The sequence below is a fragment of the Brachybacterium huguangmaarense genome (assembly GCF_025725725.1).
In the GTDB taxonomy this organism is placed as follows: Bacteria; Actinomycetota; Actinomycetes; order Actinomycetales; family Dermabacteraceae; genus Brachybacterium; species Brachybacterium huguangmaarense.
Genome location: NZ_CP107020.1, coordinates 2444397 through 2557748 on the forward strand (window position 1 = coordinate 2444397; position 113352 = coordinate 2557748).

At 71.4% G+C, this 113352-nt stretch carries 110 protein-coding genes, 3 tRNA genes, 1 other RNA gene and 3 pseudogenes (2 of these 117 running past the window's edge); 75 read left to right on the forward strand and 42 right to left on the reverse strand.

Annotation, left to right across the window (positions count from 1 at the left end):
* On the reverse strand, positions 1-332 hold the 5' portion of the coding sequence (locus BRM3_RS11155) for an NADPH-dependent FMN reductase (RefSeq protein ID WP_263593385.1). The gene continues 208 nt to the left of window position 1, outside the view; the window shows 332 of its 540 coding nt (coding positions 1-332); its start codon is at positions 330-332; the stop codon falls past the left edge of the window.
* A gap of 125 nt (positions 333-457) precedes the next feature.
* On the opposite strand from BRM3_RS11155, the gene BRM3_RS11160 reads away from it, so the two are divergent.
* From BRM3_RS11160 to BRM3_RS11190, 7 genes are all read left to right on the forward strand, one after another.
* The gene (locus tag BRM3_RS11160) at positions 458-826 is read left to right on the forward strand and encodes a histidine triad nucleotide-binding protein (RefSeq protein ID WP_263593386.1); all 369 of its coding nucleotides are present in this window, start codon (positions 458-460) and stop codon (positions 824-826) included.
* Positions 823-1935, forward strand: coding sequence for a PhoH family protein (locus BRM3_RS11165; RefSeq protein ID WP_263593387.1), 1113 nt, complete (start codon positions 823-825; stop codon positions 1933-1935). The genes BRM3_RS11160 and BRM3_RS11165 overlap by 4 nt, the downstream gene beginning before the upstream one ends.
* Positions 1932-2399: an rRNA maturation RNase YbeY gene (ybeY, locus tag BRM3_RS11170; RefSeq protein ID WP_263593388.1), complete on the forward strand. Its 468-nt coding sequence runs from the start codon at positions 1932-1934 to the stop codon at positions 2397-2399. The genes BRM3_RS11165 and ybeY overlap by 4 nt, the downstream gene beginning before the upstream one ends.
* 5 nt (positions 2400-2404) lie before the next feature.
* On the forward strand, positions 2405-3730 hold the full coding sequence (locus BRM3_RS11175; protein WP_263593389.1) for a hemolysin family protein: 1326 nt from the start codon (positions 2405-2407) through the stop codon (positions 3728-3730).
* The gene (era, locus tag BRM3_RS11180; RefSeq protein ID WP_263593390.1) at positions 3723-4676 is read left to right on the forward strand and encodes a GTPase Era; all 954 of its coding nucleotides are present in this window, start codon (positions 3723-3725) and stop codon (positions 4674-4676) included. The genes BRM3_RS11175 and era overlap by 8 nt, the downstream gene beginning before the upstream one ends.
* A 312-nt stretch (positions 4677-4988) precedes the next feature.
* Positions 4989-6698: a 2-isopropylmalate synthase gene (gene leuA / locus BRM3_RS11185; RefSeq protein ID WP_263595452.1), complete on the forward strand. Its 1710-nt coding sequence runs from the start codon at positions 4989-4991 to the stop codon at positions 6696-6698.
* 997 nt (positions 6699-7695) lie between these two features.
* Positions 7696-9489 carry an HNH endonuclease gene (locus tag BRM3_RS11190; protein ID WP_263593391.1) on the forward strand — a complete coding sequence of 598 codons (1794 nt, stop codon included), beginning with the start codon at positions 7696-7698 and terminating at the stop codon, positions 9487-9489.
* A 154-nt stretch (positions 9490-9643) separates the two neighbouring features.
* On the opposite strand, the gene BRM3_RS11195 is transcribed toward BRM3_RS11190, so the two are convergent.
* Positions 9644-10732: an EamA family transporter gene (locus BRM3_RS11195; RefSeq protein ID WP_263593392.1), complete on the reverse strand. Its 1089-nt coding sequence runs from the start codon at positions 10730-10732 to the stop codon at positions 9644-9646.
* Between the two features lie 114 nt (positions 10733-10846).
* Between BRM3_RS11195 and BRM3_RS11200 the strand changes: the two genes are divergently transcribed.
* Both BRM3_RS11200 and BRM3_RS11205 read left to right on the forward strand, forming a co-directional pair.
* Positions 10847-11779 carry a LysR family transcriptional regulator gene (locus tag BRM3_RS11200; protein WP_263593393.1) on the forward strand — a complete coding sequence of 311 codons (933 nt, stop codon included), beginning with the start codon at positions 10847-10849 and terminating at the stop codon, positions 11777-11779.
* A 55-nt stretch (positions 11780-11834) separates the two neighbouring features.
* Entirely contained in the window at positions 11835-12614 is a 780-nt protein-coding gene (locus tag BRM3_RS11205; protein WP_263593394.1) for a trans-aconitate 2-methyltransferase, read from the forward strand.
* Positions 12615-12664: 50 nt separating this feature from the next.
* Here the strand turns inward: BRM3_RS11205 and thpR are convergent, their stop codons facing one another.
* A complete protein-coding gene (gene thpR / locus BRM3_RS11210) occupies positions 12665-13291 on the reverse strand; it encodes an RNA 2',3'-cyclic phosphodiesterase (protein WP_263593395.1) in 627 nt (208 codons plus the stop codon).
* A 50-nt stretch (positions 13292-13341) separates the two neighbouring features.
* On the opposite strand from thpR, the gene recO reads away from it, so the two are divergent.
* Positions 13342-14073: a DNA repair protein RecO gene (gene recO / locus BRM3_RS11215; protein WP_263593396.1), complete on the forward strand. Its 732-nt coding sequence runs from the start codon at positions 13342-13344 to the stop codon at positions 14071-14073.
* 129 nt (positions 14074-14202) lie between these two features.
* Positions 14203-15006 carry an isoprenyl transferase gene (locus BRM3_RS11220; protein WP_263593397.1) on the forward strand — a complete coding sequence of 268 codons (804 nt, stop codon included), beginning with the start codon at positions 14203-14205 and terminating at the stop codon, positions 15004-15006.
* On the opposite strand, the gene BRM3_RS11225 is transcribed toward BRM3_RS11220, so the two are convergent.
* The 5 genes from BRM3_RS11225 to BRM3_RS11245 are packed head-to-tail and all read right to left on the reverse strand — an operon-like array spanning position 14972 to position 18747.
* A complete protein-coding gene (locus BRM3_RS11225) occupies positions 14972-15535 on the reverse strand; it encodes a DedA family protein (protein ID WP_263593398.1) in 564 nt (187 codons plus the stop codon). The genes BRM3_RS11220 and BRM3_RS11225 overlap by 35 nt on opposite strands.
* Positions 15536-15542: 7 nt before the next feature.
* Positions 15543-15950 (reverse strand): Fur family transcriptional regulator, encoded by a 408-nt coding sequence (locus BRM3_RS11230; RefSeq protein WP_263593399.1) that lies wholly within the window; start codon positions 15948-15950, stop codon positions 15543-15545.
* A 42-nt stretch (positions 15951-15992) separates the two neighbouring features.
* Complete coding sequence (locus BRM3_RS11235; RefSeq protein WP_396127041.1) at positions 15993-16964, reverse strand: metal ABC transporter permease; 972 nt, start codon at positions 16962-16964, stop codon at positions 15993-15995.
* A complete protein-coding gene (locus BRM3_RS11240; RefSeq protein WP_263593401.1) occupies positions 16964-17728 on the reverse strand; it encodes a metal ABC transporter ATP-binding protein in 765 nt (254 codons plus the stop codon). Before BRM3_RS11240 ends, BRM3_RS11235 begins: the two co-directional genes overlap by 1 nt.
* Positions 17719-18747: a metal ABC transporter solute-binding protein, Zn/Mn family gene (locus BRM3_RS11245; protein WP_263593402.1), complete on the reverse strand. Its 1029-nt coding sequence runs from the start codon at positions 18745-18747 to the stop codon at positions 17719-17721. Before BRM3_RS11245 ends, BRM3_RS11240 begins: the two co-directional genes overlap by 10 nt.
* Before the next feature lie 194 nt (positions 18748-18941).
* On the opposite strand from BRM3_RS11245, the gene BRM3_RS11250 reads away from it, so the two are divergent.
* Positions 18942-20333, forward strand: a complete 1392-nt coding sequence (locus BRM3_RS11250; protein ID WP_263593403.1) for a glycine--tRNA ligase — start codon at positions 18942-18944, stop codon at positions 20331-20333.
* A 4-nt stretch (positions 20334-20337) separates the two neighbouring features.
* On the opposite strand, the gene BRM3_RS11255 is transcribed toward BRM3_RS11250, so the two are convergent.
* Entirely contained in the window at positions 20338-21414 is a 1077-nt protein-coding gene (locus BRM3_RS11255; protein ID WP_263593404.1) for an LLM class flavin-dependent oxidoreductase, read from the reverse strand.
* A 73-nt stretch (positions 21415-21487) separates the two neighbouring features.
* Positions 21488-22606 (reverse strand): LLM class flavin-dependent oxidoreductase, encoded by a 1119-nt coding sequence (locus tag BRM3_RS11260; protein ID WP_263593405.1) that lies wholly within the window; start codon positions 22604-22606, stop codon positions 21488-21490.
* A 175-nt stretch (positions 22607-22781) separates the two neighbouring features.
* Here BRM3_RS11260 and dusB point away from each other — a divergent pair, with 175 nt between their 5' ends.
* The 8 genes from dusB to BRM3_RS11300 all read left to right on the forward strand — a co-directional run bounded on the left by dusB (position 22782) and on the right by BRM3_RS11300 (position 33094).
* The gene (dusB, locus tag BRM3_RS11265; protein WP_263593406.1) at positions 22782-23999 is read left to right on the forward strand and encodes a tRNA dihydrouridine synthase DusB; all 1218 of its coding nucleotides are present in this window, start codon (positions 22782-22784) and stop codon (positions 23997-23999) included.
* A gap of 3 nt (positions 24000-24002) precedes the next feature.
* A complete protein-coding gene (locus tag BRM3_RS11270; protein WP_263593407.1) occupies positions 24003-25328 on the forward strand; it encodes a deoxyguanosinetriphosphate triphosphohydrolase in 1326 nt (441 codons plus the stop codon).
* On the forward strand, positions 25328-27307 hold the full coding sequence (dnaG, locus tag BRM3_RS11275; RefSeq protein WP_263593408.1) for a DNA primase: 1980 nt from the start codon (positions 25328-25330) through the stop codon (positions 27305-27307). Before BRM3_RS11270 ends, dnaG begins: the two co-directional genes overlap by 1 nt.
* Positions 27308-27341: 34 nt before the next feature.
* Positions 27342-28778: a dihydrolipoyl dehydrogenase family protein gene (locus tag BRM3_RS11280; RefSeq protein WP_263593409.1), complete on the forward strand. Its 1437-nt coding sequence runs from the start codon at positions 27342-27344 to the stop codon at positions 28776-28778.
* A gap of 126 nt (positions 28779-28904) precedes the next feature.
* Positions 28905-30365, forward strand: coding sequence for an ABC transporter permease subunit (locus BRM3_RS11285; RefSeq protein WP_263593410.1), 1461 nt, complete (start codon positions 28905-28907; stop codon positions 30363-30365).
* Positions 30366-30376: 11 nt separating this feature from the next.
* On the forward strand, positions 30377-31366 hold the full coding sequence (locus tag BRM3_RS11290; RefSeq protein ID WP_263593411.1) for a branched-chain amino acid ABC transporter permease: 990 nt from the start codon (positions 30377-30379) through the stop codon (positions 31364-31366).
* Positions 31359-32345 carry an ABC transporter ATP-binding protein gene (locus BRM3_RS11295; protein WP_396126915.1) on the forward strand — a complete coding sequence of 329 codons (987 nt, stop codon included), beginning with the start codon at positions 31359-31361 and terminating at the stop codon, positions 32343-32345. The genes BRM3_RS11290 and BRM3_RS11295 overlap by 8 nt, the downstream gene beginning before the upstream one ends.
* A complete protein-coding gene (locus tag BRM3_RS11300) occupies positions 32342-33094 on the forward strand; it encodes an ABC transporter ATP-binding protein (RefSeq protein ID WP_263593412.1) in 753 nt (250 codons plus the stop codon). The genes BRM3_RS11295 and BRM3_RS11300 overlap by 4 nt, the downstream gene beginning before the upstream one ends.
* A gap of 108 nt (positions 33095-33202) precedes the next feature.
* Here BRM3_RS11300 and BRM3_RS11305 read toward each other — a convergent pair whose 3' ends face one another.
* Positions 33203-34462, reverse strand: coding sequence for an ABC transporter substrate-binding protein (locus BRM3_RS11305; protein ID WP_263593413.1), 1260 nt, complete (start codon positions 34460-34462; stop codon positions 33203-33205).
* A gap of 149 nt (positions 34463-34611) precedes the next feature.
* Positions 34612-34688: transfer RNA gene (locus BRM3_RS11310), tRNA-Ile, on the reverse strand.
* A 129-nt stretch (positions 34689-34817) separates the two neighbouring features.
* Between BRM3_RS11310 and BRM3_RS11315 the strand changes: the two genes are divergently transcribed.
* From BRM3_RS11315 to BRM3_RS11335, 5 genes are all read left to right on the forward strand, one after another.
* A complete protein-coding gene (locus BRM3_RS11315) occupies positions 34818-36032 on the forward strand; it encodes a NupC/NupG family nucleoside CNT transporter (protein WP_263593414.1) in 1215 nt (404 codons plus the stop codon).
* A 93-nt stretch (positions 36033-36125) separates the two neighbouring features.
* A tRNA-Asn gene (locus BRM3_RS11320) sits at positions 36126-36198 on the forward strand.
* Positions 36199-36311: 113 nt separating this feature from the next.
* Complete coding sequence (locus tag BRM3_RS11325) at positions 36312-36794, forward strand: OsmC family protein (protein ID WP_263593415.1); 483 nt, start codon at positions 36312-36314, stop codon at positions 36792-36794.
* The gene (locus BRM3_RS11330; RefSeq protein WP_263593416.1) at positions 36791-37276 is read left to right on the forward strand and encodes a peptide deformylase; all 486 of its coding nucleotides are present in this window, start codon (positions 36791-36793) and stop codon (positions 37274-37276) included. Before BRM3_RS11325 ends, BRM3_RS11330 begins: the two co-directional genes overlap by 4 nt.
* 115 nt (positions 37277-37391) lie before the next feature.
* The gene (locus tag BRM3_RS11335; RefSeq protein WP_263593417.1) at positions 37392-37889 is read left to right on the forward strand and encodes a DUF3145 domain-containing protein; all 498 of its coding nucleotides are present in this window, start codon (positions 37392-37394) and stop codon (positions 37887-37889) included.
* A gap of 7 nt (positions 37890-37896) precedes the next feature.
* Here the strand turns inward: BRM3_RS11335 and BRM3_RS11340 are convergent, their stop codons facing one another.
* The 7 genes from BRM3_RS11340 to aceE form a co-directional block, all read right to left on the reverse strand.
* The gene (locus BRM3_RS11340; protein WP_263593418.1) at positions 37897-39282 is read right to left on the reverse strand and encodes an MFS transporter; all 1386 of its coding nucleotides are present in this window, start codon (positions 39280-39282) and stop codon (positions 37897-37899) included.
* 3 nt (positions 39283-39285) lie between these two features.
* A complete protein-coding gene (locus BRM3_RS11345; RefSeq protein WP_263593419.1) occupies positions 39286-40524 on the reverse strand; it encodes a beta-ketoacyl-[acyl-carrier-protein] synthase family protein in 1239 nt (412 codons plus the stop codon).
* Between the two features lie 100 nt (positions 40525-40624).
* On the reverse strand, positions 40625-40873 hold the full coding sequence (locus BRM3_RS11350; RefSeq protein WP_263593420.1) for an acyl carrier protein: 249 nt from the start codon (positions 40871-40873) through the stop codon (positions 40625-40627).
* A 108-nt stretch (positions 40874-40981) separates the two neighbouring features.
* Positions 40982-41983 (reverse strand): beta-ketoacyl-ACP synthase III, encoded by a 1002-nt coding sequence (locus BRM3_RS11355; protein WP_263593421.1) that lies wholly within the window; start codon positions 41981-41983, stop codon positions 40982-40984.
* Positions 41984-41987: 4 nt separating this feature from the next.
* Complete coding sequence (locus BRM3_RS11360; RefSeq protein WP_263593422.1) at positions 41988-42908, reverse strand: ACP S-malonyltransferase; 921 nt, start codon at positions 42906-42908, stop codon at positions 41988-41990.
* A gap of 43 nt (positions 42909-42951) precedes the next feature.
* On the reverse strand, positions 42952-43275 hold the full coding sequence (locus BRM3_RS11365) for a GntR family transcriptional regulator (protein WP_263593423.1): 324 nt from the start codon (positions 43273-43275) through the stop codon (positions 42952-42954).
* A 95-nt stretch (positions 43276-43370) separates the two neighbouring features.
* Entirely contained in the window at positions 43371-46118 is a 2748-nt protein-coding gene (gene aceE / locus BRM3_RS11370) for a pyruvate dehydrogenase (acetyl-transferring), homodimeric type (RefSeq protein WP_263593424.1), read from the reverse strand.
* A 289-nt stretch (positions 46119-46407) separates the two neighbouring features.
* Here aceE and BRM3_RS11375 point away from each other — a divergent pair, with 289 nt between their 5' ends.
* The 5 genes from BRM3_RS11375 (at position 46408) to BRM3_RS11395 (ending at position 49375) form a co-directional block, all read left to right on the forward strand.
* On the forward strand, positions 46408-46827 hold the full coding sequence (locus BRM3_RS11375) for a DUF3052 domain-containing protein (protein ID WP_263593425.1): 420 nt from the start codon (positions 46408-46410) through the stop codon (positions 46825-46827).
* A 34-nt stretch (positions 46828-46861) separates the two neighbouring features.
* Positions 46862-47293, forward strand: coding sequence for a redoxin domain-containing protein (locus tag BRM3_RS11380; protein ID WP_263593426.1), 432 nt, complete (start codon positions 46862-46864; stop codon positions 47291-47293).
* A 46-nt stretch (positions 47294-47339) separates the two neighbouring features.
* Positions 47340-47413 (forward strand) — tRNA-Val (locus BRM3_RS11385).
* Positions 47414-47654: 241 nt separating this feature from the next.
* Positions 47655-48470, forward strand: a complete 816-nt coding sequence (locus tag BRM3_RS11390; RefSeq protein ID WP_263593427.1) for a MerR family transcriptional regulator — start codon at positions 47655-47657, stop codon at positions 48468-48470.
* Complete coding sequence (locus BRM3_RS11395) at positions 48467-49375, forward strand: hypothetical protein (RefSeq protein ID WP_263593428.1); 909 nt, start codon at positions 48467-48469, stop codon at positions 49373-49375. Before BRM3_RS11390 ends, BRM3_RS11395 begins: the two co-directional genes overlap by 4 nt.
* 630 nt (positions 49376-50005) lie before the next feature.
* Here the strand turns inward: BRM3_RS11395 and BRM3_RS11400 are convergent.
* From BRM3_RS11400 to BRM3_RS11415, 4 genes are all read right to left on the reverse strand, one after another.
* Entirely contained in the window at positions 50006-50443 is a 438-nt protein-coding gene (locus tag BRM3_RS11400) for a S66 peptidase family protein (protein ID WP_318152405.1), read from the reverse strand.
* 343 nt (positions 50444-50786) lie between these two features.
* Positions 50787-51176: a TfoX/Sxy family protein gene (locus tag BRM3_RS11405; protein ID WP_263593429.1), complete on the reverse strand. Its 390-nt coding sequence runs from the start codon at positions 51174-51176 to the stop codon at positions 50787-50789.
* 38 nt (positions 51177-51214) lie between these two features.
* Positions 51215-51652 (reverse strand): SRPBCC family protein, encoded by a 438-nt coding sequence (locus BRM3_RS11410; RefSeq protein ID WP_263593430.1) that lies wholly within the window; start codon positions 51650-51652, stop codon positions 51215-51217.
* A 38-nt stretch (positions 51653-51690) separates the two neighbouring features.
* A complete protein-coding gene (locus tag BRM3_RS11415) occupies positions 51691-51951 on the reverse strand; it encodes a hypothetical protein (protein WP_263593431.1) in 261 nt (86 codons plus the stop codon).
* A gap of 101 nt (positions 51952-52052) precedes the next feature.
* Here BRM3_RS11415 and BRM3_RS11420 point away from each other — a divergent pair.
* The 12 genes and pseudogenes from BRM3_RS11420 to BRM3_RS11475 all read left to right on the forward strand — a co-directional run.
* Positions 52053-53012 (forward strand): annotated as a pseudogene (locus tag BRM3_RS11420) (MFS transporter); the annotation flags it as partial.
* A gap of 412 nt (positions 53013-53424) precedes the next feature.
* Positions 53425-54297: an aldo/keto reductase gene (locus tag BRM3_RS11425; protein ID WP_263593432.1), complete on the forward strand. Its 873-nt coding sequence runs from the start codon at positions 53425-53427 to the stop codon at positions 54295-54297.
* Between the two features lie 78 nt (positions 54298-54375).
* Complete coding sequence (locus BRM3_RS11430) at positions 54376-55446, forward strand: aldo/keto reductase (protein WP_263593433.1); 1071 nt, start codon at positions 54376-54378, stop codon at positions 55444-55446.
* A 138-nt stretch (positions 55447-55584) separates the two neighbouring features.
* Positions 55585-56316 carry an SDR family oxidoreductase gene (locus BRM3_RS11435; RefSeq protein WP_263593434.1) on the forward strand — a complete coding sequence of 244 codons (732 nt, stop codon included), beginning with the start codon at positions 55585-55587 and terminating at the stop codon, positions 56314-56316.
* 236 nt (positions 56317-56552) lie between these two features.
* Entirely contained in the window at positions 56553-57092 is a 540-nt protein-coding gene (locus BRM3_RS15085) for an NUDIX domain-containing protein (RefSeq protein ID WP_318152460.1), read from the forward strand.
* Positions 57035-57778, forward strand: a complete 744-nt coding sequence (locus BRM3_RS11445; RefSeq protein ID WP_318152461.1) for a transglutaminase-like domain-containing protein — start codon at positions 57035-57037, stop codon at positions 57776-57778. Before BRM3_RS15085 ends, BRM3_RS11445 begins: the two co-directional genes overlap by 58 nt.
* Positions 57779-58024: 246 nt before the next feature.
* Positions 58025-58759 carry an amidohydrolase family protein gene (locus BRM3_RS11450; RefSeq protein ID WP_263593436.1) on the forward strand — a complete coding sequence of 245 codons (735 nt, stop codon included), beginning with the start codon at positions 58025-58027 and terminating at the stop codon, positions 58757-58759.
* Positions 58760-59601: 842 nt separating this feature from the next.
* A complete protein-coding gene (locus BRM3_RS11455; protein ID WP_263593437.1) occupies positions 59602-61461 on the forward strand; it encodes an HNH endonuclease in 1860 nt (619 codons plus the stop codon).
* A 272-nt stretch (positions 61462-61733) separates the two neighbouring features.
* Positions 61734-62645 (forward strand): helix-turn-helix domain-containing protein, encoded by a 912-nt coding sequence (locus BRM3_RS11460; RefSeq protein ID WP_263593438.1) that lies wholly within the window; start codon positions 61734-61736, stop codon positions 62643-62645.
* Positions 62642-63622, forward strand: a complete 981-nt coding sequence (locus BRM3_RS11465; protein WP_263593439.1) for an NAD-dependent epimerase/dehydratase family protein — start codon at positions 62642-62644, stop codon at positions 63620-63622. The genes BRM3_RS11460 and BRM3_RS11465 overlap by 4 nt, the downstream gene beginning before the upstream one ends.
* A 44-nt stretch (positions 63623-63666) precedes the next feature.
* Positions 63667-64704, forward strand: coding sequence for a zinc-dependent alcohol dehydrogenase family protein (locus tag BRM3_RS11470; protein ID WP_263593440.1), 1038 nt, complete (start codon positions 63667-63669; stop codon positions 64702-64704).
* 62 nt (positions 64705-64766) lie between these two features.
* Positions 64767-65228, forward strand: coding sequence for a hypothetical protein (locus BRM3_RS11475; protein ID WP_263595454.1), 462 nt, complete (start codon positions 64767-64769; stop codon positions 65226-65228).
* Here the strand turns inward: BRM3_RS11475 and BRM3_RS11480 are convergent.
* Positions 65168-65572: an NUDIX hydrolase gene (locus BRM3_RS11480; protein ID WP_263593441.1), complete on the reverse strand. Its 405-nt coding sequence runs from the start codon at positions 65570-65572 to the stop codon at positions 65168-65170. The two genes, BRM3_RS11475 and BRM3_RS11480, sit on opposite strands and share 61 nt — an antisense overlap.
* Before the next feature lie 203 nt (positions 65573-65775).
* On the opposite strand from BRM3_RS11480, the gene BRM3_RS11485 reads away from it, so the two are divergent.
* The 4 genes from BRM3_RS11485 (at position 65776) to BRM3_RS11500 (ending at position 69461) form a co-directional block, all read left to right on the forward strand.
* On the forward strand, positions 65776-66420 hold the full coding sequence (locus tag BRM3_RS11485) for a LuxR C-terminal-related transcriptional regulator (protein ID WP_263593442.1): 645 nt from the start codon (positions 65776-65778) through the stop codon (positions 66418-66420).
* Positions 66417-67601, forward strand: a complete 1185-nt coding sequence (locus BRM3_RS11490; protein WP_263593443.1) for a sensor histidine kinase — start codon at positions 66417-66419, stop codon at positions 67599-67601. The genes BRM3_RS11485 and BRM3_RS11490 overlap by 4 nt, the downstream gene beginning before the upstream one ends.
* Before the next feature lie 7 nt (positions 67602-67608).
* The gene (locus BRM3_RS11495) at positions 67609-68610 is read left to right on the forward strand and encodes a hypothetical protein (RefSeq protein ID WP_263593444.1); all 1002 of its coding nucleotides are present in this window, start codon (positions 67609-67611) and stop codon (positions 68608-68610) included.
* A gap of 344 nt (positions 68611-68954) precedes the next feature.
* Positions 68955-69461: a tetratricopeptide repeat protein gene (locus BRM3_RS11500; protein WP_263593445.1), complete on the forward strand. Its 507-nt coding sequence runs from the start codon at positions 68955-68957 to the stop codon at positions 69459-69461.
* A 5-nt stretch (positions 69462-69466) separates the two neighbouring features.
* Here BRM3_RS11500 and mmuM read toward each other — a convergent pair whose 3' ends face one another.
* On the reverse strand, positions 69467-70405 hold the full coding sequence (gene mmuM / locus BRM3_RS11505) for a homocysteine S-methyltransferase (protein WP_263593446.1): 939 nt from the start codon (positions 70403-70405) through the stop codon (positions 69467-69469).
* Positions 70406-70588: 183 nt separating this feature from the next.
* Between mmuM and BRM3_RS11510 the strand changes: the two are divergent.
* The 5 genes and pseudogenes from BRM3_RS11510 to BRM3_RS11530 all read left to right on the forward strand — a co-directional run.
* Positions 70589-71014, forward strand: a pseudogene (locus BRM3_RS11510) (amino acid permease); the annotation flags it as partial.
* A 400-nt stretch (positions 71015-71414) separates the two neighbouring features.
* Positions 71415-72764, forward strand: a complete 1350-nt coding sequence (locus tag BRM3_RS11515) for a glutamate decarboxylase (RefSeq protein ID WP_263593447.1) — start codon at positions 71415-71417, stop codon at positions 72762-72764.
* A gap of 250 nt (positions 72765-73014) precedes the next feature.
* On the forward strand, positions 73015-74439 hold the full coding sequence (locus tag BRM3_RS11520) for a ferredoxin reductase family protein (protein WP_263593448.1): 1425 nt from the start codon (positions 73015-73017) through the stop codon (positions 74437-74439).
* A gap of 18 nt (positions 74440-74457) precedes the next feature.
* Positions 74458-74964, forward strand: coding sequence for an FMN-binding protein (locus BRM3_RS11525; protein WP_263593449.1), 507 nt, complete (start codon positions 74458-74460; stop codon positions 74962-74964).
* A gap of 95 nt (positions 74965-75059) precedes the next feature.
* Entirely contained in the window at positions 75060-75779 is a 720-nt protein-coding gene (locus tag BRM3_RS11530; RefSeq protein ID WP_263593450.1) for an FAD:protein FMN transferase, read from the forward strand.
* Here BRM3_RS11530 and BRM3_RS11535 read toward each other — a convergent pair.
* Both BRM3_RS11535 and BRM3_RS11540 read right to left on the reverse strand, forming a co-directional pair.
* Entirely contained in the window at positions 75776-76732 is a 957-nt protein-coding gene (locus BRM3_RS11535; RefSeq protein WP_263593451.1) for a sensor histidine kinase, read from the reverse strand. The two genes, BRM3_RS11530 and BRM3_RS11535, sit on opposite strands and share 4 nt — an antisense overlap.
* Positions 76729-77406, reverse strand: a complete 678-nt coding sequence (locus BRM3_RS11540; RefSeq protein WP_263593452.1) for a response regulator transcription factor — start codon at positions 77404-77406, stop codon at positions 76729-76731. Before BRM3_RS11540 ends, BRM3_RS11535 begins: the two co-directional genes overlap by 4 nt.
* Positions 77407-77522: 116 nt before the next feature.
* On the opposite strand from BRM3_RS11540, the gene BRM3_RS11550 reads away from it, so the two are divergent.
* From BRM3_RS11550 to BRM3_RS11600, 11 genes and pseudogenes are all read left to right on the forward strand, one after another.
* Positions 77523-78323, forward strand: a complete 801-nt coding sequence (locus tag BRM3_RS11550; RefSeq protein WP_396127042.1) for an HAD-IC family P-type ATPase — start codon at positions 77523-77525, stop codon at positions 78321-78323.
* Positions 78324-78354: 31 nt separating this feature from the next.
* Positions 78355-79074, forward strand: a complete 720-nt coding sequence (locus tag BRM3_RS11555; RefSeq protein ID WP_263593455.1) for a VIT1/CCC1 transporter family protein — start codon at positions 78355-78357, stop codon at positions 79072-79074.
* A 102-nt stretch (positions 79075-79176) separates the two neighbouring features.
* Positions 79177-79479, forward strand: a pseudogene (locus tag BRM3_RS11560) (transposase); the annotation flags it as partial.
* A gap of 90 nt (positions 79480-79569) precedes the next feature.
* Positions 79570-80712: an ATP-binding protein gene (locus BRM3_RS11565; protein ID WP_263593456.1), complete on the forward strand. Its 1143-nt coding sequence runs from the start codon at positions 79570-79572 to the stop codon at positions 80710-80712.
* Between the two features lie 54 nt (positions 80713-80766).
* Positions 80767-81255 (forward strand): hypothetical protein, encoded by a 489-nt coding sequence (locus BRM3_RS11570; RefSeq protein ID WP_263593457.1) that lies wholly within the window; start codon positions 80767-80769, stop codon positions 81253-81255.
* 294 nt (positions 81256-81549) lie between these two features.
* Entirely contained in the window at positions 81550-82260 is a 711-nt protein-coding gene (locus BRM3_RS11575; protein ID WP_263593458.1) for an SOS response-associated peptidase, read from the forward strand.
* Between the two features lie 510 nt (positions 82261-82770).
* Entirely contained in the window at positions 82771-83547 is a 777-nt protein-coding gene (locus tag BRM3_RS11580) for an amino acid permease (protein ID WP_318152407.1), read from the forward strand.
* 59 nt (positions 83548-83606) lie between these two features.
* Positions 83607-84179: a DUF421 domain-containing protein gene (locus BRM3_RS11585; protein WP_263593459.1), complete on the forward strand. Its 573-nt coding sequence runs from the start codon at positions 83607-83609 to the stop codon at positions 84177-84179.
* A gap of 32 nt (positions 84180-84211) precedes the next feature.
* A complete protein-coding gene (locus tag BRM3_RS11590) occupies positions 84212-84982 on the forward strand; it encodes a DUF2785 domain-containing protein (RefSeq protein ID WP_263593460.1) in 771 nt (256 codons plus the stop codon).
* A 168-nt stretch (positions 84983-85150) separates the two neighbouring features.
* Positions 85151-85615: a hypothetical protein gene (locus BRM3_RS11595; protein ID WP_263593461.1), complete on the forward strand. Its 465-nt coding sequence runs from the start codon at positions 85151-85153 to the stop codon at positions 85613-85615.
* A gap of 6 nt (positions 85616-85621) precedes the next feature.
* Complete coding sequence (locus tag BRM3_RS11600) at positions 85622-85888, forward strand: hypothetical protein (protein ID WP_263593462.1); 267 nt, start codon at positions 85622-85624, stop codon at positions 85886-85888.
* Between the two features lie 16 nt (positions 85889-85904).
* Here BRM3_RS11600 and BRM3_RS11605 read toward each other — a convergent pair whose 3' ends face one another.
* From BRM3_RS11605 to BRM3_RS11625, 5 genes are all read right to left on the reverse strand, one after another.
* On the reverse strand, positions 85905-86342 hold the full coding sequence (locus BRM3_RS11605; RefSeq protein WP_263593463.1) for a pyridoxamine 5'-phosphate oxidase family protein: 438 nt from the start codon (positions 86340-86342) through the stop codon (positions 85905-85907).
* 55 nt (positions 86343-86397) lie between these two features.
* On the reverse strand, positions 86398-86613 hold the full coding sequence (locus BRM3_RS11610; protein WP_263593464.1) for a hypothetical protein: 216 nt from the start codon (positions 86611-86613) through the stop codon (positions 86398-86400).
* Between the two features lie 153 nt (positions 86614-86766).
* Positions 86767-86991, reverse strand: coding sequence for a hypothetical protein (locus BRM3_RS11615; RefSeq protein WP_263593465.1), 225 nt, complete (start codon positions 86989-86991; stop codon positions 86767-86769).
* Positions 86992-87017: 26 nt separating this feature from the next.
* On the reverse strand, positions 87018-88169 hold the full coding sequence (locus BRM3_RS11620) for an inorganic phosphate transporter (protein ID WP_263593466.1): 1152 nt from the start codon (positions 88167-88169) through the stop codon (positions 87018-87020).
* A 206-nt stretch (positions 88170-88375) separates the two neighbouring features.
* Positions 88376-89524 carry an MFS transporter gene (locus BRM3_RS11625; protein ID WP_263593467.1) on the reverse strand — a complete coding sequence of 383 codons (1149 nt, stop codon included), beginning with the start codon at positions 89522-89524 and terminating at the stop codon, positions 88376-88378.
* Positions 89525-89803: 279 nt separating this feature from the next.
* Between BRM3_RS11625 and BRM3_RS11630 the strand changes: the two genes are divergently transcribed.
* The 4 genes from BRM3_RS11630 to BRM3_RS11645 are packed head-to-tail and all read left to right on the forward strand — an operon-like array spanning position 89804 to position 92980.
* Positions 89804-91081: an aminotransferase class V-fold PLP-dependent enzyme gene (locus tag BRM3_RS11630; RefSeq protein ID WP_263593468.1), complete on the forward strand. Its 1278-nt coding sequence runs from the start codon at positions 89804-89806 to the stop codon at positions 91079-91081.
* Positions 91082-91095: 14 nt separating this feature from the next.
* Positions 91096-91572, forward strand: a complete 477-nt coding sequence (sufU, locus tag BRM3_RS11635; protein WP_263593469.1) for a Fe-S cluster assembly sulfur transfer protein SufU — start codon at positions 91096-91098, stop codon at positions 91570-91572.
* Positions 91573-91577: 5 nt separating this feature from the next.
* Positions 91578-92435: a Nif3-like dinuclear metal center hexameric protein gene (locus BRM3_RS11640; RefSeq protein ID WP_263593470.1), complete on the forward strand. Its 858-nt coding sequence runs from the start codon at positions 91578-91580 to the stop codon at positions 92433-92435.
* The gene (locus BRM3_RS11645) at positions 92432-92980 is read left to right on the forward strand and encodes an AAA family ATPase (RefSeq protein WP_263593471.1); all 549 of its coding nucleotides are present in this window, start codon (positions 92432-92434) and stop codon (positions 92978-92980) included. Before BRM3_RS11640 ends, BRM3_RS11645 begins: the two co-directional genes overlap by 4 nt.
* Before the next feature lie 29 nt (positions 92981-93009).
* On the opposite strand, the gene yaaA is transcribed toward BRM3_RS11645, so the two are convergent.
* Positions 93010-93807 (reverse strand): peroxide stress protein YaaA, encoded by a 798-nt coding sequence (gene yaaA, locus BRM3_RS11650; RefSeq protein ID WP_263593472.1) that lies wholly within the window; start codon positions 93805-93807, stop codon positions 93010-93012.
* A 105-nt stretch (positions 93808-93912) separates the two neighbouring features.
* Here yaaA and rnpB point away from each other — a divergent pair.
* Positions 93913-94273: RNase P RNA component class A (rnpB, locus tag BRM3_RS11655), an RNA gene on the forward strand.
* Between the two features lie 42 nt (positions 94274-94315).
* On the opposite strand, the gene ppgK is transcribed toward rnpB, so the two are convergent.
* Positions 94316-95095: a polyphosphate--glucose phosphotransferase gene (gene ppgK / locus BRM3_RS11660; protein ID WP_263593473.1), complete on the reverse strand. Its 780-nt coding sequence runs from the start codon at positions 95093-95095 to the stop codon at positions 94316-94318.
* Positions 95096-95195: 100 nt separating this feature from the next.
* Complete coding sequence (gene map / locus BRM3_RS11665; RefSeq protein WP_263593474.1) at positions 95196-96101, reverse strand: type I methionyl aminopeptidase; 906 nt, start codon at positions 96099-96101, stop codon at positions 95196-95198.
* 79 nt (positions 96102-96180) lie between these two features.
* Between map and BRM3_RS11670 the strand changes: the two genes are divergently transcribed.
* On the forward strand, positions 96181-96360 hold the full coding sequence (locus tag BRM3_RS11670) for an SPOR domain-containing protein (protein WP_263593475.1): 180 nt from the start codon (positions 96181-96183) through the stop codon (positions 96358-96360).
* Between the two features lie 4 nt (positions 96361-96364).
* Here BRM3_RS11670 and panB read toward each other — a convergent pair whose 3' ends face one another.
* A complete protein-coding gene (panB, locus tag BRM3_RS11675; RefSeq protein WP_263593476.1) occupies positions 96365-97186 on the reverse strand; it encodes a 3-methyl-2-oxobutanoate hydroxymethyltransferase in 822 nt (273 codons plus the stop codon).
* 94 nt (positions 97187-97280) lie between these two features.
* On the opposite strand from panB, the gene BRM3_RS11680 reads away from it, so the two are divergent.
* The 5 genes from BRM3_RS11680 (at position 97281) to BRM3_RS11700 (ending at position 104031) form a co-directional block, all read left to right on the forward strand.
* A complete protein-coding gene (locus BRM3_RS11680) occupies positions 97281-97862 on the forward strand; it encodes a hypothetical protein (protein ID WP_263593477.1) in 582 nt (193 codons plus the stop codon).
* A gap of 89 nt (positions 97863-97951) precedes the next feature.
* Positions 97952-99289 (forward strand): glutamine synthetase family protein, encoded by a 1338-nt coding sequence (locus BRM3_RS11685; RefSeq protein WP_263593478.1) that lies wholly within the window; start codon positions 97952-97954, stop codon positions 99287-99289.
* A gap of 16 nt (positions 99290-99305) precedes the next feature.
* Positions 99306-102398, forward strand: coding sequence for a bifunctional [glutamine synthetase] adenylyltransferase/[glutamine synthetase]-adenylyl-L-tyrosine phosphorylase (locus tag BRM3_RS11690; RefSeq protein WP_263593479.1), 3093 nt, complete (start codon positions 99306-99308; stop codon positions 102396-102398).
* Positions 102399-102471: 73 nt separating this feature from the next.
* Complete coding sequence (locus tag BRM3_RS11695) at positions 102472-103389, forward strand: PD-(D/E)XK nuclease family protein (RefSeq protein ID WP_263593480.1); 918 nt, start codon at positions 102472-102474, stop codon at positions 103387-103389.
* 99 nt (positions 103390-103488) lie between these two features.
* Positions 103489-104031, forward strand: coding sequence for an STM3941 family protein (locus tag BRM3_RS11700; protein ID WP_263593481.1), 543 nt, complete (start codon positions 103489-103491; stop codon positions 104029-104031).
* 64 nt (positions 104032-104095) lie between these two features.
* Here the strand turns inward: BRM3_RS11700 and BRM3_RS11705 are convergent, their stop codons facing one another.
* Together BRM3_RS11705 and glnA are read right to left on the reverse strand one after the other, a co-directional pair.
* Entirely contained in the window at positions 104096-105199 is a 1104-nt protein-coding gene (locus BRM3_RS11705) for a fatty acid desaturase family protein (RefSeq protein WP_396126921.1), read from the reverse strand.
* A 321-nt stretch (positions 105200-105520) separates the two neighbouring features.
* Complete coding sequence (glnA, locus tag BRM3_RS11710; protein ID WP_263593482.1) at positions 105521-106951, reverse strand: type I glutamate--ammonia ligase; 1431 nt, start codon at positions 106949-106951, stop codon at positions 105521-105523.
* A gap of 173 nt (positions 106952-107124) precedes the next feature.
* On the opposite strand from glnA, the gene BRM3_RS11715 reads away from it, so the two are divergent.
* Entirely contained in the window at positions 107125-107559 is a 435-nt protein-coding gene (locus tag BRM3_RS11715; RefSeq protein ID WP_263593483.1) for an RDD family protein, read from the forward strand.
* Between the two features lie 277 nt (positions 107560-107836).
* Here BRM3_RS11715 and BRM3_RS11720 read toward each other — a convergent pair whose 3' ends face one another.
* From BRM3_RS11720 to lipB, 3 genes are all read right to left on the reverse strand, one after another.
* Positions 107837-108574 carry a DUF4191 domain-containing protein gene (locus BRM3_RS11720; RefSeq protein ID WP_263593484.1) on the reverse strand — a complete coding sequence of 246 codons (738 nt, stop codon included), beginning with the start codon at positions 108572-108574 and terminating at the stop codon, positions 107837-107839.
* A gap of 21 nt (positions 108575-108595) precedes the next feature.
* The gene (gene lipA, locus BRM3_RS11725) at positions 108596-109618 is read right to left on the reverse strand and encodes a lipoyl synthase (protein WP_263593485.1); all 1023 of its coding nucleotides are present in this window, start codon (positions 109616-109618) and stop codon (positions 108596-108598) included.
* Between the two features lie 73 nt (positions 109619-109691).
* Positions 109692-110390 carry a lipoyl(octanoyl) transferase LipB gene (gene lipB, locus BRM3_RS11730; RefSeq protein ID WP_263593486.1) on the reverse strand — a complete coding sequence of 233 codons (699 nt, stop codon included), beginning with the start codon at positions 110388-110390 and terminating at the stop codon, positions 109692-109694.
* A gap of 76 nt (positions 110391-110466) precedes the next feature.
* Here lipB and BRM3_RS11735 point away from each other — a divergent pair, with 76 nt between their 5' ends.
* Complete coding sequence (locus BRM3_RS11735) at positions 110467-111801, forward strand: hypothetical protein (protein ID WP_263593487.1); 1335 nt, start codon at positions 110467-110469, stop codon at positions 111799-111801.
* Between the two features lie 144 nt (positions 111802-111945).
* On the opposite strand, the gene sucB is transcribed toward BRM3_RS11735, so the two are convergent.
* On the reverse strand, positions 111946-113352 hold the 3' portion of the coding sequence (gene sucB, locus BRM3_RS11740) for a 2-oxoglutarate dehydrogenase, E2 component, dihydrolipoamide succinyltransferase (RefSeq protein WP_263593488.1). Its footprint extends 384 nt past the window's final position; 1407 of the gene's 1791 nt are visible here — the last part of the coding sequence; its start codon lies beyond the right edge, outside the window; its stop codon occupies positions 111946-111948.

Consider the following 113352-nt stretch of genomic DNA (forward strand, 5'->3'; position numbering starts at 1 on the left):
CCGACGAGGGCGACGGGCAGGTCGTTCCACTCCTCCCACAGGAAGTCGACGGCGTTCTTGAGGGCACCGGGGTAGGAGCCGTTGTACTGCGGGGTGACGATGACCGCCGCGTCGAGCGCGCCGATCCGCCGTCCCCACGACCGGGCGTGGGGCGTGTTCTTCTCCGCCCCGGACTTGGGGCTGGCCGGCTCGTCGAAGGCCGGGAGGGCCACCTCGCCGAGCTCGATCAGGTCGATGTCCCACGTCGGGTCCACGGTCCCCTCCACCCAGCGGGCGACATGCGCTCCGACGCGGTTGGGACGGGCGCTGGCGACGATGATTCCGAGCTTCATACCCCCAGGGTGCACCTGTGGCGCCCCCAAGCGCACGTGTCGACGACATGCTGTGCCACACACCACCGCCGGACGGGCGGCCCGCGGTCCGTCGCGCCCGTCGGGGCGCTCGATAGACTCCCCCCATGACCGACCCCGTCTCGCGCCCCGACCCCGACTGCGTGTTCTGCGGCATCGTCGCCGGCGACATCCCCTCGGACCAGGTGTTCGCCGACGATCGGGTGGTCGCCTTCCGCGACCTCGCGCCGAAGGCGCCCGTGCACGTGCTCGTGGTCCCCCGGGAGCACTCGCGGGACGTGCGCGAGCTCGCCGGGAATCCCGTGCTGCTCGCCCACGTTGTCCAGGTGGCGGGCCTGGTCGCGCGCGACCAGGCCGACGGCGACTTCCGCCTCGTGTTCAACACGGGGGCGCGCGCCGGCCAGACCGTCATGCATGCCCACGCCCACGTCCTCGCGGGCGCCGACCAGAACGAATCCGACACAGGAGCGCTGTGACAGCATCCGTCACCCCCGGGCCGCGGCCCACCGTCATCGACCGTCGTCTCGCGATCCCCGACCACCTGAGCCCCTTCCAGGTCCTCGGGGAGAACGACCAGGCCCTCGCCGCGCTCGAGGACGTCGTCCCGGACACCGACGTGACCGTGCGCGGCCACGAGGTGACCCTGCGCGGCACCGAGGACGCGGTGCGGCGCGCCGAGCACATCGTGCGCTCCATCATCGAGCTCGCCACGACGGGCCAGTCCGTGACCGCAGAGGCCGTCCAGCGGGCCGCCGCGCTCTACGGCGACGACCGGCTGCGCGACGAGCGCATCGAGCAGGTGCTGTCCCAGTCGATCCTGTCCTCGCGCGGGCGCACCATCCGCCCCAAGACGCTCGGCCAGAAGCAGTACATCGACGCGATCGACGAGAACACGATCACCTTCGGGATCGGGCCCGCGGGCACCGGCAAGACCTATCTCGCCGTCGCCAAGGCGGTGCAGATGCTGCTGGACAAGCGCATCAACCGGATCATCCTCACGCGCCCCGCCGTGGAGGCGGGGGAGCGGCTCGGCTTCCTGCCCGGCACGCTCAACGAGAAGATCGACCCGTACCTGCGTCCCCTCTACGACGCGCTGCACGACATGCTCGACCCCGAGTCGATCCCGCGCCTCATGGGCGCGGGCACGATCGAGGTCGCCCCCCTCGCGTACATGCGCGGGCGCACCCTCAACGACGCCTTCATCATCCTCGACGAGGCCCAGAACACGACGCCCGAGCAGATGAAGATGTTCCTGACCCGCCTCGGCTTCAACTCGACGATGGTGGTCACGGGCGACGTCACCCAGGTCGACCTGCCGGGGGAGACCCGCAGCGGCCTGCGCGTCGTCGAGCAGGTGCTCGCCGGCGTCGACGACATCGCGTTCTGCCGCCTCACCTCGCGCGACGTGGTGCGCCACCGTCTCGTCTCCGACATCGTCGAGGCGTACGGCCGCTGGGAGATCGGCAGCGGCAACCGGGAGCAGCGTCGTCGCGGCGCCGCCCGCAGCTCCTCGCGCCCCGCCGGCCGCGGCGCGTCCGCCCACCGTCCCGCCGACGCCGCCGAGACCTCCGGGGAGGACCGATGACCATCGAGGTCAACAACGAGACCACGTACCGGGTCGACGAGACCGAGTTCGTCGAGCTCGCCCGCTACGTGTTCGCCGCCATGCACCTGCACCCGTCCACCGAGCTGTCGATCGTCTTCGTGGACGAGGACGCCATGACCCGTCTGCACGTGGAGTGGATGGACGAGCCCGGCCCGACCGACGTGCTCAGCTTCCCGATGGACGAGCTGCGCCCGGGCACCGAGGACGACGAGACGCCCGAGGGCATGCTCGGCGACATCGTGCTGTGCCCCTCGGTGGCCGCCGCCCAGGCCGCGTCCAACGGCCACAGCGCGGTCGAGGAGATGCTGCTGCTGACCACCCACGGGATCCTGCACCTGCTGGGATACGACCATGCCGAGGAGGAGGAGCGCCGCGTCATGTTCGACCTCCAGCGCAAGCTCCTGCTGACCTTCCTGGCCTCGCGCGAGACCCGGAGCTCCTGACCTCGATGACCGCCCTCCTGGCGACCCTGATCCCGCTCGCGATCCTCGGCGTGGCCGGCGCCGCCGTGTTCACGGCCGCCGACGCCGCGACCCTGTCCGTCAGCCGCGCCGGCCTCGAGCGCGCCCTCGAGGACCGCCCCGAGCGGGTCCGGCGGCGCGTCATGCACCAGCACGACGACGCCTCGCGCGTGTTCGCGACCGTCACGATGGGCAGGATCCTCTCCGAGGCCCTGTTCGCCGTCTCCGTCGCGGGCATCGCCTTCGAGCTGCTCGACGGCTGGATCGTGCCGCTCGTGGTCGCGGTCCTCGTCGTGTGGGCGATCTCGTTCATCGCCGTGTCCGTGTCGCCGCGCACGCTCGGCCGACGCAGCCCCGAGACCACCGCGATCGCCCTGTCGGGCGTGATCGGCGTGGCCCGCGCCCTGCTGTGGCCGCTCGCGATGGCCTTCATCCACATCGGCTCCGCCTTCACGCCGGGCGGCAAGGTGCGCGGCGGCCCGTACGCGACGGAGGCCGAGCTGCGCCACTTCGTCGATCGCGCGACCGAGTCCCAGGAGCTCGAGCACGACGAGCGCGACATGATCCAGGGCGTCTTCGACCTCGGCGACACGCGCATCCGCGAGCTCATGGTGCCGCGCACCGACATGGTCACCGTCTCCGAGGACGCGACCGCGGAGAAGGCCGTGCGCCTGTTCGTGCGCTCGGGCTTCTCCCGCATCCCCGTGATCGGCGAGAACGTCGACGACCTGCTCGGCGTGCTCTACACCAAGGACGTCATGCGGGCGATCCACTCGCCGTGGAACCCCGGCGCTGACCGCCGCGTCACCGAGATCATGCGCCCGGCCATGTTCGTGCCCGAGATCGCGGGCGCCGACGACGTCATGCGGCAGATGCAGGAGCGGCGCATCCACGTCGCGATCGTCGTCGACGAGTACGGCGGCGTGTGCGGGATCGTCACGATCGAGGACATCCTCGAGGAGATCGTCGGGGAGATCGCGGACGAGCACGACCGCCGCGAGCCCGAGATCGAGGAGCTCCGGGACGGCGTGTACCGGGTGCCGGCGCGCGAGTCGATCGCCGACGTCGGCGAGCTGTTCGGCCTCGACATCGACGACGAGGACGTCGACACGGTCGGCGGCCTGCTCGCCAAGACCCTCGGCCGGGTGCCGGTGATCGGCGCCGAGGGCGACGCCCACGGGCTCCACATGGAGGCCGAGCGCACCTCCGGGCGCCGCAAGCGCCTGTCCTCGGTGCTGGTCAGCCGCACCCCGCGCACCGAGGAGCCCGACGACGAGGACGAGACCCCCGAGGACGGACACAGCGATGAGTGAGACCACCCCCGCCGCCGAGCACCGCTCGGGCTTCGTCGCGATCGTCGGGCGCCCCAACGTCGGCAAGTCGACCCTCACGAACGCGCTCGTGGGGGAGAAGGTCGCGATCACGTCGTCGAAGCCGCAGACCACGCGCCGCGCGATCCGCGGCATCGTGACCCTGCCCGAGGCGCAGATCGTGCTCGTCGACACGCCCGGCGTGCACCGGCCCCGCACCCTGCTCGGGGAGCGCCTGAACGACCTGGTCCGCGAGACGCTCACCGAGGTCGACGTGGTCGGGTTCTGCCTGCCGGCCGACCAGAAGATCGGCCCGGGCGACCGGTACATCGCCCAGGACCTCGCCGAGATCACGGGCGGCCGCCGCGGCCCGCGGCTCGTCGCGATCGTCACCAAGTGCGACCTGGTCCCGCGGGACCGCGTGGGCGAGCACCTGCTCGACGTCTCGCAGCTGCTCGACTTCGACGACATCGTGCCCATCAGCGCGGTCACGGGCCGGCAGGTCGACGTGCTCACCGAGGTGATCGCCAAGAACCTGCCCGTCGGCCCGCAGCTGTACCCCGACGACCAGATCACCGAGGAGACCGACGAGTCCCTCATCGCCGAGCTCATCCGCGAGGCCGCGCTCGAGGGCGTGCGCGACGAGCTGCCGCACTCGCTGGCCGTGACGATCGAGGAGATCGCCGAGACCGACCCCGACGGCGACCCGTTCAAGGAGGTCGCGCCGGGCGAGGGGCGGCTCGTCGTGCGCGCGTCGATCTTCGTCGAGCGCGACAGCCAGAAGGGCATCGTGATCGGTCGCGCCGGGAGCCACCTCAAGGAGGTCGGCACGCGGGCCCGCCGCGAGATCCAGCGCCACCTCGGCCGTCCGGTGTTCCTCGACCTGCGGGTCAAGGTGGCCAAGGACTGGCAGCGCGATCCCAAGCAGCTCGGGCGGCTGGGGTTCTGAGGGCGTCTCGGATCGTGACACCGGCGCTCGACCCGCGGAGCCGGTGGTAGCGTGCCTCACATGCGTGGATCGCTGCTCCTGCTTAGCCGCCGCGTCGAGGCCTGACCCGCCGGGACCTCGCCGCGGCGAATTCTCGTGCCCCCGGCGACCCAGCGATCAGCGAAGGATCCTCTCGTGACCACCACGCGCCCCACCGACACCGCGACCGTCGAGCCCACGGCTCCCGTCCCCGACGGCGAGGTCGCCGCGACTGCCGCCCCTGACGTGCCCGTCACCGGCTGCGACGGCGCCGACCCCCAGCAGCCCTCGGGCATGCCCGTCCACCGCTACCTGCCGTTCCAGCAGCAGATCCGGGTGGACCTGCCCGACCGCACCTGGCCCGACCGCGTCATCAGCCGCGCTCCGCGTTGGTCGGCCGTGGACCTGCGCGACGGCAACCAGGCGCTCATCGACCCCATGAACTCCGAGCGCAAGCTGCGCATGTTCGAGCTGCTCGTCCGCATGGGCTACAAGGAGATCGAGGTCGGCTTCCCCGCCGCGAGCCAGACCGACTTCGACTTCGTGCGCAGCCTCATCGATGAGGACCGGATTCCCGAGGACGTCACGATCCAGGTCCTCACCCAGGCCCGCGAGCATCTCATCGAGCGGACCTACCAGGCGATCGCGGGCGCCAAGAAGGCGGTCGTCCACCTCTACAACTCCACCTCGGTGGTCCAGCGCGACGTCGTGTTCCGCTCCGACGAGGACGGCGTGCTCGACATCGCCGTGCAGGGCATGCTGCTGTGCAAGAAGTACGAGGAGACCGTGCCGGAGACGGAGGTCGTGTACGAGTACTCGCCCGAGTCGTACACCGGCACCGAGCTCGAGTACGCGGTGCGCGTGTGCAACGCCGTCATCGAGATCGTCAAGCCCACGCCCGAGCGCAAGATGATCGTGAACCTGCCGGCGACCGTGGAGATGGCCACCCCCAACGTGTACGCCGACTCGATCGAGTGGATGCACCGCCACCTCGACCGGCGTGACTCGATCGTCCTGTCCCTGCACCCGCACAACGACCGCGGCTGCGGCGTCGCGGCCGCGGAGCTGGGCTACATGGCCGGCGCGGACCGCATCGAGGGCTGCCTGTTCGGCAACGGCGAGCGCACCGGCAACGTCGACCTGGTGACGCTGGGCCTGAACCTGTTCGGCCAGGGCGTCGACCCGCAGATCGACTTCTCCGACCTCGACGAGATCCGTCGCACGGTCGAGTACTGCAACCAGATGCGCGTGCCCGAGCGCTCCCCGTACGGCGGGGACCTCGTGTTCACGGCCTTCTCCGGCTCCCACCAGGACGCCATCAAGAAGGGCCTCGAGCGCATGGAGTCCGATGCCGCGGCCGCGGGCACGCCCGTCGCCGACGCGGTGTGGCGCGTGCCGTACCTGGCGATCGACCCGCGGGACATCGGGCGCTCCTATGAGGCCGTGATCCGCGTGAACTCGCAGTCCGGCAAGGGCGGCATGGCCTACCTGCTGCGCACCGAGCACGGCCTGGACCTGCCGCGCCGCCTGCAGATCGAGTTCTCCACGATCGTGCAGCACAAGACCGACTCCGAGGGCGGGGAGGTCTCGCCCGCCGCGCTGTGGGAGGCCTTCGTCGACGAGTACCTGCCCGCGAAGGACGTTGCGGCCAAGTGGGGCCGCTACGGCTTCCGCGGCGTCGAGCACCGCTCCGAGGGTGAGGGCAGCGACCGGGTGACGGTCGAGCTGCTCGTCGACGGCGAGGAGCGGACCATCCAGGGGATCGGCAACGGCCCGCTGGACGCGTTCGTCAAGGCCCTCGACGGCCGCGGCGTGAGGCTGCGCATCCTGGACTACGCCGAGCACGCCCTGACCGAGGGCGAGTACTCCCTCGCCGCCGCGTACGTCGAGTGCGAGATCGGCGACCGGATCTTCTGGGGCGTCGGGATCGACGGGTCGATCACCCGGGCCTCGATGCAGGCGATCATCTCCGCGCTCAACCGCGCCCAGCGCGACGCCGGCTGAGGCCGACGGGCCGACGGGCCGACGGGCCGACGGCTGAGGCTGGAGGCCGACGGGCCGACGGGCCGACGGGCCGACGGCTGAGGCTGGAAGTCGACGGGCGGATGTCGGACGTTCACCGGCGGAAGTCCGAGGCCGGACATGGCCCGCGAGGGCCCGCTCCCCAGTGGGGGCGGGCCCTTCGCGCTGTGTCGGGGCCTCCTCGAGATCGCCTTTTCGGGCGGAATCCCCGGAGAATTCTACCCGAAAAGGCGATCTCGATGCGGCGCCGGCCAAGGATTCCACCGGAAACGGCGATCTCGATGCTCGGGGAGTTCCGTCTCCAGCTGCAATCTCGCCACGGATCCCGATTTCGACCTGAAAGGCGATCTCCTGGCGACGGCGGATGCGCTCCCTCTCGACCGAGAGGGCGGCGACGGAGCCCCGAGTCGACGTCGGATGGCATCCGGGCGGAGGGTGCCCTGCCGCCGGGAGCCGCCGGCTCCGACAGCTCCGACAGCTTGGCTTACCACCTTTCCGCCATGGCATCTGTTCGCTCGTCGGCCGTTTCGTCACGGAGACTGCTCGCCCCGATCGAGCACGGTCACCCCTCTCACTGTCCGGCCCATGTCCGCGCCCATGCTTGCGGATGCCGCTACACGTGCCCGCCCCGAAGCCCGCTTCCGCCGGAATGCCTTGACAGCCACCCATCGCCTTCCACCGCCCCATTCGGCGTTCCCTCCCAATGCAGAGTTGTCCACATTCTCGAAAAGGTCTCAAGAGCGCGTCCCGTTTGTCAGACCCCCTCGGAAGAATAGGGGGCATGACGACAAGACGGGATCATTCGAGGGCCGAGGGTCCGGAGCGCGATGACCGCGCCCGGGCACTGGGTGCGGATGGTCCTGCACTGCTCCCGGCGGGAGGGGGTGACGTTCCGGCGGGCGGCACGAGCACGAGGTCGATGCCCACCGAGGGAACTGCATCGAGACGCAATGACGGGTCGCTCCCCTCGAGCACCCGCGTGCCTTCGGGTACTGCCGCGACCGACGGCGACTGCACCGCCCCCGCTGATGATGCCCTGTCCCAGGTCCTCGCCCAGGCGGAGATGCTCAGCCGTGACGGGGCGGCGCGTGAGGTCGTGGCATCGATCCTCGCGGGGGCGCTGGCAGCGGTGGAGGCCCCGGTGGCGATGCGTGATGGGTTGGTCGACACTGAACCCGGCTCCGCCGCCGAGGCCCTCGGTGTGGTCGCGGTCATCGATCAGCTCCGCTCCACCCTCGCCGCTCTTGATGCGACCTGGCAGGTCATAGCCGCGACCCGGATCACCGACGCCGACGCCGCACGGGGCGTCCCCACGACAGAGCAGGGCCGCGCCGCCGCGCAGGAGCTGAGCCTGGCACGCCGAGTCTCGCCGTCGGCGTCGTCGATGTCTCTGGCCGCGTCGCAGCGCCTGGTCACCCAGCTCCCCAGCACGTTCAGCCTGCTCGCCGCCGGCCGGGTCACCGAGCAGCAGGCCCGGGCGATCGCGGTCGCGCTCGATGACGTTGACCCTGACGTCGCCGCGTCCATCGACGAAGTCCTGACCGCCGACCCTGCACGCCTGAACGGTGTGGGCACACGGCGTCTAGGTGCCGAAGTCCGTGCTCTACGCGACGCGAGAGACCCGGATGATGCCCGGCACCGTGCCACGCGTGCGGCGCGGGGCCGGTGTGTGCGGACGCGACTGCTGGAAGACCACATGGTCGCCGTCACCGCGACCGTGCGGGCCATGGATGCCAGCGCGGTCATGAAAGCCCTGCGCGCCGAGGCTGAAGCCCGTCGTGCCCAGGGCTCGATCGACGGAGTCCGGGCGCTCGAGGCTGATGCCCTAGTCGACGCGATCACCGGCGGTGATCGGGCACGGGACCCGTTTGTCTCGGGCGAGTCACTGCCTGATGCTCAGTTCGAAGGCGTCCCGCTGCCCGGCGGAGCGACCGTGCTCGACACGGACGGACGCGGCGAGATGCTCGATGACACGCGCGACCATGACGTTCCGGGCCTAGACCAGGAACGTGAGTCCGACGCCTCAGACACCAGCCACCGCTCGACAGACCGCTACCGTCACCGTCGCATCACCATCGGTGTGGTGATCACCGATCGGGCGCTCCTGGCCCCGGACGGGGGCGGAGAGCTCGCCCACCTCGAGGGCTACGGCCCCATCCCGGCCCACATCATCACCGACACTCTTCGTGGGAGCCCGCCGGGGTATAAGAACAACCCCGGGTGGGACGAACACCCCGACGCCACGATGAACGCGACCATGAGACGGCTGTACACCCACCCCACGACGGGTGAGCTGGTGGCGATGGACTCCCGCGCCCGGGCGTTCCCCGCGCCGCTGGAGCAGATGGTCCGGTGGAGGGAATCGACGTGCGCGAGCCCGTGGTGCAACGCCACCGTCCGCCACATCGACCACATCACCCCACACGCTGACGGTGGCGCCACCTCCTACGCGAACGCGCAGGGACTGTGCGTCCGCTGCAATCTGCTCAAGGACCACGCCGGGTGGACCGTCACCCCCACCCGCGACGACGACGGTGCACCGGCGGTGACGTGGTCGAGCCCTGGTGGGGCGACCACGACCTGCCACCTCACGCCCCTCGGACCCCTTGGACCCGGCGACAACCACCAGTGCCACGAGAGCGGCGGGCGCCACGAGGCCACCGGAGCCCTTACGAACCTCGGGGACGGAGCCGACGGCGCCGGTCCTTCCCGCGAGTGCGGCGACACCGACGACGAGCCCGACACCGAGACCAGTCCGTCGGCTGATCCCTAGAGACTGCGCCGCCCAGCTGACGAGAGAGCGGTCGACAACGCTGCGGCCGACAACGCCGCGGCGTACCGGCAGCCTCCTCCATCGCCGCTCGCCGACACCGACAGGACGGCAGTCAGTCCTTCGGCGACCACCTCGTCGGCAACTGGCCCAGCGATCAGCCGCCCGCTCGCGCGGTCGCACCGCACGAGACCCGCGCGTCGTCCCTGGACTCGCGCGCCTCGGGAGCCGAGGCCTCGCCTGAACCCGCTGTCATGATCGCGTCCTCACCGCGCCCCGTGTCCGCGTCCTCACCGCGCCCCATGTCCTCGTCCTCACCCCGCCCCATGTCCTCACCGTCCGGGCCGACGGCGCTCGCCTCCGGCGCCATCACCGGCCGGCGTGCCTCGCGGCGTGCCGTGAGGGTCGTACCGACGCTCGCGGCGATGACGAGCACGACGGCGAGCACTCCGAGCACGGTGATCGGCTGGCCGAGCAGGGCGAGCCCCGCGAGCGCGGCCACGGCCGGCTCGAGGCTCAGCAGGATGCCGAACACGTGCCGCGGGAGCCGGCGCAGCGCCGACAGCTCGAGCACGTACGGGATGACCGAGGCCAGGAGCGAACAGCCCAGGGCCAGCAGCAGCAGATGAGGCTCGACCACCGCGCGCGCCACGCCGCCGGCGCCGAGCGGGAGCAGCGCCACCGCCCCGATCGCGACGGCCACCGCGAGACCGCCATGGCCCGGTACCACCTGCCCGACCTGCGCGCTCGTCAGGATGTAGCACGCCCAGAACACGCCCGCCGTCAGGGCGAACACCACGCCGAGCGGATCGAGCGAGGCGATCCCCACGAGCGACTCCACCCCGAACAAGGAGACGCCCACGAGCGCGACCCCGACGCACGCCAGGTCCGCGGCGCGCCGCGACAGCACGGCCGACAGCACGAGCGGCCCGAGGAACTCGATCGCCACCGCGGCGCCCAGCGGGATCCGCTCGATCGCCGAGTAGAACGAGCCGTTCATCGCCCCGAGCGCGACCCCGAACAGCACGACCGCCCTCCACTGCGCGCCGTCCCAGCGATGGACGGCCGGCCGGACGATCGCGAGCAGCACGATCGCGGCGATCCCGAGCCGCAGGCACGTCACGCCCCACGAGCCGAGGGAGCCGAACAGCTGCGCGGCGAACGCGGCGCCGAACTGGAGGGACACGCACGACCCGAGGATCATCGCGACGGGCATGCCGGTGCGGGACGTGGGGGCGGAACTCATGGCATCCAGCATCGTCCCGTGCGATGCTTCAGTCCAGCGACACTTCGTGACGAATGAGGTGAAGCAGACCTGATCGTTCGCCACCCCGACCCCTACCCCTGAGAGGTGCCCCCCGTGCTCAACGTCCAGCGTCTGCGCATGCTCTCGGAGCTGCACCGCCTGGGCACCCTCGCCGAGGTGGCGCGCTCCCTGTCCTACTCGCCCTCCGCCGTCTCGCAGCAGCTGGCCATCCTCGAGAAGGAGGCGGGCGTGACGCTCCTGGAGAAGTCCGGCCGACGGGTCCGCCTCACGGACGCGGCGCTCGGACTCGTCGGCCACGCCGACGCGGTGCTCGAACGCCTCGAGCGCGCCGAGGCCGAGCTCGCCTCGACCCGCCCCGAGATCGCCGGCACCCTGCGCGTCGCGTCGTTCCAGACGCCGCTCCTCTCGATCGCGCCGCCCGCTCTCACCCTGCTCGCCCGCGAGCATCCGGCGCTGCTGGTGACGATCACCCAGCGCGAGCTCGCCGCCGCCCACGACGGCCTGCTCGCCCACGACTTCGACGTGATCCTGGGCGAGGAGTTCCCCGGCGTGCACGAGCCGTTGCGGCCCGGCGTCGACCGCGAGGAGCTCGTGAGCGACCCACTCCTGCTCGTGCTGCCCCGCACCGGACCGTGGTCGCGCCCGCGATCCCTCGCCGAGCTCGCGGACGCGCCGTGGGCGCTCGACCCCGCCCAGACGCCCACCGGCCTGTGGGCGCGCTCCGCCCTGCGGGCCGCCGGATTCGAGCCCGACGTCCGCTTCGACTCGCCCGACCCGCTGCTCCAGGCCCATCTGGTGCGCTCGGGCCATGCCGCCGCTCTCATCCCCTCGCTCATCGCCGGCCAGCACCTCGCCGGCACGCATCTGCGGCGCCTGCCGGGCAACCCGCAGCGGCTGATCTACACCTCGGTCCGCGCGGGGCGCGCCGAGCATCCCGCCATCCGCGCCTTCCGCACAGCCCTGCAGGCCTCGGCACGGGAGGAGGCGCCGGTGATCGACTCGCGCGAGATCCCGCTCGGCGTCTAGGTCGGGGCGACCCGTGGTATATCTTGAGCTCAAGAGGATTGAAGGAGAGACCACGATGGACGAGCCGCAGCACCACACCTGGGACCCCGAGCGCTACCTCGCCTACGCCGGCGAACGCGGGCGCCCGTTCCTCGACCTGCTCGCGCGCGTCGGGGCGCGCGCCCCACGCCATGTCGCCGACCTCGGCGCAGGGCCGGGCAACCTCACCGCGCTGCTGCACGACCGGTGGCCCGAGGCCGAGGTGACGGCGGTCGACGCGAGCCCCGAGATGATCGAGCGAGCCCGTGGGGTCGCCGGGATCACCGCCGAGCTCGCGGATCTGCGCACGTGGCAGCCCGCCGAGCCGCTCGACATCCTCGTCTCCAACGCCGCCCTGCAGTGGGTGCCGGGCCACCTCGAGCTGCTCGACCGCCTCGCCGGCCTGCTCGCTGACGGCGGATGGCTCGCGATGCAGGTCCCCGGCAATTTCGACGAGCCCAGCCACACCATCCGCCGCGACCTCGCGGCCCTGCCCGAGTTCGCCCCGCACACGGCGGGCGTGGACGCACCGGCCTCGCACGACGCCGTCACCTACCTGCGCCGCCTCCAGGCCTGCGGGCTCACGGTCGACGCATGGGAGACGACCTACCTGCACGTGCTGACCGGCCCGGATCCCGTCTTCACGTGGGTCTCGGGGACGGGTGCCCGGCCCACGCTCCAGGCGCTGCCCGCCGCGCTCCGCGCGGACTTCGAGGCCGAGTACCGTGCCCGTCTGCGCGAGGCGTACCCGCCCGACGCCGAGGGTCGGGTCGTCCTGCCGTTCCGGCGCGTCTTCGCCGTCGCGCACGCCGGCTGAGGGTCAGGCCGGCTGAGGGCACGCCGGCCGACGGTCACGCCGGCCGACGGTCACGCCAGCGGCACGCGCGCGAGCACCTCGTGCAGCGGGCCGGCCGAGCGTCCCTGCCCCAGATGCGAGGCGACCACCTCGATCTCCTCGGCGGTCCAGGCCGGGCCCCGGTACACCGACAGGGCATGCACGGTGCGCCGGAGAATCGCGGCCACGGGATCGGCGGCCCGCTCCCGGTGCGTGCCCCGGCGCCGCCGGGTCTGCGGCGCCCGTGCGGAGACTCGGGCGACCGTGAGGTGTGCACGGTGGCGGTCGCGCGCCGACCCACCGGGCCCGTCCGATGCGTCCGGTCCGTCCCGCGGCTCGAGCAGCGGCTCGCCCAGGAGGCGCTCGAGGGCCGGGACCTCGCCGCCGACGCCGATCCACAGCGTGCGGCGCCCGAACTCGCCCGCCCCCGCCAGGTGCAGCTCGAGGGGATCGTGCCGGGCCGCGATGCCGCTCAGATGCGCGACCACGTCGTCGAGGGCGCCGTCGGGCACGGCGGGGGCGAAGGCGAGCGTCAGATGCCACTGACCGGGATCGCCCCAGCGCAGCGTCAGGCCCTCGGCCCGCCGGATCGGCTCGAGCACGCCGTCCAGGTGGGCGAGCGCCTCGCGCGGGGGCCGGATCGCCGCGAAGAGTCTCATGCCTCAGATCCTGCCGTTCGTCGGCCCTCGGCGGTAGATTCGCGACCATCATGCAGAAGCTCTATCGGGACGACGCGATCGTCCTGCGCACCCATCCGCTCGGGGAGGCCGACCGCATCATCACGCTGCTGACCCGCCGTCACGGCAAGGTGCGGGCGGTCGCCAAGGGCGTGCGGCGCACGGGCAGCCGCTTCGGCGCGCGCCTCGAGCCCTTCGGCCTCGTCGACGTGCAGCTGCACACCGGCAAGAGCCTGCACACCGTCACCCAGGTGGTCACGATCGAGTCGTTCGCCGAGGGCATCAGCGGCGACTACGGCCGCTACACCGCAGCCTCGGCGATGCTCGAGACCACCGACCGGCTCACCGACGACGTCGTCGACCCCAACGCCCGCCAGTTCCTGCTGCTCGTCGGGGCCATGCGCACCGCCGCCGCGGGCCGCATCCCCGCGCCGCTCGTGCTCGACGCCTTCCTGTTGCGCACCCTCGCCTACGCCGGCTGGGCCCCCGAGCTGCGCACGTGCGCGACCTGCGGCGCCGACGGCCCCCACCACGCCTTCGACGTGGCCGCGGGCGGCCTGGTCTGCTCGGCGTGCCGGCGCCCCGGAGCCGTCGCCGTCCGCCAGGCCGCCGTCGAGCACATGATCTTCCTGCTCGCGGGCGACTGGGACGCCGCCCTCGGCGCGGACGGCACCATCCAACTCGAGGCGAGCCGGCTCATCGCCGACTCCGTCACCTGGAACCTCGAGCGCTCGGTCCGCTCGCTGCACTACGTCGAGCGCTGAGCGGGCCGACCGGGGATCTGCGCCGCTCCTCCACGAACCGGTCACCTCCGCCGGTCCTCGCGTCACCTACCCTGGGGCGAGCGCCCGATCCCCGTCGCTCCCCTCCTCCTCCTCTGCGAAGGACCCCGCATGACGCCTGCCCGCTCGTCGTACTCCGAGCCGTTCGAGCATCCGAGCGGGGCGCGGCCGCCGCAGCTCCCCGCCCCCGTGATCCCGCGGCACGTCGCGGTCGTCATGGACGGCAACGGCCGCTGGGCCAACCAGCGGGGGCTGCCGCGCACGGCGGGGCACGAGGCGGGGGAGGCGGCCCTCCTGGACGTCGTCGCGGGGGCCCTCCAGATCGGCGTCACCCATCTGTCGGCCTATGCCTTCTCGACGGAGAACTGGAAGCGCTCCCCGGAGGAGGTCCGCTTCCTGATGGGCTTCTCGCGCTCGGTCCTGCGCCGCCAGCGCGACACCCTGCACGCGTGGGGCGTGCGGATCGTCTGGATCGGACGCGAGCAGCGCCTGTGGGGCTCGGTCATCCGCGAGCTGCGCGAGGCCGAGGAGCTCACGCGGCACAACACCCGGATGACCCTGTACATGTGCGTCAACCACGGCGGCCGCGCGGAGATCGTCGACGCCGTCCGCGAGATCGCCCAGGAGGCGCGCGACGGACGGCTCAGTCCGCGCTCGATCACCGAGAAGAGCCTCGGTCGCCGCCTCGGCGACCCTGACATGCCCGACGTCGACCTGTTCCTGCGCACGAGCGGGGAGCAGCGCACCTCGAACTTCCTGCTGTGGCACGCCGCCTACGCCGAGCTCGTGTTCGTGACCGAGCTGTGGCCCGACGTCGACCGGCGGGTGCTGTGGCGCGCGATCACCGAGTACGCGCGCCGCGACCGCCGCTACGGCGGGGCTATCGACGCTCCGGAGCCGGCTCCGACGGCCTGACCGGCGTTTCGTCGATCGTCTCCGTGTCGATCGTCTCCGTGTCGACCGGCGTCTCGCGGGCGGCGCGGCGCCGGCGCCGGCGCCGGTGCACGAGCACGGCGACCACGATCGCCGCGACGATCACGAGCAGGGCGACGGCCGCCCAGGGGCTCGTCAGGAACAGCTCGACCCACAGGGCGACGGCCGCGAGCCCGATCGTCGCGTAGATGCACGCCCACACGAAGCCGCCGACGACGAGGGCCGGCAGGTAGCGCACGAGGGGCATCCGGGTGAGTCCGGCGGCGGCGTTCGCGGCGGTCTGGAAGCCGACGGTCAGGAAGCTCGCGGCGACCACCGGGGCGCCCCAGCGCTGGACGAGCCCGATCGCGCGCGCGACCCGCGGGGCGTCGAGCAGCTCGGCGACCCGGCCGCGGTGGGCCAGCCGGTGGGCGGCGCGCCCGAGGGCGTACGTGCCGCCCGCGCGGCACAGCACGATCACCCAGAGCACGCCGATCGACGGCACCAGGGGCAGCTCGCGGATCCAGTCCACGCCGGGCTCACGAGGCCTGGTCGGCGTGGTCGGGGCACAGCCCGAAGATCTCCATCGTGTGGTGGACGTCGGCGAAGCCGTGCTGGGAGGCGATCCGGCGCGTCCACTCCTCCATCTCAGGGGCCTGGAACTCGACGGTCCTCCCGCACACGCGGCACACGAGGTGGTGGTGGTGCGTGTCGTCCTCGCACTGGCGGTAGATCGACTCGCCCTCGTCGGTGACCAGCACGTCCACCTGGCCGCTCTCGGCGAGGGACTGGAGGTTGCGGTACACGGTGGCCAGCCCGACCGACTCGCCGGACGCGCGCATCTGCTCGTGCAGCTGCTGGGCGCTGCGGAAGTCGCTCTCGTGACCGAGCGCCGCGAGGATCGCGGTGCGCTGGCGCGTCGTGCGCTGCTTGGGGGAGGAGTCCATCCCTCGATTGTCCACGATCCGGCCCCCTCGGCGCTGTGAGCCTCAGCGCGTCCGCACCCGGGCGGCGTCGAGCGGGCCGTGCCGGTCCGCGCCGTCGGCGCCGTCGGCGCCGTTCGCGGCGTCAGTGCCCTCCGCCTCGTCCGTCGCCTCGGCCGCGACGGCACGGCCCGAGCCCACGTGCTCGCGGATCGCCCGGACGACGAGCCCGATCGCGTAGATCGCGATCGCGATGAGCACGATGACGCCGCCGGGCGGGAGGTCCACGTAGGCCGTGAGCACCAGGCCGCCGAAACTGCACACGACGCCGATCCCCATCGCCGTGCGCATGGTGCGCGTGAAGCCGACGACCATCGTCTGCGCGGCCGCGACCGGCACGATCATCAGCGCCGAGACCATGAGGGCGCCGATGATGCGCATCGCGAGGGTCACGGTGAGGGCGGCGATGAGCGCGATGAGCACGTTGACGGCGCGGACCGGGAGGCCCGAGGCGCGCGCGAACTCCTCGTCGCTCGTGACGGCGTACAGCAGGCGCGAGAGCCCGAGCCCGACCGCGAGCACGATGACGGCCAGCACCACGGAGATGACGAGATCGGTCCCGGTCACGGTCGCGAGCGAGCCGAACAGGTAGCCCATCAGGCTCGTCGAGGTGCCGCCGGCGAGCTGGATGATGACGACGCCGCCCGCGATGCCGCCGTAGAACAGGATCGCCATCGCGACGTCGCGGCTCGTGTGCCCGACCTCCCGCACGAACTCGATGAGCAGGGCGCCGATCACGGAGGCGATGAGCGCGCCGGGGACCGCGAGCAGGTCGTTCGGGTCGGTCTGCAGCCACGCCCCCACGAGCCAGCCGATCGCGACGCCCGTGAGCGAGACGTGGCCGAGGCCGTCGCCGAGCAGCGAGAGCCGCTTCTGCACGAGGTAGGTGCCGACGATGGGCGCGGTGAGGCCCATCAGCACCGCGATGATGAGCGGGTAGCGCATGATCTCCGAGGTCAGGAGATCCCAGGGGGTGATCACGGCTGCAGCTCCTGTCCCAGGCACTGGTCGACGGCGAAGGCGTGGTCGTGGCCGGGGTCGATGAGGGGGCGGTCGGCGGGATGGCCGTCGTGGACCACGCGCCCGTGGTCGAGCACGATCGCACGCGTGAGGTGCTCGCTCAGCGCGCCGAGCTCGTGGAGCACGACGAGCACGGTCGTGCCGCGCTGCTGGAGGCGCGAGAGCAGGGTCGCGAGGGTGCGCTGGGTGGCCATGTCCACGCCCGAGAAGGGCTCGTCGAGCACGAGCAGCTCGGGACGGCGCACGAGGGCGCGCGCGATCATGACGCGCTGGCGCTGGCCGCCCGACATCTGCGTCACGGGGCGGTCGGCGAGCGCGGTGAGGCCGACGTCGGCCAGCAGGGCATGGATGCGCGGGTCGCGCCCGCTCGCGAACCAGCGGCGCGCGGTGAGCAGGCCCGTCGCGACCGTCTCGCGCGCGGTCGCGGGGATCGAGCTCGCCTCCGCGGAGAACTGGGGCACGTAGCCGAGCCGGTCGTGCACGGCCCGATCGGCGACGGGGCGCCCGAACAGGGAGACCGAGCCGCGCCGGGTCGGCACGATCCCCACGATCGTGCGCAGCAGGGTGGACTTGCCCGAGCCGTTGGCGCCGAGCAAGCCGACCATCTCGCCCGCCTCGATCCGCACGGACACGTCGCGCAGCACCGGGGTGACCCCGAGGGTGACGTCCGCGTCGCGGACCGCGATCACCGCGGTGTCAGGGCTGTCCTCGCTCACTGCCATGAGGCGATGAGCTTGTCGGCGTCGGCTCGCATCACGTCAGCGTAGTCGGCGTCGGGATCGAGCTGGGTCTCGAGGTTGTCGAGCGCCTCGGAGGCCACGCCCACGCGGTCGGCGAGGGTCTGGGCGACCTTGGGGGAGGCGCTCTCCTCGAAGAACACGGTCGTCACGTGCTTCTCGTCGATCAGGCGCTGGAGCTCGAGGAGCCGCTGCGGGGACGGCTCGACCTCGGGGTCGATGCCGGTGATGCCGATCTGCTCGAGGCCGTAGCGGCGGGCGAGGTAGGCGAAGGCGGCGTGGCCCGTGACGAACACCTTGGGCCCCGTGACCGCGCCGTAGGCCGTCGCCAGCTCGGCGTCGAGGTCCATCAGGGTGCTCGCCGCGGACTCGGCGGCGTCGGCGAACGCGGTCGAGCCGCCCTCGACGGCCGCGTCGAGCCGCGCGCCGAGCTCGCGGGCGACGGCCGCGAGCAGGCTCGGGTCGTTCCAGAAGTGGGGGTCGTACGCGCCGTGGTCGTGTGCATGATCGCCGTCGTGCTCGTCGTGCTCGTCGTGCTCGCCGCCGCCGTCGGACGCCGTCTCCTCGCCGTCCTCGCCGGTGTCGGTCGCGGGCAGGAGGTCGACGACCGTGGAGACGTCGAGCACGGTGCCCTCGAGCGACCTCGAGTCGATCACGTCGTCGAGCACGGGCTGGAAGCCGGGGATCTGGATGATCACGTCGGCCTCCTGGATCTGCGCCGTCTGCGCGACCGACAGCTCGATGTCGTGGGGCTCCTGGCCCGGCTTGGCGAGGCTGACCACCTCGGCGGCGTCGCCCGCGACGAGCTGGGCCATGTACTGCACCCCGTAGCAGCCCACGATCACGGTGGGTCTGCCCGAGCCGCCGCCGCTCGAGGTGCCGCACGCGGCGAGGGCGAGGCCGAGGGCGGACAGGCCGCCCGCCTGCAGCAGGGCACGGCGGCCCACGCGTGCGGGGGCCGGGGCGCGGGACGGGCGGCGGTCCGAGACGTGATCTGCATGCATGACAATCATTTTCAAGAATTGTGCGTGGCCAGGGCAAATCCTCCTCGTGTGAACCTCGCAACGCCGCACCCGGCCGGCACGGCGCCGCCCGTCGTGCGCGGCGCATCGGGGCTGGCGCGCCGATATGCTGGAGGTCGCGCCGGCCTCTCGTGGACCGCGCTCCGCCCGCATCTCGTCGATCTCAGGAGACCTCCGTGGCCAAGCCCGCCCCCTCCGCCCTGGACAACGTCATCGCGCTCGCCAAGAGGCGCGGATTCGTCTTCCCGGCCGGCGAGATCTACGGCGGCACCCGGTCGGCCTGGGACTACGGGCCGCTCGGCGTCGAGCTCAAGGAGAACATCCGCCGCCAGTGGTGGCGCACCTTCGTGCAGGGCCGCGAGGACATGGTGGGCCTCGACTCCTCGATCGTCCTGCCCAAGCGGGTGTGGGAGGCCTCGGGCCACGTCGCGACGTTCACCGACCCGCTCGTGGAGTGCAAGAGCTGCCACAGCCGCTTCCGCGAGGACCACCTCATCGAGGCCTTCGAGGAGCGCAAGGGCCGGGCGCCGGAGGGCGGCCTCGCCGAGATCGCGTGCCCCAAGTGCGGCACGCGCGGACAGTTCACCGAGCCCCAGCAGTTCTCGGGGCTCATGAAGACCTACCTGGGCCCCGTGGACACCGAGGCCGGGCTGCACTTCCTGCGCCCCGAGACGGCGCAGGGCATCTTCGTGAACTTCCTCAACGTCGTGAACGCCGCCCGTCAGAAGCCGCCCTTCGGCATCGGGCAGGTCGGCAAGGCGTTCCGCAACGAGATCACGCCCGGCAACTTCATCTTCCGCACGCGCGAGTTCGAGCAGATGGAGATCGAGTTCTTCACGCCGCCCGCCGAGGCCTCCGCCTGGTTCGAGAACTGGGTCGAGGCGTGCTGGGACTGGTTCGTCGACCTCGGCATCGACCCCGCCCACATGCGCCGCTTCGAGGTGCCCGAGGACAAGCGCGCCCACTACTCCGACGGCACGATCGACATCGAGTACCGCTTCGGCTTCCAGGGCGCCGAGTGGGGCGAGCTGATGGGCATCGCCAACCGCACCGACTTCGACCTGAACAGCCACACCGAGGCCTCGGGCACCAAGATGCAGTACTTCGACCAGGCCTCGGGGGAGCGCTACACGCCCTACGTGATCGAGCCGTCCTTCGGCCTGACCCGGTCGATGATGGCGTTCCTCGTCGACGCGTACACCGAGGACGAGGCCCCCAACACCAAGGGCGGCGTCGACAAGCGGACCGTGCTGCGGCTCGACCCGCGCCTGGCGCCCGTCAAGGCCGCGGTGCTGCCCCTGTCCAAGAGCGAGGACCTCGTGCCGCGCGCCCAGGCGCTTGCCGCCGAGCTGCGCCAGCAGTGGAACGTCGAGGTCGACACGTCCCAGGCGATCGGGCGGCGCTATCGCCGTCAGGACGAGATCGGCACGCCATTCTGCGTCACGGTCGACTTCGACACCGCCGAGGACCAGGCCGTGACGATCCGCGAGCGCGACTCGATGACCCAGGAGCGGGTGGCGCTCGACCGCGTCGCCGGCTACCTCGGGGAGCGCCTGCGGGGCGCCTGAGCCCTCACGCGTCGCGCAGCAGCGGCGCGACCTCCTGCGCGAAGGTCGTCGCGATCCGGCGCACGAGCTCGAGCGGCCGATCCATCGGCAGGCAGATGATGAGCTCGTCGGCGGCCTGCAGGGCAACGTCCTCGGACAGCGTGCGCGCGACCTCCTCGGGGGCGTCGGCGTGCACGCGGCCGAACACGGCCGCCTGGCCGCCGATCTCGGTCACCTCGGCGCCCTCGCGGTGGGCCCGCTGGTTCCACGCGTCGTCCGTGATGATGCCGTCGAACGCCTCGAGGTCCGCGTCGTCGTGCACCGGCAGCGCGAGGCGTCCCACCGACACCCAGCCGTCGCCGTAGCCGGCGTCGCTCGAGGCCTGCCGGTAGATGCGGATCAGCTCGGCCTGCAGCTCCTCGAAGGAGCGGCCCGAGCCGTCGTCGGGGTTCATCGTATTCAGGCGCAGGCCGAGGCCGAGCGCGCCGGCGAGCTCCGCGCTGCGCACGGTCGCGGCGCCGTAGGAGAGGCGGCCGCGCAGACCGGGGACCTGCGGCTGCACGCGCAGCGGGGTGCCCGGCTCGATCGTCTCGATGTGGGTGTCGGCCATCGCGACGGTCTCGCCCTCGAGGAACGACAGTAGATCGTGCAGGGTGCGGTCGACGTGCTCGCGGACCGTGCCGCGGGGCTCGCCGAAGGCACGCATGTTGACCGCGTCCTTGGCGGAGTATCCCGAGCTCACACCGATGCGCAGGCGCCCCTGCGTGAGCAGGTCGGTCGTGGCGATCTCCTCGGCCAGACGCCCGGCGTTCTCGAACCGCAGCGGGATCACCTGGGTGCCCAGCAGCAGGCGGCGCACGCGCTGGCCGGCGGCGGCGAGGAACGGCAGCGGGGCCGAGAGGAACGGCTGGAGGTGGCGGCTGCGCACGTACCCGGCCTCGTAGCCGAGGTCCTCGATCAGCTCGAACAGCGCGAGCCCGTCCTCGAGGCCGCGGGACGTCACGCGCCCGGGGAGGGACGTGATGCCGGTGTGCTCGACGAAGGTGAGGACGCCGAGCTGGAGCTCGCGTCCGGCGGGGCGGGGGGAGGTCTTCTCGGTCATCGGAGGCTCCTTCCGGGAAGGGCCGGCACGGACGTCGGACCGGCCGTCACGCCAGCGGCGCGAGATGTCCGCATCATCCCATCGCCCGCACGCCTCCGGTCCGCCCGTTGGTCCCGCCGGCTCCCTCGTCACCGTCGGCGGCCCTGCGCAGATGCGGCGCCACGCCGGTCGCAAAGGCCTCGAGGATCCGGCGCACGGTCCCGATCGGATGGCCGTAGGGCAGGGCGAGCACGATCTCGTCGGCCTCGGCGAGCGCGACGTCGGCGGCGAGGAACGCGGCGACCGTCTCGGGGGCGTCCGCGACGACCCGGCCGAACGCCGCCGGGCGGCCGCCGATCAGCGCGCTGCCCGAGTGCATCGCCTGCTGGCGCTGCCGGTCGCGCTCGATGAGGGCCTCGAAGGCCTCGAGGTCGGCGGGGTCGGTCACGGGCAGCACCTGCCGGCTCGCCGTCACGCGCCCCTCGCCGTGGCCGGCCTCGCGGCTCGCCGCGCGGTAGGCACGGATCAGGTCGCGCTGGGCCTCCTCGAAGGACTGCCCGGGCTCGACCGCGGGCTGCAGGGTCGAGACCTGCAGCCCGATGCCCGCGCTGCCCGCGGCCCGCGCGCTGCGCTCGGAGCCCGCCCCGTAGGCGACGCGCGACCGCAGCGTCGGGGCCTGGGGCCGGATGCGCAGGGGCGTGCCCGCCTCCTCGGTCTCGAACAGCTCGTCGGCCGTCGCGACCATCTCCCCGTCGAGGAAGGAGAGCAGGTCGGCGAGCGTGCGGTCGACGTGCTCGCGGATCGCGCCGGGGACCGCGCCGAAGGCGCGCTCGTTGACGGCGTCCTGCTGCGCGTAGCCGGAGCCGACCCCGAGCTCGAGGCGCCCGCCCAGCAGCAGGTCCGTGGTCGCGGCCTCCTCGGCGAGGCGCCCGGCGTTCTCGAAGCGCAGCGGGATCAGCGAGGTGCCCACGCGCAGGGAGGGCGCCGCGAGCCCGGCCGCGACGAGGAAGGGCAGCGGCGCCGAGAGGTAGTCCTGGAGATGGCGATGACGCACGTAGCCGACGTCGTAGCCGAGGGACTCGGCGCGGGCGAAGAGGTCGACGCCGTCGTCGAGACCGCGCGAGCGCACCCCGCCCGGCGCGATCCCGGTGTGGTCGACGAAGGCGAGGAAGCCGATGCTCCTCGGGGCCGCGGGCTCGGCGGGACGGGTCATGGGGGCTCCTCGGGCAGGGCTGGGATCGGGGGCGGTCGGTGGGCGTCACCGCACTACACCATGGTAGGGCTCATGGGTGACCCAAGGCCTGCGTATGACGCCGCGTGGCCGCCCGATGCACGTCACCTGCCCTCGGGCTCCCGTCCGTCCGCCGGGGGTGGGACAATCGAGCACGATGACCACCGCCCACGCCCCCGCCCGCACGGCCCCCGCCGCGCCCTCGTCCGCCGCCCCGGCCCGGCGCACCCTGACCATCGGTCCGCACACCGTGGACACCCCGGTCGTGCTCGCGCCGATGGCGGGCATCACCAACATGGCCTTCCGGCTGCTGTGCCGCGAGTTCGGCTCCCGGCACAGCCACGACGACGGCGGCCTGTACGTCTCGGAGATGGTCACCACCCGCGCCCTCGTCGAGGGACATCGGGAGTCGTGGCGGCTCGTGACGATGGGACCACGCGAGCGCCCCCGCTCGATCCAGCTGTACGGGGTCGACCCCGCGACCGTGCGACGCGCCGTCGAGATGGTGCTCGAACGGGACAAGGCCGACCACATCGACCTCAACTTCGGCTGCCCCGTCCCCAAGGTCACGCGCCGCGGGGGCGGCGGCATCCTGCCGTGGAAGACCGAGCTGTTCACCCGGATCGTGCGCGGCGCGGTCGAGGCGGCCGGCGACGTGCCCGTGACCGTCAAGACCCGGATCGGCATCGACGCCGACCACGTCACCTACCGCGACGCCGGACTGATCGCCCAGGAGGTGGGGGCCAGCGCGATCGCGCTGCACGGCCGCACCGTCGACCAGCACTACTCGGGCACCGCGAACTGGGACGCGATCGCCGACCTCAAGAGCCTCGTCACCGACATCCCGGTGCTCGGCAACGGGGACATCTGGTCGGCCGAGGACGCGCTCCGCATGGTCGAGCAGACCGGCTGCGACGGCGTCGTGGTCGGGCGCGGCTGCCAGGGGCGCCCGTGGCTGTTCGCCGACCTCGCGGCCGGCTTCGCGGGCCTGCCCGACCGGGTCCGGCCCACCCTCGGGGACGTGGCCCGCACGGTGCGTCGCCATGCGGAGCTGCTCGTCGAGTTCTTCGAGGACGAGGGCCGCGGGGTGCGCGACCTGCGCAAGCACGTCGCCTGGTACTTCAAGGGATACCCCGTCGGCGGCGAGATGCGTCACCGCCTCGCGACCATGGAGTCGCTGGAGGACCTCGACGCCAAGCTCGCCGAGCTCGACCTCGCGAGCCCGTACCCCGGCGAGGCCGTCGAGGGCCCGCGCGGGCGCGCGGGAACCCCCAAGCGGCCCGCGTGCCCCGAGGGCTGGATGGACACCCGCGAGATCACGCCCGACATCGCCGCGCGCCTGCACGAGGCCGAGCTGTCGGTCTCGGGGGGCTGAGCGATGACCTCCGCGCCCCTCGCCGCCGCCCCGGCCGTGCCGGACGGCTACGCCGCCGCCGACATCGAGCGCTGGGCCGTCGAGCCCCCGAAGTCCCAGACCCGCACGCCCTTCCAGCGCGACCGGGCGCGCGTGCTGCACTCCTCGGCGCTGCGCCGCCTGGGCGCCAAGACCCAGGTGCTCGGCGCCGGCTCGGACGACTTCGTGCGCACCCGCCTCACCCACTCCCTCGAGGTGGCCCAGGTCGGGCGGGACATCGGCGAGGAGCTGGGCTGCGACCCCGACGTCGTGGACGCGGCGTGCCTGTCCCACGACATGGGGCACCCGCCGTTCGGGCACAACGGGGAGAAGATCCTCGACGAGCTGGCCGACGGGATCGGCGGCTTCGAGGGCAACGCGCAGACCCTGCGCCTGCTCACGCGCCTCGAGCCAAAGATCGTGGGGGAGGAGCGCCCCTTCGGCCTCAACCTCACGCGCGCCGTCGTGGACGCGGCCATCAAGTACCCGTGGGCGCGCGGCGAGGGGCCGGACCCCTCCTCGCGCAAGTTCGGCGTCTACGCCGACGACCTCGACGTCTACACGTGGGCGCGCGAGGGCGCGCCGACGGGGCGCAAGTGCCTCGAGGCGCAGGTGATGGACGCCTCCGACGACATCGCCTACTCGGTCCACGACATCGAGGACGCGATCACGGGCGGCAGCCTCGACCTGGCGCGCCTGGCCGACCCCCTCGAGCGCGGCGCCGCCCTGTACGTCGTGCAGGACTGGTACACCCCGGCGCACGGGACCGACGAGCTCGACGAGGCGCTGTCCCGGCTCGAGGCGGAGCCGTGGTGGATGCGCGAGTTCACCGGCTCGATGCGCTCGGCCGCCGCGCTCAAGGACATGACGAGCCAGCTGATCGGCCGCTTCACGGGCTCGGTCGTCTCGGCCACGCGCGCCCGCTGCGGGCACGCCGCGATCGCGCGCTTCGGCGGCGACATCGTGATGCCCGAGGAGACGGCCCTCGAGATCGCCGTGCTCAAGGGGCTCGCGGCCGCCTACGTCATGTCCTCGGCGCAGCAGGCGCCCGTCTACGAGCAGCAGGAGCAGATCGTCCGCGATCTCTACGCAGGGCTGTGGAACACGGGCGCGACGCACCTGTCGCCCCTGTTCGCCGAGCTCTGGCACGCCGCGCCCGACGACGACGCCCGACGGCGCGTCGTCGTCGACCAGATCGCCTCGTACACCGACGTGACCGCGCGGCGCCTGCACCACGCGCTGTTCGTCGACACGTCCACCCACGTCACCGCGGCCGATCTGCCGCTGCCCGGTCTCGGATCGGATCTGTGATGGCGCCCCAGGGACGGATCCGGCGCGAGGACGTCGAGCTCGTGCGTGAACGCGCCCGCCTCGACGAGGTGGTGGGCGATCACGTCACCCTGCGCACGGCCGGCATCGGGTCGATGAAGGGGCTGTGCCCCTTCCACGACGAGAAGACCCCGAGCTTCCACATCCGGCCCCAGCTGGGCCACTGGCACTGCTTCGGCTGCGGCGAGGGCGGCGACGTCATCTCCTTCGTCCAGAAGATCGACCATCTGACCTTCGTCGAGGCCGTCGAGAGCCTCGCCGGGCGCTACGGCGTGCAGCTGCACTACGAGGAGACCGGGCGCGGCGGCGGGGAGCGCACGGACTTCGGCACCCGCCAGCGCCTGCTCGACGCCCACGACGTCGCCGAGCAGTTCTACCGCGAGCAGCTCGCCACCCCGGCGGCAGGCGTGGGGCGCCGCTTCCTGGCCGAGCGTGGCTTCGACCGCGCCGCGGCCGAGCGCTTCGGCGTGGGCTTCGCCCCCGAGGGCTGGGACGCCCTGCTCAAGCACCTGCGCGGACGCGGCTTCACCGAGCCCGAGCTGGTCGCCTCCGGCCTCGTCTCCCAGGGCCAGCGGGGCGTCTACGACCGCTTCCGGGGCCGGCTCGTGTGGCCGATCCGCGACATCACCGGCAAGACCATCGGCTTCGGCGCGCGACGGCTGCTCGAGTCCGATCAGGGGCCCAAGTACCTCAACACGCCCGAGACCGCGATCTACCACAAGTCGCAGGTGCTCTACGGCCTCGACCTCGCCCGCAAGGACATCGCCAAGGAGCACCGGGTGGTCGTCATGGAGGGCTACACCGACGTGATGGCCGCCCATCTCGCCGGCATCACGACGGCCGTCGCCTCGTGCGGCACCGCCTTCGGCTCCGAGCACGTCAAGATCGTGCGCCGCGTCATGGGCGACATGAACCCCTCGGCCGGGCTGCGCCTGAACTCCGAGTCCCGGGGGCTGAGCGGCGAGGTCATCTTCACCTTCGACGGCGACGCCGCCGGCCAGAAGGCCGCCCTCAAGGCCTTCGACGAGGACCAGCGCTTCGTCGCCCAGACCTTCGTGGCCGTCGAGCCGGGCGGCATGGACCCGTGCGAGCTGCGGATCGCACGCGGCGACGAGGCCGTCCGCGAGCTCGTCGACGGCCGCCGCCCGCTCTTCGAGTTCGCGATCCGCACCGTCCTGGACCAGGTGGACCTCGACACGGTCGAGGGGCAGGTGACGGGGCTGCGCATGGCCGCCCCGGTCGTCGCCCGCATCCGCGACCGGGCGATGCGCCCCGAGTACGCGCGACGCCTGGCCGGCTGGCTCGGCATGGACGAGCGGACGGTGCTGCGGGCCGTGCACGACGCCGCCCGCAGCGCCCCCCAGGGCGGCCGGCATGCCGCCGCCGAGACCGCGCCCGGCTCCTCGGACGGTCGGGGGGCACACGACGAGGCGGACACGGGCGCCCTGCCGATCGCGCGGCTCGCCGACGTGGTCAGCCCGCGGGACCCCGTCGGGCAGGTCGAGACCCAGGCACTCGCCGTCATGCTGCAGTCGCCGCAGCTGCTGGACGCGAAGAAGGTCGCCGCACTGCCCGACGACTCCTTCCACGTCCCCGCCCTGCAGGGGGTGTGGGACGTGATGCTCGCCGCCGGCACCCTGCTCGACGCGGTGACGGGGGAGCTGAGCCCCGCCCGCTACCTCGACCAGGTGCTCGAGATCGCGGGCGAGACCGTGCGCCCGCTCATCGTCGAGCTCGCCAACCTGCAGCTGCCGGCCCGCGACGAGGCGGGGCTCGAGCGCCTGGCCACGTCGTTGCTGGATCGCCTCACCGAGCTGTCGTTCACCCGCGAGTACTCCGTGCTCAAGCAGCGCCTCCAGCGCGCCGATCCGTCGCGCGACCCCGAGGGCTATCAGCGGATCATGACGCAGCTGTCGACCCTGCAGGACAAGAGACGAGCCCTGCGCGCGCTCGCGGAGTGACCGCGCGCGAGCCGTCATCACCGAAGGAGATCCCATGGCACCCGCACCCACCATGACCCCCGATCTCGAGGTCGACGTCGTCGTCCTCGGCGGCGGACCCGTCGGGGAGAACGTCGCCCAGTACGCGACCGAGGACAGCGACCTCACCGCCGCGATCGTCGAGGGCGAGCTCATGGGCGGTGAATGCTCGTACTACGCGTGCATGCCGTCCAAGGCGCTCCTGCGTCCCGTCGCCGTCGCCGACGTGACGACCGACCTGCCCGGCGTCACCCCGGCGGAGCTCGACCGCGACGCCCTGCTGCGACGCCGCGACGACTGGGTCTCCCACTACGACGACGCAGGACAGGTGTCGTGGGCCGAGGGGATCGGGATCGACGTGATCCGCGGGCACGGCCGGCTCACCGGGGAGCGCACGGTCGAGGTGACCACCCCCGACGGAGCCCGGCGCCGCCTGCGGGCCCGCCGCGCCGTCGTGATCGCGACCGGCAGCGAGCCGCAGGTGCCTGGGACGCTGAGCGGCGTCCAGGCGTGGGGCTCGCGCGACGCCACGGGCGTGCGGGAGGTCCCTGGCTCGCTCCTGGTCGTCGGCGGGGGAGTGGTCGCGTGCGAGGCCGCGACCTGGATGGCTGCGCTCGGCGCCGAGGTCACCATGCTCGTGCGCGGCGTCGGGCTGCTCTCGCGTCTCGAGCCGAGCGCGGGCGCGGCCGTCGCCGACGGTCTGCGCCGCCTGGGCGTGACGGTCGAGACCGGAGTCGACGTGGAGAGCGCGGATCGCCAGGATCCGCGTGCCACGGGGCTCGGCCGCGTGCACGGCGGCTCGGTGCGGGTGCGCACGAACCGCGGCGAGCGCACCGCAGACGAGATCCTCGTGGCGACCGGGCGCCGACCGCGGCTCGACGACCTCGGCCTCGAGACGATCGGGCTCGCCCCCGACGACGTCACGAGCGGCGCGCTGCCTGCCTGGCTGCACGCGGTCGGCGATGCGAGCGGCGAGGCCCAGCTCACCCATTGGGGCAAGTACCGGGCCCGCGTCGTGGGCGCCGCCATCCGAGCCGACGCCCTCGGCGACGAGCGGGAGCCCGAGGCGCCCGTGATCGCGGTGCCGCAGGTCGTGTTCACCGAGCCGCAGGTCGCGGCCGTCGGGATGACCGCGGCGCAGGCGAAGGACGCAGGCGACGACACGGTGACGGTCGAGATCCCGTTCTCCGGGGCCGCCGGCACGGCCCTGCTGCGCGACCACGTGCCGGGCACGGCCACCCTCGTGGCCGATCGTGCCCGCCGCCACCTGGTCGGCGCGACCTTCGTGGGGCCTGATGCCGCGGAGCTCGTGCATGCCGCGACCATCGCGATCGTCGGCCAGGTGCCCCTGCACGTGCTGCGCCATGCCGTGCCGTCCTATCCGACGGCCTCGGAGCTGTGGCTGCGCCTGCTCGAGGAGTTCCCGCGAGAGCTGCGCCGAGCGGGGCGCTGAAGGATCGGCCCAGTTTGATAACGAATTGGGCGCAGGTTCCCTCTGAGGGCGGCGTCGCCGCCCTCGCGCCCTACCTTTGCTCCATTCACGGGCGCCGCCGGCGCCCCGCTCTCGAGAGGAACGCCCGTGACGGAGCCCGCACCTTGGGCCGCGCCCCCATCCCGACTGCCCGCGGCCGGGGCTCTTCGCCCGCGTCTGCTGAGCGCGCTCGTCCTCCTCCTCGTTCTCGCCGCGGGCGTCCTGCTCCCGCTGCCGGCCGCGCATGCGGCCGGCGTGCAGCTCATCGTCACCGTCGCCGGCAGCGACGGGAAGCCCGTGTCCGGCATCGCGATGACCGTCGCCGACAGCGGGGGCGAGCTGCTCGAGGGCACGACGGACGACACCGGCGCGGCCACGATCGACCTGAGCGTCTCGGGCCCCTACGCGGTCTACCTCGACGCCTCGACGCTTCCGGACGGTCTCGGGCCGCAGCAGAACCCGACCACGCGTGCGACGACCGGCGAGATCTCGCCGCAGTACACGCGGATCGCCCTCGTCGAGGGCGGCCAGCGCGAGGCCGTCACCCCGGTGCCGCTGTCGTCCGCGAGCACCGGCTCGCCGACCGCCAGCTCGAGCGCGACCGCAGGCGCCTCGCCCTCGGGCGCACCGAGCGGGGAGGCGCAGACGCCCGAGGATCCGGCCGCGCAGGCAGACGCCTCCGGCCTCTCGTTCTTCGAGCGTCTCTTCCCCAAGATCGCGACCGGTCTCACCTTCGGTCTGCTGCTGGCGCTGGCCTCGATCGGCATCTCGCTGATCTACGGCACCACCCGCCTGAACAACTTCTCCCACGGCGAGCTCGTCACGTTCGGCTCGTTCATGGCCTACCTGTTCGCCTCCCAGCTCGGCCAGAGCGGCTGGATCGCCATCCTGGGCGCGCTCGTGTTCGGCGGCGCATTCGGATGGATCCAGGATGCCGGGCTGTGGAAGCCGCTGCGCTCCCGCCGGGTCGGCGTGATGCAGCTGATGATCGTGAGCATCGGACTCTCCTTGGCCCTGCGCTACGTGTACGCGTTCATCTGGGGGCCCGACCGACTCTCGATCCCGGCCGACAACTCGCCGTTCGTCACTCTGGGCACCGTCAATCTGCGCTACTGGGACGTGATGGGCTCGGTCATCGCAATCGTGCTCATCGTCGCCGTGGCCCTCTTCCTGACCCGCACGAATCTCGGCAAGGCGACCCGCGCCGTCGCCGACAACAAGGCGCTCGCGGCTGCGAGCGGCATCGATGTCGAGCGGGTCACGCGGATCGTCTGGGTGGGCGCCGGCTCCCTCGCCGCGGTCTCGGGCGCCCTGATCGGCTACTACCAGACCCTTCAGTGGAACGGCGGCGCGCTCATCCTGCTGCTCCTGTTCGCCTCGGTCACCCTCGGCGGCCTCGGCACCACGTGGGGCGCCCTGCTCGGCGCGATCATCATCGGGCTCGCCATGGACGTCTCCACGCTGTTCATCCCCACCTCGCTCAAGTACGTCGTCGCGATGCTCACCATGATCGTCGTGCTGCTCGTGCGACCGCAGGGCATCCTCGGCTCTCGGCAGCGGATCGGCTGAAAGGTATCGACATGGATCTCAGCTTCCTCTCCCTGGCCGTCAGCCAGATCTTCGCTCCCGACACGGCGGCCTACGCGCTCGCGACGATCGGGCTGGCCGTGCACTTCGGGTACACCGGGCTCATGAACTTCGGACAGTCCGCGTTCATGGCCGTGGGCGCCTACGCCTTCGCGATCGGCGCCCGCACCCTCGACCTGCCGCTGCCGCTGTGCCTCCTGCTCGGCGTGCTCGGCGCGGTCGTGTTCGCGCTCCTGCTCGGCATCCCGACCCTGCGGCTGCGAGCCGACTACCTCTCGATGGTCACGATCGCCTCGGCCGAGATCGTCCGCTACGTGGCCATCACCCCGGAGCTGACACCGCTCACGGGTGGCCAGGGCGGGCTCACCTCGTTCGACTACGCCAACGCGTGGTCGGCGCTGAACCCGATCCCTGCGCCCGCCTCAGGCGGCTACTACACCTTGGGGCCCTTCACCTACAGCCCGGACGACCTGTTCAACCTGATCGTGTCGTGGGTCGTGGTGATCATCGCGGCGCTGCTGGTGTGGCTGCTCATGCGCAGTCCGTGGGGCCGCGTGGTCCGCGGCATCCGCGAGGACGAGGACGCCGTGCGTGCCCTGGGCAAGCACGTCTTCTCCTACAAGATGCAGGCGCTCGTGCTGGGCGGTGTGCTCGCGGGCATCGCCGGCATGCTCTACATCATGCCCAAGGGCCTGAACCCGGACATCGGCGGCACCCAGACCACGTTCTTCCTGTGGACCATCCTGTTCCTGGGCGGTGCCGCGACCGTGTTCGGCCCCGTGCTCGGCTCGATGATCTTCTGGGCGTTCCTGATCCTCAGCGACGGGCTCATCTCGATCCTGACGAGCCTCCCCGACTCCCCCATCAGCGGCATCCAGGGCGGCCAGATCCGGTTCATCATGGTGGGCGTCGGCCTCATGCTGCTGGTCATCTATCGCCCCCAGGGCATCCTCGGGAAGAAAGCGGAGACCTACTTTGCCTGAGACGACGATCCGCCCGGAGATCACCCCCGAGAAGCCGGCCCCGGGCTGCCGCAAGACCGATCCGCTGCTGGTCGCCGACGGCGTCAGCCGCGTCTTCGGCGGCCTCAAGGCCGTCGACGTCGAGCACCTCGAGATCCCGCGCGGTGTGATCACCGCCCTCATCGGCCCCAACGGCGCGGGCAAGACCACCCTGTTCAATCTGCTGACCGGGTTCGACAACCCCGACACGGGCGCGTGGAGCTTCGACGGCCGCGATCTGGCGGGCGTGCCCGCCCACAAGGTCTCGCGGCTCGGCGAGATCCGCACCTTCCAGCTGACCAAGGTGCTGGGCATGATGACCGTGCTCGAGAACATGAAGCTCGGCGCGCGACGTCAGAAGGGCGAGAAGTTCTGGGCCGCCCTGCTGCCCTTCCTGTGGAAGGACCAGGAACGGGAGGTCGAAGCCCGGGCGCTCGAGCTGCTCGAACGCTTCAAGCTGCTGGAGAAGAAGGCCGACTACGCGGCATCGATGTCCGGCGGCCAGCGCAAGCTGCTCGAGATGGCCCGCGCCCTCATGTGCGACCCGCAGCTGATCATGCTCGACGAGCCGATGGCCGGGGTGAACCCCGCCCTCAAGCAGTCCCTGCTCGACCACATCCTCGCGCTCAAGGACGACGGCGTCAGCGTGCTGTTCGTCGAGCACGACATGCACATGGTCCAGGCGATCGCCGACTGGGTGGTGGTCATGGCCGAAGGCCGCATCGTGGCCGAAGGGCCGCCCGGGACCGTGATGTCCGACCCCGCGGTGGTCGACGCCTACCTCGGCTCCGACAAGGATCGCGACCTCGGCGACGTCATCCAGACCATCCGCTCCAGCCGTGAGTTCGCACCGGACGAGTCCGGCGTGGAGGTCCAGCGCGACGACGCCGTCGTCGCCGAGCAGCTCGCCGTCACCGAGATGGTCGAGGAGCTCGCCGAGCACCCTGAGGAGAAGCCGTGACGCGTGTTCTGGAGACCAAGGGCCTGATCGCCGGGTACATCCCCGGTGTCTCGATCCTCAACGGAGCCGACACCTATGTCGACCAGGGCGAACTGGTGGGCATCATCGGGCCCAACGGTGCCGGCAAGTCGACCCTGCTCAAGGCCGTGTTCGGCCTCGTGCGCGTGTTCGAGGGCTCCGTGCTGCTCAACGGGGAGGACATCACCAACCTCAAGGCCGATCGTCTGGTCCAGCGCGGGGTGGGCTTCGTCCCGCAGACGGAGAACGTCTTCCAGGCGCTGACCATCGAGGAGAACCTCCGCATGGGCTGCTACCAGGATCCCCAGCGATACGCCTCACGCGTGGACTTCGTGACCGACCTGTTCCCCGAGCTCGGCAAGCGGCTGCGCCAGCGCGCCGGGTCGCTGTCCGGCGGCGAGCGGCAGATGGTCGCCATGTCCCGGGCGCTCATGATGGATCCCGCCGTGCTGCTGCTCGACGAGCCGAGCGCAGGCCTGTCCCCGGTGCGGCAGGACGAGACCTTCGTCAACGTCGCCCGGATCAACGCCGCCGGGGTCTCGGTGATGATCGTCGAGCAGAACGCGAGCCGCTGCCTGCAGATCTGCGACCGCGGCTATGTCCTCGACCAGGGGCGGGACGCCTACATGGGCACCGGTCGCGACCTGCTCAACGACCCCAAGGTCATCCAGCTCTACCTCGGCACCCTGGGTGCGGACACCGCCGAGGCCGCGCTCGGTCACCGCGACTGACGACAGCACGGCCGGCTGCGGCCGGCACTCGCAGCATCGACCACAGAAGGCGGGCCCGGGATCCTCAGAGGATCCCGGGCCCGCCGTCCGTCGTGGCTCAGCGCTGCGTCACAGCGTCGAGCTCTGCTGGTCGGTCCAGTCGGTCTTGTTGTCGGGGCCGACGGTCTTGTAGAAGGAGATGCTCGCTTCGCTCACATCGCCGTTGTCGTTGAAGTTGATCGGCCCGGACTGTCCGTCGTAGTCGATGTCGGTGCCGTCCTGGACGAGCTTGTAGCACTCCTCGAAGCTCGTGCACTTGGTGCCGCCCGACGAGACGGTCGAGAGGTTCTTCTGGATCGTCGCGGCGGTGGTGTCCCCGCCCTGTGCGGCCGCGAGGGCCATCAGGATCACGGCGTCGTAGGACTCCGCGGCGTAGGAGGTCGACTGCAGCGCCTTGCCGTTCTTCTCCTCGAGGCGCGAGCGGAAGTCGTCCTCCGGGTTCACGCCCGGGGTGGAGAACTGAGCGCCGGTGATGTCCGGGTCGCCCTTGCCGAGAATGCCGTTGTTGCCGTCCGTGCCATAGAAGTTGTTGAAGTCGAAGCCGTTCTGCTGCAGCACCGCCGAGATCGACTTGATCTCGTCGAACGAGATCACGACGAGCGCGTCGGGCTGGGGCGACAGGACGTTGCCCACCTCGGCGTTGAAGTTCGTCGAGTTCGGGGTGAAGGGCACGTCCGCGACCACCTGCACGCCGTTGGCCTCGAGGGTCTTGGTGATCTGCTCGTTGAGGCCGGTGCCGTACGCCTCGTTCATGTACAGGACCGAGACCTTCGTCTTGCCGTCCGAGACGATCCGCTGCGCCAGGGCCTGGCCCTGCAGCAGGTCGCTCGGCACGGTGCGGAAGAAGTACCCGCCCGACTGGTTCGGATTGGTCAGCGACGGATCGGTCGCGGCGGGCGAGATGAAGGGCACCTTCGCGTTGCTGATCTGGCTGAAGACGGTCTTGACCACGGCCGACGACTCGGGCGCCACGATGCCCGAGACGTTCGAGGACAGCAGCGACTTGGCCGAGGACGAAGCGATGTCCGTGGTCGTGTCGCCGGAGTCCTTGACCGTGAGCTTGGCGGTGAAGTCGGGCTTGGCGGCGTTGATGTCATCGATCGCGACCTCACTGCCGGCGATCGCGGCGGGACCGAGCAGGGCCAGCGAGCCGGTCTGGGGGAGGATGGCGCCGATGCTGAGCTCGGAGGAGCCGTCGTCGGAGCCGGAGCCACCGGAGGAGCAGGCCGCCAGGAGGGCGAGCGAGGCGACAGCGGCCGTAGCCCGCAGGGTGGCAGGAGCGAGGTTCCGCGCGCGGCGGCCCGCGGAGACCGAGGAGGCGTGAGTCATGGAGGAGTCCTTTCGCAGGAGCCGCAGAGGCTCAGAGGGCTCAATGTAAAGGCGCACGATGGATGGCCGGTCGTGAAAGACCGGTCGTGATGAATTCGTTGCAATCCCGGGCCAGGCGGCGAGCAGGTGACGTACCGCCGGGGGAGCTGTGGTAGCCCAGGAGGGGCTTGAACCCTCGACCGACGGATTATGAGTCCGCTGCTCTGACCGGCTGAGCTACTGGGCCGTGCCCGACGAGGCTACCGTGCTCCGGCCAGCGCCTCGGCACCGTTCCGCAGGACGGAGCGGATGGCGTGACCGCGGTCACGAGTAGGGTGGAGCAGTCCTCCGCCGCCCCCGTGACAAGGAGTTGCGCGTGCACATCGTGATCGGCCTCGTCGGACTCGTCGTCTTCCTCGGCCTCGCCTTCCTCCCGTCCCGAGACCTGGCCATGCTGCGCAAGAAGGCCCCGTTCATCGGCGTCATGCTGGTCCTGCAGTTCGTGCTCGCGCTGCTCATGCTCAAGACGGGCGTCGGACAGGCCGTGATCGGGGCCCTCGCCTCCGCCTTCGAGGCCCTCATCGGCTACGCGACCGAGGGCACCGCGTTCGTGTTCGGCGGCCTCGTCGACGTGACGTCCGACGACACGGCCCCGTTCGTGTTCACGTCGCTCATGCCGATCATCTTCATCGGCGCGCTGATCGGCATCCTGCAGTACCTGCGCATCCTCCCGCTCGTGATCCGCGGGGTCGGCTTCGTGCTCTCCAAGGTCTCGGGCGTGGGCCGGCTCGAGTCGTTCAACGCGGTGTCCTCGGCGATCCTCGGGCAGTCCGAGAACCTCATCGCGATCAAGAAGGTGCTGCCGGACCTGCCCGAGAAGCGGCTCTACATGATCAGCGCCTCGGCCATGTCGACCGTGTCGATGTCGATCGTCGGCGCCTACATGACGATGATCCAGCCCCGGTACGTCGTCGCCGCGATCGTGCTCAACGTGTTCGGCGCCTTCATCGTCGTGAACCTGCTGAGCCCCTACGAGGTCGACCCGGAGGACGACGACCTCGTGATCCCGCACCCCACCGAGGGGCAGTCGTTCTTCGAGATGCTGGGGGAGTACATCCTCGACGCCGGCAAGGTGATCCTGTCGGTGGTCGCGATGCTGATCGGCTTCGTCGCGCTCATGGCCCTGCTCAACGGGATCTTCGGTGCGGTGCTCGGCGGTCTCACCTTCCAGCAGCTGCTCGGCTACGTGTTCTGGCCCTTCGCCTTCCTCACGGGCGTGCCGGCCGCCGAGTGCGCCCAGGTGGGACAGCTCATGGCCACCAAGCTCATCTCGAACGAGTTCGTGGCCATGCTGTCCTTCACCGACGCCGCCCCCGGCGGCACGGTCGAGCTGAGCGATCGCGCGACCGCGATCGCGCAGACCTTCCTCGTCTCGTTCGCCAACTTCTCCTCGATCGGCATCATCGCGGGCGCCGCCAAGGGGCTCGCCCCCGCCCAGGGCGACGTCATCGCGCGCTTCGGTCTCAAGCTCCTGTACGGCGCGACGCTCGTGTCCTTCATCAGCGCGACGATCGTCGGCCTCATCGCGTGACGGCCGGGCGCGTGGCATGCGTCATATGCGCCGTCGCACACCGGTTCCGAGTCGCGACAGCCCGCTCGGCACTGCTATCCTCGATCAGGTTGATCCCGCGTAGCTCAATCGGCAGAGCATTCGACTGTTAATCGAACGGTTACTGGTTCAAGTCCAGTCGCGGGAGCTTGGACGAACGTGTGAAGGCCCCGGGGATCCCGGGGCCTTCGTGCTGTCGGCCCCTGCTCCGGCGCCGACATCCCGCCCGTCGCGCGCGACGGCCGACCACCGGAGGTGCCCATGCCCGCAGTTCCTGACTCCCGATTCCCGATCTCGCCCGCGTTCGCCGAGGGCTCCGTCTGGGTGGACCGCACGGGAACGCGCCGTCTCGTGGGCCGCAACCAGCGCGGTGTCGAGATCCCCATCGGGGAGGGGGAGGGGCAGATCACACCCGGCGAGTTGCTCAAGCTCGCCCTCATCGGCTGCGCGGGCATGAGCGCGGACTTCACGATCGGGCGTCGCCTCGGCGAGGACTTCCCGCTGCGCGTCTACGCCCACGGCAGCTCGTCGGAGCAGGACAACCGCTACGACCGCATCGACGAGGAGATCCAGCTGGATCTCTCTGGTCTGGCCCCCGAGCAGATCGAGCGCGTCGAGCGCGCGATCACCAAGGCCATCGCCGCGAACTGCACCGTCGAGCGCACCCTCACGGGCGATCCCGAGGTGCATCACGAGATCGTGGACGTCCCGGCCGCCGAGGCTCCCGAGGAACCGGGCGCATGACCGAGCGTCCGATCCGCCTCATCGGCGATCCGGTGCTGCGCACCGCGTGCGACCCGATCCGCACGGTCACCGACGGCGTTCGCACCCTCGTCGCCGACCTGCTCGAGACCGTGGACCACGAGGGCCGGGCGGGCCTGGCCGCCAACCAGATCGGCGTGAGCCTGCGCGCCTTCTCCTGGCACCTCGACGAGGGTGTGGGCTACGTGCTCAACCCCGAGATCGTGGAGCTGTCCGAGGACGTCCAGGACGACGACGAGGGATGCCTCTCGCTCCCGGGCCTGTGGTACCCGCGCCGCCGGGCCCGCTATGCCCGCTGCCTCGGCACCGACCTCGACGGACGCGCCGTCGAGCTCGAGGGCGACGGCATCGTGGCCCGGCTGATCCAGCACGAAGTGGGCCACCTCGACGGCCAGCTCTACGTCGACGGCCTCGAGCGCCCCGTCAGGAAGCGCGCGTTGCGAGACATCCGCGCGAGGTTCTAGGCTGACGACCTGAGAGAACTGCACTGAGCTGCACTGCACTGCCCGTGAGGTGAGCACCCGCCCCGGAGGCACCGATTCGTTGGGGAAGACGCATCGGAACACCGGAAGGGTCGTCATGACACAGGGAGTGCTGTACATCCACTCCGCGCCGCGAGCCCTGGCACCGCACATCGACTGGGCGGCGAGCGGAGTCCTCGGCGTGCCTGCCCGCCTGCAGTGGCGCGAGCAGCCCGTCGGCCCCGGCCTCGTGCGCGCGGACCTGACCTGGCGCGGGCGCGAGGACACCGGCGCGCGCCTCGCGAGCGCCATCCGCGGCTGGGACGACGTGCGCTACGAGGTGGTCCAGGACGCGACCGCCCACGCCGACGGCGCCCGCTGGAGCTGCACGCCCGAGCTCGGGATCTTCCACGCCACGACCGACCGGGCGGGCAACACGGTGCTGTCCGAGGACCACGTGCGCGCGTGCATGGAACGGGCCGCGGCCTCGCGCGATCCGCAGGCGCTGGCCCGGGAGCTGTCGCTCGCCCTCGGCGAGCCGTGGGACGAGGACCTCGAGATCTACCGTCACGCGGGCGAGGGCGCGAAGATGCGCTGGCTGCAGCGGGTGGTCTGAGGCCGCCCTACTCCTCGACGAGCGCGGCGCCGCGCTGCTCGGGCAGCGTCACGGCGGCGATGGCCGCGAGCACGAAGGCGAGCGCGAACACCGAGAAGGTGAGCACGGCTCCGCCCGCGCTCATGAGCAGCGGCACCGAGAGCGGCGCGAGGATCGAGGCGATGCGCCCGAAGCCCGCCGCGGCGCCCGTGCCCGTGGCGCGCACGGGCGTCGGGTACAGCTCGGGGCCGATCGCGTAGAGGGCGCCCCAGGCTCCGAGGTTGAAGAACGACAGCGCGCAGCCGGCGGCGATGATCGTGGCCTCCGAGCCGGCCAGGCCGAAGGCGCCGGCCGCGAGCGCCGAGCCGATCAGGAAGATCGTGAGCGTCCACCGGCGACCGATCACCTCGATGAGCCACGCGGCGATCGCGTAGCCCGGCAGCTGCGCGAGGGTGATGACGAGGGTGAAGAGGAACGAGCGGGTGAGCCCGAAGCCGCGGTCCACCAGGAGCGTCGGGATCCAGATGAACGCGCCGTAGTAGGAGAGGTTCACGCAGAACCACACGACCCACAGGGCGGCCGTGCGCGCCCGCAGGCGCGGCGACCACAGGGACGGGCGGGGGCCGTCGGGGGCGTCGGCGATCTCGACCGTGCGCGCGGGAGGCGCGACGTGGGCGGCCTCCTCGAAGGAGCGCACGGCGCGCTCGGCCTCGGCATGACGCCCGGCCGACTCGAGGTAGCGCACGGACTCGGGCATGCCGAAGCGCACGACGATCGCGTACGCGGCGGGCACCATGCCGAGCGCGAGGGCCCAGCGCCAGCCGGCGGGGCCGGCGGCCACGACGACGGTGCCGATCACGGCGGCGAGGATCCAGCCCACCGCCCAGAAGGCCTCGAGCCATACGACGACCCGCCCCCGGACCCGCCGGGGCGCGTACTCGCTCACGAGGGTCGACGCGACGGGCAGCTCGGCCCCGAGGCCGAGGCCGACGACGAAGCGCAGGGCCACGAGCATCGCGAGGCCCGTGGCGAGCGCGGAGGCGCCGGTCGCGATGCCGTACACGAGCAGCGTCAGCACGAAGACGCTGCGACGCCCGACACGGTCGGCCAGGCGCCCGCCGAGGGTCGCGCCGAGCGCCATCCCCAGGAAGCCCGCGGAGGCGAGCAGCGAGCCGTCGCCCTTGCTCAGGCCCCAGTGCACGGTGAGCGCGGCGATCACGAACGACACGAGCCCGACGTCCATCGCGTCGAGCGCCCAGCCGAGGCCGGACGCGCCGAGCATGCGGGCGTGACGCCGGGTGAAGGGCAGGCGGTCGAGCCGCTCGGGGCGGGTCAGAGCGTCGGGGCGCCTCCCGTCCTGCGCGGTCCCGGTGACGGGGTGCGGCTCCGCAGGACCGCGCAGCGAGGGCGACATGCCTCAGGCGCTCGTGATGAGCACCGCGACGTCGTGACCGCCGAAGCCGAACGCGTTGTTCAGCACGGCGATGTCCCCGGACGGCAGCTCGCGCGGGGCGCCGGCGGCGATGTCGAGCGGCACCTCCGGGTCGAGCTGCTCGATGTTGATCGTCGGCGGGGACACCCGGTGGTGGGCGGCGAGCACCGAGAACAGCGACTCGAGGGCCCCGGCGCCGCCGAGCAGGTGGCCGGTCATCGACTTCGTCGACGTCACGACGATCTGGTCGGTGTCCTCGCCGAGGGCCTGCTTGACGGCGTTGAGCTCGCCGATGTCGCCGAGCGGGGTCGAGGTGCCGTGCGCGTTGACGTGCACGATGTCCCGCGAGGCGACGCCGGCGTCGGCGACGGCCTCGGCGATCGCGCGGGCCTGGCCGTCGGTCGAGGGCGCGGAGATGTGGAAGGCGTCCGAGGCCATGCCGCGGCCGGACACGTAGCCGTAGATGCGGGCGCCGCGGGCCTTGGCGTGCTCCTCGGACTCGAGGATCAGGATCGCGGCCCCCTCGCCGAGCACGAAGCCGTCACGGTCGACGTCGTAGGGGCGCGACGCGTGCTCGGGGTCGTCGGTGCGCGTGGACAGGGCGCGGATGTTCGCGAAGCCGGCCAGCGGCAGCGGGTGCACGCAGGCCTCCGTGCCGCCCGCGATGACCACGTCGGCGCGGCCGGCGCGGATCATGTCGAAGGCGTTGGCCACGGCCTCGGCGCCCGAGGCGCACGCGGAGACGGGCGTGTGGGCGCCGGCCTTGGCGCCGAACTCGAGCTCGACGTGCGCGCTCGAGGAGTTGGCCATGAGCATCGGCACGGTGAAGGGGTTGACGCGGCGGGCGCCGCGCTCCTTGACCACGTCCCACTGGTCGAGGATGGTCCAGACCCCGCCGATACCGGTGCCGACGACCACGCCGAGCCGCTCCCCGGTGACCTCGGGGGTCCCCGCGTCCGACCAGGCCTCACGCGCGGCGATGAGCGTGTACTGGCCCGAGGGGTCGAGCTTCTTGGCCTCGGGCCGGGCGAGCACGTCGAACGGGTCGAGAGGGACCTCGCACGCGAAGTTCACCGCGAGCCCGTACCGCTCGGTCCAGTCGTTGTCGAGGGTGTGCGCGGTCGACGTGCCCTTCAGGGCCGCCTCCCACGTCGAGGCGACGTCGCCGCCCAGGGGGTTCACGGTGCCGAGACCGGTCACGGCCACGCGGGTTGGTGCGGACATCTGGGGACCTCCGGTGTGGGAAGGGGCGGGGGCGGGTGCGAGACGCCCGTCGGAGACGAAACGCCCGGAGCGCCGCAGCGGCTCCGGGCGTCCGGGAGGGTCAGGCCTGGGCGCCCGCGATGAACGTGACGGCGTCGCCGACGGTCGCGAGGTTCTTGACCTCCTCGTCGGGGATGCGCACGTCGAACTTCTCCTCGGCATTGACCACGATGGTCATCATCGAGATGGAGTCGATGTCCAGATCGTCGGTGAAGGACTTGTCCATCTGGACGTCCTCGGTGGCGACGCCGGTCTCCTCGTTGACGATCTCGGCGAGGCCCGCGAGGATCTCGTTCTCGGTGTTTGCCATGGGGTGCTCCTTGGATCTGGCTTTCGTTGGCAGGGCAAGACTACCCGGGGCGGGCCCCGGCGGTGCGGAACACCGGCACCGGGGCGACACGCATCACGGGCGGGGGATTCAGGGGAGGACGACGACCTGTCCGGCGTACACGAGACCGGCGCCGAAGCCGATCTGCACGCACACGTCACCGGACTTCGCGAGGCCCTCGGCGAGCAGGCGATGGGTGGCGAGCGGGATCGACGCGGCCGAGGTGTTCCCGGTGTGTGCGATGTCCCGGGCGATGACCACGGAGTCGGGCAGCTTGAGCTGCTTGGCGAGCTCGTCGACGATGCGCATGTTGGCCTGGTGGGGCACGAACACGTCGATGTCGTCGACGGTCAGCCCGGCCTCGTCGAGGGCCTTGCGCACGATGTCGGCGGTGTGCCACACGGCCCAGCGGAACACGGTGCGCCCGTCCTGCTCCATCGTCGGCCACGGCGAGGTGCCGTCGCGGAAGTCGGTGAGCGAGCCCGTCATCCGGATGGTGTCCCAGTTCTCGCCGTTGGAGCCCCAGATGGTGGGGCCGACGAGCGGGGTCTCGGACGCGGTGACGATCGCGGCGCCCGCCCCGTCGCCGAGCAGGAAGGAGATCGAGCGGTCGGTGGGGGAGATGAAGTCGGAGAGCTTCTCGGCGCCGACGACGAGCACGGTGGTCGCGTTGCCCGAGCGGATGAGGGCGTCGGCCTGGCCGATCCCGTAGCAGAAGCCCGCGCACGCGGCGCCGATGTCGTAGGCGACCACGTCGGGGTTGCCGATCTGCGCGCCGAGCCACGTCGCGAGCGACGGGGTCGCGTAGGGGAAGGACACGGTCGAGACGATCACGATGTCGATGTCCGTGCCGGACAGGCCCGCGGTCTCGAGCGCCTCGCGCGAGGCCTCGAGGGCGAGGTCGCCGACGGTGCGTCCGGCGCTCGCGCGGGTGCGCGAGATGATCCCGGTGCGCTGGCGGATCCACTCGTCCGAGGAGTCGATGGGGCCGACCAGGTCGTCGTTGGGGACGTCGAGGTCGCCCCGGGCGGCGCCGTAGGAGACGATCCGCGAGCCGGGGACGGTGGGGCGCGGACGCAGGGTCACGCTCATGGTCTCAGTTCTCCTGTCCGGTGAGCAGGGTCCGGGCGGCGTCGAGGTCCGCGGGCGTGTTGAGGTTGACGAGGCCGATGCCCTTGAGCTCGCGCTTGGCGAGCCCGGTGAGGGTGCCGGCGGGGGCGAGCTCGATCATCCCGGTGATGCCGCGGTCGCGGAAGGTCTCCATGCACGCGGCCCAGTCGACGGGGGAGGACACCTGGCCGACGAGCAGGTCCAGGTACTCCCGGCCCGAGGTGACGACGCGGCCACCCGCGTTCGAGACGAGCGGGACGACCGGGTCCGCGGGCGTCAGCTGAGGGGCGAACTCCTCGAGGCGGGTGCGGGCCGAGGCCATGTACGCGGTGTGGAAGGCGCCCGCGACCTGGAGGGGGATGACGCGGGCCCGGGCCGGCGCATCGGCCGCGAGGGCGGTGACGGCGTCGGCGGCGCCGGCCGCGACGACCTGGGCGGGGCTGTTGAGGTTCGCGGGCGCGAGGTCGTGGCGCTCGATCGCGGCGAGCACCTCGGCGCGATCGCCGCCGACGACGGCGGCCATCGAGGTGGGCTCGGCCGCGGCGGCCTCGGCCATCGCGTTCGCGCGCACGGCCACGAGCCGCATCGCGTCCTCGGCGCTCAGCACGCCGGACAGGGCGGCCGTCGTGACCTCCCCGACGCTGTGTCCGGCCATCGCGTCGGCGATGTCGCTGCGCCCGTCGGCGAGGGCCTCGCCCGCGACGATGCCCGCGGCGACCAGCAGGGGCTGGGCGATCGCGGTGTCCCGGATGGTGTCGGCGTCGGACTCGGTGCCGTGGCGGACGAGGTCGACCTGGGCGGCCTCGGACAGGGCGCCCAGGCGGTCGGCGACGCCGGGCAGGTCGAGCCAGGGGGCGAGGAATCCGGGCTTCTGGGCCCCTTGGCCGGGGCTGACGAGGACGATCACTGCAGGGCCTCCAAGGTGATGCGGGTGGGGACGGGCGAGAGGGTCAGGAGTGCGAGGCGTCGAGGGCCGCGAGCACGACCTTCCGGGCGCGGTCGCGGTCCACGCCCAGCTGGACGGCGAGCTCGGCGAAGTCGCGGGCCGCCTTCTCGAGGCGCCCGGAGACGCCGTCGAGCGGGGCCACGACGGTGCCGGCGCGGCCGCGGGTGATGACGATCCGTGCCTCCTCGAGGCGGCGGAAGGCCTTGGCGACGGTGTTGACCGCGACGTCGAGGTCCGCGGCGAGCGCGCGCACGGTGGGCAGGCGCGTCCCCGGGGGGAGCGACCCGTCCTGGACCGCGCGCGCGATCGCATCGCAGATCTGGCGCACCGGCGGCTCGACGGCGTGCCGGTCGATGCGGCAGATGCCCGTGAGGGCGTGCGCGGCCGGGACGGGCCGCTCGGTCGTCGCGGCCGCCTCAGCGGTCAGGACTCACCGCCCGAGGAGCCGGACTCGCCCGCGTTGACGTTGAGCAGGTCGTACTTCTCGGCGGCCTGGCGCGGCGCCGAGGCGTCGACCTTGCCCTCGGCGGCGAGCATCTGCAGCGCCTTGACGACCATCGAGTGGGCGTCGATGTGCAGGAAGCGGCGCGCGGCTGGACGGGTGTCCGAGAAGCCCCAGCCCTCGGCGCCCAGGACGCCGTAGGCGCCCGGGACCCACTGGCGGATCATGTCGGGCAGCAGTCCCTCGTAGTCGCTCGTGGCGACGAACGGGCCCTCGACGCCGGACAGGCGCTCGGAGATCCACGGGGTGCGCGGATCCTCCTCGGGGTGCAGGAAGTTGTGCTTCTCGGCCTCGAGGGCGTCCTTGCGCATCTCCGCCCAGCTGGTCACCGACCACACGGCGGCGCGCACGCCCCAGTCCTGCTCGAGGATCTCGCGGGCGTGGCGGGCCCACGGCACGCCGACGCCGGAGGACATGAGCTGGACGAGCGGGCCGTCGCCCTCGGGGGCGGGGTCGAGCTCGTACATGCCCTTGAGCAGGCCGTCGACGTCGAGCCCCTCAGGCTCGGCCGGGTGCACGATCGGCTCGTTGTAGACCGTCAGGTAGTAGAAGACGTTCTGGTCGCGGTCGTCCTCGCCGTACATGCGCTGGAGGCCGTCGCGCATGATGTGGCCGATCTCGTAGCCGTACGCCGGGTCGTAGATGACGGCGGCGGGGTTGGTCGCGGCGAGGATCGGGGAGTGGCCGTCCATGTGCTGGAGGCCCTCGCCCGCGAGCGTCGTCTTGCCGGCGGTCGCGCCGATCAGGAAGCCACGGGCCATCTGGTCGCCGGCGGCCCAGAAGAAGTCGGCCGTGCGCTGGAACCCGAACATCGAGTAGAAGATGTAGAACGGGATCATCGGCTGGTTGTGGGTCGCGTACGAGGTGCCGGCCGCGGTGAACGCCGAGGTCGCGCCGATCTCGTTGATGCCCATGTGCTTGATCTGACCCTGCGTGGACTCCTTGTAGGCCAGCAGCAGGTCGCGGTCGACCGAGACGTAGTTCTGGCCGTCCGGGTTGTAGATCTTGGCGGTCGGGAACATCGAGTCCATGCCGAAGGTGCGGGCCTCGTCGGGGATGATCGGCACCCACAGCTTGCCGGTCTGCTTGTCCCGCATGAGGTCCTTGACCAGGCGCACGAGCGCCATCGTGGTGGCGATCTCCTGCTTGCCGGAGCCGCGCTTGGCGACCTCGTAGGCCTTGTCGCCGGGGAGGTCGAGGACGACCTTCTCGTGATCGCGGCTGGGGACGCCGCCGCCGAGCACCCCGCGCCGCTCGCGGAAGTACTTCATGGCGGGGGAGTCCTCGGGCGGCAGGTAGTACGGGGCGTCGTAGACGCTGCCGGACTCGAGCTGCTCGTCGCTGATCGGGATGTTCAGCGTGTCGCGGAGGGCCTTGAGGTCCTCGAGCGTGAACTTCTTCATCTGGTGGGTCGCGTTGCGGCCCGCGAAGCTCTTGCCGAGGCGGTAGCCCTTGATGGTGTGGGCGAGGATCACGGTGGGCTGGCCCTTGTGCTCCGTCGCCGCCTTGAACGCCGCGTAGACCTTCTTGGGGTCGTTGCCGCCGCGGTTGAGCTTCCACCAGATGTCGTCGTCGGTCATGTCGGCGACGAGGGCCTTCGTGCGCGGGTCGCGCGCGAAGAAGTTGTCGCGGATGAACGCGCCGTTCTCGGTGCGGTAGGTCTGGAAGTCGCCGTCGGGGGTGGCGTTCATGAGGTCGACGAGGGCGCCGTCGTCGTCCTTGTCGAGCAGCGGGTCCCAGCCCGAGCCCCAGACGACCTTGATGACGTTCCAGCCCGCGCCGCGGAACTGGGCCTCGAGCTCCTGGATGATCTTGCCGTTGCCGCGGACGGGGCCGTCGAGGCGCTGCAGGTTGCAGTTGACCACGAAGGTGAGGTTGTCCAGGTGCTCCTTGGCGGCGATGTGGATGTGGCCGCGGGACTCGACCTCGTCCATCTCGCCGTCGCCGAGGAACGCCCAGACGTGCTGGTCGGACGTGTCCTTGATGCCGCGGTTGGTCAGGTACTTGTTGAACGAGGCCTGCTCGATCGCGTTGACGGGGCCGATGCCCATCGAGACGGTCGGGAACTCCCAGAAGTCCGGCATCGCGCGCGGGTGGGGGTAGGAGGGCATGCCGTGCGGGTTGGACTTCTCCTGGCGGAAGCCGTCGAGGTCGTCCTGCGTGAGGCGGCCCAGCATGAAGGCGCGGGCGTAGATGCCGGGGGAGGCGTGGCCCTGGAAGAACACCTGGTCGCCGCCGCCGGGGTGCTCACGGCCGCGGAAGAAGTGGTTGAAGCCGACCTCGTACATCGAGGCGATCGAGGCGAAGCTCGAGAGGTGGCCGCCGACGCCCACCCCGGGGCGCTGGGCGCGATGGACCACCATCGCCGCGTTCCAGCGCAGAGCGTCCTTGATCTCCTTCTCGAGGGCGCGGTCGCCGGGGTACTCCGGCTGCTGCTCGACGGGGATCGTGTTGACGTAGTCGGTGTTCCCGCTCTGATGGATCGGCACGTGCTTCGCGCGCGCGTGCTGGATCATCGTCTGCACGATCTCCGAGGCCCGGTCGCTGCCGCGCTCATCCAGAAGCGCGTCGAAGGACTCGACCCACTCCTGGGTCTCCTCGGGGTCAAGATCCTGCGCGTGGCTGGGCAGGCTGATGCCGATGGGACCGGGGTTGTCGTGTGAGGTCACGCTGTCCTTCTCTCGTCGAGCGTTCGGACGTGGTCCCGGGTGGCCAGGGCGCGTCGGTGCACCGGCGCGCAGGCGTCCCGCGACCTCGGGTCTGGACCAGAGTACGTCCTCGCCCGCGCACGCGGGCAGGCGTCCCGGGGACGTTCCTCAAGTGACATGAAAAACACAGTTCGCTAGACTCCATGCGCTCGCCCCTCTTCGGAGGCGGCAGCCCATCCCCGTCCGCGCGAGATCGTGCGTCCGACATCCCCTCCGCGCCCCGGGCGCGGATGCCGAGAGGAGCCGCCCTTTGTCCCCGTCCACCGACGCGAACGCGTCCAGCTCGCCCGCCGAGATCCTCGGCTTCAGCACGGGCCAGATCGTCCAGGAGCTCGGCTACGACGACGATGTGGACCTGGAGCTGCGCGATGCGATCGAGGACTCGATCGAGGCGGATCTCGAGGACGAGGAGTGCCAGGAGATCGTCGACGGCGTGGTGCTGTGGTGGCGCGACGGCGACGGCGACCTGGTCGACGCCCTCGTGGACTCCCTGACGACCCTGGCCCCCGGCGGCCCGGTGTGGCTGCTGACGCCCAAGGCCGGGCGCGAGGGGCATGTCCAGCCGGGAGCCATCCAGGAGTCGGCCGACCTCGCGGGCCTGCGGGCGATGAACTCGATGGCGCTGGCCGAGGACTGGTCCGGCACCCGCCTGGCCTCCCGCCAGGGCTGAGCCGCGCAGGCATGAGGCCGAGGGTCGCGTCGAGATGACGGTCCTCGTCTCGCACGAGGGCGCCGACGTCGACCTCGCGGACCTCGCCGGCGTCCCCCACGCGATGGTCCTGTTCCCCGGGGCCTTCACCCCCACCTGCACGCGCGAGCTGAGCGCGCTCGACGCGCTCTGGCAGGAGCTGGGGGAGCAGGGTGTGGCCGTCCCCGTGCTCGCCGTCGCGTGCGACGCGCCGCCGGTGCTCGCCGCGTGGCGTGAGGCCGAGGGAGTGGGCGTGCCGCTGCTGTCGGACTTCTGGCCGCACGGGGCGCTCTCCCGGGAGCTGGACGCGTTCGACGAGAGCACCGGCCGGGCCCGGCGCACGAGTGTCGTGATCGGCGCCGACGGCCAGGTGGCCTGGCGCGACGACGCCCCTCCGGGCGCTGCGCGGGACATGGCACGACTTGCCGCAGTGCTCCGCGATCTGTGACCATGAGCTGCCGCGCACGCCGGAAGGGTGGGCGCAGGCATCATGAGGGTCAATAGCTCAGTTGGTCAGAGCGCCACGTTTACACCGTGGATGTCGGGGGTTCGAGTCCCTCTTGACCCACCGTAAGTGTCTGACGGAAACACAGACATACGTAGCCGAGTCGTAGTCGTGGCCTGCCGCGGTCTTCGTGTGAGTTCGTGATGTCGGCGCAGGAGTCGGCGGCCAGTCGTTCCGCGACCGCGACGAGCACGGGCTGCTGCGTGCACGCAGGTGGTCTTCCGTGAAGCACGACCCGCCATGACAAGAGGCCGTCTGGTGTCAGAGTTGACTCTGACACCGTGGAAGGTGGTTGAACGGTTACATGCTGTCCATCGGAGCGTTCGCACAGATCGGCCAAGTCACCCACCGCCAGCTGCGGCACTGGGAAGCCGCTGGTCTGCTCGCACCTGCGCACGTGGACAAGATCACCGGCTACCGCTCCTATGACCCGTCGCAGCTGCGCCAGTTGCATCGGATCGTTGCGCTGCGTCGCCTTGGCTTCGGCATTGACGACATCGCCGCCATGCTCGCCGAGGGAGTCACGACCGACTTTCTTGCTGAACAGCTACGGTCCCGCCAGGCCGAGGTCGAGCGGGAGCATCGTGTCGCGGAAGCTCGACTCGTCGATGTGGCGAGACGGCTGCGCCTCATCGAAACAGAGAACACCATGTCGACGATCGAGTACGTCGAGAAGCCCCTGCCCGCTTTGCGGCTCGCGGCCCGAACCACCGTTGTTCCAGAACAGCCTGACATCGCGGGCTTCGTCGGCCCCGCCTTCGACGCGATTGCCGGCGTCATCGGCGACGTGCCAGGAGCACTCGACACACCTGTTGCGATCTACGAGCCGACCGAAGAAGGCATGCGGGTGACTGTCGGCTACCCCTACAACGGTGAAGCTCAAGAAGGACTCGAGATCGCAGAGGTACCTGCCGCCGGCACTGCCCTCTGCGGCGTGCACCTTGGATCGATGGAGCGAATCGGGAACAGTTGGCAGGCATTGCACACTGCGGTCCTTGAGCGCGGCGTCGTGCCGTCCGCTGCATGCCGTGAGCTCTACATTCGGGCGTATCCCGAAGACCAGACCGACTGGGTGACCGAGCTGCAGCAGCCCATCGAACCGCCAGGAAGCCGTTCATGACCTACCTCGGCAACTCGCCGTCGTGCTACGCGAACACCCTCGCGATGACCCTGGGCTCACCGATCGGCCCGCCGCTTGTCGAGGTGCTGACGAGTTCGGCGTTCGGCTACCAACGGATCGGGCCGCTGCCGCTGTTCGACCCACCCGGATGGGACCCGGATCAAGGCCTCGATCAGGCACTGAGGATCATGGGCGTCGACCACGAACGGCGCACGTTCGAAGACCCGAACGAGGCACTCGCCACGCTCCGCCGCCTGACGACCGGGGGCCCGGTGTTCGCCGGCCCGCTCGAGATGGGCCTCCTGCGCCACCAGGAAGGTTCCGACCGTCCCACGGGTGCTGATCACTTCGTCGCAGTTCTCGATGTCGACGACGACCGCGTCATGATGCACGACCCCCGGGGGCATCCGTTCGCAACGCTGCCGACAGAGGACTTCATGGCGGCGTGGGGGTCGGACACCATCGGGTACGCCCGCGGAAGGTTCCCGCTTCGCACCGGTTTCACGGTGCCCGTCGGCACTGCGGAGGAGTGGGTGGCCGCCTCCTTGCCGGACTCTCTGACGTGGGCTGAGGGCGATGAGGCCATCCCGAACTTCCCGCCGGGGAACGAACAGGGCCTCACGGAGCTCGCCGAGGAAGCCGCAACCCATGCGCTCTCCGACCTCACCGCCGATGTGCTGCGCAACTTTTCCTTGCGGCTTGGCGCACGCCGCCGATCGGATGCGGCCGACGCGCTGCACAACGTCCCCGAGTTGTCAGCCTTGCTGCGAGAACAGGGACGACTCATCGGCGGTGGTCAGCTTGATGCGATCGACTCCGACTGGACGGCACTCGCTGCACGGTTCACTGAGGTAGCCGAATTGCACACGCAGATCGTCGTGGCGCTGCGCTCCATCGTGGCCTGACTGAATCGCCGAGCTCTCTTCCAGGCCGTGCGACGGCAGATTTCAAGCTGACGCGCCGAGAAAGTCAATTCGTGCCCTGTGCTGCGGCGGTTCGCAGCGCGTCTACTCCCTTGTCCTTGGATTGGGGCTGAGCCCGTCTCGTCAGCTCTGCCCACGCGTCGACGAGCGTGTGAACGGCATCATCCCCCATGCTCGCGGTATCAGAATTTTGATGGATTCATGCAGGACCCCCCTCTCGACCAGTGATGGCCTGTTCCCATGGCGGTCAATTGCCTCTACCCGAAGCGTGTACGTGGTGAACCCCCAGCATCGGAAGATGCCGGGCATTCACGTCTGGGTTCGCGGCCCGTGGCCTCGCCCCGCCTGTCTGCGCCGTCGGTGATGGTGGCGAACGGTTCGGCCAGGTGTGGGCGGAGTCGTTCGTCGTCGGGGATGTCGAGGCGGGCGACCTGGAAGGCTCTATTCACGAGTCGGTATCCCCGGACCGAGCGGGTCCGCGTAGAGCACGCCGCAGGCGAAACGGCCCTGCCGGGGCGTCATCGGAACCAGGTGTGCGCCGTTGGACAGAGGCATCGAAGCACACCGTGCGACAGTAGCGGCGCGCTCAACTCATGAACGGCAGATGAGCCGCTACCGATACGAAGCGATGAGCCGCCGTCCGTTCCCATCGAGCGTGACCTTGCCGCCGTACGGCAGCACCCACTGAGGCCGGGTGTGTCCGAATGGAGGGCCGACGCAGACCACGGCCTCGGGGTTGTAGAAGCCGACCTGTTCGATCACGGCATCTCGCTGGGCTGCCCGCCACGCCGTCCGTGTCCTGACGTCGGGGCGCAGCTGACCCAGGCTGCTCGCGGGAGGCCGCGCAACGACCACTCCGGCGACAGTGGCGAGCGTGCCACGCTCTCCGAGCGCGCGCAGCCAGTGCCGGACAGTATCCGCAGACGGCAATCCCTCGCTGGTCCCCAGAAGCAGGATCGATCCGGCGAGGTCGTCGTTCGACGGCATCCGGGCCGCCAGCGCGATCCAGTCGAGCACCTCGAGGCAGCCGCCCCAGGTCGGGCCGGTCACCGTATGCGCTGGGCCGGCCCACATCCAGGGCTCAGTGGCTTCTCGCCGACGGGCTCCGGCCGGTCGGGGTGAGTCAGTCGCTCGTCGGGGAGTTTTCGCTAGGGATCGCGATGTACCCAGGGGCTGCCGCACAGATAGATGTCGCTCGGGGTGTCAGACCGCGAGGTCCACAGCCAGTTTCATGACGGTCTCGCACTCGGCGGGGTGAATCGGCCCAGGCGGGCCGGCAGGCGATTGAGGTGACAGGCCCTCTCGATCCAGATGATGATCGCGATCCGGAGTGCCTCTCGTGTTCGCCATCGCCGGCGCCCGCGACGTTCTTCCGCGGCAGAGCAGCACCGACTTAGCCCATCGATCCGATGAGGTGAGGACAGGTCAGGGCGTTCACTGCGAGGTACGCCGTCATCGCACGATTGTGCTCCATCGCAATCTCCAGCCAGGCGGCGAGTTGGGTGTCGCTGCTGATCGTGTCGGCCTCGACGTCGATCCAGCCCGGCCCCATCGTGCGGTCCCTGCCCATGATCGCCTGCGTCGCGCCCGGCCGGGTCAGGAACTCGTCGTGTCGGTCGGCGTCGACGCGCACCAGCAGTCCGCCGTTCGACCTGGCGCTGACCATCATCTTCTCGTTGACCATGATCGACCGGCCTCCGAACATCGAGACCTCCCGCATCGCAGGCCGGCCGGGCAGGAGCGCCCGAATACGTTCCACAAGGTGGATCTGTTCAGGGGTCATGGCGTCCGCCTCGTACCTCTGTGAGGGTGGCGGTCAGCTCATGCTGGTGATGAGGGCTGCCAGTGATCAGGGCCGGGGTCGCCGCCGCCACTCGCGATGACGAGACGAGGCAGGAAGTTCGCCCACCCGAGGGCGTGGCCGGGCACTCTCGTGTCGGGCAGATGCGAATGGCAGAGGTCGACTCGGGTGCCGCCCGCGATCGGGGTGAGGCGGAACTCGACCGTCGATGTGCCCGCGGGCAGATCGTCGCTTCCCGCGAATCCCCAGGAGACCACCACCCGGCTCGGGCGTTCGACGGTCAGGAACGTTCCTCGCACCGGATACCCCGCGATGTCGACGGCGAAACGTCCACCCGGCGTGGGGTCGAGGTCGGCGTACTGACCCATCCACGCCGTCATGCCGTCATCGGTGGTGAGGTAGTCGAACACGGTCTCCGGCGAGGCGGTGATGTCGATCGAGTCGCGGAACTCAGCCATCGCCATCACCGCCTCTGGACTCGACCGCCGTCTTCAGATCAGCCAGCTTCCCGGGCCAGAAATCGTCCAGGTACGACCGCACCGCCGAGGCCGCCGAAGACGAGCGTGTAGGCGTTCTGCGCCCAGGCGAGGCCGGCGGGGGTGAGGTGCAGGGCCGCCTGGATCTGCGGCAGACCGGTGAAGATGATCGAGTTGTCGAGCACGATCATGAAGTAGCTGACCAGCACGATCACGAGCACCATGCCCGTGCGCACGGGTCTGTCGTCGACGGCTGAGGGGCTCGGCGGGAGGGACGTCATGGTCCCACTCCACGCCGGCCGGCGGTGCGGGGGAAGTGACGCGCGATCCGTGTACTGGCCGTACACCCCTGGCCCGTGCGGCGGCGCTTAGCGTGAGGAGCATGAGCCAGAGCGACGACGTCGGCGAAGGGTCGCACGACGCGCAGGGCGCGCACGACGCGCGACGGACGCCGCCCCCGCGACTCCTGATCCAGGTCGCGGCGCTCGCCTGGGGGCTGCAGTTCGCCTTCCTGAACCCGGCGCTCGCGCTCCTGCTGAGCGACCTGCTGGGTGCGTCCGCGGCCCAGGTCGGTCTCGCGCTGGCCCTGTACAACGCGAGCGGGTTCGTCGCCTCGCTCGTCGTGCCCGCCTGGGCGGACAGGCGGCGCGACTACCTGGGCCCCATGGTGTGGTGCGGCGTGCTCACGCTCGTGCTGGCGGCCGCGCTCGCGGTCGCCTGGTCGTGGTCGATCGCGGCGCTCGCCCTCGTCCTGCTGGGCGGGCCGGCCGGCGTCGGGTCCTCGCTCTTCTTCGCGCACCTCCGGGCGACCGGCCTGGGGCGTTCGGCCGTGATGAACGCACGGGCGATGGTCTCGGTGTCCTGGGTGGCGGGGCCTCCCCTCGCGATGCTGCTCGCGGGCGCCGCGGGAACCCGCTCGGTGCTGGGCGCGATCGTCGTGATCTCGTCCGTCGGGATCCTCGCCGTGCTCGCGCTGCGACGCCGCCAGGCGCCTCCTCCGGCGACCGCCTCGGCGGGGCAGGAGCCGCCGCTGCCGCTGTCGCGGCTGCGGATCTCGGCCGTCGTGGTCGCCTTCGTGGCGCTGCAGGCCACCAACGCGGCGACCGTCTCGGTCATGACCCTGTTCACGGTCGACGACCTGGGTCTCGGCGCCATCTGGGGCGGCATCGCCCTGGCCGTCGCTGCCGGGGCGGAGATCCCGGCCCTGCTGCTCCTGGGCCGTCTGTCCGGCCGGATCGGCCCCGTCGCCCTCCTGGTCGTCGGCAGCGTCGCCGGTGCCGCCTTCTACCTGGCGATGGCGTTCGTCGACGGGCCCCTCGCCCTCGTGGCGGTGCAGCTGCTCAACGCCTGGTTCTTCGCGACGGTCACCGGGGTGGGGCTGACCTGGTTCCAGGACCTCATCCCCGGCCCGGTCTCGCCTCCGGGCTCTTCACCAACACCCGCCGGATCGGCTCCGTCGTCTCCGGCGGCGTCATCGCGGTCGCGGGCCTCGGCGCCGGCTACGGCGGGATGTTCCTCCTGTGCGCCGCCTTCACGGGGTGTGCCGTGGTCATCGTGCTCCTCGCCGGAGGCAGGCATGGGGCGTCGCCGGGCGCTCGGAGCTGAGGGCTGTCGTGGAGCACGCCGCCCGGGAGCACGGCCGCGCGATCCGCGTACCAGCCGTACACCCCAGCGTCGACGGCACGGGCCTAGCGTCGTGGGACGACACCGGATGCACACGGTCGGCCGCCTGGCCGCCCGGGAAGGAGCGCTCCATGACCATCACGCTGAACAACGGCGTCGAGATGCCCGCCCTCGGGTTCGGCGTCTTCCAGACCCCGCCCGAGCAGACCGTCGACGCGGTCGTCGAGGCGCTCCGGGTCGGCTATCGGCTCATCGACACCGCTGCTTCGTACTTCAACGAGCGTGAGGTCGGCGAGGGCATCCGCCGCTCCGGCCTGGACCGTGACGAGGTGTTCATCGAGACGAAGGTCTGGCTGTCGGACTACGGTTATGAGGAGACCCTGCACGCCGTCGACAAGTCCGCGGGCAAGCTCGGCGTCGACACGATCGACCTGCTCCTGCTGCACCAGGCGGTGCCGACGGACTTCGATCGCACGGTCCAGGCGTACACGGACCTCCAGATGCTTCTGGCCGAGGGGAGGGTCCGGGCGATCGGCGTCTCGAACTTCATGGCCGAGCATCTGAGCGCGCTGCGGGAGCAGACCGAGGTCGTGCCGGCCGTGAACCAGATCGAGGTGCACCCCTACTTCTCCCAGCCGACGGTGCAGGAGGCCAACCGTGCCCAGGGAACGGTGACGCAGGCGTGGTCGCCGATGGGCGGCATCACCAGCTACCGCGGCACCGGCACGAGCACCTTCGAGGATCCGACCCTCGGCGAGATCGCCGCTGCGCACGGCAAGACGCCCGCGCAGGTGATGCTGCGCTGGCACCTGCAGCAGGGGCGTGCGGCGATCCCGAAGTCGGTGAACCCGGAGCGGATCGCCGCGAACATCGACGTGTTCGGCTTCGAGCTCACCGTCGAGGAGCTGGCCCGCATCGACGCCCTGGACACCGGGGTGCGCGGCGGCCCGGAGCCGGCGGACGTGACCCGCGAGGCGTTCTGGCGCGACATCCCCGAAGCATGAGCGGGAAGCCGATCACCTCCGGGCCTCCGTCCTCCTCGCCGTGCACATGACCCGCCCCACCACAGGAAGGAACCCACCATGACCGACAACACCACCCTGCCCACCCGTCGCCTCGGAGACCTCGAGGTCTCCGCGCTCGGCATGGGCGTCATGAACGTCGTGCACGCCTACGGCCCGCCCCTCGACCGCGACGCCGCCGTGCGGCTCGTGCGCCACGCCGCGGACAAGGGTGTGACGTTCTTCGACACCGCCGAGGTCTACGGCCCCTTCGTCGCCGAGGAGATCGCCGGCGAGGCCCTCGCACCGATCCGTGACGACGTGGTGATCTGCACGAAGTTCGGCTTCGACATCACCCCCGGCGGGCAGGTCCACGGCCTGAACTCCCGTCCCGAGCACATCCGCGAGGTCGTCGACGGCGCCCTGCAGCGTCTGGGCACGGATCGGATCGACCTGCTCTACCAGCACCGCATCGACCCGCAGGTGCCGATCGAGGACGTCGCCGGCACCGTGGGCGAGCTCATCGGCGAGGGCAAGGTCAAGCACCTGGGCCTGTCCGGTGCCGGGGCTGCGACGATCCGCCGCGCCCACGCCGTCCACCCGGTCACGGCGGTGGAGAACCAGTACTCGTTCCTCGAGCGCGAGCAGGAGCCCGAGGTGCTGCCGGTGTGCGAGGAGCTCGGCATCGGGTTCGTGCCCTACAGCCCGCTGGGCATGGGCTATCTGAGCGGCACCGTCGCACCGGAGTCGGTGCTCATGGAGGGCGACCTGCGTGCCGCCGGCTTCCCGCGGTTCACCGTCGAGGGCCGGAGGGCGAACTGGCCGGTGATCGAGCTGCTCCGTCAGGTCGGCCACGCCCAGGGCGCGACCCCGGCGCAGATGGCGCTCGCGTGGCTGCTGGCGCAGAAGCCGTGGATCGTGCCGATCGTCGGCACCACCAAGGTCGCCCACCTCGACGAGGACGTCGCCGCCCTCGACCTGCACCTGGATGCCGAGGAGCTGCGGGCACTGGACGACGGGTTCGCGCAGCTCGAGGTGCACGGGAGGAGCAGCGGTGCGTCGCAGCTGGCGAACATCGACCTCGGCGCGAAGGCCGGCACCACCTCCGAGGGCACCCACGGCCTCTCGCCCCTGCCCGGCCAGCAGTCCTGACACCCCGTCGACAAGGAGACGCATCATGTCCACCTGGTTCCTCACCGGCTGCTCGACCGGCCTCGGCCACGCCGCCCCAGCCCCGACGGGCGCCTGGACCCGTCGGGCTGATCTGACCACGAGCACGGAGGTCGGCGCATGAGCGCCCGGGAGGGGACCGTGCGCACCGCGGTGATCACGGGCGCGTCCTCCGGCATCGGCGCCGCGACCGCCCGTGCGCTGCACGCCGCCGGGTACCGCGTGGCCCTGCTGGCCCGACGCGGCGACCGCATCGACGCCCTGGCCGCCGAGCTCGGTGACGACGCGATCGCGATCGTCGCGGATGTCACGGATCGGGACTCCCTCGTCGCGGCGGCGCAGCGCGTCCAGGACGAGCTCGGCGGCGCGGACGTGCTCGTCAACAACGCCGGGATCATGCTGCTCGGCCCGTTCGCCTCCGAGCGGCGGGAGGACTACCGGGCCATGGTCGAGACCAACCTGCTCGGCGCGATCACCGCGACCGAGGTCTTCCTCGGCCAGCTCGAGGACGGCGGCGGCGATCTGGTGAACCTCTCCTCGGTCGCCGGCCGCACCGCGCGCGCCACCAACGGCGTGTACGCCGCCACCAAGTGGGGCATGAACGGCTGGTCGGAGTCCCTGCGCCAGGCGCTCCTGCCCGACGTGCGGGTCACGCTCATCGAACCCGGTGTCGTGGACACCGAGCTGCCCACCCACATCACCGACGACGCCACACGCCAGGCCGTGCAGGAGAGCTACGACGCCGCCCGAGTCAAGCCCGAGGAGATCGCCGAGGTCATCGCCTTCGTGCTCTCGCGGCCCCGGCACCTGGTGATCAACGAGGTGCTGCTGCGCCCGGCCGACCAGGCGTGACCTGCTTCGCCGCGGCTCTTCGCCGTGGCGATCGACTCGGGGGCTCGCAGACCAGCTCGCCGCGGACGAGAAGCTCGCGATGACCCCGGCCGAGTCCGAGAGGCATGATGATGTCGCCGCACGAGCCCATCAAGGGTGAGATCCACGGTGAGCAGTCGATGGCATCCAGCGAAGGAGACTCCATGGCGAAGGACCGTGCGGTGTGCGTCTGCTTCGACGCCGACCGCGTCCTGCTGATGCGACGTGTCAAGGACGGGCGCCGCTACACCGTGCTGCCGGGCGGGGGAGTGGAGGACGGCGAGGTGCCGGCCGAGGCCGCGGTCCGTGAGCTCGAGGAGGAGACCGGTCTGCGCGGGGTCGTGGTCGAGCATCTGGAGGTGCTCGACCACGACGACCGTCGAGCGCACTACGTCCGGCTGCGGTGGCCCCGGGTGATCCCGTGCTCGGCGGCCCGGAAGCGGCGACGCAGACGGAGGACGATCTCTACCACCCGCTCTGGGTGCCGGTTGCGGACCTCGCTGGCGAGCCCCTGGTTCCCGCCGAGGCGAGAGCGATCGTGGCCGGGGCCCACCGCCGCGGCCACCTGGCGAAGCGCCCCCCGACCGTCCCCGACAGCTAGGCATCAGCGCCGCCGGGCTACTCTCCTCGCATGGACGCATCAGGACGCGAGGTCTCCGCGGCGATCGACGCCGACATCGTCGGCGAGACCGACATCGAGCTGCAGATCGCCGTCGCACGCCTGCCCGGCCTCGAGGTCGACGAGCACCTCGAGGTGACGCTCGACGGGACCGCCCTCGAGGTCGACGAGCTCGCCTCGGCGCACGGCGGGCGCATCCATCGCTTCACGGCCCACGAGGGAGAGCTCGCCATCCGGTACGAAGCCCGGATTCAGGGGCGGGCGGAGGCGTCGCAGGAGGAGCCGCTCGACGGCTCGATCTACCTGCGTCCCAGTCGCTACGTCGACAGCGACCGCCTGTTCGGGTTCGCCGGCGGACAGTTCGACCTCGAGCGCGAGCCCGTCGAGCTCGCGCAGGACATCGCACGCTTCGTCGCCGATCGCCTCGAGTACGTGCCAGGGGCGAGCGCTCCCACGGATGGGGCGTCCGACACCCTGCTCGCGGGCGCGGGCGTCTGCCGCGACTACGCGCACCTGGTCGTCGCGCTCGCCCGGGCGATGCAGATCCCGGCCCGGCTCGCCGCGGTCTACGCGCCGGGCTGTGACCCGATGGACTTCCACGCCGTCGCCGAGGTGCTGCTGGACGGCCGCTGGACCGCGATCGACGCGACGGGGCTCGCGCCGCGGGTCTCACTCGTCCGGATCGCGACCGGACGCGACGCCGCCGACACGGCCTTCCTCGACAACCACGGCGGCACGATGACCCTGCGATCCTCGGTCGTGACCGCGATCGTCGACGGGGCGCTCCCGGTGGACGACATCGCAGAGCTGGTGCCGATCCGCTGAGCGTGCCGCACGTCCATGCGAGCGAGGCGAGGAGGACGGTGCCTACGATGATCCGCATGGTCGATCATGCCCCTGACCTCCTCGTCCTCACCAACGTCCGACCCTGGGGCGGCGCGCCGTCCGACATCGTCATCGAGGGCGACCGCATCCGGTCCGTCGAGACGACCGGTGCGTCCCCGACACCGCCCGACGCGATCGACGGGGGCGGCCTGGTCGCGCTGCCCGGGCTCGTCAACGCGCAACGGCGTGCTGCGACGCCCCGGCGTGCTCGAGCTCCTCGAGCAGGCGGCCGCGCAGGGAGCCGAGCACATCGGCGGCCTGGACCCGATGCTGATCGATCACGACCCGGTCGGCCAGCTCGACGGGCTCTTCTCGATCGTCGCGGAGCACGGCTGCGGGCTCGACCTCCACCTGCACGAGCCCGGTGAGCTGGGGGCTTCCGAGTTCGACCTGATCCTGGATCGCGTGGAGCGCGACGGTGTGGGACCCGGCCGGGTGAACATCGCCCACGGGTTCGCGATGGTCGAGGTCGATCCGGCGCGGCGCCGCGACCTGCTGCAGCGCATGGCCGGGCTCGGTGTCACGATGACCACGGTCGCGCCTCTCCGCATGGCCCAGCTGCCGCTGCACGAGTTCGACGACGCCGGCGTCCGTTTCGGCTTCGGCACCGACGGCATCCGTGACCTGTGGGGGCCGTACGGCGACGGCGACGTGCTCAGTATCGCCTGGCAGTACGGGCGGGCCGGGGGAGTGGTGCGCGATGAGGACCTCACCCGTGTCGTGGAGATCGCCACGCGCGACGGGGCGGCGTTCGTCACCGAAGAGACGCACGACCTCGCGCCCGGCGCCCGGGCGGACATCGTTCTCGTCGACGCCGAGAACCCGATGGACGCGCTCGTCCGTCGGGTGCCCCGCTCGCTCGTCGTCGCGGGCGGGCGTGTGTTCCGCCACTCGGAGCTCGAACAGCATCCTTGGGAGTGATCGCCCGCGCGCGCCCGCCCGGTCACGGTGTCCCCGTCGACGCGTGCGGCGCCGTCCGAGCAGCGGACGGCGATGCGGCGGAGGGCGGACACGGTGCCGCACCAGCGTCTGTTGGCGGCGATGGTAGCGGCCGGCGGGCCCATGGTGACTCCCGGAGAGAGCGTAGTCAGGTCGGCGGTGGTGGCCTGGCGCTGAGGTCGGCGTTGGTGAACGGGTGGAACAACGGTGAATGAACAAGGGGTCGCATGGGCTCAATGTGGCACCGGGTTGTGTGCCGTGGGTAGTGGATGACGGCGCTGTGGAAAAGTCGACCTTGGGGGAGGGCGAGTTCCTGACGATCGACTGCTTTGCAAAGCGAGAGCTCCGTCTGTATTGCAGAGATCCCTTGCGCTGCGCCGCCTCTCCCCACCTGATGTCATCCGGTATGGCAGCACCCGTGTTCCCTCACCATGCAGAGTTTTCCACATTCTAGAAATCGTGACCGGGGCTGGATCTCGTTTGTCAGACCCCTTCGGAAGAATAGGGGCATGACGACGAGACGGGATCATTCGAGGGCCGAGGGTCCGGGGCGCGATGACCGCGCCCGGGCACGGGGTGTGGATGGTCCTGCGCTGTCGCGGTCGGGAGGGGGTGACCTTCCGTTGGGTGGCAAAGGCGCGGGGTCGATGCCCGCCAAGGGAACGGCATCGACGCGCGGTGACGGGTCGTTGCCCTCGGGAACCCGCGTGCCTTCGGTTGCTGCCGCGACTGACGGCGACTGCACGGTCCCAGCTGGTGATGCCCTAACTCAGGTCCTCGCTCAGGCGGAGGCTCTCAGCCGTGACGGGGCGGCGCGGGAGGTCGTGGCGTCGATCCTCGCGGGCGTCCTCGCGGCGGTCGAGGCCCCGGTGGCGATGCGTGATGGGTTGGTCGACACTGAACCCGGCTCCGTCGCGGAGGCCCTCGGTGTGGTGGGGGTGATCGATCAGCTTCGCTCCACCCTCGCGGCCCTGGATGCGACGTGGCAGGTCATGGCCGCGACCCGGATCGCCGACGCCGACGCCATACGTGGCGTCCCGACGGCGGAGCAGGGACGCGCCGCCGCGCAGGAGCTGAGCCTGGCACGCCGAGTCTCGCCATCGGCGTCGTCGATGTCTCTGGCCGCGTCACAGCGTCTGGTCACCCAGCTCCCCAGCACGTTCAGCCTGCTCGCCGCCGGCCGGGTCACCGAGTCCCAGGCTCGGGCGATCGCGGTCGCGCTCGATGACGTTGACCCTGATGTCGCCGCGTCCATCGACGAAGTCCTGACCGCCGATCCCGCACGCCTGGTGGGTGTGGGGACGCGGCGTCTGGGTGCGGAAGTCCGTGCTCTGCGGGATGCGCGGGACCCGGATGATGCCCGGCGTCGTACGGCGCGGGCTGCGCGGGGCCGGTGTGTGCGGACGCGCCTGTTGGAGGATCACATGGTCGCGGTCACCGCGACCGTGCGGGCCGTGGATGCCAGCGCGGTCATGAAAGCCCTTCGTCTCGAGGCCGAGGCCCGTCGTGCTCAGGGGTCGATCGACGGAGTCCGGGCGCTCGAGGCTGACGCCCTGGTCGACGCGATCACCGGCGGCGACAGGGCACTCGATCCCTCCGCTCCGCCCGAGTCGCTGCCGGATGCCGAGTTCGTGTCACTGCTCTCAGAGGCGACCGTGGTCGACGGGGATGGGCGCGTGACGCACACCCGGCCGCACGAACATGAGACCGAGCCTCCGGTGGTGGCAGGACTCGGTTCACTGAGCGGAACCGTCCTGGAGCCCGGCACCCATCGCACTTCGCAAGCTGTGCAGCGTAAAACAACCGATAACGGCCGTAGCGTCACGGACCGCTACCGTCACCGCCGTATCACCATCGGTGTGGTGATCACCGATCGGGCGCTCCTCGCGCCAGACGGGGCGGGAGAGCTGGCTCATCTGGAGGGCTACGGCCCGATCCCGGCCCAGATCATCACCGACAGTCTTCGTGGGAAGCCGCCGGGGTATAAGAACTACCCCGGGTGGGACGAACACCCCGACGCCTCGATGAACGCGGCCATGAGACGGCTGTACACCCACCCGAGGACGGGTGAGTTGGTGGCGATGGACTCCGGTGCCCGGGCGTTCCCTGCGTCGTTGGAGCAGATGGTGAGGTGGAGGGAGTCGACGTGTGCGAGCCCGTGGTGCAACGCGACCGTGCGCCACATCGACCACATCACCCCACACGCCCACGGCGGGAAGACCTCCTACAGGAACGCGCAGGGTCTGTGTGTCCGGTGCAATCTGCTCAAGGACCACGCGGGCTGGATCATCACCCCCACTCGGGACGGCGATGGCGCGCCGGCGGTGACGTGGACGAGTCCCGGGAACGCGAGCACCACCTGCCACCTCACCCCACTCGGGCCCCGCGAGAGGACCGGCGATCCCGCAGATGTCGTCGCCGAGAGCTCTTCGCACAGCGCCTCTGCGCCGACCAGCGGCGTCGACGGGACCGATGATGACCAGAGCGGGCCGACTGCCGCGAGTTCCGGCCCTGCGGACGATCGTGGTGTCGACGACAAGAGCACCGGCATGGGCAACAGCACAGACACCGGCACGGAGCGACCCGACCCCTCCGCCTCGGGGCCGTCATCCGACCCAGAGCGAGCCCCCAGCTCTCCTGACACCGACAGCCCTGGACAGAGCGATGACCACCCGTCCGGATGAAGCGGTCGCGCTACCGAAGAGGCAACCGACGAGACCGCCGCCACCTGCCCCGAGCAGATGCGACACCGGGCGGGACAACGCGACACGTGCTCGGCACCGCACTTGACGCCCGCCGCCGGTGCCTCGACATCGGTGCCCCACGCCGACGAGCCGACCACCCGCGTCCTGCACCCCGCTCCGTCCCGCCCTGACGTCCCCGAGAACACGCCGCCCGCCGGGGGTACCCACCAGGGACTCCCGCCCTCCGCACCCTCGGCCGTACCGTGGCGGCCATGACGTCGAACGACGATGTGCGCGAGTTCCTGGTCTCCCGGCGCGCCCAGATCACGCCGGCCCGCGCTGGGCTCCCCGACCTGGACGAGGAGCGGCGTGTGCCCGGTCTGCGCCGCGAGGAGGTCGCCGCCCTCGCGGGAGTCAGCGTCGGCTACTACACCCGCCTCGAACGCGGCCACCTCGCGGGCGCCTCCGAGAGCGTGCTCGGCGCGATCGCACGGGCACTGCAGCTGACGGAGATCGAACGCGAGTACCTGTTCGGCTTAGCCCGCTCCGGGACGACAGCCACCCCGTCGGCCACCCGAGCGTCCGCCCCGGCCGCGCCGACGCCAGCGCCCTCCAGCGCCCTCCGTTCCTCTCTCACACGACTGGTCGACAGCATCGGCGTGCCCGCGATCGTGCAGACGCCGCGCCTCGACCTCGTCGCCGCCAACACGCTGGGCCGCGCCCTCTTCGCCCCGGTCTTCGAGGACCCCCGCGGCGCCAACTTCGCGCGCTTCAACTACCTCGACCCGCGGGCTCGCGACTTCTACGTCGACTGGCCGTTGGCGCGGCGCACCGGCGCGGCCATCCTGCGCCTGGAGGCGGGCCGCAACCCCCTCGACGAGGCGCTCACCGATCTCATCGGCGAGCTGTCGACCCTCAGCCCCCACTTCCGCGAGGACAGGGCCCGGCGCGACGTCCACGAGCACCGCACCGGCGTCAAGCACTTCCGCCACCCGCAGGTCGGCCGGCTCGACATGGCCTTCGAGGTGCTCGAGACCCCGGGCGACCCCTCGCGCCGCCTCGTCACCTACAGCGCCGACCCCGGCACCGAGACCGCCCGACGCCTCGGCCGCCTCGGGACCGCGGCGTCCCCTCCGACCTCACCTCCCGAACCTCCCGAACCTTCCCGACAGGAGAACCCATGAGAATCGTCGTCATCGGCGGCAGCGGCCACATCGGCACCTTCCTCGTGCCGCGCCTCGTGCGCGCGGGCCACGACGTCATCAGCGTCACCCGCTCCGGCGGCACCGGCTACGCGAGCGCCCCCGAGTGGGACGCCGTCACGCAGGTGACGGCCGACCGCCGGCAGCAGGACGCCGACGGCACTTTCGGGACCACGATCCTCGGCCTCGACCCCGATGTCGTCGTCGACCTCGTGTGCTTCTCCCTCGAGTCCGCGACCGCGCTCGTCGAGGCGCTGCGGGGCCGCGTCGACCACCTGATCCACTGCGGCTCGATCTGGCGCTACGGCCCGAGCCGACGGCTGCCCATCGCCGAGGGGGACGACGACGCCGCCGGCGCCCCCTTCGACGAGTACGGGATCCAGAAGGCGGCGATCGCCCGGATGCTGCACGACGAGACCGCCGCGGGCGGCCTCGTCACGACCTCCCTCCACCCGGGCCACATCGTCGGCCCCGGCTGGCATCCGACCGGGCCGCTCGGCAACACGGACCCCGCCAGCTGGCATGTGCTCTCCTCCGGCGGGACGCTCCGCGTGCCGGGCAGCGGGACCGAGACGCTCCACCACGTGCACGCCGACGACGTCGCTCAGGCGTTCGCCCTGGCCGTCGAGCACCGGGACGCCGCCGCCGGCGAGGACATGAACATCGTCGCTCCGACCGCCCTGTCCGTGCGCGGCTACGTCGAGATCGCCTCCGCCTGGTTCGGCCAGGCCGCGGAGGTCGAGAGCATCACGTGGGAGGAGCATCGGGCCTCGACCACCGAGCACCTCGCGCGCGAGAGCTGGGGACATCTGCACCGCAGTCACGTGTTCACGATCGAGAAGGCCCGTCGTCTGCTCGGCTACGCGCCGCGGTACGAGCCGCACGAGGCGATCCTCGAGTCGGTCCGGTGGCTGATCGACCACGGCGAGCTCGAGGTGGCAGGTCCGCTCAGGGTGTGAGCGCTGCGCCCGCCGATCCCGAGTGCGGGTGCGACAATGCGTCGATGCGCGCAGTCGTCGTCGAGGCGGTCCAGGGCCGCCCGGAAGTCCGTTCCGTGCCGGTGCCCGCCGTGCCCTCCGACGGCGTGCTCGTGCAGGTCAAGGCCACGGGGATGTGCCGCAGCGACTGGCACGCCTGGGCCGGGCACGACGAGATCGCCTTCCCGCACGTGCCCGGTCACGAGCTCGCCGGTCTCATCGTCGAGGTGGGCTCCGACGTGCGGCGCTGGGCGGTGGGGGACCGCGTGACCGTGCCGTTCGTGTGCGGCTGCGGGCGCTGCGCGTGGTGTCTGGCCGGCCAGACCCAGGTGTGCCCCGATCAGCAGCAGCCGGGCTTCACCCACTGGGGCTCGTTCGCCGAGTACGTGGCCCTGCATGCCGCCGACGTGAACCTCGTGGCGATCCCCGGCGACGTCGCCTTCACGACCGCGGCGAGTCTCGGCTGCCGCTTCGCGACCGCGTACCGGGCACTCGCCGGGCGCGCGCGACTGCGTCCCGATGAGTGGGTGACGGTGCTCGGGGCCGGGGGAGTGGGGTTGAGCGCCGTCATGATCGCGCGCGCCCTGGGCGCCCGCGTGATCACCGTGGACCGCAATCCGGGTGCCCTCGCCGTCGCCGCACGGCTCGGCGCCGAGCACACGGTGGCCGCCGACGGCACGGACATCCCCGCCGCGATCCGGGATCTCACCGGAGAGGGGAGCCACGTCGCCGTCGACGCGGTCGGCAGCGAGCAGACCTCGGCCGACGCGATCCTCGGCCTGCGACGGCACGGCAGACACGTCCAGGTCGGCCTGCTGCCCCCGGTCGAGGGGCATCCGCGGCTGCCGATGGACCGGGTCATCGCCTGGGAGCTCGACGTGCTCGGCAGCCACGGCATGGCGGCCACCGACTACCCGAGCATGATGCGACTCATCGAGGACGGCACGCTGCGGCCCGACATGCTCGTCGAACGCACCATCGGCCTCGAGCAGGCCGCCGAGCTGCTCCCGGTGTTCGACCAGGCACCCGTGGCCGGCATGACGATGATCGACCCCACGCGCTGACGGGCCGCCACAGGTCCCGGTCCAGGCGGCGGCGCCGGCAATATCGTGAGTCCGTGACGACGATGACGCGTGTGCTCCAGCCCTCCCGCGCCCTGCAGGGCGCCCTCGGGGCCGTCGCGTGGCTGAACCTGGTCTCCGCGCTGATCGGCATGGCCGGTCTCACGATCGGGGGCGGCCTCGGCATCCCCGTGGAGCTGCTCGAGGGCAGCGTGTTCCACTCCTACGCATGGCCCGGCGTGATCCTCGGCGTCGTGGTCGGCGGAGCCCAGGTGCTCGCTCTGCTCGCCCAGCACCGGCGCTACGGCCTGGCATGGGGACTGCACGCCGCGGCGGGTCTCATCATGATGATCTGGATCTTCGCCGAGATCTCGATCATGCTCGTCTGGTCACCGCTGCACGGCCTCTACTTCCTGACCGGCCTCGTGCAGACCGTGCTGGCCGTGCTCGCCCTCGGCGCCCGGCCTCACCCGTTATGGGGCCGCGAGTCCCGTGCGCCGCGCCACAGCCCGATGTCCGTGCGATAGCCCTCCGGGAGCGGGAGGGCGGCGACCGCACGAGGCTCGTGGAACCGCACGCACGAGTGCTCCGAGGACGCCACGAGGGTTCCGCCCCGCAGCTCGCAGCCGAACGTGCCGATCAGGACGCTGCTGCCGGGCACGGGATCGAAGACCCACGTGCGCAGGAGGAGCACGGGCCGGACGTCGAGCCCCGCCTCCTCGCGGATCTCACGTCGGACCGCCTCGTCCGGCGACTCCCCGGACTCGAGGCGTCCGCCGAGCAGCTCCCACTCGTCGCGATCGTTCCTGCCCAGCAGCACGCGCCCGTCCTCGTCGAGGACGACGCCCTTCACGGAGACCGGCCATCGCATCTGTCCATCCAAGCGCATCGTTCGGGCTCCAGATGCCGGTCGGCCCCTCGGACACCCCTCCACACCGCGCCTGAAGCCTCGTACACTTCGCCCCCAAGGACACTGCGCACGACGCGGCGGGACGGGGGTCGCCGCGGCTCGCCGACAAGCCCTGCCCCCGTCCTGTCCCGCGGCGCTCGCGGTCACGAGGAGGAGGACCTGCTGTGCCCTATGACGTCGCCGTCATCGACGATCACCCCTTCATGGAGCAGGTGGTCGGCTCCGCGGTCGCCAAGCTCCCCGACGCCCGGTTCGTGGGCATCGCGCCCACCGTCACCGACTTCCTCGGCACGATCGGGCGGGCCGACGTCGTCGTGCTCGACCTGAGGCTCGAGGACAAGTCCCTCCCGGCCGACAACGTGCGCCGCCTCGCGACGCTGGGCATCGCCGCCCTCGCGTACACGGCGGGGGAGAGCAAGTACCTGCTGCGCCTGGCCGCCCAGAGCGGCGTGCGCGGCGTGGTGCGCAAGTCCGCCCCCGAGCAGGTCCTCATCGACGCCCTCGAAGAGGTCGTCGCCGGTCGTGCCCTCATGACCCCCGAGCTCGCCGCCGCGATCGACACCGATCCCGACGTCGCCAACGCCCGCCTGAGCCCGCGCGAGCGTCAGGTCCTCGCCCTCTACGCCGACGGCTGCACGACCGAGTTCGTCGCCACCACGCTCGAGCTCTCGGCCAACACCGTCGACAAGTACGTCAAGGACATCCGCTCGAAGTACATGCGGGTCGGCCGCGCGAGCGGCACGAAAATCGACCTCTACAAGCGGGCGGTCGAGGACGGCGTGCTCGGAGAGCCCGGGCTCGCCCCGTGAAGGGCAGCCCCGCCGACGGCTCCGTCGCCGCCAGCACGACACGGATCCTGGTGGTCGGCTACGTCATCGGGAGCCTGCTGTTCGGGGCCCTCGCCCTGCCGGTCGCGATGGAGCAGTGGGATCGCTTCGCCCCCGTCTGGTCCGTCGCCGCGATCGCCCTGCTCGTCGTCTATCCCCTCGTGCTCGTCGGCATGGTCCGACGGGCCTCCGTGCTCGCGCTGCGGCGCGCCATGTGGTGCGCCGCCGGCGGGTACGTCGTGCTCCTCGCGACCCTCGACCTGGCGTTGCGCGAGCTCTTCCCCGCCGACCCCGGCCCCTGGTTCCTCCACATCGCGATCGTCGGCTCCGCGGCCGCGGCCATCGCCGGGCCGTCCACGCTCGCCTGGTCGAGCGTGCTCGTCATGGGCCTCGGCGTCGGCGTCGTCCGCTATGCCGCGGCCAGCCCCGACATCGTCGCCTCCGCGGTGCAGGACGGCATGTACTCGCTGCTGTACGCGAGCGTGCTGGTCGGCCTCGTGAGCCTGATCTTCCTCGCCGCCCGGCGCGTCGACGCCGCGAACGCCCGCGCGCGCGACGAGGTCCGCGAGATCTCGCGGCGCCAGGTGCTGCGGGAGGAGCAGCAGTGGCTGCGCCAGTACCTCCACGACGAGGTGCTCAGCGTGCTCGTGCTCGCCGCCCGCGAGGACGACACCCTGCGCGAGGTGGCGCGCGCTCGCGCCGTGAGCACGCTCGAGTCCCTCCGGCAGGGACCGGACGCCCACACCTCCGGCCCGCTCTCCGTGCGGGACTTCGTCTCCCTGCTGCGGGAGGCGACGTTCGACATCGTCCAGGGCACCGAGTTCCACGAGGACATCCGCGCGGACATCCAGATCCCCGTCGACGTGCGCCGGTCCCTGCTGGCGGCGATGGGCGAGGCGCTGCGCAACAGCGTGCGCCACGCCCAGGGCATCGGCGGCCCGGTGACGTACCGGGTGGAGGTCCGGGCCGACGCGACGAGCCTCGACATCGCGGTCGTCGACGACGGCTCCGGCTTCGACCTCGACGACGTGGCCGAGGACCGCATCGGCATCTCGGAGAGCATCCTGGCCAACGTCGGGCGCCTGGCGGGCGGCCGGGCGCGGGTCGAGAGCGTGCCGGGCCAGGGCACGCGTGTGCTGCTGAGCTGGAGCGGCCGCGCATGAGGCGGCCATGAGCACCGGCTTCCGCCTGCCGTTCCCGCCCGCCGCCTGGTGGCTCGTCGCGCTCTTCGTGCTCTCCAACGTGCTCTTCGTCGTGGTGTCGGCTCCCCACACCCTCGTGCAGGGCACCGGGGAGATCGCGCTGCTCAGCTCGACGGCCGGCGCCGTCGCGCTCGTCGCGGGCGACGGCCGCCGGCCCCCACGCGGCACGACCGCCTTCGTGCTCGGCGCCGTGCTCGTCACGACCATCGCCAACGAGGCGACGCTCGCCGACGCCGACCCGCTCGGCTACGAGTCCTGGCACTTCGGCGCCTGCACGGTGCTCCTGCTGACGCTCGCCGTCCGGGGACGGGTGCTCATGGCCTGGTGCGGCATGGCCGCGCTCCTCGCCGTCACCGCGCTGTGGGCCGAGCACGTCGGTCGATCGCCCGCGTACGCCGTGCCGCTGACCATGTGGCACATGGGCGTGCTCGTGATCGGGACGACCGTCGGCCTGGGCCTCGGGCTCCTGCAGCAGCGGCTCGACCGGGTGCGGGTCGCGGCCTCGGCGAGGTCGACGGCCGAGGACGTCGCGACGGCGGCGCAGCGCGAGAGCCGCGCCCGCGCCGAGACGATCCTGCAGCGGGTCGAGCCGGTGCTCGAGGTCGTCGCCTCCGGCAACGCCCTCACGGTCGAGGACCGCACCCGCGCGCGGCTGCTCGAGGCGGCGCTCCGGGACGAGATGCGGGCGCCGTTCCTCGTGCGCGAGGGCGCCTTCGTGACGGCGCTCGACCATGCCCGCAGGACCGGTCAGGACGTGCTCCTGCTCGACGACGCCGACGAGAGCGAGGAGGCGCAGCGGCAGCGGGGTCTCCTGACCCGCCGGCTCGCGCCGTGCATCGCCGCGGTGCCGGACGCGCAGATCACCATCCGCTTCTCCGGGCAGTCCGGGCGCTACCGTCTGACCCTCGTCTCCGCGTCCCACTCCGAGACGTTCACCCTCGGCGAGGGCGCGTCTATGCCCCCCTCCTAGGGCACAGGGGGTACCCGTTCCAGGAGCCCCCCTTTTCCGAATCTGGTGGCGCGTGTGGCACGCGCCATAGGGTCTCGACCAGGGGGTGGGGCGGACGTCCCAGCGGAGAACGGCAGATTGTGGGGGGAGAAGCGGCACGGTCCACGTGCCGCGCGCCGGACGGCGGAGGTCGGGGGGATATCGACCACCGTCATCGGCGTCAGGGGTGGATCGTGAAGCCACGGGGGGTGGCGCCGCGATCCGACTGCAAGACCATGAATCGCTGGGACGTCCAGAACCACACCCGGGGTGCGCACCACGCGGCACGTGCATCGGCGCACCACGCGCTCGGGCACACTGTGGGCATGACTCTCGACGACTGCCTGGACGCCATCGTCGCCGCCCGCGACCGGTCGGACATGCAGCCCACGATCGACGCCCTGCTCCCGATCCTTCGCGCGCATCCGCGGCACCCGCGAGTGCTCTACGAGGTGGGCGGCGCCTACGACACGGCCGGTGACGAGGCCGTCGCCGCGACGTATTACGAGCGCGCGCTCGAGGAGGGGCTGAGCGGTGACGAGCTCAGACGGTGCCGGCTGCAGTACGGCTCCACCCTGCGCAACCTGGGGGAGCTGACACGCTCGGCGGAGGTGTTCGCCCAGGCCCGCGAGGACTTTCCGGACTCCCCGTCGCTCGCCGTCTTCGAGGCGCTCACGCTCCACGCCGCGGGGCGCGACCACGAGGCGGTCGCCACCCTGCTCGAGGTGATCGCCGAGGAGGTCCCGTCACCCGATCTCGAGCGCTACCTGCCGGCCCTGCGCGGCAACGCCGAGCATCTTCGCGCGCTGAGCCGCGCCGACCGGGCCACCTGACCGGCTCACGCCCCGGCGACGTCGCCCGGCGTGCCCGAAGCGCGCAGGCCGCTCGCGATCTGGGTGATGTGTCGGGGCGTGACCCCGCAGCAGCCGCCGATGAGGCGGGCACCGGCCGTCGCGAGCGCGGGAGCCACCTCGAGAATGCCCGGCCCCGGGCGCCGGCTGCCGGTCCAGCGCCTCGCCCGGGCGTCCCAGACCTCGCCGATGTTCGGATAGGCCAGCAACGGCACTCCTGCTGCGCCGAGCACGCCGAGCGCCAGGATCGCGTCGGCAGGATCGCAGCAGTTGACGCCGACGGCCCGGATCGTGGGGGAGTCCTGGACGATCCCGGCGACCTCCGTGAGCGCGGTGCCGTCCCGCAGCCGATCCCCGCCGACGGTCACGCTGAGCAGGGCCGGGGCGTCCACCGCCGCGAGCTCGAAGGCGAGGGCCTCGACCTCGCGCACGCTCGGGATCGTCTCGGCGAGCAGCACGTCGGCGCCGCCCTCCGCGAGCACCTCGAGCCGCGGACGGTGCCAGGAGCGCAGCGCCGCGACGTCGAGGCCGTAGTCGCCGTCGTACTCGGTGCCGCGCCCGGGGCCGGCGCCGTAGGGGCCGACCGAGGCGGCCACCCAGCGCGGCGCGGGATCTCCCGCGATCTCCTCGGACGCCTCTCGTGCGAGACGCACGCTCGCACGCAGCAGCTCCTCGGTCTCGGTCCGGCTCGCCCCGGCCGCTGCGAGCCCGTCGAACGTCACCTGGTAGGAGCAGCTCGTCGCGACCTCGGCGCCGGACCGGAAGAAGTCGACGTGCGCCGCGCGCACCTCCTCGGGCCGGTCGCGCAGGATCCGGGCCGACCACAGGTCGTCGGTGACGTCGTTGCCGCGGGCCGCGAGATGCGTGCCGAGTCCGCCGTCCAGCACGACGATCCGATCGGGGTCCAGCAGGGGGGTCGCAGTCACGGTCCCAGGATACGGAGACGCCGCGTCCGCCCGGCCCGCGGGCCGAGGGCGGCGCCGTCCCATGCCGCCCTGTGCCGTCCTGTGCCGCCGTGTGACGGCGTGTGACGCCAGGGGCACGGAGAGGCCGTCGGCACCCGGCCGCGTGGTTAGGGTGAGCCGGATTCCGAGCAGAAGGGGGTCGCCGTGAGCGCACCCGCCACACCCGAGCACACGACGCTGCGCCGCACGATGGAGTCGCGGCACCTCGTGATGATCGCTCTCGGCGGCGTCCTCGGCTCGGGGCTGTTCGTGTCCTCCGGGGACACGATCTCGCAGGCCGGGCCGCTCGGGGCGGTCCTCGCCTACGGGATCGGAGCTCTCGTCGCCTACCTCGTCATGAGCTGCCTGGGCGAGCTCGCCGTCGTCTACCCCGTGTCCGGCGGCTTCCACGTCTACGCGACGCGCAACCTCGGCCCCGCGTGGGGCTTCGCGACCGTCTGGCTGTACTGGCTGTGCTGGGCCGTGGCGCTCGGCAGCGAGTTCACCGCCGCCGGCATCCTCATGCAGCGCTGGTTCCCGGGGGTGCCGGTGTGGCTGTGGTGCCTCGTGTTCGCGACGGTCCTGTTCACGCCCTCCAGCGCGCCACCGCACAGCACGCGCTCACCAAGCACCTTGCCGCGACCTTCGAGCACGTCGCGATCGAGGACCTCAACGTCGCGGGAATGTCCGCGAGCGCGCGCGGCAGCCTCGAGCAACCTGGCCGGAACGTCGCCGCGAAGGCTTGAATCGCCCCGGGTCTGGTGGAGGCTCTGAACCCACGGGAGGATGAGGAGCATGGCAGCACGGAGGCAGTACCCCGACGAGCTTCGGGAGAGAGCCACGAGGATGGCTGTTCAGGCACGGCGCGATCCACCGCCGCAGTCATGGTCAGTGTCGCCCAACGCGCCGGCGATGGTCGGTGCCATCGAATGGGTGGCGTCTGACCGTGTGGGATGCGTCAGGTGAAGGTGAGATGGGGGATACTGGCGGCGTGCCGAACCTCGAACCGCAAGCGGATCTGGAACGGATCGCCGCCACGTCCCTCCCCACGCACGGCATGAGCGCCCGCGAGGCCTACACGTCCGTGCACGACGAGCTCATGCTCGACGGCAATGCACGGATGAACCTCGCCACCTTCGTCACCACGTGGATGGAGCCCGAGGCCGAGCAGCTCATGACGGAGGCGTTCGACAAGAACTCCATCGACCACGACGAGTATCCGTCGACCTCACGCATCGACACACGCCTGGCGTGCATGGTCGCGAGCCTCTTCCATGCGCCGGGCATCGACCCCGATCGCCCGGAGTCCGCGACGGGGGTGAGCACGATCGGCTCTTCGGAGGCGGTGATGCTCGCGGGCCTCGCCTTGAAGTGGAGGTGGCGGGCAGCACGTCGATCCGCCGGGGCTCCGGCGGATCGACCGGTGCTCGTGCTCGGCAGCAACGTGCAGGTCGTGTGGGAGAAGTTCTGCCGCTACTTCGACGTCGAGCCCCGCTATCTCCCCGTGGAGCCCGGACAGTATGTCATCACGCCCGCACAGGTGCGCGAGGCGGTTGACGAGAACACGATCGGCGTCGTCGCGGTCCTCGGCACGACCTTCACCGGCGAATACGAGGACGTCGTGGGCATCGCCGGGGTGCTCGACGAGATCGCGGACGCGGGCGGCCCCGACGTGCCGATCCACGTCGACGCCGCATCCGGCGGCTTCGTCGCGCCGTTCCTCGACCCGGATCTCGAGTGGGACTTCCGCTTGCCCCGGGTGCGGTCGATCAATGTCTCGGGGCACAAGTACGGCCTCACCTACCCCGGGATCGGCTTCGCCGTCTGGCGTGGCCCGGAGGATCTTCCCGAGGAGCTGATCTTCCACGTGAACTACCTCGGCGGCGAGATGCCGACCTTCACGCTGAACTTCTCGCGACCCGGCAACCAGATCATCGGGCAGTACTACAACTTCCTCCGTCTGGGCGTCGCCGGCTACACGCGGGTGATGTTCGAGCTGCGCCGTCACGCGCGGTGGCTGGCCCGTTACGTCGGCGAGGAGCTGTCCGCGTACGAGGTGATCAGCGACGGATCCGCCCTTCCGGTGATCGCGCTGAGCCTTCCGGATGACAGCCCGTTCAGCGTCTTCGACGTCTCGCATGAGCTCCGCACCCACGGATGGCAGGTGCCCGCGTACACGATGCCGGCGGCTGCCGAAAGAGTCGCGGTGCTGCGCATCGTGCTGCGCCACGGCTTCACCGCGGACCTCACCGGGCGCTTCGCCGAGGATCTCACCACCGTCACCGCCGGGTTGCAACGGCACGGATCGACCGGCTCGACCGCCCGCCACTTCGCCCACTGAGCCGCTACGTCTCTCACCGAACAGCCAGCCGCCAACCCGCCGAAGGAGAGCAACGACGGGAGGGCGGGGCGCCGCGCAGGTGACCGGTGCGCAACGCGATGACCCAGATGACGGCGAGCCCCGTGCTGCAGACCCCATAGCTGCGCATGCCGAAACCATGCACCCCCGCAAACGTGTGGTGTGGCTGTGGGTTCTCTGGGAGGCAGTGAATCTTGGAGTGGTCTCAGAGCGGGGTCGTCACGCTGTGGTCATGACCGCGCAGGCGACCTTCTCCGAGACCACTCCCGTGCCGCCCTCTGTGCCGTCGCGAGGGGGACGTCGCACCACCGCTGCCATGTGGCGCCTGGCCGCGACGGTTGCGATCTGGGGCACCAGCCTGGCCGTGCTGGTGCTGTGGGTGCGCGGCGGCGGGGTGCAGGCCACGCTCGGGCTGAACGCCGAGTCGTTGACGACGATGGGGCGACTCACCGGGTTGGTCTCGGCGAATCTGCTGCTGTATCAGGTGATGCTGATGGCGCGGGTGCCGGTGTTCGAGCGCGGGTTCGGGCGGGATGCGATCGTCCGGATGCACCGCCATGTCGGGTTCTGGTCGTTCTGGCTGCTGGTGGCCCATATCGTCCTGGTCGTCCTGGGATACGCGGCCACCGCGGCGGTGAACCCGCTCGTGCAGTTGTGGGAGTTCGTGTGGGAGTACCCGGGGATGCTGCTGGCTGCTGCGGGGACGGGGCTGCTGGTGATGGTGGTGGTCACCTCGATCCGTCGTGCCCGCCGGAGGCTGCGCTACGAGTCCTGGCACCTGCTGCACCTGTACGGGTATCTCGGGGCAGGGCTCGCGATCCCGCACATGCTGTGGACCGGCGCAGACTTCGTCTCCAGCCCCACCGCGACCGTGTACTGGTGGACGCTGTGGGCAGTGACCGCGGCAGCGGTGCTCGTGTTCCGTGTCGGCCTGCCCCTGGCCCGCTCCCTCCGGCATGACGTCCGGGTCACCGGCATCGCCCCGGATGGCGCGCACGGGGTCGCGGTGCGGATGACGGGACGCGCGCTGCACGCCCTGCGCGCGGAGGCCGGTCAGTTCTTCGTCTGGCGGTTCCTGGACGGGCCGGGCTGGACCCGTGGGCACCCGTTCTCGCTCGCCGCGGATCCCGCGTCCGGGGAGCTGGTGATATCCGTGAGGTTGGCCGGTGACGGCACCCACCGGCTCACGGGGCTGCGCCCCGGGACGCGGGTGCTGATCGAGGGGCCGTACGGGACGATGACCGGTGCCCGGCGGCAGGGCCGCAAGCTGTTGATGATCGGGGCGGGTGCGGGCGTGGCACCGCTGGTCTCGCTGCTGGAGTCCGAACCGTATCTGCCGGGTGAGGCCACGTTGATCACTCGGGACCATGCCGATGCGGAGGCCCTCCGTGTGGAGGCGATCGGGCAGCTGGTGCACACCCGGGGCGTCCGCCATTTCACCCTCAACGGGCCGCGCGGCCAGAGCGGGCCGAGTTGGCTGCCCCAGTCGCATGCGGCCTGGAGCGGGGCGGACCTGGTCCGTCACGTCGCACCCGATCTCGACGACTACGACGTCTACCTGTGCGGGCCGGGCCCCTGGATGCGTGCGGCCGAGACCGACCTGCGCTCGGGCGGGGTGCCCGCGGACCGTATCCACCGTGAGACGTTCAGCATCTGACCCTGGGGAGTGAAGAATATGAAGAAGATCGTGTACTGGGTGATGGCGACGGTGACCGGGGTGGTGCTGCTGTTCAGCTATCGCACCTCTCTCGGCGCCGACCTCACCGCCACGACCACCCCCGATACCGTGTCCTCGCCTGACTCCCTGGCCTCGCCGGACACATCGACCGGTGACGGCGGCGCCCCGTCGAAGTCGGACGGCGGCGGGGCGACGTCGTCGCAGGACAGCTCGGTCAGCGGGTTCGTCGACGGTTCCTATACCGGGTCGGCGGCGCGGACACGGTATGGGGATGTTCAGGTGCAGATCACGGTGTCGGGCGGGCGGATCACCGATGTGCAGGTGCCGGTCTACCCGGACGCCAACGGCCGGGATCGGCAGATCAACGCCCATGCCATCCCGCAGCTGGTCGCGGAGACCACCGAGGCGCAGAACGCCGACATCCAGATGGTCTCCGGCGCCACCTACACCAGCAGCGGCTACACCCAGTCGCTGCAGTCCGCACTCGACCAGGCCCGCGCATGACCCCGCCGGCGGGCGCGGTGATGGTGGAGGAGGTCATGGGCACCGTGGTCAGCATCCACGCGCACGGGCACGCCGCCGCGGACGCGCAGCAGGCGATGGCCGCGGCGATCGCGCGGATGCGTGACGACGAGCGTGTCTTCAGCACCTTCCGGCACGATTCGGACATCTTCCGGCTGCGCGACGGGACCCGCACGCTCCAGGACGTGGACCCTCGGATCCTCGAGGTGCGGGAGCGGTGCCTGGCGTTGCGGGAGCAGACCGGCGGGCGGTTCGATGCGTGGTGGCGGGGCTGGTTCGACCCGACCGGCCTGGTGAAGGGATGGGCGACCGAGCGCGCCGCACGTGCGGAGCTGGAACCGCTCCTGGACCGGCCGGGCATTCACGCGGTCGGCATCAACGCGGGCGGCGACCTGCAGGTGTTCACCGCCCCCGGTGCGGACTGGGTCTGGCGGGTCGGCATCGCCGATCCGCTGCACCACGGGACGCTATTGGCCACTGTGGAGCTCGTGAACGGTGCCGTGGCCACCTCGGGGACCGCCGAGCGTGGCGCGCACCTGATCGACCCCGCCGCAGGCCAGCCCGTCGCATCCGGGATCGGCGCCACGGTCGTCGCGGACGCGCTGACCGATGCGGACGCCTGGGCCACCGTCGCCGCCATCGCCGGCATCACCGACCTGTCCTGGGTGCCCGCCGCCCCGGCCGGCGTGCGATCCGGCCTCGTGTCCGACGGCACCCGCACCCGGAGATGGGCCGGCGGTGTCGAGGTGACGGCCGCGTCGTCGCCGTGGCTGACGACCTCACCGTGTTCAGGTTAGACAGCTGGTATGCGCAGCAGAAAGGTCGTGCCCTGTGGTGAGGTGTGCTCGAGGCTGATGCTGCCCCCGGCCCGGTCGGCGGCCTCACGGACCAGGGCAAGGCCCAGCCCGAACCCGCGCCGCCTCCCAGATTCGCTGCCGCGCGCGAACCGCTGGAAGATGCGGTCCTGCTCCTCCGGTGGGACGCCCGGCCCGTTATCGGCGACCCGGATCTCCACCACGCCGGGCACCGGCCGTGCCGAGATCGTCACCGCAGAGCCTGCCGGGGCGTGCTGGATCGCGTTGTCCAGCAGCGCGACACAGAGCCGGGTCAGCGTCACCGGCGGCATCGCCGCGTCCGCGGGCACGACATCCACGACCAGCCTCACCCCGGCCTCCTCCGCGAGCACGGACACCGTCGCGCCCGCCGCAGCGACGCAGTCCCCGACCGCCGCAACCTGGGTGCCGGTCGCGTCGCCTTCGGCGGACAGCAGCATGTCGGTGAGCACGTCGTCCATCACCGCGGCGTCTCGACGCAGCTGGGTGAGCGTCGTCGCGATCGCATCGCCGCGCTCATGGCGGCGCTGCAGGATCTGGATCCGGCTGGTCAGCGCGGTCAACGGGGTGCGCAGCTCGTGGCTCGCGTCCGAGACGAACTGACGTTGCAGGGTGAGCGCGTCGGCCAGGGGGCGCACCGCCCACCGGGCCGCCAGCCAGCCGATAACCCCGAGCAGCACGACCCCGACGATCCCCAGGCCCACCACCCACGGCAGCACCCGATCCAGATCGACCACCATCGCGTCCGGGTCGGGCCTGCCCCCGTCATGCCCGTGCTCCATCCGGGCGGTGCTCAGCAGCACGCCGATCAGGATGCCGACCCCGCCGAGGATCACCAGCGTCGACGCGATCGCGACCAGCACCCCCACCCGCACGGCGGAGCGACGCACCCGCTGCCGGTCGGCGGCCGCGCTCATCCGAACGCCCCGGCCCGGTAGCCGCGGCCGCGGACCGTCTCGATCAACTCGGGCGTGCTCTTACGCCGCAGGTAGTACACGTACGTGTCCACCGACCCGGGCGACTCGCCCTCGGTGAACACCGTCCGCAGGATCTCCTCCCGGGAGAACACATGCTCGGGGCTCGCGGTGAGCAGCTCCAGCACCGCGTTCTCGGTCGCTGTCAACGCGATTCGCGCCCCAGTCGGGGAATACAGCGCCTGCACGTCGGGCGTGAACAGCCACTCGCCGATCTCACGCCGACGCCCCTGCGCCCGGTACCCGCGCACCAGCGCCCGCAACCTCGCCAGCAGCTCGTCGAAATCGAACGGCTTCACCAGGTAGTCGTTCGCCCCCGCATCCAACCCCTCCACCCGGTCCGCGACCGCTCCCAGCGCGGTCAGCACCAGGATCGGGGTGGTGATCCGCGCCGTGCGAACCGCCGCGATGATCTCCGCACCATCCACACCCGGCAGACGACGATCGATCAGCATCACATCGAACCGCCCATCCAACGCCCGCCGCCGCCCGGCCGTCCCGTCAGCGACATGCTCCACCTCATACGCCTCGGCCAGCACCTCGCACGTCATCTCCGCGATCACCGGATCATCCTCGAGATACAGCAACCGGGGCCGGACACTGGTCACCGTCGTCATCCCCACATTCTCCCGCACCGCCCCCGCCCTGCACACGAGCGTTTCGACGGCGAGCCGGGCGGGCCCCGTCAGGCTCGAGGCGAGCGGCGAAGTTCTTCCACGAACGCGGTGACGCGCTGTTTGATGTCGTCACGGATGGGGCGCACCTCGGCAAGGCTCTTGCCGGCAGGGCCGGTCAGGTCCCAGTCCTCGTAACGTTTGCCGGGGAAGACCGGGCAGACATCGCCGCAGCCCATCGTGATCACCGCGTCCGCTTCGCGCACCTGGTCGGTGGTGAACAGCTGCGGGACGGTGCCGGTGACCTCGCCGACGACAAACGCCCCGAGGCCGCGGCCGTGGTCTCCTGGCCGAGGGCGAACGGTGTCGAGCGGATCGCGATGCTCACCGGCGACGTCGAACCGACCGCCGCGGCGATCGCAGGCCAGGTCGGCATCGACGACGTCCACGCCGAACTGCTCCCGGCGCAGAAAGTCCAGCTCGCCGCTGAGTTACGGCCTCGTCCGATGATGATGGTCGGCGATGGTGTGAATGACGCGCCCGTCCTCGCCGCCGCTGACATCGGCATCGCGATGGGCGCCAAAGGCGCCACCGCCGCAGGAGACGCCGCCGACATCGTGATCCTCGTCGACTCCCTCGCCCCGGTCGCCGACGCCGTCGCGATCGGCCGGCGGACCGTCCGGGTCGCGTTGACCGCGATCTGGATCGGCATCGGCCTGAGTGTGGGGCTCATGCTCGTCGCCACCACCGGGATCATTCCCGCCGTTGCTGGAGCGCTCACCCAGGAGCTGGTCGATCTGACCACCATCCTCTACGCCCTTCGCGCCCTCCGCGGCCCTACCAGCACCCTGCTGCGGGGTCAGGATCAATCCACGGGCGAACAGTCACGCTCGCCGCGCACCTCGGTAACGCCCCGATAGGCACCGGTAACGCCCGGGTAGTCTAGGGGGTATGACAGTGCCCGCCGGAACGCACCCGAACGAACCGCATCGCCCCGGTCTCACCCAGCGGTTGAACTGGCTTCGTGCGGGTGTCCTCGGCGCGAACGACGGGATCGTCTCCACCGCCGCGGTCGTGGTCGGCGTCGCCGGTACGACCGCCACGGTCGCGCCCGTCTTCCTCGCCGGCGCGGCCGCCCTCGTCGGCGGGGCCGTCTCGATGGCGCTCGGCGAGTACGTGTCGGTGTCCAGCCAGTCCGACTCGGAGAAGGCGCTCATCGAGAAAGAGCGCGGCGAGCTCACCGACGACCCCGACGCGGAACTGGCCGAGCTGACCGGCCTCTACCAGGCCCGCGGCCTGACGCCGGAGACCGCCGCCCGCGTCGCCACGGAGCTCACCGAGCACGACGCCCTCCGAGCGCACCTCTCGATGGAGCTGAACATCGACCCCGACGATGTCGTCAGCCCCTGGCACGCCGCCTTCGCCTCCGCAATCGCGTTCACCATCGGAGCACTGCTCCCGCTCGCCACCATCCTCCTGATCCCGCACCCGGCGAACATCGTCTTCACCTTCATCGCCGTCCTCCTCGCCCTCGCCATCACGGGATACGTCGCCGCATGGATCGGCGGGGCCAGACCCTGGCGCGCGGTCACGCGCACCGTCATCGGCGGCGCCATCGCCCTGACCGCGACCTACCTCGTCGGCACACTCTTCGGCACCACCATCGGCTGACACACCATCTCAGCCCGAGCGTGAGGGCCGGTGCGTCGAGAGCCATTAGAACCACTCTCGGTGGCGCGCGGAAGGATGCTCATCGCTTTGGGCGGCTGCGCCCTCCGCGACGCCTACCGGCACCCCGACCTAGCCGAGGGGCAAACGCTTGCCGAGCGAGTTCTTGATTCGTTCCCAGACTGCCCGATCCCCGAAATGGCGCGGCTCGGCCGCAACCTGAAGCAGTGGCGTGGCGCGTTCCTGGCCTACCGGGCGACAGACCGCTCATCCAACGACGGCACCGAGGCAGTGAACGGACTCATCGAACTCGTCCGCCGCATCGCCCGCGGCTTCACAAACTACGACAACTACCGCCTCCGCATGCTCCTCATCGCAGGCGGCCCCGACCCCACCACCCCCACCTGAAGTGCGCAGAGCCGTTCATGGAGTCGCCTGGAGCGTACCCACCCGGTTGTGATCTGTTCTTATTTGGGGGCGATCCTTTATACTTTTTACATGTCTTCGAACTTGTTCCGCCCATCGTTCGGCACGTACCCGCACGTCCTCGTCGGCCGCGATGCTCTGCTCGACGAGTTCGAGGACACCTTCGACGGCCTCCTGGACCTCACCGGGCTGACGGTGCTCCTCTCCGGCCAGCGAGGCATGGGCAAGACCGTGCTGCTGGACGCCTACGCCCGCGCTGCACGATCGGCAGGCTGGCTCGTCATCAGCGACGCCTCGAGCGACGGGCTCCTGGACCGGCTCAGCCGCGACCACCTCCCCCGTCTCCTCCAAGTGCACGCCGAGCAGCCTCGTACGAAGCTCACCAGCGGCAGCGTCTCCCCGGGACCCGTCGGTGCTGGCGGCGGGTGGGACGAGCGCTACCCCGCCGAGTCCACCCTCCGCTCCCAGATCGCCGAGCTCACCGACGCCCTGCGCCCCAGCGGCCGCGGCCTCGTCATCACCGTCGACGAGATCCAATCCGCTGCCCTCGAGGAGCTCCACAAGCTCGGCGAGATCCTCCAGTACGCCCGCCGCGAGGACCGCATGCTCGCCTTCGCCGGCGCCGGGCTCTCCACCCCGATCGAGGAACTGCTCGACCACCCCGGCGCGACGTTCCTCCGCCGCGCCGAGCACCACACCATCGGCCCCGTCTCCCGCCCCGACGTCCGCACCGCTCTCGCCCAGACCATCGCCGACGGTCACCGCGAGATCGACGTGCACGCACTCGACCGCGCCGCCGACGCCGCCGCCGGCTACCCCTTCATGATCCAGCTCGTCGGCTACTACACCCTCAAGAACGCAGCGCCGACCGGACCCGTCGACGCCGCCGCCGTCGACGCCGGAATCACTGCCGCCCGCCGTCGACTCGGCCGACTCGTCCACGCCACAGCTCTGCGCCCACTGTCCGACGTCGATCGCACCTACCTACTCGCCATGGCCCAAGATGACCGGCCGTCCCGCACCGGAGAGATCGCCAAGCGCATGGGCGTCACCGCCCAGTACGCCGGCGAGTACCGTCGCCGCCTCATCCGCGACGGCATCATCGAGCCCGCCGGTCACGGCAAAGTCCGCTTCACCATCCCCTACACCGCCGACCACCTGCGCGAACACGCCGCCCACGACGCCCTCGAGGACCTCGCCGACGAGACCTCCTGAAGCGGTGGGGTACATCTGCCTCCCACAACACGAGACGAAGAAGGAGGCCTCGTCATGAGCATGACTCAGCCGCCAGCGTTCGACGGCTTCCTCGCCTTCGGGGACGAATCGGGGTCTGATCGACGACTGGATCCCGATGCCTACATCCTGGCCGCCGCGGTCATCGACCCGGAGCATGTCGAAGACGTGCGAGAGATGGCCCGGGTGCTCAAGCGCCCAGGTGCCAGGAAGGCTCACTGGCGCGACGACTCCAACAAGCAGCACGACGCCGTCATCGCGACGATCTCGCAGATGCCCATCGAAGGTGTGATTGTCGTGCGCCGGGGAAGCTCTGACGAGGTACCGGAGCGCAGACGAAGGAAGTGCATGGAACCGTTCCTGACCAGTGTCGAAGACTACGGGTGCAACTGGCTCATGCTCGAATCGCGAGGCCCCGCCGACGACAAGCGAGATCGCGATCTATTGGACACGATGCGTGCGAAGCATCAGTCAGGTGGGCTCCGACTCAACCACAAGCCAGGCCCCGAGGAACCCCTGCTCTGAATCCCTGACGCACTCTGCGGCGCTCTGACGTCCTCACGCACCGGGGAGGGGCGTTGGCTCGAAGAGATCGAGGAACGGATCCACATCACCGAGATCGATGAGCGACCCCAGACATGACGCAAGCCCCAGGCCCTGTCGTCCGGCAGGATCTCCTGAGGCTTACTTCCAACACCACCGCAATGGTGAGGCGATACCCCCATCGTAGAGCACGGAGGATCCCCTGTCACGGGCGGGCCCTTGGGAACACGCCGTCCTGTGCACCACACTGGGCCCAGGCTCGAGGAGGGACTCACCATGTGCGGACGATTCACGCTGGCGTTCGACGGCGACGGGCTGCTGCACTCGTACGTCGCCACGAGCGATGACCGAGCAGCTCAGTGGGAGCCGACCTACAGCATCGCACCGCGCACGAAGGCTCCCGTGGTGCGCGAGTTCGTCGACGACGACGGAGCGAAGCACCGCACCCTCGAGCTCGCCCGCTGGGGACTGCACCCGTCCTGGGCGAAGGACACGGGCCCTCGGCCGATCAACGCACGCCTGGAGACCGTGAGCAGCAACGGCATGTTCCGCGGCGCGTTCTCGAGCTCCCGGGCCGTGATCCCGATGACCGGCTACTACGAGTGGGTCGAGGCTGCCGACGGCGGCAAGGATCCGTACTTCATCCACCACCCTGACGGGGAGCTGCTGCACGCCGCCGGTCTCACGGCCGCCTGGAAGGCCGAGGGCGACGTATGGGACGTGTCCTTCACGGTGATCACGCGCGACGCGCGGGATGCCGGCGGCGAGGTCCACGACCGGATGCCGACCTTCCTGACCGAGGACGCGATCGAGGAGTGGCTCTCCCCCGGGAAGCTCGAGGCCGACCAGAAGGCGCCGCTGCTCGCGCAGCTCGAGGACTCCTCGTCCACGATCGCGGGGCAGCTCGTCACCCGCCCCGTAGATCGGCAGGTCAACAGCGTCCGCGGCCTTGACCGCTCCGATCCTTCCCTGATCGCACCGATCTGACCTCGAGCACAACTGATCGAATGGAGCAGAAGCCATGGCCACACCCGAAGGGTTCTCCGGTCTGCACAGGGTGCTGACCGGCGAGGATGCGAAGGCGATGGGGCAGGAGATCGTCCGCGCGTCTGGCCGACCGGAGGCCCAGAGCGCCGGCCTCCGACCCGGCCGCATACAGCCGAGCGACGGACCCTCCGCTAGCCCTCGCCGCGGTGAGCTCAGCGGCTCTTGATCTTGCAGTAGGCCTGCACGGCGATATCGACGCCGGTATCCGCCGCCCGCCGGCGTCTCGCTCCCCATAGGGTGTCAGCGTGAACACTCCTGCTCGACCGCCACGCTTCATCTATGTCGATGACTCTGGCACCGAGCACACGGGCTTCGCCACCTACAGCTGGGTCACCGTTGCATTCGACCACTGGCGCCAGGCCCTCAGCAACGTCCTCTCCTGGCGTGCCCACCTCACCAGTACCTACGGCATCCCCAAGAACTACGAGCTGCACGCAACACAGTTCGCAAATGGACGTGGAAACCCGTCCTTGGGCGGGGGAGGCGAAGGACCCGCAGCGCGCGATCCCGCGAGCCGTGCGCACGGCCGTGCTGCGCCTGACCATCTTCTTCGTCGGCGCGATCGCCGTGATCGCCGCGATCGTGCCCTTCGACACCGCCAGCACGAACGAGAGCCCGTTCGTCACCGTCTTCGACCTCGTGGGTCTCCCGGCGGCCGGAGACATCATGAACGTCGTGATCATCACGGCGCTGCTCTCGGCCGGCAACTCCGGGCTGTTCTCGTGTGCCCGCATGCTGCACTCGCTCGCCGCGGAGGGGCAGGCCCCTCAGGTGCTCGCCCGCACCACGCGCCGCGGGATCCCCCTCGTCGCCCTGAGCGTCTCGATCCTCTTCGGCCTCGCCTCGCTCCTGTCGAGCGTGATCGCGCCCGGCAGTCTGTTCCTCGCCCTCGTCTCGATCGCGGGCTTCGCGGTCGTCGCGGTGTGGATTGTGATCGTCGCCTCGCAGATCGCCTTCCGCCGCCGCTTCGTCCGCGAGGGCGGCCGGATCGAGGACCTCGCCTACCGGTCCCCGCTGTTCCCCGTCGTGCCGATCGTCGCGCTCGTGCTGCCGGGGCTCTCCCTCGTGGGGGTCGCGCTCGACCCGGCCCAGAGCGCGGCGCCGTGGTTCGGGCTGCCCTTCACCGCCCTGTGCCTGGTCTACTTCCGCGTGCGGCACGGGGCGGGCGTCTTCCGAGCCGCCCCCGCGGCGCCTCCGGCCGCGGAGCCGGAGCCGCTCGTCGCCTGAGCGGGCGGGAGGTCTATCGTTCACTTCCAGGTGAGCGTGCGCGGCGAGGGGAGATCGATATGCAGCCCCCGGAGGGATGGGGAGAGTACCTGGTCACGCACCTGGGGATCGAGCTGTACCGCATCCCCGTCGTGATGCTCTCGGCCGTGATCATCTACGTGGTGTTCCTGATCCTCGTCCGGATCTTCGGGTCGCGCGTGCTCACGGTCACGAGCGGTTTCGACACGCTCGTCGTCATCATGCTCGGCGCCGTCGCCGGGCGCGCCATCCTCGGGCACCCGCCCACGGTCGCGGCCGGCGTGATCGGACTCGCCACCCTGATGGGGATGGAGGCCGTGTTCGGCGCCGTGGAGCGGACGTGGGCGTCCCGACGGCTCATCAGCGGCCGGCCCGTCGTCGTCTTCGCACACGGGCGCCCGGTCCCCGCTGCGTGTCGGCGCACCCACACATCGCCGGCGGACCTGAGCTCGGCCATGCGGCGGGCGGGGATCGCACAGCCCGCCGACGCCCAGTGCATCATCCTCGAGCCGCACGGCGACTACTCGGTGATCCGGGAAGGCGCGCCGATCAGCGCCGATCTTCTCGTCAACGTCGACGGTGCTGATCTCCTCGGCCCGCGGGAGCGGAGCTGAGGCGTGGAGGAGCACGAGTGAGGAGAACGTCGATGTTCGACGACGACATCCGGTCCTCGGATGAGCGTGTCCGGGAGGCTGCCGTGGACCGACTGGAACGAGACGTCCTGGACGACGCGGACGGCTCACGAACCCTCGAGGCGTGGGAGCGGGTCACAGCGGAACTCGACGATGATGCTGTCAACGTCTCCTTCCGTCTGATCGCCGCTGCCTCGATCCTCCATCTCGATGCCGCCCGGGAGTGTCCACGCCTGAGGGCCGAGGACCTGGCCGATCCTCTGCAGCGTCTGCTAGCCGCGTGGGCCGTGATCGCTCGTGGTCGGCCGCCGGGGTGGACGCCCGACGTCGGGTGGATCCATGTCACGGCTCACGGCGCCGACCTGGTGCTCGCGGCGGCGCGGCATGGCGGGGCACCGGGAGACTGCCTGGACGAAGCGTTCAGCACATGGATCGACGTGACACGCGCATGCGGGCCGCTCCTCGCCGAGGAGGAGGATCGGCTGGGTCTCGCCCTACTCGGGCTCCTGAGGCGTCGGTGGACGGACGCCGGTGCGCTCTGGTCGCCCGACGTGCTCTGGCAGGGGCCCTTTCCCGCCGACCCCGCGTCGCCGCGGTGGGAGGAGCTGATGGCCCTGCGCGCCATCACCCGCTCGGCCGCCGCGCTCGCCTGCGCGGGCGTCCGCATCCGCGAGCTCGGCCTCGTGTGGGGACCGGCCTCGGCCGAGGCCCCGGTCCTCACGACGTGGCTGATCGATGCCCTGCGCGCCACCGACAACCTCGGGGTGATCGCCGACGGGCAGTAGGGTCGCTGCCGTGACGGCACAGACGCGATCGACGGTTGGACGAGGCACACGGGTCGCAGAGGCCCTGCTCGGCATCGGCTGCGCCGTCGTGGGCCTGCTGCCGTGGCTCCTGGGCGGCATGGAGCTGCCGCTGCAGAACCTGTGGGCCGACGACACGATGATCGGCACATGCCGCGCGTCCTGCTGCCCTTCAACCAGTACTACGTGGCCATGCTCGTCTCGCTCCTGGGCTTCGGCGCGGCGCTCGCCGGTCTCGCGGCACGAAGGCTCGTGGCCCGGCGAGATCGGCGCAGCGCCCTTCAGGTGATCGGCGGCATGCTGCTCGTCCAGCTGATCGCACTCGCCCAGACCGTCGCCGTGGTCCAGGGCGGTCTACGGCAGGGCACCGACTCGCGCATCTACCTCGTCGGGATCACCGGGATCGTGCTCCTGGCGATGCTCATCGGGCTGCTGGCCTCGGTGCTCATCGCGCTCGCCCCGGCCCCCGGGGCGCTCCTCGGCCTCACGCTGGGCGCTCTGACCGTCACCTGGTGGGCATCGACCCTCGTCGCCGCGATCGTCGGCCAGGACGCCCTCGCCCTCGGCGTCCAGCCTCTGCTCGCGCCCGTCCTCGTCGGGATCGCGATCGCCTAGTGCGGCATGGTGGGAGCGGTGCGGGTCACGGCCGTGATCGCGAGTCTCGTGCTGCTGTGGGTGCTGCCCTCGGCCCTCGCCGGACTGCAGCACGCGCTCGCCTCGAGGGCGATGCTGGGACTGCCCCGCGACCTGGCGCAGACGGCCGCCGCGGAGTCATGGACCGTGTTCACCGGCCCCGCGCTGCACGGCGTCGAGATCGCCATCGTCGTCGCGCTGGTCGTGCTCGTGGCACGTGTCCTGCTCGCGCGTCGGGCACAGCGAGCCCGGTAGCTCGCCGCGGGGGCGCTCAGACCTCGAGGTCCTCGACGTCGCTGTCGAAGGGGCGAGGAGAGTGCACCACCCAGCGCTTCGCGGCGCGCGGTCGCAGCCGGAGGAGCACGGTCGCCGGGCCCTCGTGCGCGGACGCGCCCGCGCCGCCCTCCGGTACGTCGCCGCCCACGAAGTGCGCCATCGCCCGGGCCACGAGAGCAGGGTCCTCGACCACCTCGGCATCCGCCTCGATCGCGTAGAAGCCGTCGGGCGTCGCGCCGGCGAGGGTCACCGCGGGCCGCTCGCGCACGTCCGCGGCCTTGCGCGCCTGGGCGAGGGTGAGCACCGCGGCGACGCCGGGCTCGTCGAGCGGGTCGGGCTGCACCGCGACCGGCCGGGTGCGTGGCCCGTCGGGCCCGAGCGTGGTCAGCAGTGCGGTGCGGTCGACGGGAAGGACGTCGTTGAGCGAGGTCATGGGCTCATCGTGGCATCGTCCCGGGCAGGCGCCCGGGACGATCGGCCTGCCCGGCTCAGGTCCTCAGCCAGTACAGCCCGACCAGGACCACCAGCAGGATCACGAGACCCACCAGCCAGGGCACCGCCGCACTCCAGGTCTGGGCGGCCGGCTCATCGCGCGTGTCCCGCCGTGAGGTGCGTCCGGCCGTGCGCACGAGCACCACGACCAGGCTCGCGAGCAGGGCGAGACCGACGAGGACGAGGAACAGCGTGGACGCTCCGGAGGACATGCCCCGATCCTGTCAGGCCGCCCGCGGGCAGCGCCACCGGGCACGCGGCGCCGCCGGGCGGTCGGGGCCACCACGCGTCGGGCGCCGGAGACGACGAACCCGGCCGCTGCCGCACGGGCAGGACCGGGTTCGGGACGGAGGATGACGGGGTCGTCAGCCGCCGTGGAAGTAGGGGATCACGAGGTACAGGCCGAACAGCACGGCCAGACCCGCGAGGGCGAACATGCTCCACCCGCCCATGCGGCGGGAGGTGCTCACGGCCCCCGAGGGGCCGGCCTCGAGCAGCCGGGCCCCGATCGAGACGACGGAAACGAGGACGACCGCGGAGACGAGGGTGACGACGGCCACGAGGCCGAGGGCGGCGAAATCGATGTGCATGAGAGCTCCTGAGAACCGGTCGCGGATCAGGCGTGGGTGGGGGTCGGGGCGGAGGTGGACGACGTGACGGGGACCTCGTGGGTCTCGTGCACGTTGTCGGCCGTGACCTTGTGGCGGTTGGCGACCACGAGCACGGCCACGACGCCTACGACCAGCAGGGCCAGGACGATGCCGACGCCGATCGGGCCGAGCAGCGTGATCGCGGCGGCGACGGCGCCCACCGCGGCGGCGGCCGGGAGGGTCACGAGCCAGGTGATCGCCATGCGGCCGGCCACGCCCCAGCGGACCTCGGCGGCGTTGCGCCCGACCCCGGAGCCCATGATCGCGCCGGAGGCCACGTGCGTGGTCGAGAGGCCGAAGCCGAGGTGGCTCGAGGCGAGGATCGCGGCGGTCGTCGAGGTCTCGGCCGCGAAGCCCTGGGGGGCCTTGATGTCGACGAGGCCCTTGCCGAGCGTGCGCATGATGCGCCAGCCGCCCGAGTAGGTGCCCAGGCCGATCGCGAGGCCGGCGCACAGGATGACCCACAGCTGCGGAGCCGTGCCGCTGGCCTGGAAGCCGCCGGCGACGAGGACGAGGGTGATGACGCCCATGGTCTTCTGGCCGTCGGAGGTGCCGTGGGCGAGCGCGACCATCGAGGCGGAGATGGTCTGGCCGTGGCGGAAGATGCCCGAGGACTTGCCCTCGGCGTCCGGCGTGATCCGGTAGGCCAGGCGGGTGGCGATCGCGGCGGCGATGCCGGCGACGAGAGGAGCGGCGAGGGCGGGCAGGAGGATCTTGGAGATGATGACGCCGAAGTGGACGCCCGCGACGCCCGCCGAGACGAGCACGGCGCCGATCAGGCCGCCGAACAGGGCGTGGGACGAGCTCGACGGCATGCCCAGCAGCCAGGTGAGCAGGTTCCACAGGATCGCGCCCGTGAGACCGGCGAACACCATGATCGGCGTGATGAGGGTGTCGTCGACGATGCCCGAGGAGATGGTCTTGGCGACCTCGGTGGACATGAACGCACCGGCGACGTTGAGCACGGCCGCGAGGGCGACGGCGACCCGGGGCTTCAGTGCGCCCGTGGCGACCGACGTCGCCATCGCATTGGCGCTGTCGTGGAACCCATTGGTGAAGTCGAAGGCCAGGGCCGTGATGATCACGATGGCCACGATCACGAGAGTTGAGGTGAGCACTTGGTCTCCTGGAAGAGGTGGGCGCGGTTGCTCCGCGTCCCTGTCAGAGTAGGCCCGCTTCGACGCGCGTAGAACCCCCTGAATGTCCTGGTCGGATGGGGGTCTGACCCCCTCATGACGCCCAGGTGAACGGGAGGTGAACGACCCCGCAGTGGCGCAGTTCAGGGGCATTCTGTGTCGATTCTGTGCATCTTCTGCGAGATGCTTCACATCGGGCGCGTCACGACCCTCTCGCCCCGTCCGAGCGCCAGGACGAGGGGTGCGGCGAGCGCCGCGCACACCGCCATGGCCCCGAAGGCGAGGGCGGGGGAGAGATCGAACCAGTGCCCCGCGACCGCCGTCATGACGGCCGTCCCGCCGCCCGTGCCGAGCGCCGCGTAGAGCCCCTGCGCGGGCGCGACGAGCGTCGGGTCGATGTGCCGGCGCAGGGTCTGCACGAAGGCGACCTGCATCATGCCGAAGGTCAGCCCGTGCAGCGCCTGCATGCCGAGCAGCACCGGCACCGAGGGCGAGAGGGTCCACACCGCCCAGCGCACGACCGAGCCGGCCACGGCCGTCCCCATGAGCGCGGCGAGCGACCAGCGCTCCGCGACCGCGCCGGTGAGGCGGAAGACGATCAGCTCGGCGAGGGGAGCGAGCATGAGGAAGACCGCGATCAGCGCCGCCGGGGCGCCGAGGCGGTCCAGGCGGAGCGTGCCGAAGGCGTAGTAGGCGGCGTGCGAGCTCTGCACGAGCACGGAGGCCAGCAGCGCGAGCATGAACACGCGGTGGGTCAGCAGCGGCCCCCAGGCGCCGAGCGAGCCCGAGCGCTGGGCCGCGACGACCTCGTCGCCGATCGGGAGCAGCGCCGCGCACGCCATCGCGAGCAGCGCCAGGATGAACACCCAGAGCAGCGCCCCGATGCCGAGCCACGAGGACACCGCGCCGTCCACGGCGGCGCCCGCGATGAAGCCGATCGATCCCCACATGCGCGTGGGCCCGTACGCCAGCACCCGGCGCTGCGCCCCGAGCGAGGCGGTCGTCTCGAGCACCGGCATCGCGGTCGGGTACAGCACCCCGAAGACCGCGGAGACGGCCATCAGCCCCGTGAACGACGTGCGCGGCACGAAGCACACGGCCACCACGAGGCACAGCCATGGCAGCACTCGCGTGATCCGCCCCATCGGGACCACCCGGTTGACGAGCGGGAAGAGGGTGACGACGGCGAGGGCGCGGGTCACGAGGGAGACGGTGATCGACAGGCCGATCTGGTTCGCGTCGAAGCCCCGATCGGTGAAGATCGGCGCCCAGTAGGACACGAACGTGGTCCAGCTGAAGAAGAACAGGAAGAACTGGATCCGCATCCAGGACTGCACGGCGGGCTCCTCGGGGGGTCGGGGCGGTGCCCCGGCACGGACGCCGCCCGGCCCGCCGCTCGAGGAAGGCCCTCGCGCCCGGCCCGTCCGCCGACAGCGGACAGCAGCTCTCGTTCACGCCCGATGAGGCTCCCGTCACGGTATCCCAGGCCGGGGCGTTCCTATACTGGCCAGGCGGGGCGAGGAGCCCTCCCGACGAGCCCCGGGACCCGCCGCGGCGCGCCCGCGCCAGCCCCTCGTCGCCACCGACCGCACCCCTGCCCAGGAGGCCCACTCGGCATGACCGGCACCCCTTCCGCGCTGAACGTCGAGAGGATCCGCGAGGACTTCCCGATCCTGCGGCGGACCCTCGCCGACGAGCGCCCCCTCGTCTACCTCGACTCCGGCGCCACGAGCCAGCGACCCGAGCAGGTGATCGAGGCCGAGGCCGCGTTCCTGCGCACCGGCAACGCCGCCGTCAAACGCGGCGCCCACCAGCTCGCGGAGGCCGCGACCGAGGCCTACGAGAGCGCCCGCGAGCGCGTCGCCGCCTTCGTGGGCGCCCCGCGCCCGGACGAGATCGTGTTCACCAAGAACGCGACCGAGGCCCTCAACCTCGTCGCCTACTCCCTCGGCAACGGCGGCCCCGGCGTGCCCGAGGGCCTCGTGGTCGGCGAGGGCGACGAGATCCTGGTGACCGAAATGGAGCACCACGCCAACCTCGTCCCGTGGCAGGAGCTCGCGCGCCGCACGGGCGCGACGTTGCGCTGGATCCCGCTCGGCGACGACTTCCGGCTCGACCTGACCGACCTCGACGCGCTCCTGACCGAGCGCACCAAGGTGTTCGCCCTGACCCACCAGTCCAACGTCGTCGGGACCATCAACCCCGTCGACCTGCTCGTGGCCAAGGCCCGCAGCGTCGGCGCCCTCGTCGTCCTCGACGCATGTCAGAGCGTGCCGCACATGCCCGTGGACGTCGCCGCCCTCGACGTGGACTTCGCGGCGTTCTCCGGGCACAAGATGCTCGGTCCCACCGGCATCGGCGTGCTGTGGGGCCGCTACGAGCTGCTCGCCCAGATGCCGCCGTTCCTCACGGGCGGCTCCATGATCGAGATGGTCCACATGGAGGGCTCGACCTACGCCGAGCCGCCCGCCCGCTTCGAGGCCGGGACCCCCATGGTCTCCCAGGCCGTGGGCCTCGCCGCCGCGTGCGACTACCTCGACGCCCTCGGCATGGAGGCGGTCGCCGCGCACGAGCAGGTGCTCACTCATCGTGCGGTCGCCGGGCTGCAGGGCATCGACGGCGTGCGCATCATCGGCCGCGACGCCGCGCCCGACCGCTTCGGAGCGGTCGCCTTCACGCTCGCCGGTCGCCACCCTCACGACGTGGGGCAGGTGCTCGACGCCCAGGGCATCGAGGTGCGCGTGGGCCACCACTGCGCATGGCCCCTGCACCGGCGCTACGGGATCCCCGGCTCGACCCGGGCGAGCTTCTCCGTCTACACCACCGAGGCCGAGGTCGACGCCCTGATCGAGGGCATGGGCCAGGTCGTCGACTTCTTCCAGCGATTCGAGTGACAGCGGTACCCACCATGACCAGCACCCACCTGAACTCCCTCTACACCGAGATCATCTTCGAGCACGACAAGCGGCCCCAGCACGCCGGGCTGCGCGAGCCCTTCGACTCCGAGGTCCATCACGTCAACCCCACGTGCGGAGACGAGATCACGCTGCGCCTGCACCTGACGGGCTCCGACGAGACCGCGACGATCCAGGACGTCAGCTATGACGCCCAGGGCTGCGCGATGTCCAGGGCCTCCGCCTCGATCCTGGCCGACCTGCTCCGCGAGCAGAGCGTGCACCACGCCAACGAGATCGCCGACAGCTTCGAGCTGTCGATGGCCTCGCGCGGCAAGGACCCGGGCGACGAGGAGCTGATCGGCGACGGCGTCGCGCTGCTCGGTGCCTCGAAGTTCCCCGGCCGCGTCAAGTGCGTGCTGATGGCTTGGAAGGCCTACCGGGCCGCGCTCGTCGAGGCCCAGGCCGCGATCGACCGGCGCGGGGCCTGAGCGCCGTGGCGGACGCCTCGCCGCGCACCCTCGGCGACGTCGTCGGGGTGCTCGAGCAGACGTACCCGCTCGCATGGGCCGAGGACTGGGACCGGGTCGGCCTCGTCGTCGGTGACCCCGCCGCGCCCGTGCGCAGCGTCCTGCTCGCGGTCGACCCGACGCTCGACGTCGTCCGCGAGGCCGCCGGGCACGACCTGCTCGTGACCCACCATCCGCTCCTGCTGCGCGGCGCGAGCGCTCTGCCCACGACGACCGGCAAGGGCGCCGCGGTCACCGGGCTGATCCGCTCCGGGACGGCGCTGTGGTGCGGGCACACGAACGTCGACCGCTCGAGCCTCGGCACCGTCGGCGCGTGGATCCGCGCCCTCGACCTGCACGACGTCGGCCCGCTGGCCGCCGGGCCCTCGGCCCGCGAGGAGACCGTGGCCGCTCACGGCTCGCGTCTCGTGGGGCTCGGCGCCGTCGGCTCCCTGCCGGCCGTCACCACGGTGCGCGAGCTCGCGACCCGGATCGCCGCGACCGTGCCCGCGACCGCCCAGGGGGTGCGCTGGACCGGCGACGCCGAGCGCCCCGTGCACCGGGTCGCGGTCTGTCCCGGCGCGGGGGACTCGTGCCTCGCCGACGCGGCCGCGAGCGGCGCCGACGTCTACGTGACCTCCGACCTGCGTCATCACCCGGCGCTCGAGCACGTCGAGTCGGCCGCCGACGCCGACGCCGTGCCCGCCCTGATCGACGTCGCCCACAGCGCCTCCGAGGCGCTGTGGCTCCCGCTCGCGCGCGAGCTCCTCGCCGACGTGCTCCCCGAGCTCGCGGTCCACGTGAGCGAGGCGTCGACCGATCCCTGGTCGGGCAGGGTCGGATGAGAAGGGCGCGGCTCGTGCTGCTGAACGGGCCGCCCGGCGCGGGCAAGTCCACCCTGGCGCGCCATCTGGCCGAGGACGCCCCGCTCGCCCTCGCGCTCGACGTCGACCAGCTCAAGCATGCGCTGGGTCGGTGGGACGAGGAGCTCGACCGCGCGGGCCTGCACGCGCGGGAGCTCGCCCTCGCCCTGGCCGCGGCACAGCTTGCGAGCGGTCGTGACGTCCTCGTGGGCCAGTACGTCGCCCGCCCCGCCTTCCTCGACCAGCTCGCGTCCGTGGCCGCCGCCGCGGACGCGAGCTGGGTCGAGATCCTGCTCGACGTCGACGAGGCCACGCTGCGCGCCCGGCTCGACGCCCGGGCCCGGCGCCCCGAGCGTCCCGAGCAGCGGGTCAACGCGCGGCTCGTCGGCCCGGACGACGCGCCCCGCCTGCTCGAGTCCCTCACGGCGGTGCGCGCGCAGCGTCCCGGCCTGCACGTCGTCGACGCGCGCGGGGATCTCGAGGCGACGGCGGCCGCGGTGCGCGCCGTGCTCGACGCCGTGCGCTGAGAGGACGACGGGCCCGGGCCCGCGGCCGCTCACTCCACGGGATCGACGATGACGAGCCGGTCCCCGTCGAGCTCGACGCGCAGGCCGCGGCCTCCGGCGCCGCTCAGCGAGGCCAGGCGCGGGCGCAGCAGGTCGACGAGGGCGTCGGCGTCGGCGGGCGGCTCCGCGGTGGCGAGCAGCTCGCGCGTGACGAGGCCCCGATACCGCTTCGCGTCGTGCGAGATGACCGTGCGCGTCTCCCCGCGCTGCTGGACGGGGGAGACGGCGAGCACGCGCACGCCGTGGCCCGTGCGCAGCGGCAGCATGGACCGGTAGGCGCCCGAGCGGGCGTCGATCACGAGCGGCGAGGCGTCGTCGGCCTCGCGCTCGAGCAGGGCCAAGCGCAGCGGGCGCAGCTGCGCGGACCACCAGGGTCCCGCCGTGCCCAGCCGGTGCAGACGCGAGGACGCCGAGAGGCGGTAGGCGGGGATCCGATCGTGCGCGGCGTCGACGAGGCCCAGCAGGGCGCTCGCGACCAGGACGCGGCGGTCCCGGGGGACCGCCGCGGAGGGGTCGAGCTGGTCGTACAGCACCCCGGAGTAAACGCCGAGGGCGGGGCCGGCCGGCTCGGCCTCGATCCGCGCCATCCGGTCCACGAGCTCCGGTGCGGACGGAGGTACCCCCAGATGCTCGGCCGCGCCGCGTCCCGCGGTGGTGCGGGCGACCGCGCGCAGCACCGTGCGCCGGGCCGACGTCAGCTGCGGGTGGGCGAGCGCCTCGAGGTCGAGCACGGGGGCGTGCTCGTCGGGGCGGGTCTTGGTCTCGGACGGGGGGAGCAGCAGGAGCACCCGGCCATCCTCCCAGGGCGAGAGGGCGAGCACTCGGCGCGGCGCCGAGAGCTTCCGCACGTCAGCGCGAGACAGCGGGAGGGCCGGCGTAGACTCCCGGGCGGACCAGTCGGCCGGGCAGTCGCGTCCCCGAGGCATGAGCGTCGGGGCCGAGGAAAGTCCGGGCTCCATCCGGCACGGTGGTGGGTAACGCCCACCCGGAGCGATCCGCGGGACAGTGCCACAGAGAGCAGACCGCCGAGCCCCGCCTGCGGGGCCCGGTAAGGGTGAAAGGGTGGTGTAAGAGACCACCGCGGTCGTGGTGACACGACCGGCACGGCAAACCCCACCGGGAGCAAGGTCAGACAGGGGATGTCCGAGGGCGCCGGCCCGAGTCCCCGGGTGGACCGCTGGAGATCGTCGGCGACGGCGATCCGAGATGGATGACTGCCGATCACAGAACCCGGCTTACAGGCCGGCTGGTCCGCCCCCCGGGGTGCGTGCCGTGCGCGGACGCGCCCCGGCCCGCTCAGCTCGCGTGCTTCTTGGCCTTCTTGTGCGCGGCGCGCGCAAGGGCCGCGGCGCCGATGATCCCGGCCTCGTTGCGGGTCTGGGCCGGCACGATCGGGGCCCGCAGGTCCAGCAGCGGCAGGAAGTGCTTGTGCTTCTTGGAGACCCCTCCGCCGACGATGATGAGGTCGGGGCTGAACAGGAGCTCGAGCACCGAGTAGTAGCCCTGCAGGCGCTCGGCCCATGCCTCCCAGTCCAGCTCGTCGCGCGTGCGCGCCGAGTCCGCGACGTGCTTCTCCCAGTCCTCGGCCTCGCCGTCGAAGGGGATGTGGCCCAGCTCGGTGTTGGGCACGAGCTCGCCGTCGTTGAAGAGCGCGGTGCCCACGCCGGTGCCGAGCGTCGTCATGAGCACGACGCCCTTGACCTTGTGGCCGGCGCCGAACTCCATCTCGGCGATGCCGGCGGCGTCGGCGTCGTTGACCACGAACACGTCGTGGCCCGTGCGCTCGGTGAGCAGGGAGTCAACGTCGGTGCCGATCCACGACTTGTCGACGTTCGCGGCCGTCATCGCCACGCCGTGCTGGATGACCGCGGGGAAGGTGACGCCCACGGGCAGGTCGTCGTCGATCGTGAAGGCGTCGAGCAGCTCGGCGACCGTGTCGGCCACGGCCTCCGGGGTCGAGGGCTGCGGGGTCGGGATCCGCAGGCGGTCCGCGGACAGCTCGCCCTTCTTGAGGTCGACCGGGGCGCCCTTGATGCCGCTGCCGCCGATGTCGATGCCGAACGCTGCTTTGCTCATGGCTTCTCCTGAGGGAGTCGGCGGCTCCGTAGCCGCACGGTGAGGGACGTGCCTGTCAGTGTTCCAGATGGCGCCGCCTCGTGCGGCGCCGGTTCGTCGATCAGACGACGGTGAGGGTCTCGTACCCGCCGTCGGTGATCAGGAAGGTGTGCTCGAACTGGGCCGTGAACGAGCGGTCGGCGGTCACGACCGTCCACCCGTCGTCCCACTGCTCCCACGCCTGCGAGCCGAGCGTGACCATGGGCTCGACCGTGAGCGTCATGTTCGGCTCGACGATGTCGTCGAACAGGGGCGCGGAGTCGTAGTGGGGGATCACGAGGCCGTTGTGGAAGCCCTCGGCGACGCCGTGGCCGGTGTAGTCGCGCACCGACTCGTAGCCGAAACGGCCCACGTACTTCTCGACCACGCGCCCGATGACGTTGACCTGCCGCCCGGGCTTGGCCGCGCGGATGCCGCGCCACATGGCCTCCTCGGTGCGCTCGATGAGGTCCGCCGCATGCGGGTCGACCTCGCCGACCGGGAAGGTCGCGTTGGTGTCGCCGTGCACGCCGTGGATGAACGCGGTGACGTCGACGTTGAGGATGTCGCCCTCCTCCATCACGGTGGAGTCGGGGATCCCGTGGCAGATCACTTCGTTCAGGCTCGTGCAGCACGACTTGGGGTAGCCGAGGTAGCCGAGCGTGGAGGGGTAGGCGCCGTGGGAGACCAGCACGTCGTGCACGATCTCGTCGATCCGGTCGGTCGTCACGCCCGGCTCCGCGGCCTCGCCGGCCGCCTGCAGCGCGAGGGCCGCGATCTGGGACGCCTCGCGCACCCGCTCGATGACCGAGGCGCTCTGCACGAAGGGGCCCACGTCGTCCGAGGCGGCCTCGTCCTTGCCGACGTACTCCGGCCGCTCGATCGAGGCGGGGACCGACCGGATCGGGGAGAGGGTGCCGGGAGTGATGAGGGCGCGTCCCGCGGGACGCAGCCATGGCTCGTGCGATGCGCCGTGCTCTACAGTCATGGCCACCAGTGTCTCATCGTCTCATCGCGGCCGGTCCGGCATACGACCGGCCGCGTGCACCCGATCCAGGAGGACGGCCATGGACTACTACTTCAACCTCGAGACGAAGCAGGTCGAGGAGGGGCCGCAGTCGCCGAGCAACGAGCTCATGGGCCCCTACGCGACGCGCGAGGAGGCCGCGCGGGCCCTTCAGATCGCCGCGCAGCGCAACGAGTCGTGGGACGACGAGGACGCCGCCTGGAAGGGCGAGCAGGGCTGAGGCGTCACTCGAAGGAGTGCTCGGCGCCCGGGTAGCGGCGGCCCTCGACGTTCTCCCGGTAGGCCGTGGCCGCACGCCGGAGGTCGTCGCCGATCTCGGCGAAGCGCCGCACGAAGGCCCCGCGGAAGTCCGACAGGCCCGCCATGTCCTGCCACACGAGGACCTGGCCGTCGCACGCGGGCCCCGCGCCGATCCCGATCGTGGGGATCTGCAGGATCTCCGTGACCCGCTCGGCCACCGCGGCCGGGACCAGCTCGAGCACGACCGCAAACGCGCCCGCCTCCTGCAGCGCGAGGGCCTCGTCGGCGAGCCGGTCGGCCGAGGCGTGGTCGCGGCCCTGGACCCGGTGGCCGCCGAGCGCATGGACCGACTGCGGGGTGAAGCCGAGATGTCCCATGACGGGGATCCCCGCGTCGACGAGCGCGCGCACCCGGTCGGTGATCGCGTGGCCGCCCTCGAGCTTGACGGCGTGGGCCCCCGCCCGCATGAGCTCGACGCCGTGGGTGACGGCGTCCGCGACGGAGGTCTGGTAGGAGCCGAAGGCGAGGTCCGCGACCACGAGCGGACGGGTCACCGAGCGCGCGACCGCGCCCGTGAACGTGAGCATGTCCTGGTGGGTCGTGTGCACCGTGGAGTCGTAGCCGAGGACCGTCGTGCCCACGGAGTCCCCGACCAGCAGCACGTCGATGCCGGCGCTCTCGAAGATCCTCGCGGAGAACTGGTCGTACGAGGTCAGCATCGCGAAGCGGCGGCCCGTGTCCTTGGCGTCCTGGAGGTGGCGGATGCGCACGCGGGCGGGGCGGGACGGATCGGTGGGGGCGTTCATGAGGGCTCTCCTGGTTGGTGCGAGGCCGGAATACGTGACATCATCCCCCATGCCGTCGTATGACGGGGACCACACGCCTCGAGGGAGAACCACCATGATCACCACGATCCGTTCGATCCGCAGTGCCGCCGTTCTCGGCCTCGGCGGCACCGCCATCGCGATCTCGCTCGCCGCCTGCGGTGGCGGCGGCACCGTGACGGCCGACGAGACCACCTCGGCCGCCGCGGAGACGACCTCGGCGAGCGAGTCCGCGACCGAGTCGGAGTCGGCCGAGCCCAGCGCCACCGAGAGCGAGACCGAGTCGGCCGCGCCCGCGACGAGCGAGGCGGCCGCCCCCGTCACCGAGGACGACCTCAACGCCGCGAAGCAGAACTGGATCGACTTCTACACGGCCGTGGGCAACAAGGACTACGAGGGCGCGTGCCGCCTCGTGGTGCTGCCCGGCTCGAAGCAGCCGATGACCGACGACCTGGTCAAGCAGTGCGCCGAGGGCGCGAGCTCCGACCCGAACGTCGACCAGATCTCGCCCGAGCTCGCCGCCCAGGTCACGCCCGACCTGCTCGAGGCGCGCGACAACGGCGACGGCACCATCATGGTGTCGATCCAGGGCCAGGACATGCCCTACCCCAACATCAAGGGCGACGACGGCAAGTGGTACCTCGAGGCGCAGCTCTGATCGGCTCCGCCCCGCTCGACGGGCCGTCCCTCCCCTGCGGGAGGGGCGGCCCGTCGTCGTGAGCGGGCCTGCTGCGGCAGACTGGTCCCATGGAACGCCACCAGGACGTCGTCATCCGCACGGTCGAGGAGAGGGACATCCGCTTCGTGCGGCTGTGGTTCTGCGACGTGCTGGGCACGCTCAAGTCGATCGCGATCTCCCCGTCGGACCTCGAGAACGCCTTCACCGAGGGCATCGGCATCGACGGCTCGGCGATCGAGGGCCTCACCCGCGAGTACGAGTCGGACATGCTGCTGCGTCCCGACCCGGCGACGTTCGAGCTGCTCCCGTGGCGCGGCGAGGTGGCCGGGACCGGCCGCATGATGTGCGACGTGCTCACCCCCGACGGCCAGCCGGCCGCGTCGGACCCGCGCCGCGTGCTCAAGGACGCGATCGCGCGCGCCGAGGCCAAGGGCCTGGAGTTCTTCACCCATCCCGAGATCGAGTTCTACCTGTTCGAGCGGGGCTACGAGCCCGGGCAGCCGCTGCGCCCCGTCGACAGCGCCGGCTACTTCGACCACGTCCACCGCGCGAGCGGACAGGACTTCCGGCGCACGGTGATCCAGTACCTCGAGGCCATGAACATCCAGGTCGAGTACTCCCACCACGAGAACGGCCCGGGCCAGAACGAGATCGACCTGCGCTACGCCGACGCGCTCACGACCGCCGACAACATCCTGACCTTCCGCACCGTGGTCAAGGAGGTCGCGCTCTCGATGGGCCAGGTCGCGACCTTCATGCCCAAGCCGATGATCGACAACCCGGGCTCGGGCATGCACACCCACCTGTCGCTGTTCCAGAACGGGCGCAACGCCTTCCACGAGCCCGGCGCCGAGTACGGCCTCTCCCGCACCGGGCGCCAGTTCATCGCGGGGCTGCTGCGCCACGCCCCCGAGTACTGCGCGGTCACGAGCCAGTTCGTGAACTCCTACAAGCGCCTGTGGGGCGCGCAGGAGGCGCCGAGCTACGTGTGCTGGGGCCACAACAACCGCTCGGCGCTCGTGCGGGTCCCGTTCCACAAGCCCACCAAGGGCACGAGCTCACGCGTCGAGTTCCGCGGCGCCGACTCGGCCGCCAACCCCTACCTCGCGTTCGCGGTGCTGCTGGCCGCGGGTCTCGCCGGCATCGACGGGGAGTACGACCTGCCCGAGGGCGCGGAGGACACGGTCTGGCAGCTGACGGACCGGGAGCGGCGCGCGCTCGGCTACGAGCCGCTGCCGACCGACCTGTTCCGGGCGCTCGAGACCTTCGAGTCCTCCGAGCTCATGGCCGAGACCCTGGGCGAGCAGGTCTTCGAGTACTTCCTGCGCAACAAGCACGTCGAGTGGGACCGCTATCGCGAGCAGGTGACCTCGGTCGAGCTCGACGCCACCTTCTATCGGATCTGAGGCCATGGTCGGGCAGATGAGCACCGGCGCGCTCGCGCGGGCCGGCTTCGGGGACACGGATCGGGCCCAGCGCTTCTTGGGCGACCGCGCGCTGCGCGGGCTCGACGCGGCGGGGGCCGAGGCCATCGGGCACACCGCCGACGCCGACGAGGCGCTGCTGGGGCTGCTCCGCGTGGCCGAGGCCGCCCGCGCCGACCAGGAGGCGGGGATCGACGTCGACGCCCTGCTCGGCTCGGTCGGCGAGCAGGGCTCGGCGGGCTCGCGCCTCGTGACCGTGCTGGGCTCCTCGGTCGCCCTGGGGGACTTCCTGGCCCGCCATCCCGAACGTCTCGAAGCGCTCGGGGACCGCACGGGCGAGACGATGCCGCGAGAGCAGGTGCGCGCGCACCTGCTGCGCGCCGTCGGCGCGGACCCGGAGGCCGATCCGCCGGTCTCCGCGCTCGACGGGCGCGAGGCCCGGGACGCCCTGCGCGTGGCCTACCACGAGCGCCTCCTGCAGATCGCCGTGGCCGACCTGACCGCGGAGCGGGCGATCGACGTGCAGCCCGACGTGTCCCGCGCCCTCGCCGACCTCGCCGACGCGTCCCTCGAGACGGCCCTCGCGATCGCGCGGGCGGGCGTCGAGGGCCATGAGGGCGTGCGCCTGGCGATCCTCGCGATGGGCAAGACGGGGGCCCGCGAGCTCAACTACATCTCCGACGTCGACGTCATCTACGTCGCCGAGCCGCGCACCGCCGAGGGGGCGGCGGACGGCGAGACCTCCGGGGACGAGGACGCGCTGATCGCCGTCGCCGCGGCGCTCGGGCGCGAGATCGCACGCGTGTGCGCCGACCGCACCGCCGAGGGGTCGCTCTGGCAGGTCGACGCGAACCTGCGGCCCGAGGGCAAGGACGGTCCGCTCGCCCGGACCCTCGACTCGTGCCGCCGCTACTACCGCCAGTGGGCCAAGTCGTGGGAGTTCCAGGCGCTGCTCAAGGCGCGCCCGGCCGCCGGGGACCTCGAGCTCGGCCAGGACTTCGTCGACATGGTCTCCCCGCAGGTCTGGCAGGCCTCGACCCGCGACTCCTTCGTCGAGGACTCCCGGGCCATGCGGCGGCGCGTCATCGACCACATCCCGCGCGGCGAGGTCGAGCGCAACCTCAAGCTCGGCCCCGGCGGCCTGCGCGACGTCGAGTTCACCGTGCAGCTGCTGCAGATGGTCCACGGGCGCCACGACGAGTCGATCCGCGCCCGCGGGACCCTGCCCGCCCTCGCGGCCCTGCGCGACGGCGGCTACATCGGCCGCCGGCCCGCCGCGGAGCTCGACGAGGCCTATCGCTTCCTGCGCACGGTCGAGCACCGCCTGCAGTTGCACCGCATGCGCCGCACCCACGTGCTGCCGACCGCGCCCGCCGACATCCGCCGGCTCGCCCGCAGCCTCCGCCTGGCGCCCGAGGACTTCGTGTTCGTGTATGAGCGGACCCGGCGCCGGGTGCGCCACCTCCACGAGGAGATCTTCTACCGCCCCCTCCTGGTCACCGCCTCGACCCTGTCCGACGGCCAGGTGCGGCTGTCGCCGGAGGCCGCCGCGTCCCGGCTCGCGGCGATCGGCTATCGCGACCCGCGACGGGCGCTCGGCCACATCGAGGCGCTCACCGAGGGGATCTCGCGGCGCGCCGCGATCCAGCGCCAGCTGCTGCCGAGCCTGCTCGAGTGGTTCGCCGACGGCATCGACCCCGACATGGGGCTGATCGCCTTCCGGCGCCTGTCCGAGCAGGTGGGCTCGGCCCACTGGTACATGGGCATGCTGCGCGACTCGGGCGTCGCCGCCCAGCGCCTCACGCGCGTGCTCGCGGACTCCCGGTACGTGGGCCAGCAGCTCGAGCAGATCCCCGAGGCCGTGCGCTGGCTGGCGCGCGACGACGAGCTGCGGCCGCTCGACCGCGACGAGCTGCTCTCCGAGTTCGACGCCGTGATCCGGCGCGTCGACACGGCCCAGGCCGCGACCGACGTGCTGCGGCGCACCCGTCGCCGCGAGCTGCTGCGCGTGGCCATGGCGCACCTGGTGCACCTGATCGACCCGCCGGCCGTGGCCGCCGCGCTCACCGACATCGCCGAGGCCGTGCTGCGCGCGGGGGTGCGCGTGGCCGCCTACACGGTCCTCGTGGACGAACGGGCGGCGCGGGGAACAGGGGAGGAGGCCGAGGGCGCGTCCCAGGAGGTCCCGCGGACGGCGACCGCCCTCGAGAGCCTCGGCATCGACCTCGCCGTGATCGCCTTCGGCAGCTTCGGCGCCAAGGAGATGGGGTACTCCTCGGACGCCGACGTGCAGTTCGTGGTCGACGACCGCGGGGCCGGGGACCGGGCCGGCGAGCTCGGCGTCAAGGTCGCCTCGGCCGTGCAGAAGATCCTCAACGCGCCCTCGGCCGGTGCGGACATGAAAGTGAGCGCCGACCTGCGCCCCGAAGGCCGCAACGGCGTGCTCGCCCGCACCGTCGAGTCCTGGACCGACTACTACGCCAAGAGCGCCGAGACGTGGGAGAAGCAGGCCCTCGTGCGCGCCCGGGTGGTGGTCGGGTCCGACGACGTCGCCGCGCGCCTGACCGCGGTCATGGACTCCCACCGCTACCCGCGCGGCGGCCTCGCCGTCCGCGAGCGGCGGTACATCGTGCGCATGAAGGCGCGCGTGGAGTCCGGCCGCCTCCCGCGGGGTGCCGACCCGTCACGCCACCTCAAGCTCGGACGCGGCTCGATGACCGACGTCGAGTGGGTGGCCCAGCTGCTCGTGATGGACCACGGCTCCGCGTGCGCGAGGCTGCGCGGCACGACGGGCACGCTCGCCCTGCTCGGGATCCTGGCCGACGAGGGACTGCTCGGCCGCGGCCAGGCCGACGACCTCGCCGAGGCCTGGTCCCTCGCGTGGGGGCTGCGGCGCGCCCTGTTCCTGTGGAAGGGACGCGAGTCCGACATCCTCCCGCTCGACCGCACCGAGCTGCAGGCCGCGGCGCGCGTGGTCCAGGGGGAGACGGGCACGGCGGCGGGCATCGAGGAGACGTATCTGCGCGTGACACGTCACGCGCGCGGCATCGCCGAGGAGCTCCTGTTCGGTGGCGGGGAGTCGGGCGCGTAGCCTGGGGGAGCTGCCCGCCTCACAAGGCCCTGCCCTGCCCTGCTCCGCCCCGCCCTGCCGTCTCCGAGGATCCATGACCACACCCAAGCTCAGCGCGGACACCCCCCGCGGCCGCATGTACCGCCTCGAGCCGGACGGCCCTCTCGTCTATCCGTCGATCACGACGGTCGCCGGGATGCGCGCCAAGGACCATCTGCAGGGCTGGTACGCCGCGATGGCGTCCAAGCGGGCACTCGAGATGTACTCGTGGCTCGATCGCAACCCCGCCCGGGCCCAGACGGAGATCTCGCGCGTGACGCGAGACCGGTGGGGAAGTCAGAAGCGCATCGCGGCCGCCGCCGAGGAGCACACCCGGCGCGCCTCCGACTTCGGCACCCTCGTGCACGCGGTGTGCGAGGACTGGGAGCGTAGCGGGCAGCGCCCGGACCGCGCGGCGGTCGCCGCACACGTCGAGGCCATGCGCACGGGCTCCGGCGCGTTCGCGACCGAGCCCTCCCTCGACGACCTGCTCCAGCGCGCAGGGGTCCGCCTCGACGGCTTCGACGAGTTCCTGCAGGACTTCTCCCCGGAGTTCGTGGAGATCGAGCAGACCGTGGTCAACCACACCGTCGGCTACGCCGGCACGACCGACTGCATCGTGAGGATCGGCAACACCGTGCTGTCGGGGGACATCAAGACCTCCAAGAAGGTGCGCGGCGACTACGCGCTGCAGGGCGTGGCCGTGGTCAACGCCGAGCAGCTCCTCGACGACGACGGTGCGGTGCGCGAGGCCCCCGAGATGACGGGCGCGTTCATCATCCACCTGCCGGAGGCCGGCGGCTACCAGGTGGTCCCCCTGAAGACCACGCGGGCCGAGTTCGACGTGTTCCGGGCCCTCAAGCAGGTGTGGGCCTTCGAGGCGGATGCGTGCGCCCTCGAGGCCACGGGCGACCCCAAGTCGCTCCTGCTGAGCCTGCTCAAGGCCAAGGGCGGTCTCGACGCGCTCGGATGAGCCCGGCGACCTGACCATCCAGCTGCGACGAGTTCCAGACACTTCTCAGAGTCTGTACAGTTGACGGCTTGTGCTCGACGAACCCCGAGGAGATCCGGCATGACCACGCCCAAGAACGACGTTGACGCCTGGGCTGCCGCCCTCGGGCAAGGCCTCACGGTGCCCTTCAACTTCTCCCGCGGCAAGACCGTGTTCATGATCGTCGTCTCGCTGATATTCGTCCTGATCGGCCTGGCGATGGCAGGTGGGGACAGCATCCTGTGGAAGGTCATCGGGTGGCTCGCTGTCGTCCTCTTCGCCATGAGCGTCGTCGTCCAGATCCGTCGACTGTTCCGCCGTGAACCTGCCATCGAGGTCTCGCCCGAGGGAGTCACGATGACGACGGCGAAGGCCGGCACGATCCCGTGGTCGCACATCCTCGACGTGCGCGGCATCAAGCAGAGCTCGAACATGTTCATCGAACTCGTCGTGACCACGGAGGAAGCTGACCGCCAGGTCGCATCCGGCCTCTCAGTCGGAGAGCGCGAGCTCGAGGACGGGACCTCGCAGAAGGTCCTGTGGGCTCCGAACGGAGTTGCCGTCTCCAAGCCCGCCCTGTGCTCGTGGCTCCACCAGGAATCGATGGCACGTCGCGTTGCGTGAGCTCGAGCTGTTCAGGACCTCGCTCTCGGAGGCTTGAGCGTTCCCCCCGCGTGAACGGTATGGCTCATGAAGCTCCCCGGTATTGGGCCAGGACGGGGCATTCGAAGGGATCCCGTGCAGCGAGACCGACGTCATTGAGGTAGCGGACCACGATGAGGTAGGAGCGGTGGATCGGCTCTTCGACGTACGGGACGGCCAGTCGCTCGCACTGCGCGCGAACGATCTCTCGGGCCTTCGCGAGGTGGGGGCGTGGCATCGAGGGGAAGAGATGATGCTCGATCTGGTAGTTCAAGCCTCCGTAGAGCAGGGTGGCCCACCAGCCACCCCTGATGTTCCGGGAGGTGCGGACCTGCTTGGAAAAGAAGTCGAGGCGCGCTCCGGGGGCGATGACCGGCATCCCCTTGTGGTTCGGGGCGAAGGAGGCGCCCATGCACACCCCGAAGACAGCGAGCTGCACACCGAGGAACGCGAATGCCATCCCGAGCGGCAACAGGATGAACACCGGCACGACGAGCGCAGCGAAGCGCCCCGTGATCAGTGCCAGCTCAGTGAAACGATGAGTTGTCCTCTTCGGTGAGAACAGGTGCCGGAAGCTGTGGCCGTGGAGGTTGAGGCCTTCGAGCGTGAGGAGCGGAAAGAACAACCACCCCTGGCGTGAGGTGATCCAACGGCGCAGCCCGCGGGCCTGGGCGGCGTCAGCAGCCACGAAGGAGACGGTGTCGACAGCAATGTCCGGGTCCTTGCCGACCTGGTTCGGATTGCCGTGGTGGCGGGAGTGCTTGGAGTCCCACCAGCTGAAGCTGAGTCCGACGACGCCCGCGAGCAGCCGCGCAAGACGTGTGTTCGCCTTCCCGCTCGAAAGGACTTGTCTGTGGCCTGCCTCATGGGCGATGAACGCGACCTGGGTGAAGACGATGCCGAGGACGGCGGCGATTACGAGCTGGAACCAACTTGTGCCGAGCACGACGAATGCCGTCACGCACCCGGTGAAGATCAAAGCCAATGCAGCGCCGACGAGCACGTAGTACCAGCGTGCCCGGTCCAGCAGGCCTTCGGCTTTGACAGCATGGGACACGTCGACGAATGCTCTGAGCTGCGGCGGGAAGGAGTCGGCGTCTACGTATACCTGGCGCTGATTCATGAGTGCTGTGGGGTCAAGGGTCGCCATCACGGGCCGCCTTCGGTGTGGCGCGTGAACCGGCGCCGAGTCTGCCGAGGGGCTCCCCAACACCTCAACCATAGCCCCGAGGGCTGGTAGAACCATGTGCACCTACCGGGAGATGCATGATCGCATGCGGCCACGAGTGATCGGGTATGGCACCGGTACGCGTCATCGCTGATCCGCTCCGGCCTGTCCGCGAACGAGGTCCAGGCGCGGCTGTGCCACGGAGGAGTCCGCACGATCCGCTGTCAGGGACGCTCCCGCGGATCGTGCGGACATCATGCGGACACCGGGGCGTCCGCAGCCGCTGTGACCTGGATGGGACGATCAGATGTCGTAGTACAGCTCGAACTCGTGGGGGTGAGGACGGAAGCGGAAGGGATCGATCTCCTTGGTCCGCTTGTAGTCGATCCACGTCTCGATCAGGTCCTCGGGGAACACGTCGCCCTCGGTGAGGTAGTCGTGGTCGGCCTCGAGGGCCTCGAGCGCTTCGTCGAGCGAGGACGGGAGCTGCTTGATCTGCGCGTGCTCCTCGGGGGGCAGCTCGTACAGGTCCTTGTCGATCGGCTCGGGGGGCTCGATCCGGTTGCGGATGCCGTCGATGCCGGCCATGAGCTGCGCCGCGAAGGACAGGTACGGGTTGGCCGAGGGGTCGGGCGCACGGAACTCGATGCGCTTGGCCTTGGGCGACGTGCCCGTCACGGGGATACGGATGCACGCCGAGCGGTTGCGGGCCGAGTAGACCATGTTGACGGGCGCCTCGAAGCCCGGCACCAGGCGCTTGAACGAGTTCACCGTCGGGTTGGTGAACGCGACGAGCGAGGAGGCGTGCTCGATGAGGCCGCCGATGTACCAGCGGGCGGTGTCCGAGAGGCCGCCGTAGCCGCGCTCGTCGTAGAACAGCGGCTCGCCGTCCTTCCACAGGCTCTGGTGGGTGTGCATGCCCGAGCCGTTGTCGCCGAACAGGGGCTTGGGCATGAAGGTGACGGTCTTGCCGTTCTCCCACACCACGTTCTTGACGACGTACTTGAACTTCATGACGTCGTCGGCCGCCTGCAGCAGCGTGTTGAAGCGGTAGTTGATCTCCTGCTGGCCGCCCGTGCCGACCTCGTGGTGGGCGCGCTCGACCTCGAGGCCGGTCTCGCCGAGGACCGCGCAGATCTCGTCGCGCAGGTCGGCCATCTGGTCGTTGGGAGAGACGGGGAAGTAGCCGCCCTTGACGCGGGTCTTGTAGCCGAGGTTGCCCCCGAACTCCGACTCGTCGCGTCCGGTGTTCCAGACCGCCTCGTCGGAGTCGATCTTGTAGAAGCCCTCGTTGATGCTCGTCGAGAAGCGCACGTCGTCGAAGATGTAGAACTCGGCCTCGGCGGCGAAGTTCGCGGTGTCCGCGATGCCGGTCGAGCGCATGTACTCCTCGGCCTTGGCGGCGACGGTGCGCGGGTCGCGCGAGTACGGCTCGTCCGTGAACGGATCGACGATCGAGAAGTTGATGATGAGCGTCTTGCGCTCGCGGAACGGGTCGATGTAGGCCGTCTCGAGGTCCGGGACGAGCTTCATGTCGGACTCGTGGATCGCCTGGAAGCCACGGATCGACGAGCCGTCGAACAGCTGGCCGGTGGCGATGGCCTCCTCGTCGAACGACGCGGCCGGCACGTTGAAGTGCTGCATCACGCCGGGCAGGTCGATGAAGCGGATGTCGATGAACTCGACGTCCTCTTCCTCGATGAACTTCGCGACCTCGCTGGGATTGCTGAACACTCTTCCTCCATCCGCGCGGAACCCCGCGCGTGTCTGATCCCCTGGGGGCGGACGTTCGGTGGTGCGGCGGCGAGGCGGGCCCGCTGCCCCGTCGTACCGGGTCGGACCCGGCCCGGTCAGTGTAGGCAGAGGTGCTCCGTCGTCCTCGGCATTGCCCGGATAGAGTGCAGGACGTGATCGATCGCGAAGACCTCGGCTCCTGGATCGAGGGAGTGCCCACCGACCCCGACTACGTCAAGGGCTCGGGGCTCGGACTGCCCGCGAGCGGGCCCGGGTCGGTCGCGCCGATCGGGCTCCGCTTCGTGTCCTACGCGATCGACTGGAGCCTGTGCCTCGTCCTCTCGCTGCTCCTGCACGACACGAGCCCTGCGCTCGTGTGGCCCCTGTTCACAGCCATGAACCTCGTGCTCCTGACGCTGTTCGGCGCCACGGTCGGACAGTTCGTGCTGCGCCTGCGCGTGGTCCCCGTGGCGCGTCGCTGGCCCATGGTGCTGCGCGCCCTCGTGCGGACCCTCCTGCTCCTGCTCCTGCTGCCCACGCTCGTGTGGAACCGCGACGGGCAGCCGCTCCAGGACGTCGCGGCGGGCACCGCCGTCGTGCGCGCGTGATCGCCGTCACAGCGCGCTGACCTGCGCAAACATCGTTTATCACAGTCCGGTAACGAAGATAACGGAACGGTAACGGTGCCGGCGTCCCGGGGACGACGTGCCTGGTGGCAGGCGATTCGCGAGGGCGCCGAGGCCATCGCGACGCGCCGTTCTCGGTCGATGCCTTCGAAACGGCGAATGCCCTGTCAGGACGCCTCTCCGCGGGGACAGGCGTCGTGACAGGGCATGGGGTTGGGCGGGCGCCCGACTGGGCGCGCCGACGGGCCGCCGGCGGGGCTCAGCGGCCGCGCATGGCCTTGCGGTTGGGGCGGGCGCGCATCGGGTCGACGCCCTTGGGGATGGCCTGGCGCACGGGGCTCGGCATGGCGTGCAGGCGCTTGGAGACCGCGCCGGCCTCGTCCTTGGTCAGGGTCGGGCGCATGCGGGTCATGTGGCTGGCGAGCTTGGGCAGGGGCACCTCGCCCTTGTCCTTGTCGTCGCCGACGACGATCTGGTGGACCGGGACGTTGGGCAGCAGCCGGCTCAGGCGTCCGCTCTCCTTCTCCAGCAGGCGCAGCGCGCGACCGGAGGAGCTCTCGGTGACGAGGGCGACGCCCGCGCGGCCGCTCGCACGGAACAGCATGTCCTGGCTGCGCGGGTCGATCGCGCACGGCTCGTCCTCGACGCTCCAGCCACGACGGATCGACTGCATCGTCGCGAGAGCCGCGCCCTTCTGCCCGGCGATGCGGCCGTACGCGGCCGACTCGGCCTTGCGCGCGAGGATGTACATCGCGGCAAGCAGGCCCACCATCAGGCCCAGCAGGATCGTCACGAAGATGACGTAGGCCGAGCCGTTGAACACGAGCAGCGCCAGCAGGATCGCGATCACGAGCGGCACCAGGAGCCCGGCGAGCATGATCGGCAGGGTGCTCCGGTCGATCTGCTGGGTCTGCTGGAAGACCTGGTACATCTGCTTGAGGCGACCCGGCTTCTTCGCGGGCTTGGGGGCGTCGGGGCGTGCGGTATTGCGCGGCATGTTCTCTTCTTTACGGGGAGATCAGGAGGCGGACGGCAGACGGCGCCGGGCCACGACGCTCGCGGCCTCCTGATAGGCGGGGGTCTCGGAGTCGAGGTGGCGCAGATCCTCCGGGATCTCGCGGCCGAGCTTCTTCATCGCCTGCGACCACAGGCGCCCCGAGCGGTACGAGGAGCGCACCATGGGCCCGGCCATGACGGCCAGGAAGCCCATCTCCTCGGCGGCCTCGGACAGCTCGAGGAACATCTCGGGCTTGAGGAACCGCGCGATCGGATGATGGAGCTTGGACGGGCGCAGGTACTGCGTGATGGTCAGGATGTCGCAGCCGGACTCGACCAGCTGCTCCATGGTGTCGATGATCTCCTCGTCGGTCTCGCCCATGCCGAGGATCAGGTTCGACTTGGTGACCAGGCCCGCGTCCTTGGCGGCCTGGATCACCTCGAGGCTGCGCTCGAAGCGGAACGCGGGGCGGATCTGCTTGAAGATGCGCGGCACGGTCTCGAGGTTGTGGGCGAACACCTCGGGCGCGGAGTCGAAGATCGCCTCGAGCGCGGCCGGGTTGCCCTTGATGTCGTCGACGAGCAGCTCGACGCCGGTGCCCGGGTTCATCGCGTGCACCTGGCGGCAGGTCTCCGCGAACAGCCACGAGGCGCCGTCGGGCAGGTCGTCGCGCGCGACACCCGTGATGGTCGTGTAGCGCAGGCCCATCTCCTTGACGGAGCGCGCCACCTTGAAGGGCTCCATCGGATCGACCGCGAGCGGCTTGCCGGTCGCGATGTTGCAGAAGTCGCAGCGGCGGGTGCAGGTGTCGCCGCCGATCAGGAACGACGCCTCGCGGTCCTCCCAGCACTCGAAGATGTTGGGGCAGCCCGCTTCCTCGCACACGGTGTGCAGGCCCTGCCCGTGCACCCGCTTCTTCATGTCGGTGTACTCGGGGCCCATGACGGCCCGGGTCTTGATCCAATCGGGCTTGCGCTCGATAGGCGTCTCGGCGTTGCGCGCCTCGACGCGGAGCAGCCGTCGACCTTCCGGTGCGATCGTCACGCTGGGGTCTCCTCCCGTCGCAGTGTCTGCGGCAGTCTATCGGCCCGGCGCCCTCGGGCGGGCATGCACGGGATCAGTCGGCGCGGCCCGCCGTGCGCTCGGCCACGAGCTCGGCCATCGCGGCCTCTGCGCGACCGATCACGTCCGCGACCCGGATCTCCCGGCCGCTCTCCCGGCTGAGGCTCGTGACGCCCGCGTCGTCGATGCCGCACGGGATCACGTTCTGGGCCCACGACAGGTCGTTGGCGCAGTTCAGGGCGAAGCCGTGCATGGTCGTGCGCCGGGAGACGCGCATGCCGATCGCGGCGACCTTGCGGTCCTCCTCGCCGGGGCGTGTGACCCAGACGCCGCTGCGGCCCTCGACGGGCACGGTGTCGACCCCGAAGCCGGCGCACACGGAGATGAGCGCGCGCTCGAGGGCGCGCACGAAGCCGACCACGTCGATCGGGGCGGGCAGACGCACGATGGGGTAGCCCACCAGCTGCTGGGGGCCGTGCCACGTGATCTTGCCGCCGCGGTCCACGTCCACGACGGGGGCACCGTCGCGCGGGCGCTCGTGGTCGGCGGTCAGCTTCCCGGCGGTGTAGACCGCCTGGTGTTCGAGCAGCAGGAGGGTGTCCGGCCGCGTGCCGGCGACGACGTCGGCGTGGACGGCGCGCTGGACGTCCCAGGCGGCGCGGTACTCGACGGGCCCCGGCGGCAGGCCGAACTCCTCATGGCGGTCGCCGCCGTCGAGGGGATCGGAGAAGCCGAGGCGGATCACGTCGAGCACACGGCGATCCTACGCCTCACCTGCGGATTGTGGACGAGCGCGATCGTGCGTCCGCCGCCGTGTGTTCACTGGGCCCATGACGGAGGGACGGCGGGCGGCACGCATGCCGCACGAGACGGGAGAGCTCGCGCCGAGCGCGTGCACGGCCATCGAGCACGTGACGGGCGACGAGCTCCGCGTGGTCGAGTCCGCCCGCACCCCGGCGGGGCGCCGTGTGGTCGTGGTCCGCGCGATCGCGCCCGGCGGCATCGCCGGCGTGCTCGAGGAGGCGCAGCTGCTCGGCGAGCTCGAGGCGGCCGGTGCGACGGCGCTCCCGCGGGTGCTCGGCACGTCCGCGACGGCCTACGTGCGCGAGGACGCCCCGCCCTGGGGCGCCCGCCCGGGGCGCCGGCGGGCGGAGACGGGCAGCCCCGCGACGGCCGAGCGCGTGGCCCTCGCGGCCGCGCGGGAGCTGCTCGACGCCTCCGTGTCCGCGCTCCACGAACGCGGGTACGTGCTCGGCCTCGAGGGGCGCGAGGGCCTCGCGCTGCGCCCCGACGGGAGCGTGGTGGTCACGGAGCTGGGCTCGCTCCGGCGCGCGGAGGACCTCGCCTCGCGCCGTGCGGACCAGCGCTGGGTCGACGGGGTGCTCGGCGACCAGGGCCGCACTCTGCGACGCCGCCACGAGACCCTGACGATCGCACCGAGGACGAGCGACGGAGAACGGGAGACGCCGGTGCGGTCAGGCCCGGCTGCGGCCCCGCCGGCGGGATCCGACGACACCGGCCGGAGCGGCGGCGCCTGGGCGGCGCCGCCGGCACCGGCGACCTGGCATCGGAACGCGACGGGGCGTCGTGCCCAGCGGCGACGCCCGCGCCCCCGGCGCCCTCGACGCCTGCTGGCAGGAGCGGTCGCCGTCGCGCTGGTCTCGATGACGCTCACGCTGCTGATCGCCACGCGGGCCGAGGCCCCGACCGGATCGCGCACGACCGCGCGGCCCGCCGCGACACGCCCGACCGAGAGCGTGGCCGAGGCCCCGGCCGAGACCTCCGCCGTGGTGGCTCCCGAGGATCCCGTCGCGCTCGTCGCCGCCCTCGCCTCGGCCCGGCGGGCCCATGTGGTGGGCAAGGCCGGGGACAGCGCGACCCTGCCCTCCTCGCCCGCCGCCCAGGAGGACGGCCGGCTCGCCGAGGCCTACGCCGGGATCGACGTCGCCGGCTGGGAGACCCAGGTGGTCTCCGCGGAGGTCACGGCGCTCGACACCGCGGCCGGCACGGCGACGGTCCGGGCGCGGGTCGCCGAGTCGCCCTGCACGCTCACCTATGCGGACGGCTCGTCCCGGGTGGTGCCGGCCGCCGCCGAGCACGACGTCGAGCTCCGCCTGGCCTGGGAGGACGGCCGATGGCTGCTGACCGAGGTGGCACCGGCGTGAAGCAGGCGGACACGGGCCCGGGGGAGCGGCGGGCGGCGGCGGAGGCGTCAGAAGTGTCAGGGGTGGACGAGGGGCCCGTCACCTCGCGGTGACGGGCCCCTCCGGCGTCTCGAGCTCCTCGCGGACCTCAGGGACGCGACGTGGTCACAGGCCGAGCTCGCCCTCGAAACGGCCGTCCTCGAGACGGCGCTTCATGTGGGTGAGGAAGCGGGCCGCGTCGCCGCCGTCGACCAGACGGTGGTCGTAGGACAGGAACAGGTACATCATCGAGCGGATCGCGATGACCTCGTCCCCGGCCTCCGTCGTGATGACGGCGGGCCGCTTGACGATCGTGCCGCAGCCCAGGATGCCGACCTGCGGGTTGGGCACGATCGGGGTGTCGAACAGGGCTCCGCCGGAGCCGGTGTTCGTGATCGTGAAGGTCGCACCCTGCAGATCGTCGGGGCCGAGCTTGTTGCCCTTGGCCCTCGCGCCGAGCTCGCCGATCTGGCGCGCCAGACCCGCCAGGTTGAGGTCGCCCGCGTTCTTGATGACCGGCACGACCAGGCCGCGCTCGGTGTCGGCGGCCATCCCGATGTTCTCGGAGCCGTGGTAGACGATCGAGTCGCCGTCGATCTCCGCGTTGAGCTTCGGGTAGGTCTTGAGCGCCTCGACGGCCGCCTGCATGATGAACGGCAGGAAGGTCAGCTTGGCGCCCTCGCGCTGGGCGAACGCGTCCTTGGCCTTGCCGCGCAGCTTCGCCACGTTGGTCATGTCGACCTCGACCGCGGTGGTCAGCTGGGCCTGGGTCTGCAGGGACTCGACCATGCGCGACGCGACGATCTTGCGCAGGCGCGACATCTTCTCGGTCGTGCCCCGCAGCGGGGAGGCCTCGACGGGAGCCGGTGCCTTCGACGGCGCGGCAGCCGGTGCCGAGGGCGCGGCCGGGGCGGACTGCTGCTCGGCGGCCTTCTTCTGCTCGTCGATGGCCTGCTGCACGTCCTGCTTGCGGATGCGGCCGCCGACGCCCGTGCCCGCGACGGAGCTCAGGTCGATACCGGCCTCGTGCGCGAGCTTGCGCACGAGCGGGGTCACGTAGCCGGGGCCGTCCGACGAGCCGCCCGAGACGGTCGAAGAGGCCTGCGGGCGCGGGGCCTGCTGCTCCTTCGTGTCCGTCTGCGGCGTGGAGTCGGTCTTGGGCTCCTCGGGCGCCGGCTTCTCGGCGGACTTCTCAGGCTCCGGCTCGGGCTTCTTCTCCTCGGCGGGCGCGGCCTGGCCGCCACCGCTCGGGGCGGGGGCCGAGCCGTCGCCGACGATCGCGAGCACGGCGCCGACCTCGGCGTCCTCGTCCTCCTGGACCCGGATCTCCTGGATGGTGCCGGCCACGGGGGAGGGGATCTCGGTGTCGACCTTGTCGGTCGAGACCTCGAGCAGCGGCTCGTCGACCTCGACGGTGTCGCCGACCGCCTTGAGCCACCGGGTGACGGTGCCCTCGGTCACGGACTCGCCGAGCGCCGGCATGGTGACCTCCTGGCCGCCGCCGCCCGAGCCCTGCGCGGCATCGGCGTCCTC

Coding starts and splice junctions, on each gene's coding strand:
- BRM3_RS11345 (WP_263593419.1), bottom strand. CDS start 40,524: ATGTCCGCACCAACCCGCGTGGCCGTGACCGGTCTCGGCACCGTGAAC.
- BRM3_RS11435 (WP_263593434.1), top strand. CDS start 55,585: ATGAGCGCCCGGGAGGGGACCGTGCGCACCGCGGTGATCACGGGCGCG.
- BRM3_RS11350 (WP_263593420.1), bottom strand. CDS start 40,873: ATGGCAAACACCGAGAACGAGATCCTCGCGGGCCTCGCCGAGATCGTC.
- BRM3_RS11590 (WP_263593460.1), top strand. CDS start 84,212: ATGTTCGACGACGACATCCGGTCCTCGGATGAGCGTGTCCGGGAGGCT.
- BRM3_RS11480 (WP_263593441.1), bottom strand. CDS start 65,572: ATGCGATGGCCGGTCTCCGTGAAGGGCGTCGTCCTCGACGAGGACGGG.
- BRM3_RS11380 (WP_263593426.1), top strand. CDS start 46,862: ATGACGGTCCTCGTCTCGCACGAGGGCGCCGACGTCGACCTCGCGGAC.
- BRM3_RS11270 (WP_263593407.1), top strand. CDS start 24,003: ATGACCTCCGCGCCCCTCGCCGCCGCCCCGGCCGTGCCGGACGGCTAC.
- BRM3_RS11600 (WP_263593462.1), top strand. CDS start 85,622: ATGGTGGGAGCGGTGCGGGTCACGGCCGTGATCGCGAGTCTCGTGCTG.
- BRM3_RS11195 (WP_263593392.1), bottom strand. CDS start 10,732: ATGAGTTCCGCCCCCACGTCCCGCACCGGCATGCCCGTCGCGATGATC.
- BRM3_RS11645 (WP_263593471.1), top strand. CDS start 92,432: ATGAGAAGGGCGCGGCTCGTGCTGCTGAACGGGCCGCCCGGCGCGGGC.
- BRM3_RS11465 (WP_263593439.1), top strand. CDS start 62,642: ATGAGAATCGTCGTCATCGGCGGCAGCGGCCACATCGGCACCTTCCTC.
- BRM3_RS11690 (WP_263593479.1), top strand. CDS start 99,306: ATGAGCACCGGCGCGCTCGCGCGGGCCGGCTTCGGGGACACGGATCGG.
- panB (WP_263593476.1), bottom strand. CDS start 97,186: ATGAACGCCCCCACCGATCCGTCCCGCCCCGCCCGCGTGCGCATCCGC.
- BRM3_RS11280 (WP_263593409.1), top strand. CDS start 27,342: ATGGCACCCGCACCCACCATGACCCCCGATCTCGAGGTCGACGTCGTC.
- leuA (WP_263595452.1), top strand. CDS start 4,989: ATGCCCGTCCACCGCTACCTGCCGTTCCAGCAGCAGATCCGGGTGGAC.
- BRM3_RS11160 (WP_263593386.1), top strand. CDS start 458: ATGACCGACCCCGTCTCGCGCCCCGACCCCGACTGCGTGTTCTGCGGC.
- BRM3_RS11705 (WP_396126921.1), bottom strand. CDS start 105,199: ATGGCGACCCTTGACCCCACAGCACTCATGAATCAGCGCCAGGTATAC.
- BRM3_RS11615 (WP_263593465.1), bottom strand. CDS start 86,991: ATGCACATCGATTTCGCCGCCCTCGGCCTCGTGGCCGTCGTCACCCTC.
- BRM3_RS11495 (WP_263593444.1), top strand. CDS start 67,609: ATGAGCACCGGCTTCCGCCTGCCGTTCCCGCCCGCCGCCTGGTGGCTC.
- dnaG (WP_263593408.1), top strand. CDS start 25,328: ATGGCGCCCCAGGGACGGATCCGGCGCGAGGACGTCGAGCTCGTGCGT.
- BRM3_RS15085 (WP_318152460.1), top strand. CDS start 56,553: ATGCGACGTGTCAAGGACGGGCGCCGCTACACCGTGCTGCCGGGCGGG.
- BRM3_RS11355 (WP_263593421.1), bottom strand. CDS start 41,983: ATGAGCGTGACCCTGCGTCCGCGCCCCACCGTCCCCGGCTCGCGGATC.
- BRM3_RS11585 (WP_263593459.1), top strand. CDS start 83,607: ATGCAGCCCCCGGAGGGATGGGGAGAGTACCTGGTCACGCACCTGGGG.
- BRM3_RS11335 (WP_263593417.1), top strand. CDS start 37,392: ATGACACAGGGAGTGCTGTACATCCACTCCGCGCCGCGAGCCCTGGCA.
- BRM3_RS11230 (WP_263593399.1), bottom strand. CDS start 15,950: ATGGACTCCTCCCCCAAGCAGCGCACGACGCGCCAGCGCACCGCGATC.
- BRM3_RS11610 (WP_263593464.1), bottom strand. CDS start 86,613: ATGTCCTCCGGAGCGTCCACGCTGTTCCTCGTCCTCGTCGGTCTCGCC.
- BRM3_RS11325 (WP_263593415.1), top strand. CDS start 36,312: ATGCCCGCAGTTCCTGACTCCCGATTCCCGATCTCGCCCGCGTTCGCC.
- dusB (WP_263593406.1), top strand. CDS start 22,782: ATGACCACCGCCCACGCCCCCGCCCGCACGGCCCCCGCCGCGCCCTCG.
- BRM3_RS11415 (WP_263593431.1), bottom strand. CDS start 51,951: ATGACGTCCCTCCCGCCGAGCCCCTCAGCCGTCGACGACAGACCCGTG.
- BRM3_RS11535 (WP_263593451.1), bottom strand. CDS start 76,732: ATGAGCGCGGCCGCCGACCGGCAGCGGGTGCGTCGCTCCGCCGTGCGG.
- BRM3_RS11685 (WP_263593478.1), top strand. CDS start 97,952: ATGGAACGCCACCAGGACGTCGTCATCCGCACGGTCGAGGAGAGGGAC.
- BRM3_RS11395 (WP_263593428.1), top strand. CDS start 48,467: ATGACCTACCTCGGCAACTCGCCGTCGTGCTACGCGAACACCCTCGCG.
- BRM3_RS11220 (WP_263593397.1), top strand. CDS start 14,203: ATGACGCCTGCCCGCTCGTCGTACTCCGAGCCGTTCGAGCATCCGAGC.
- BRM3_RS11430 (WP_263593433.1), top strand. CDS start 54,376: ATGACCGACAACACCACCCTGCCCACCCGTCGCCTCGGAGACCTCGAG.
- BRM3_RS11405 (WP_263593429.1), bottom strand. CDS start 51,176: ATGACCCCTGAACAGATCCACCTTGTGGAACGTATTCGGGCGCTCCTG.
- BRM3_RS11305 (WP_263593413.1), bottom strand. CDS start 34,462: ATGACTCACGCCTCCTCGGTCTCCGCGGGCCGCCGCGCGCGGAACCTC.
- BRM3_RS11530 (WP_263593450.1), top strand. CDS start 75,060: ATGGCCGCGGCGATCGCGCGGATGCGTGACGACGAGCGTGTCTTCAGC.
- BRM3_RS11330 (WP_263593416.1), top strand. CDS start 36,791: ATGACCGAGCGTCCGATCCGCCTCATCGGCGATCCGGTGCTGCGCACC.
- era (WP_263593390.1), top strand. CDS start 3,723: ATGAGTGAGACCACCCCCGCCGCCGAGCACCGCTCGGGCTTCGTCGCG.
- BRM3_RS11525 (WP_263593449.1), top strand. CDS start 74,458: ATGAAGAAGATCGTGTACTGGGTGATGGCGACGGTGACCGGGGTGGTG.
- BRM3_RS11460 (WP_263593438.1), top strand. CDS start 61,734: ATGACGTCGAACGACGATGTGCGCGAGTTCCTGGTCTCCCGGCGCGCC.
- BRM3_RS11245 (WP_263593402.1), bottom strand. CDS start 18,747: ATGCATGCAGATCACGTCTCGGACCGCCGCCCGTCCCGCGCCCCGGCC.
- ppgK (WP_263593473.1), bottom strand. CDS start 95,095: ATGAGCAAAGCAGCGTTCGGCATCGACATCGGCGGCAGCGGCATCAAG.
- BRM3_RS11680 (WP_263593477.1), top strand. CDS start 97,281: ATGATCACCACGATCCGTTCGATCCGCAGTGCCGCCGTTCTCGGCCTC.
- map (WP_263593474.1), bottom strand. CDS start 96,101: ATGACTGTAGAGCACGGCGCATCGCACGAGCCATGGCTGCGTCCCGCG.
- BRM3_RS11575 (WP_263593458.1), top strand. CDS start 81,550: ATGTGCGGACGATTCACGCTGGCGTTCGACGGCGACGGGCTGCTGCAC.
- BRM3_RS11410 (WP_263593430.1), bottom strand. CDS start 51,652: ATGGCTGAGTTCCGCGACTCGATCGACATCACCGCCTCGCCGGAGACC.
- BRM3_RS11175 (WP_263593389.1), top strand. CDS start 2,405: ATGACCGCCCTCCTGGCGACCCTGATCCCGCTCGCGATCCTCGGCGTG.
- BRM3_RS11735 (WP_263593487.1), top strand. CDS start 110,467: ATGACGGAGGGACGGCGGGCGGCACGCATGCCGCACGAGACGGGAGAG.
- BRM3_RS11240 (WP_263593401.1), bottom strand. CDS start 17,728: ATGGCAGTGAGCGAGGACAGCCCTGACACCGCGGTGATCGCGGTCCGC.
- BRM3_RS11570 (WP_263593457.1), top strand. CDS start 80,767: ATGAGCATGACTCAGCCGCCAGCGTTCGACGGCTTCCTCGCCTTCGGG.
- ybeY (WP_263593388.1), top strand. CDS start 1,932: ATGACCATCGAGGTCAACAACGAGACCACGTACCGGGTCGACGAGACC.
- BRM3_RS11630 (WP_263593468.1), top strand. CDS start 89,804: ATGACCGGCACCCCTTCCGCGCTGAACGTCGAGAGGATCCGCGAGGAC.
- BRM3_RS11290 (WP_263593411.1), top strand. CDS start 30,377: ATGGATCTCAGCTTCCTCTCCCTGGCCGTCAGCCAGATCTTCGCTCCC.
- BRM3_RS11255 (WP_263593404.1), bottom strand. CDS start 21,414: ATGACCGAGAAGACCTCCCCCCGCCCCGCCGGACGCGAGCTCCAGCTC.
- sufU (WP_263593469.1), top strand. CDS start 91,096: ATGACCAGCACCCACCTGAACTCCCTCTACACCGAGATCATCTTCGAG.
- BRM3_RS11205 (WP_263593394.1), top strand. CDS start 11,835: ATGGACGAGCCGCAGCACCACACCTGGGACCCCGAGCGCTACCTCGCC.
- BRM3_RS11695 (WP_263593480.1), top strand. CDS start 102,472: ATGACCACACCCAAGCTCAGCGCGGACACCCCCCGCGGCCGCATGTAC.
- BRM3_RS11720 (WP_263593484.1), bottom strand. CDS start 108,574: ATGCCGCGCAATACCGCACGCCCCGACGCCCCCAAGCCCGCGAAGAAG.
- BRM3_RS11390 (WP_263593427.1), top strand. CDS start 47,655: ATGCTGTCCATCGGAGCGTTCGCACAGATCGGCCAAGTCACCCACCGC.
- BRM3_RS11605 (WP_263593463.1), bottom strand. CDS start 86,342: ATGACCTCGCTCAACGACGTCCTTCCCGTCGACCGCACCGCACTGCTG.
- recO (WP_263593396.1), top strand. CDS start 13,342: ATGCAGAAGCTCTATCGGGACGACGCGATCGTCCTGCGCACCCATCCG.
- BRM3_RS11565 (WP_263593456.1), top strand. CDS start 79,570: ATGTCTTCGAACTTGTTCCGCCCATCGTTCGGCACGTACCCGCACGTC.
- BRM3_RS11670 (WP_263593475.1), top strand. CDS start 96,181: ATGGACTACTACTTCAACCTCGAGACGAAGCAGGTCGAGGAGGGGCCG.
- BRM3_RS11425 (WP_263593432.1), top strand. CDS start 53,425: ATGACCATCACGCTGAACAACGGCGTCGAGATGCCCGCCCTCGGGTTC.
- thpR (WP_263593395.1), bottom strand. CDS start 13,291: ATGAGACTCTTCGCGGCGATCCGGCCCCCGCGCGAGGCGCTCGCCCAC.
- BRM3_RS11470 (WP_263593440.1), top strand. CDS start 63,667: ATGCGCGCAGTCGTCGTCGAGGCGGTCCAGGGCCGCCCGGAAGTCCGT.
- BRM3_RS11520 (WP_263593448.1), top strand. CDS start 73,015: ATGACCGCGCAGGCGACCTTCTCCGAGACCACTCCCGTGCCGCCCTCT.
- BRM3_RS11500 (WP_263593445.1), top strand. CDS start 68,955: ATGACTCTCGACGACTGCCTGGACGCCATCGTCGCCGCCCGCGACCGG.
- BRM3_RS11595 (WP_263593461.1), top strand. CDS start 85,151: ATGCCGCGCGTCCTGCTGCCCTTCAACCAGTACTACGTGGCCATGCTC.
- BRM3_RS11700 (WP_263593481.1), top strand. CDS start 103,489: ATGACCACGCCCAAGAACGACGTTGACGCCTGGGCTGCCGCCCTCGGG.
- BRM3_RS11580 (WP_318152407.1), top strand. CDS start 82,771: ATGGACGTGGAAACCCGTCCTTGGGCGGGGGAGGCGAAGGACCCGCAG.
- BRM3_RS11260 (WP_263593405.1), bottom strand. CDS start 22,606: ATGACCCGTCCCGCCGAGCCCGCGGCCCCGAGGAGCATCGGCTTCCTC.
- BRM3_RS11475 (WP_263595454.1), top strand. CDS start 64,767: ATGACGCGTGTGCTCCAGCCCTCCCGCGCCCTGCAGGGCGCCCTCGGG.
- BRM3_RS11540 (WP_263593452.1), bottom strand. CDS start 77,406: ATGACGACGGTGACCAGTGTCCGGCCCCGGTTGCTGTATCTCGAGGAT.
- BRM3_RS11555 (WP_263593455.1), top strand. CDS start 78,355: ATGACAGTGCCCGCCGGAACGCACCCGAACGAACCGCATCGCCCCGGT.
- BRM3_RS11340 (WP_263593418.1), bottom strand. CDS start 39,282: ATGTCGCCCTCGCTGCGCGGTCCTGCGGAGCCGCACCCCGTCACCGGG.